At 71.4% G+C, this 115,343-nt stretch carries 98 protein-coding genes and 3 riboswitches (1 of these 101 running past the window's edge); of the genes, 73 read left to right on the forward strand and 25 right to left on the reverse strand.

Annotated elements, in window-relative coordinates:
* Window positions 1-235 precede the first annotated feature (235 nt).
* Window positions 236-350: riboswitch (SAM riboswitch) on the forward strand.
* A 43-nt stretch (window positions 351-393) separates the two neighbouring features.
* From ACOJV7_RS15275 to ACOJV7_RS15295, 5 genes are all read left to right on the forward strand, one after another.
* Window positions 394-1,857 (forward strand): aminotransferase class V-fold PLP-dependent enzyme, encoded by a 1,464-nt coding sequence (locus tag ACOJV7_RS15275; protein ID WP_420191080.1) that lies wholly within the window; start codon window positions 394-396, stop codon window positions 1,855-1,857.
* Window positions 1,858-1,911: 54 nt separating this feature from the next.
* Window positions 1,912-2,757, forward strand: a complete 846-nt coding sequence (locus ACOJV7_RS15280) for a DegV family protein (RefSeq protein WP_420191081.1) — start codon at window positions 1,912-1,914, stop codon at window positions 2,755-2,757.
* Window positions 2,758-2,770: 13 nt separating this feature from the next.
* Window positions 2,771-3,382 (forward strand): glycerol-3-phosphate acyltransferase, encoded by a 612-nt coding sequence (locus ACOJV7_RS15285; RefSeq protein WP_420191082.1) that lies wholly within the window; start codon window positions 2,771-2,773, stop codon window positions 3,380-3,382.
* A 388-nt stretch (window positions 3,383-3,770) separates the two neighbouring features.
* Window positions 3,771-4,469, forward strand: coding sequence for a ComEA family DNA-binding protein (locus tag ACOJV7_RS15290; RefSeq protein WP_420191083.1), 699 nt, complete (start codon window positions 3,771-3,773; stop codon window positions 4,467-4,469).
* Complete coding sequence (locus tag ACOJV7_RS15295; protein ID WP_420191084.1) at window positions 4,466-6,883, forward strand: ComEC/Rec2 family competence protein; 2,418 nt, start codon at window positions 4,466-4,468, stop codon at window positions 6,881-6,883. The genes ACOJV7_RS15290 and ACOJV7_RS15295 overlap by 4 nt, the downstream gene beginning before the upstream one ends.
* A gap of 40 nt (window positions 6,884-6,923) precedes the next feature.
* Here the strand turns inward: ACOJV7_RS15295 and ACOJV7_RS15300 are convergent, their stop codons facing one another.
* Complete coding sequence (locus ACOJV7_RS15300; protein ID WP_420191085.1) at window positions 6,924-7,859, reverse strand: LysR family transcriptional regulator; 936 nt, start codon at window positions 7,857-7,859, stop codon at window positions 6,924-6,926.
* A gap of 630 nt (window positions 7,860-8,489) precedes the next feature.
* Here ACOJV7_RS15300 and ACOJV7_RS15305 point away from each other — a divergent pair.
* Complete coding sequence (locus tag ACOJV7_RS15305) at window positions 8,490-9,386, forward strand: Sir2 family NAD-dependent protein deacetylase (protein WP_420191086.1); 897 nt, start codon at window positions 8,490-8,492, stop codon at window positions 9,384-9,386.
* Window positions 9,387-9,388: 2 nt separating this feature from the next.
* Here ACOJV7_RS15305 and lexA read toward each other — a convergent pair whose 3' ends face one another.
* Window positions 9,389-10,138 (reverse strand): transcriptional repressor LexA, encoded by a 750-nt coding sequence (lexA, locus tag ACOJV7_RS15310; protein WP_420191087.1) that lies wholly within the window; start codon window positions 10,136-10,138, stop codon window positions 9,389-9,391.
* 187 nt (window positions 10,139-10,325) lie between these two features.
* Here lexA and ACOJV7_RS15315 point away from each other — a divergent pair, with 187 nt between their 5' ends.
* Together ACOJV7_RS15315 and ACOJV7_RS15320 are read left to right on the forward strand one after the other, a co-directional pair.
* The gene (locus ACOJV7_RS15315; RefSeq protein WP_420191088.1) at window positions 10,326-10,727 is read left to right on the forward strand and encodes a LysM peptidoglycan-binding domain-containing protein; all 402 of its coding nucleotides are present in this window, start codon (window positions 10,326-10,328) and stop codon (window positions 10,725-10,727) included.
* 360 nt (window positions 10,728-11,087) lie between these two features.
* On the forward strand, window positions 11,088-11,531 hold the full coding sequence (locus tag ACOJV7_RS15320) for a VOC family protein (protein WP_420191089.1): 444 nt from the start codon (window positions 11,088-11,090) through the stop codon (window positions 11,529-11,531).
* Between the two features lie 12 nt (window positions 11,532-11,543).
* Here ACOJV7_RS15320 and ACOJV7_RS15325 read toward each other — a convergent pair whose 3' ends face one another.
* Window positions 11,544-12,689: a winged helix DNA-binding domain-containing protein gene (locus ACOJV7_RS15325; protein ID WP_420191090.1), complete on the reverse strand. Its 1,146-nt coding sequence runs from the start codon at window positions 12,687-12,689 to the stop codon at window positions 11,544-11,546.
* 45 nt (window positions 12,690-12,734) lie between these two features.
* Between ACOJV7_RS15325 and ACOJV7_RS15330 the strand changes: the two genes are divergently transcribed.
* A complete protein-coding gene (locus tag ACOJV7_RS15330) occupies window positions 12,735-13,160 on the forward strand; it encodes an SRPBCC family protein (RefSeq protein WP_420191091.1) in 426 nt (141 codons plus the stop codon).
* A gap of 73 nt (window positions 13,161-13,233) precedes the next feature.
* Here the strand turns inward: ACOJV7_RS15330 and ACOJV7_RS15335 are convergent, their stop codons facing one another.
* The gene (locus tag ACOJV7_RS15335; protein ID WP_420191092.1) at window positions 13,234-13,833 is read right to left on the reverse strand and encodes a GNAT family N-acetyltransferase; all 600 of its coding nucleotides are present in this window, start codon (window positions 13,831-13,833) and stop codon (window positions 13,234-13,236) included.
* A gap of 298 nt (window positions 13,834-14,131) precedes the next feature.
* Between ACOJV7_RS15335 and ACOJV7_RS15340 the strand changes: the two genes are divergently transcribed.
* Window positions 14,132-15,640 (forward strand): S8 family serine peptidase, encoded by a 1,509-nt coding sequence (locus tag ACOJV7_RS15340; RefSeq protein ID WP_420191093.1) that lies wholly within the window; start codon window positions 14,132-14,134, stop codon window positions 15,638-15,640.
* A 149-nt stretch (window positions 15,641-15,789) separates the two neighbouring features.
* Here the strand turns inward: ACOJV7_RS15340 and ACOJV7_RS15345 are convergent, their stop codons facing one another.
* Window positions 15,790-16,305, reverse strand: a complete 516-nt coding sequence (locus ACOJV7_RS15345) for a hypothetical protein (protein WP_420191094.1) — start codon at window positions 16,303-16,305, stop codon at window positions 15,790-15,792.
* A 130-nt stretch (window positions 16,306-16,435) separates the two neighbouring features.
* On the opposite strand from ACOJV7_RS15345, the gene ACOJV7_RS15350 reads away from it, so the two are divergent.
* From ACOJV7_RS15350 to ACOJV7_RS15395, 10 genes are all read left to right on the forward strand, one after another.
* Window positions 16,436-18,808, forward strand: coding sequence for a WD40/YVTN/BNR-like repeat-containing protein (locus ACOJV7_RS15350; protein ID WP_420191095.1), 2,373 nt, complete (start codon window positions 16,436-16,438; stop codon window positions 18,806-18,808).
* A gap of 89 nt (window positions 18,809-18,897) precedes the next feature.
* Window positions 18,898-19,674, forward strand: a complete 777-nt coding sequence (locus ACOJV7_RS15355; protein WP_420191096.1) for a carbohydrate ABC transporter permease — start codon at window positions 18,898-18,900, stop codon at window positions 19,672-19,674.
* Complete coding sequence (locus tag ACOJV7_RS15360; protein WP_420191097.1) at window positions 19,671-20,945, forward strand: ABC transporter substrate-binding protein; 1,275 nt, start codon at window positions 19,671-19,673, stop codon at window positions 20,943-20,945. The genes ACOJV7_RS15355 and ACOJV7_RS15360 overlap by 4 nt, the downstream gene beginning before the upstream one ends.
* Window positions 20,942-22,027 (forward strand): ABC transporter ATP-binding protein, encoded by a 1,086-nt coding sequence (locus ACOJV7_RS15365; protein ID WP_420191098.1) that lies wholly within the window; start codon window positions 20,942-20,944, stop codon window positions 22,025-22,027. The genes ACOJV7_RS15360 and ACOJV7_RS15365 overlap by 4 nt, the downstream gene beginning before the upstream one ends.
* A gap of 7 nt (window positions 22,028-22,034) precedes the next feature.
* Window positions 22,035-22,901 carry a carbohydrate ABC transporter permease gene (locus tag ACOJV7_RS15370; RefSeq protein WP_420191099.1) on the forward strand — a complete coding sequence of 289 codons (867 nt, stop codon included), beginning with the start codon at window positions 22,035-22,037 and terminating at the stop codon, window positions 22,899-22,901.
* 117 nt (window positions 22,902-23,018) lie between these two features.
* On the forward strand, window positions 23,019-23,456 hold the full coding sequence (locus ACOJV7_RS15375) for an SRPBCC family protein (RefSeq protein ID WP_420191100.1): 438 nt from the start codon (window positions 23,019-23,021) through the stop codon (window positions 23,454-23,456).
* Between the two features lie 116 nt (window positions 23,457-23,572).
* On the forward strand, window positions 23,573-24,214 hold the full coding sequence (locus tag ACOJV7_RS15380) for a hypothetical protein (protein WP_420191101.1): 642 nt from the start codon (window positions 23,573-23,575) through the stop codon (window positions 24,212-24,214).
* Window positions 24,215-24,530: 316 nt separating this feature from the next.
* The gene (gene nrdR, locus ACOJV7_RS15385) at window positions 24,531-25,046 is read left to right on the forward strand and encodes a transcriptional regulator NrdR (protein ID WP_420191102.1); all 516 of its coding nucleotides are present in this window, start codon (window positions 24,531-24,533) and stop codon (window positions 25,044-25,046) included.
* Between the two features lie 120 nt (window positions 25,047-25,166).
* Window positions 25,167-28,133, forward strand: coding sequence for a vitamin B12-dependent ribonucleotide reductase (locus tag ACOJV7_RS15390; protein WP_420191103.1), 2,967 nt, complete (start codon window positions 25,167-25,169; stop codon window positions 28,131-28,133).
* 152 nt (window positions 28,134-28,285) lie between these two features.
* Entirely contained in the window at window positions 28,286-28,771 is a 486-nt protein-coding gene (locus tag ACOJV7_RS15395) for a hypothetical protein (protein WP_420191104.1), read from the forward strand.
* A 233-nt stretch (window positions 28,772-29,004) separates the two neighbouring features.
* On the opposite strand, the gene ACOJV7_RS15400 is transcribed toward ACOJV7_RS15395, so the two are convergent.
* The 3 genes from ACOJV7_RS15400 to ACOJV7_RS15410 are packed head-to-tail and all read right to left on the reverse strand — an operon-like array spanning window position 29,005 to window position 30,223.
* On the reverse strand, window positions 29,005-29,241 hold the full coding sequence (locus tag ACOJV7_RS15400; protein ID WP_420191105.1) for a hypothetical protein: 237 nt from the start codon (window positions 29,239-29,241) through the stop codon (window positions 29,005-29,007).
* Entirely contained in the window at window positions 29,238-29,990 is a 753-nt protein-coding gene (locus tag ACOJV7_RS15405; protein WP_420191106.1) for an RNA polymerase sigma factor, read from the reverse strand. Before ACOJV7_RS15405 ends, ACOJV7_RS15400 begins: the two co-directional genes overlap by 4 nt.
* Window positions 29,984-30,223, reverse strand: coding sequence for a hypothetical protein (locus ACOJV7_RS15410; RefSeq protein WP_420191107.1), 240 nt, complete (start codon window positions 30,221-30,223; stop codon window positions 29,984-29,986). The genes ACOJV7_RS15405 and ACOJV7_RS15410 overlap by 7 nt, the downstream gene beginning before the upstream one ends.
* 159 nt (window positions 30,224-30,382) lie before the next feature.
* Between ACOJV7_RS15410 and ACOJV7_RS15415 the strand changes: the two genes are divergently transcribed.
* The 5 genes from ACOJV7_RS15415 to ACOJV7_RS15435 all read left to right on the forward strand — a co-directional run bounded on the left by ACOJV7_RS15415 (window position 30,383) and on the right by ACOJV7_RS15435 (window position 34,577).
* A complete protein-coding gene (locus ACOJV7_RS15415; RefSeq protein ID WP_420191108.1) occupies window positions 30,383-30,835 on the forward strand; it encodes a hypothetical protein in 453 nt (150 codons plus the stop codon).
* Between the two features lie 2 nt (window positions 30,836-30,837).
* Window positions 30,838-31,782: a patatin-like phospholipase family protein gene (locus ACOJV7_RS15420; RefSeq protein WP_420191109.1), complete on the forward strand. Its 945-nt coding sequence runs from the start codon at window positions 30,838-30,840 to the stop codon at window positions 31,780-31,782.
* Complete coding sequence (gene folE / locus ACOJV7_RS15425; RefSeq protein WP_474543078.1) at window positions 31,779-32,411, forward strand: GTP cyclohydrolase I FolE; 633 nt, start codon at window positions 31,779-31,781, stop codon at window positions 32,409-32,411. The genes ACOJV7_RS15420 and folE overlap by 4 nt, the downstream gene beginning before the upstream one ends.
* 70 nt (window positions 32,412-32,481) lie before the next feature.
* A complete protein-coding gene (locus tag ACOJV7_RS15430) occupies window positions 32,482-33,762 on the forward strand; it encodes an NAD(P)/FAD-dependent oxidoreductase (protein WP_420191110.1) in 1,281 nt (426 codons plus the stop codon).
* A gap of 86 nt (window positions 33,763-33,848) precedes the next feature.
* Entirely contained in the window at window positions 33,849-34,577 is a 729-nt protein-coding gene (locus ACOJV7_RS15435) for a SprT-like domain-containing protein (protein WP_420191111.1), read from the forward strand.
* A gap of 83 nt (window positions 34,578-34,660) precedes the next feature.
* Here ACOJV7_RS15435 and ACOJV7_RS15440 read toward each other — a convergent pair whose 3' ends face one another.
* Complete coding sequence (locus ACOJV7_RS15440; RefSeq protein WP_420191112.1) at window positions 34,661-35,569, reverse strand: oxygenase MpaB family protein; 909 nt, start codon at window positions 35,567-35,569, stop codon at window positions 34,661-34,663.
* Window positions 35,570-35,644: 75 nt separating this feature from the next.
* Window positions 35,645-36,373 (reverse strand): hypothetical protein, encoded by a 729-nt coding sequence (locus ACOJV7_RS15445; RefSeq protein WP_420191113.1) that lies wholly within the window; start codon window positions 36,371-36,373, stop codon window positions 35,645-35,647.
* Between the two features lie 115 nt (window positions 36,374-36,488).
* Between ACOJV7_RS15445 and ACOJV7_RS15450 the strand changes: the two genes are divergently transcribed.
* Window positions 36,489-37,019: a TIGR03086 family metal-binding protein gene (locus ACOJV7_RS15450; protein ID WP_420191114.1), complete on the forward strand. Its 531-nt coding sequence runs from the start codon at window positions 36,489-36,491 to the stop codon at window positions 37,017-37,019.
* Here the strand turns inward: ACOJV7_RS15450 and ACOJV7_RS15455 are convergent.
* On the reverse strand, window positions 37,016-37,474 hold the full coding sequence (locus ACOJV7_RS15455; RefSeq protein WP_474543082.1) for a GNAT family N-acetyltransferase: 459 nt from the start codon (window positions 37,472-37,474) through the stop codon (window positions 37,016-37,018). The two genes, ACOJV7_RS15450 and ACOJV7_RS15455, sit on opposite strands and share 4 nt — an antisense overlap.
* Window positions 37,475-37,554: 80 nt before the next feature.
* Here ACOJV7_RS15455 and pdxH point away from each other — a divergent pair, with 80 nt between their 5' ends.
* Together pdxH and rocD are read left to right on the forward strand one after the other, a co-directional pair.
* On the forward strand, window positions 37,555-38,238 hold the full coding sequence (gene pdxH / locus ACOJV7_RS15460; RefSeq protein WP_420191116.1) for a pyridoxamine 5'-phosphate oxidase: 684 nt from the start codon (window positions 37,555-37,557) through the stop codon (window positions 38,236-38,238).
* A gap of 116 nt (window positions 38,239-38,354) precedes the next feature.
* Window positions 38,355-39,587 carry an ornithine--oxo-acid transaminase gene (rocD, locus tag ACOJV7_RS15465; protein ID WP_420191117.1) on the forward strand — a complete coding sequence of 411 codons (1,233 nt, stop codon included), beginning with the start codon at window positions 38,355-38,357 and terminating at the stop codon, window positions 39,585-39,587.
* Window positions 39,588-39,708: 121 nt separating this feature from the next.
* On the opposite strand, the gene ACOJV7_RS15470 is transcribed toward rocD, so the two are convergent.
* Window positions 39,709-40,374 carry a cobalamin B12-binding domain-containing protein gene (locus ACOJV7_RS15470; RefSeq protein WP_420191118.1) on the reverse strand — a complete coding sequence of 222 codons (666 nt, stop codon included), beginning with the start codon at window positions 40,372-40,374 and terminating at the stop codon, window positions 39,709-39,711.
* A gap of 103 nt (window positions 40,375-40,477) precedes the next feature.
* Here ACOJV7_RS15470 and ACOJV7_RS15475 point away from each other — a divergent pair, with 103 nt between their 5' ends.
* Entirely contained in the window at window positions 40,478-41,293 is an 816-nt protein-coding gene (locus ACOJV7_RS15475; RefSeq protein ID WP_420191276.1) for a tryptophan-rich sensory protein, read from the forward strand.
* Here ACOJV7_RS15475 and ACOJV7_RS15480 read toward each other — a convergent pair.
* Complete coding sequence (locus ACOJV7_RS15480) at window positions 41,285-42,190, reverse strand: alpha/beta fold hydrolase (RefSeq protein WP_420191119.1); 906 nt, start codon at window positions 42,188-42,190, stop codon at window positions 41,285-41,287. The two genes, ACOJV7_RS15475 and ACOJV7_RS15480, sit on opposite strands and share 9 nt — an antisense overlap.
* An 81-nt stretch (window positions 42,191-42,271) precedes the next feature.
* Here ACOJV7_RS15480 and ACOJV7_RS15485 point away from each other — a divergent pair, with 81 nt between their 5' ends.
* Both ACOJV7_RS15485 and ACOJV7_RS15490 read left to right on the forward strand, forming a co-directional pair.
* Window positions 42,272-42,628, forward strand: a complete 357-nt coding sequence (locus tag ACOJV7_RS15485) for a hypothetical protein (protein ID WP_420191120.1) — start codon at window positions 42,272-42,274, stop codon at window positions 42,626-42,628.
* Window positions 42,621-43,055 (forward strand): hypothetical protein, encoded by a 435-nt coding sequence (locus ACOJV7_RS15490; RefSeq protein ID WP_420191121.1) that lies wholly within the window; start codon window positions 42,621-42,623, stop codon window positions 43,053-43,055. Before ACOJV7_RS15485 ends, ACOJV7_RS15490 begins: the two co-directional genes overlap by 8 nt.
* 18 nt (window positions 43,056-43,073) lie before the next feature.
* On the opposite strand, the gene mgrA is transcribed toward ACOJV7_RS15490, so the two are convergent.
* Window positions 43,074-44,120 (reverse strand): L-glyceraldehyde 3-phosphate reductase, encoded by a 1,047-nt coding sequence (gene mgrA, locus ACOJV7_RS15495; protein ID WP_420191122.1) that lies wholly within the window; start codon window positions 44,118-44,120, stop codon window positions 43,074-43,076.
* A gap of 98 nt (window positions 44,121-44,218) precedes the next feature.
* A riboswitch (SAM riboswitch) is annotated at window positions 44,219-44,334 on the forward strand.
* 17 nt (window positions 44,335-44,351) lie between these two features.
* Between mgrA and ACOJV7_RS15500 the strand changes: the two genes are divergently transcribed.
* The 5 genes from ACOJV7_RS15500 (at window position 44,352) to ACOJV7_RS15520 (ending at window position 52,118) form a co-directional block, all read left to right on the forward strand.
* Window positions 44,352-45,689 (forward strand): bifunctional o-acetylhomoserine/o-acetylserine sulfhydrylase, encoded by a 1,338-nt coding sequence (locus ACOJV7_RS15500; protein WP_420191123.1) that lies wholly within the window; start codon window positions 44,352-44,354, stop codon window positions 45,687-45,689.
* A 156-nt stretch (window positions 45,690-45,845) separates the two neighbouring features.
* Window positions 45,846-46,133 carry a hypothetical protein gene (locus ACOJV7_RS15505; RefSeq protein ID WP_420191124.1) on the forward strand — a complete coding sequence of 96 codons (288 nt, stop codon included), beginning with the start codon at window positions 45,846-45,848 and terminating at the stop codon, window positions 46,131-46,133.
* Window positions 46,130-47,308, forward strand: a complete 1,179-nt coding sequence (locus ACOJV7_RS15510) for a hypothetical protein (protein WP_420191125.1) — start codon at window positions 46,130-46,132, stop codon at window positions 47,306-47,308. The genes ACOJV7_RS15505 and ACOJV7_RS15510 overlap by 4 nt, the downstream gene beginning before the upstream one ends.
* Before the next feature lie 4 nt (window positions 47,309-47,312).
* The gene (gene hrpA / locus ACOJV7_RS15515) at window positions 47,313-51,146 is read left to right on the forward strand and encodes an ATP-dependent RNA helicase HrpA (protein ID WP_420191126.1); all 3,834 of its coding nucleotides are present in this window, start codon (window positions 47,313-47,315) and stop codon (window positions 51,144-51,146) included.
* Between the two features lie 63 nt (window positions 51,147-51,209).
* Window positions 51,210-52,118 (forward strand): proteasome assembly chaperone family protein, encoded by a 909-nt coding sequence (locus ACOJV7_RS15520; protein ID WP_420191127.1) that lies wholly within the window; start codon window positions 51,210-51,212, stop codon window positions 52,116-52,118.
* 107 nt (window positions 52,119-52,225) lie between these two features.
* On the opposite strand, the gene ACOJV7_RS15525 is transcribed toward ACOJV7_RS15520, so the two are convergent.
* Entirely contained in the window at window positions 52,226-53,923 is a 1,698-nt protein-coding gene (locus ACOJV7_RS15525; protein WP_420191128.1) for a DNA polymerase, read from the reverse strand.
* Window positions 53,924-54,052: 129 nt separating this feature from the next.
* Here ACOJV7_RS15525 and ACOJV7_RS15530 point away from each other — a divergent pair, with 129 nt between their 5' ends.
* From ACOJV7_RS15530 to ACOJV7_RS15560, 7 genes are all read left to right on the forward strand, one after another.
* A complete protein-coding gene (locus tag ACOJV7_RS15530; RefSeq protein WP_420191129.1) occupies window positions 54,053-54,802 on the forward strand; it encodes a hypothetical protein in 750 nt (249 codons plus the stop codon).
* Between the two features lies 1 nt (window position 54,803).
* A complete protein-coding gene (locus tag ACOJV7_RS15535; protein ID WP_420191130.1) occupies window positions 54,804-55,241 on the forward strand; it encodes a YkvA family protein in 438 nt (145 codons plus the stop codon).
* Between the two features lie 93 nt (window positions 55,242-55,334).
* Window positions 55,335-56,399 carry a DUF4192 domain-containing protein gene (locus tag ACOJV7_RS15540; RefSeq protein WP_420191131.1) on the forward strand — a complete coding sequence of 355 codons (1,065 nt, stop codon included), beginning with the start codon at window positions 55,335-55,337 and terminating at the stop codon, window positions 56,397-56,399.
* A gap of 64 nt (window positions 56,400-56,463) precedes the next feature.
* A riboswitch (SAM riboswitch) is annotated at window positions 56,464-56,573 on the forward strand.
* A 15-nt stretch (window positions 56,574-56,588) separates the two neighbouring features.
* On the forward strand, window positions 56,589-57,722 hold the full coding sequence (gene metX / locus ACOJV7_RS15545) for a homoserine O-acetyltransferase MetX (RefSeq protein WP_420191132.1): 1,134 nt from the start codon (window positions 56,589-56,591) through the stop codon (window positions 57,720-57,722).
* A 120-nt stretch (window positions 57,723-57,842) separates the two neighbouring features.
* Window positions 57,843-58,217, forward strand: a complete 375-nt coding sequence (locus ACOJV7_RS15550; RefSeq protein ID WP_420191133.1) for a universal stress protein — start codon at window positions 57,843-57,845, stop codon at window positions 58,215-58,217.
* A 212-nt stretch (window positions 58,218-58,429) separates the two neighbouring features.
* Window positions 58,430-60,112 carry an RNA polymerase sigma factor gene (locus ACOJV7_RS15555; protein WP_420191277.1) on the forward strand — a complete coding sequence of 561 codons (1,683 nt, stop codon included), beginning with the start codon at window positions 58,430-58,432 and terminating at the stop codon, window positions 60,110-60,112.
* 363 nt (window positions 60,113-60,475) lie between these two features.
* Window positions 60,476-67,435 (forward strand): OmpL47-type beta-barrel domain-containing protein, encoded by a 6,960-nt coding sequence (locus ACOJV7_RS15560; RefSeq protein ID WP_420191134.1) that lies wholly within the window; start codon window positions 60,476-60,478, stop codon window positions 67,433-67,435.
* Window positions 67,436-67,686: 251 nt separating this feature from the next.
* Here the strand turns inward: ACOJV7_RS15560 and ACOJV7_RS15565 are convergent, their stop codons facing one another.
* Genes ACOJV7_RS15565 through ACOJV7_RS15575 form a run of 3 tightly spaced genes read right to left on the reverse strand, consistent with a single transcriptional unit; the run spans window position 67,687 to window position 72,272 of the window.
* Window positions 67,687-69,996 carry a transglutaminase TgpA family protein gene (locus ACOJV7_RS15565; RefSeq protein ID WP_420191135.1) on the reverse strand — a complete coding sequence of 770 codons (2,310 nt, stop codon included), beginning with the start codon at window positions 69,994-69,996 and terminating at the stop codon, window positions 67,687-67,689.
* A complete protein-coding gene (locus ACOJV7_RS15570; protein WP_420191136.1) occupies window positions 69,993-71,246 on the reverse strand; it encodes a DUF58 domain-containing protein in 1,254 nt (417 codons plus the stop codon). The genes ACOJV7_RS15565 and ACOJV7_RS15570 overlap by 4 nt, the downstream gene beginning before the upstream one ends.
* 6 nt (window positions 71,247-71,252) lie before the next feature.
* A complete protein-coding gene (locus ACOJV7_RS15575; protein WP_420191137.1) occupies window positions 71,253-72,272 on the reverse strand; it encodes an AAA family ATPase in 1,020 nt (339 codons plus the stop codon).
* 350 nt (window positions 72,273-72,622) lie between these two features.
* Between ACOJV7_RS15575 and mraZ the strand changes: the two genes are divergently transcribed.
* The 23 genes from mraZ (at window position 72,623) to ACOJV7_RS15690 (ending at window position 101,322) form a co-directional block, all read left to right on the forward strand.
* Window positions 72,623-73,054 carry a division/cell wall cluster transcriptional repressor MraZ gene (gene mraZ / locus ACOJV7_RS15580; RefSeq protein ID WP_035947885.1) on the forward strand — a complete coding sequence of 144 codons (432 nt, stop codon included), beginning with the start codon at window positions 72,623-72,625 and terminating at the stop codon, window positions 73,052-73,054.
* Between the two features lie 197 nt (window positions 73,055-73,251).
* On the forward strand, window positions 73,252-74,232 hold the full coding sequence (gene rsmH / locus ACOJV7_RS15585; RefSeq protein WP_420191138.1) for a 16S rRNA (cytosine(1402)-N(4))-methyltransferase RsmH: 981 nt from the start codon (window positions 73,252-73,254) through the stop codon (window positions 74,230-74,232).
* The gene (gene ftsL, locus ACOJV7_RS15590; RefSeq protein ID WP_420191139.1) at window positions 74,229-75,002 is read left to right on the forward strand and encodes a cell division protein FtsL; all 774 of its coding nucleotides are present in this window, start codon (window positions 74,229-74,231) and stop codon (window positions 75,000-75,002) included. Before rsmH ends, ftsL begins: the two co-directional genes overlap by 4 nt.
* 419 nt (window positions 75,003-75,421) lie before the next feature.
* A complete protein-coding gene (locus tag ACOJV7_RS15595) occupies window positions 75,422-77,218 on the forward strand; it encodes a peptidoglycan D,D-transpeptidase FtsI family protein (protein ID WP_420191140.1) in 1,797 nt (598 codons plus the stop codon).
* Between the two features lie 11 nt (window positions 77,219-77,229).
* The gene (locus tag ACOJV7_RS15600) at window positions 77,230-78,822 is read left to right on the forward strand and encodes a UDP-N-acetylmuramoyl-L-alanyl-D-glutamate--2,6-diaminopimelate ligase (protein ID WP_420191141.1); all 1,593 of its coding nucleotides are present in this window, start codon (window positions 77,230-77,232) and stop codon (window positions 78,820-78,822) included.
* Window positions 78,819-80,237, forward strand: a complete 1,419-nt coding sequence (locus ACOJV7_RS15605; RefSeq protein ID WP_420191142.1) for a UDP-N-acetylmuramoyl-tripeptide--D-alanyl-D-alanine ligase — start codon at window positions 78,819-78,821, stop codon at window positions 80,235-80,237. The genes ACOJV7_RS15600 and ACOJV7_RS15605 overlap by 4 nt, the downstream gene beginning before the upstream one ends.
* Window positions 80,234-81,316 (forward strand): phospho-N-acetylmuramoyl-pentapeptide-transferase, encoded by a 1,083-nt coding sequence (gene mraY, locus ACOJV7_RS15610; RefSeq protein ID WP_420191143.1) that lies wholly within the window; start codon window positions 80,234-80,236, stop codon window positions 81,314-81,316. Before ACOJV7_RS15605 ends, mraY begins: the two co-directional genes overlap by 4 nt.
* The gene (gene murD, locus ACOJV7_RS15615; protein ID WP_420191144.1) at window positions 81,313-82,803 is read left to right on the forward strand and encodes a UDP-N-acetylmuramoyl-L-alanine--D-glutamate ligase; all 1,491 of its coding nucleotides are present in this window, start codon (window positions 81,313-81,315) and stop codon (window positions 82,801-82,803) included. Before mraY ends, murD begins: the two co-directional genes overlap by 4 nt.
* A 4-nt stretch (window positions 82,804-82,807) precedes the next feature.
* On the forward strand, window positions 82,808-84,055 hold the full coding sequence (gene ftsW / locus ACOJV7_RS15620) for a putative lipid II flippase FtsW (protein WP_420191145.1): 1,248 nt from the start codon (window positions 82,808-82,810) through the stop codon (window positions 84,053-84,055).
* Complete coding sequence (gene murG / locus ACOJV7_RS15625) at window positions 84,052-85,158, forward strand: undecaprenyldiphospho-muramoylpentapeptide beta-N-acetylglucosaminyltransferase (RefSeq protein WP_420191146.1); 1,107 nt, start codon at window positions 84,052-84,054, stop codon at window positions 85,156-85,158. Before ftsW ends, murG begins: the two co-directional genes overlap by 4 nt.
* A gap of 2 nt (window positions 85,159-85,160) precedes the next feature.
* A complete protein-coding gene (gene murC / locus ACOJV7_RS15630) occupies window positions 85,161-86,606 on the forward strand; it encodes a UDP-N-acetylmuramate--L-alanine ligase (protein ID WP_420191147.1) in 1,446 nt (481 codons plus the stop codon).
* Window positions 86,603-87,379 carry a cell division protein FtsQ/DivIB gene (locus ACOJV7_RS15635; RefSeq protein WP_420191148.1) on the forward strand — a complete coding sequence of 259 codons (777 nt, stop codon included), beginning with the start codon at window positions 86,603-86,605 and terminating at the stop codon, window positions 87,377-87,379. Before murC ends, ACOJV7_RS15635 begins: the two co-directional genes overlap by 4 nt.
* 257 nt (window positions 87,380-87,636) lie before the next feature.
* Entirely contained in the window at window positions 87,637-88,938 is a 1,302-nt protein-coding gene (ftsZ, locus tag ACOJV7_RS15640; protein WP_420191149.1) for a cell division protein FtsZ, read from the forward strand.
* A gap of 85 nt (window positions 88,939-89,023) precedes the next feature.
* Window positions 89,024-89,746, forward strand: coding sequence for a peptidoglycan editing factor PgeF (pgeF, locus tag ACOJV7_RS15645; RefSeq protein ID WP_420191150.1), 723 nt, complete (start codon window positions 89,024-89,026; stop codon window positions 89,744-89,746).
* Window positions 89,743-90,441, forward strand: a complete 699-nt coding sequence (locus tag ACOJV7_RS15650) for a YggS family pyridoxal phosphate-dependent enzyme (RefSeq protein WP_420191151.1) — start codon at window positions 89,743-89,745, stop codon at window positions 90,439-90,441. The genes pgeF and ACOJV7_RS15650 overlap by 4 nt, the downstream gene beginning before the upstream one ends.
* Window positions 90,442-90,495: 54 nt before the next feature.
* Window positions 90,496-90,984: a cell division protein SepF gene (locus ACOJV7_RS15655; RefSeq protein WP_420191152.1), complete on the forward strand. Its 489-nt coding sequence runs from the start codon at window positions 90,496-90,498 to the stop codon at window positions 90,982-90,984.
* 47 nt (window positions 90,985-91,031) lie between these two features.
* Window positions 91,032-91,307, forward strand: coding sequence for a YggT family protein (locus ACOJV7_RS15660; protein WP_420191153.1), 276 nt, complete (start codon window positions 91,032-91,034; stop codon window positions 91,305-91,307).
* 71 nt (window positions 91,308-91,378) lie between these two features.
* Window positions 91,379-92,761: a DivIVA domain-containing protein gene (locus ACOJV7_RS15665; RefSeq protein WP_420191154.1), complete on the forward strand. Its 1,383-nt coding sequence runs from the start codon at window positions 91,379-91,381 to the stop codon at window positions 92,759-92,761.
* A gap of 197 nt (window positions 92,762-92,958) precedes the next feature.
* Window positions 92,959-93,813: a TraR/DksA family transcriptional regulator gene (locus tag ACOJV7_RS15670; protein ID WP_420191155.1), complete on the forward strand. Its 855-nt coding sequence runs from the start codon at window positions 92,959-92,961 to the stop codon at window positions 93,811-93,813.
* Window positions 93,814-93,899: 86 nt separating this feature from the next.
* Entirely contained in the window at window positions 93,900-94,406 is a 507-nt protein-coding gene (locus tag ACOJV7_RS15675; protein ID WP_420191156.1) for a signal peptidase II, read from the forward strand.
* Complete coding sequence (locus ACOJV7_RS15680; RefSeq protein WP_420191157.1) at window positions 94,399-95,322, forward strand: RluA family pseudouridine synthase; 924 nt, start codon at window positions 94,399-94,401, stop codon at window positions 95,320-95,322. Before ACOJV7_RS15675 ends, ACOJV7_RS15680 begins: the two co-directional genes overlap by 8 nt.
* A 101-nt stretch (window positions 95,323-95,423) precedes the next feature.
* Window positions 95,424-99,032, forward strand: a complete 3,609-nt coding sequence (gene dnaE / locus ACOJV7_RS15685) for a DNA polymerase III subunit alpha (RefSeq protein WP_420191158.1) — start codon at window positions 95,424-95,426, stop codon at window positions 99,030-99,032.
* A 58-nt stretch (window positions 99,033-99,090) separates the two neighbouring features.
* Window positions 99,091-101,322, forward strand: coding sequence for a S9 family peptidase (locus ACOJV7_RS15690; RefSeq protein WP_420191278.1), 2,232 nt, complete (start codon window positions 99,091-99,093; stop codon window positions 101,320-101,322).
* Here the strand turns inward: ACOJV7_RS15690 and ACOJV7_RS15695 are convergent.
* Window positions 101,242-102,129 (reverse strand): universal stress protein, encoded by an 888-nt coding sequence (locus tag ACOJV7_RS15695; protein WP_420191159.1) that lies wholly within the window; start codon window positions 102,127-102,129, stop codon window positions 101,242-101,244. The two genes, ACOJV7_RS15690 and ACOJV7_RS15695, sit on opposite strands and share 81 nt — an antisense overlap.
* A 229-nt stretch (window positions 102,130-102,358) precedes the next feature.
* Between ACOJV7_RS15695 and ACOJV7_RS15700 the strand changes: the two genes are divergently transcribed.
* The 4 genes from ACOJV7_RS15700 to ctlX all read left to right on the forward strand — a co-directional run bounded on the left by ACOJV7_RS15700 (window position 102,359) and on the right by ctlX (window position 105,830).
* The gene (locus ACOJV7_RS15700) at window positions 102,359-103,012 is read left to right on the forward strand and encodes a SatD family protein (RefSeq protein ID WP_420191160.1); all 654 of its coding nucleotides are present in this window, start codon (window positions 102,359-102,361) and stop codon (window positions 103,010-103,012) included.
* Complete coding sequence (locus tag ACOJV7_RS15705; RefSeq protein WP_420191161.1) at window positions 103,009-103,773, forward strand: hypothetical protein; 765 nt, start codon at window positions 103,009-103,011, stop codon at window positions 103,771-103,773. The genes ACOJV7_RS15700 and ACOJV7_RS15705 overlap by 4 nt, the downstream gene beginning before the upstream one ends.
* A 66-nt stretch (window positions 103,774-103,839) precedes the next feature.
* Window positions 103,840-104,640 (forward strand): hypothetical protein, encoded by an 801-nt coding sequence (locus tag ACOJV7_RS15710; RefSeq protein ID WP_420191162.1) that lies wholly within the window; start codon window positions 103,840-103,842, stop codon window positions 104,638-104,640.
* 128 nt (window positions 104,641-104,768) lie between these two features.
* Window positions 104,769-105,830, forward strand: coding sequence for a citrulline utilization hydrolase CtlX (gene ctlX, locus ACOJV7_RS15715; RefSeq protein WP_420191163.1), 1,062 nt, complete (start codon window positions 104,769-104,771; stop codon window positions 105,828-105,830).
* An 83-nt stretch (window positions 105,831-105,913) separates the two neighbouring features.
* Here ctlX and ACOJV7_RS15720 read toward each other — a convergent pair whose 3' ends face one another.
* Window positions 105,914-106,450, reverse strand: coding sequence for a dsRBD fold-containing protein (locus ACOJV7_RS15720; protein WP_420191164.1), 537 nt, complete (start codon window positions 106,448-106,450; stop codon window positions 105,914-105,916).
* Between the two features lie 206 nt (window positions 106,451-106,656).
* Window positions 106,657-108,081 carry a type I glutamate--ammonia ligase gene (gene glnA, locus ACOJV7_RS15725; RefSeq protein WP_420191165.1) on the reverse strand — a complete coding sequence of 475 codons (1,425 nt, stop codon included), beginning with the start codon at window positions 108,079-108,081 and terminating at the stop codon, window positions 106,657-106,659.
* A 171-nt stretch (window positions 108,082-108,252) separates the two neighbouring features.
* Between glnA and ACOJV7_RS15730 the strand changes: the two genes are divergently transcribed.
* Complete coding sequence (locus ACOJV7_RS15730) at window positions 108,253-108,669, forward strand: RDD family protein (RefSeq protein WP_420191166.1); 417 nt, start codon at window positions 108,253-108,255, stop codon at window positions 108,667-108,669.
* A gap of 169 nt (window positions 108,670-108,838) precedes the next feature.
* On the opposite strand, the gene ACOJV7_RS15735 is transcribed toward ACOJV7_RS15730, so the two are convergent.
* The 4 genes from ACOJV7_RS15735 to lipB form a co-directional block, all read right to left on the reverse strand.
* The gene (locus tag ACOJV7_RS15735; RefSeq protein WP_420191167.1) at window positions 108,839-109,495 is read right to left on the reverse strand and encodes a LysE family translocator; all 657 of its coding nucleotides are present in this window, start codon (window positions 109,493-109,495) and stop codon (window positions 108,839-108,841) included.
* A gap of 79 nt (window positions 109,496-109,574) precedes the next feature.
* Window positions 109,575-110,312, reverse strand: coding sequence for a DUF4191 domain-containing protein (locus ACOJV7_RS15740; protein WP_420191168.1), 738 nt, complete (start codon window positions 110,310-110,312; stop codon window positions 109,575-109,577).
* Window positions 110,313-110,381: 69 nt separating this feature from the next.
* Window positions 110,382-111,416 (reverse strand): lipoyl synthase, encoded by a 1,035-nt coding sequence (gene lipA, locus ACOJV7_RS15745; RefSeq protein ID WP_420191169.1) that lies wholly within the window; start codon window positions 111,414-111,416, stop codon window positions 110,382-110,384.
* A gap of 102 nt (window positions 111,417-111,518) precedes the next feature.
* The gene (gene lipB / locus ACOJV7_RS15750) at window positions 111,519-112,151 is read right to left on the reverse strand and encodes a lipoyl(octanoyl) transferase LipB (protein ID WP_420191170.1); all 633 of its coding nucleotides are present in this window, start codon (window positions 112,149-112,151) and stop codon (window positions 111,519-111,521) included.
* Between the two features lie 94 nt (window positions 112,152-112,245).
* Here lipB and ACOJV7_RS15755 point away from each other — a divergent pair, with 94 nt between their 5' ends.
* Both ACOJV7_RS15755 and ACOJV7_RS15760 read left to right on the forward strand, forming a co-directional pair.
* Entirely contained in the window at window positions 112,246-114,525 is a 2,280-nt protein-coding gene (locus ACOJV7_RS15755; protein WP_420191171.1) for an MMPL family transporter, read from the forward strand.
* A 9-nt stretch (window positions 114,526-114,534) separates the two neighbouring features.
* Window positions 114,535-115,343, forward strand: partial view of a Gfo/Idh/MocA family protein gene (locus ACOJV7_RS15760; RefSeq protein ID WP_420191172.1) — the 5' portion only. The gene runs 244 nt beyond the window's last position; 809 of the gene's 1,053 nt are visible here — the first part of the coding sequence; it begins with the start codon at window positions 114,535-114,537; its stop codon lies off the right edge, out of view.

Raw genomic sequence — 115,343 nt, forward strand, 5'->3', positions numbered from 1 at the left:
TCAGCGCCGATGGTACTGCACTGGTGACGGTGTGGGAGAGTAGGACGCAGCCGGACAAACATTCCAGAAATGGCCCGCCCACCCGGCGGGCCATTTCTCATTTCCGCACCCTTTTCGCGTGACAGCCCCCGCTTTTCGCCGGCCAGACGTGCCAAGCCCGCCCCGTCCCGGCCGATGTCAGATCGTGGACAACGGGTGACGGTCGTCGTGGCTCGTCGATAGAGTCCTGACCCAAGGTCATGAGTACCAGCGCATAGCCCCGGCTTGCTGGTCGGCAACCCTCCTCCGCGGTGGGGTGCTCCGGGTGACGACCTGGTCGGCTGCAGCAACGCAGTCGGCAAGCGCGGACTCGCGAGCACCTCGAGAGTCCAACGACTCTCCAGGGAGCACCAGATGTCCATCGCCAGCTCGATTCCGCACACCGTCACCCGGGAGCGCCGCCAGCCGTGGCTGCGTTCCGTCCCCGCCCCGGCCACGACGTCTCCGACGAGGCGGGAGTCCGTGCCCGAGACGGCGCCCGAGGTCGACGACCGGGACCACACGGCATACGCCGGGATCCCGGCAACGCTGCCGGCGGTCGTCGCGGCACCGTTCGTGCCGACCTGCGATGGGCGTCGCGTCGAGTACGCGAACTTCGACCACGGTGCCTCGACGCCGGCCCTTGCGCACGTCGTCACGGCGGTGGAGCGCGCCACGGCGACCTATTCCAGCGTCCACCGTGGTCAGGGGTGGACGAGCCAGGTCTCGAGCCACTACTACGAGGCGGCTCGCGAGGAGGTGGCGCGCTTCGTCGGCGCCCGGGGGGGCGACGAGGTCGTCTTCACCCGCAACACGACCGACTCCTTCAACCTGCTGGCCAGGGCCCTGCCGCGACGGACCCAAGTCATCGTCTTCGCGACCGAGCACCACGCCACCCTGCTGCCGTGGGAGGACCGCCGGACCACCCGCCTCCCCGTGCCGCTGACCCACAAGGACGCCGAGGCGCTCCTGCGTGACGCGCTCAAGCGGAGCACGAGCTCGTCCACGCTCGTCGTCCTCAGCGGAGCGTCCAACGTCACCGGCGAGTACTGGCAGGTCGAGCGTCTTGCCGCCGTCGCCAAGGGCCGCGGCGCCCGTGTGGCGCTCGACGCCGCGCAGCTCGTCGGTCACCGCCGGGTCGACCTCGAGAGCCTCGGCGTCGACTACGTCGCCTTCAGCGGCCACAAGATCTATGCGCCCTACGGCGCCGGTGCGCTCGTGGGCCGCGCCGACTGGCTCGACACGGCTGCGCCGTACCTCGCCGGCGGCGGGGCCACGACGTCGGTCGGCGCTCTGTCGACGACGTGGAAGACGGGCCCGGCCCGGCACGAGGGTGGGACCCCCAACGTCCTGGGCGCCATCGCCCTCGCCGCCGCCTGCGCGACCATCCGCGAGCACCGCGGCGCCATCGAGGCGCACGAGCGCGCGATAGGTGAGCGTCTCGTCGACGGCTTGCGGGGCATCGACGGCGTCGAGACGTTCAGCATCTTCGGCGACGACGCCGACCGTGCGCCGGTCGTGGCGTTCACGGTCGACGGGGTGGAGTCGGGTCTCGTGTCCGCGGCGCTCTCCGCCGAGCACGGCATCGGTGTGCGTGACGGCAAGTTCTGTGCCCACCTCCTCGTCGACGCCCTCCTGTCCGACGAGGAGGCTGAGGTCACGACGGCGGTCCGTGTCAGCGCCGGTCTCGCGACGACGCACGAGCACGTCGAGCGTCTCCTCGCCGCCGTGGCGAGCCTGGCTGCGAACGGGCCGGGGACGGCATACGAGCAGGTCGAGGGGCGCGGCTGGGTGCCGGTGGGTGACCAGCGCGAGACGCTCGTCGACCTTCCGTGGTGACCGGGTCGAGTCACTGTGCGGCGCGGTGGACGTCCTGACCACTAGCCTCGGAGCGTGACCACCGCTCTCGTCACCGACTCGACGGCCTACCTGTCCCCGGAGGCCGTGAAGGCGCACGCGATCGGCGTCGTGCCGCTGCACGTCGTCGTCGGTGGACAGGAGCGCCGCGAGGGCGTCGACGTCGGGCCCGACGAGGTCGCCGAGGCGCTGCGCCGGTTCCGGCCGGTGTCGACGAGCAGGCCCTCACCCCAGGCCTTCCTCGACGTCTATCGCGAGCTCGCGGAGCAGGGTGCGGACGCCATCGTCTCGGTCCACATCTCCTCCGACATGTCGAGCACCCTCGGCTCGGCCCAGCTCGCCGCGAACCAGTCGCCGGTGCCCGTGACCGTCATCGACAGTCGGTCGATGGGCATGGCGATGGGGTTTGCCGTCCTCGCAGGTGCCGAGCTCGCCGCCGCTGGGGCGTCGGTGGACGAGGTGGCTCACGTCGTGCGGGCGAGATGTGAGCGCGCGACCGTGGTGTTCTACGTCGACACGCTCGAGCACCTGCGTCGCGGCGGCCGGATCGGCAAGGCCAACGCCCTGCTCGGGTCCGCTCTGGCGATCAAGCCGATCCTCGGGCTCGACGACGGTGCGATCGTGCCGCTGGAGCGGGTTCGGACCTCGTCGCGCGCCATCGCCCGGCTCGAGGAGCTCGCGGTCGAGGCGGCGACGAGCGCCGGCGAGGTGGACGTCGCCGTCCACCACCTCGACTCTCTCGAGCGGGCCGAGAAGCTCGCCGAGCGGCTGAGGTCGCGCATCGAGGGGCTCGGGGAGCTCGTCGTGGTCGAGCTCGGCGCGGTCGTCGGCGCCCATGTCGGGCCCGGCACGCTCGCCATCGCGGTGAGCCCGCGGGCCTGACCGGGGGAAGGTCGTGAGTCTCGCAGTCCCGGCCCAGGTGCTGCTGGTGCTCGTCGTGGCGACGGTGTGCTTCGCGGTCGGGGGCATCAACCCGGCGACGATCGTGGGCCGCCGTCGCGGCATCGAGGTCTCGAGCGTCGGGTCCGGCAACCCTGGTGCGACCAACCTCGGGCGGGTCATCGGCCGGAAGTGGGGCATCGTCGTCGGGCTGCTCGACGTCCTCAAGGGCTTCGTGCCGACGTTCGTCGTGCTGCGGACCCTGGGCACGTGGGTCGCGCTCGTCGCGGGGGCGGCGTGCGTGCTCGGACACATCTACAGCCCCTATCTCGGCGGGCGTGGCGGCAAAGGCGTCGCGACTTCACTGGGAGCGATGCTGGCCGTCGTGCCGTGGGTGGCGCTGGCGGCCCTTCTCGTCTTCGTCGTGTGCCTGCCGTTCGTCAGGCGGCTGGGGGACGCGTCCGTCGTGGCGACGACGTTTCTCCTCGGCGCGGGCGTCGTGCTCGTCGTGCGCGCCACGACCATGGTGGACCGTGGTGTCGGTGTCTGGCTCGCGCTCGTGGCGCTGCTCGTCCTCGCCCGCCACCGCCGCAACATCCGGATCTGGGCCGGCCGGCTCGCGGGCTGAGCTGTCCACAGCCGGCCGGGCCGGCGGGCGTCGTCCACAGGTCGCCGCCTCGCGGGTTGGGTCGTCGGCACCGGCTCCCTAGCGTCGCCGTATGCCGTCCCGCCACCGCCCCGAGGCCGTCTCGCCTCGCGCGCTGGCGCGAGTGCGTTCTGCTGGTCTCTCACCAAGTCGAACGTCAGCGCGCCCGACGTCACCGGGCCATCTGCAAGCGGGGCAGAGGTCACCGGGTTCAAGGGCCGGGAACGTCGTTGGCGACGAGGCGCGCACGGAGTCCGACGTGGCCCGGGGCCGGCACAGGCCCGTCGAGGTCGGGCGGCCGCCGCTGTTCGAGCTGCCGTCGAGCCTGCGCGGGGCTTGGTGGGCGCCGAGCCGCGCGGCGGCTGTGGCCGTGCTGGTCGTCATCGTGCTCGTCGTCCTTGTCTTCGCCGTTCGGCTCTGGTTCGCCGGCGCGGGCAGCGGGACTCCCGTGGGTGCGCGCTCGGAGGTGGCACCGACCGGGGTGAGCCGGGGAACCTCGACGCTGTCCCGCGCCTCGCCGACCGGCAGCGGGACAGGCGGGGCTGAGTCTGCCGCGGGTGCTGCCGGTGTCGCCGGGGCGAGCGCAGGGGCGGCAGCCGTGCTCGTGGTCCACGTCGTCGGGCAGGTGCGCCGACCCGGCGTCTACCGGATGGCCTCCGGCGCCCGGGTGGGTGATGTCGTCACGGCGGCCGGGGGAGCGACCGCGAACGCCGACCTCGCTGCGGTCAACCTGGCCAGGGTCCTCGTCGACGGTGAGCAGGTGCACGTGCCCCGGCCGGGCGAGGTCGTGCCACCGGCCGGGTTGGCGGCGGGCGGCACCGGGAGCGGCGAGGGCGCGGCCGCGGGCGGGTCGGCAGGCTCCGGGACGTCCAGCGGTGGCAAGGTGCCGCTCAACAGCGCCGACCTCGCGGCCCTCGACACGTTGCCGGGCGTGGGCCCGGTCCTCGCCCGGAGGATCCTCGACTGGCGCACCGAGCACGGCCGGTTCACGAGCGTCGAGGAGCTCGGCGAGGTGAGCGGCATCGGCGAGAAGCTGCTGGCCCAGCTGACCCCGAAGGTAACCCTGTGAGGACGTCGCCGCCCACGCCGGTCGCGCGAGAGGGACCCGACAACGGCATCGGCGAGGACGACCCGTCGGGGGAGTGGCAGCGCGAGGTCGTGAGGGTCAGCGACCTGAGAATGCTCGCTCCCGCGCTCGCCGGATGGGCGCTGCTCGCCGGCACGCTCACGTGGGCGTCGACGGCACGGTGGACCCTCGCCGCCCTGCTCGTTCTGTCGGCCATGATGGCGGCGCGTTGGCGGAGGGGTTGGCCGGGCGCCCTGCTCGTCGTGTCGGTGGCCCTCCTCCTCCAGGTCGCGGGGAACGGTCAGCATGCCCTGCGCTCTGTCGGCGACCTCGACACCCTCACCACGGCCCGGGCCGTCGTCACCGTCGACGTCATGGTCACCTCCGATCCGTTCACGCCGGCGGCGGGGGCGGGCCGGGACCCGGTCGTCCTCGTGCGGGCGACGGCATACAAGGTGGATGGGCGAGGGCGGGTGAGTCGGGCCCACGCCCCGGTGCTCCTGCGCGGTGAGACCGCCCTTCTCGAGCTGCGCTGGCACGAGCGTGTCCGGGTGCGCGGACGATTGGCTCCACCTGAGCCGGGGCGCGCGGAGCTGGCGGTGGTCAGCGTCGCGTCGCACGAGGTCGTGTCTCCAGCGGGCAGAGTCGCACGGGTCGCGGAGCACCTTCGCTCCGGGTTGCGACGGTCGGTCGACGGCACTCCCGCGGACGCCCGGGGCCTGCTGCCCGGACTCGTCATCGGGGACACAAGCCGCACACCTGCTGACCTCACCGAGGCGATGCAGGCCACCGGGATGACGCACCTCACGGCCGTGTCGGGCTCGAACATCGCGGTCGTCGGCGGGATGGTGCTCGGGCTCTGCGTGCTCGTCGGCGTGCCGCGGCGGTGGCGGCCGTGGGTCGTCGCTCTCGCGATCATGGGCTTCGTCGTCCTCGCGCGTCCCGAGCCGAGCGTCGTGCGGGCGGCGGCCATGGGGCTCATCGGGCTGATCGGTGTCAGCCGTTCGCGCCGCAGTGTCGGGCTTCCCGTCCTCGCGGGCGCTGTCGTCGTCGTCCTCGTCGTCGACCCGTGGATGGCCCGGTCGTTCGGCTTCGCCCTCTCCGCGCTCGCGACGTTGGGTCTGCTGCTCTTCACCCGGCCGTGGGGTGACGCCGTCGCCCGACACCTGCCCCCGCGGCTGGCATTCGTCGGACCAGCGGTCGCCATCCCCGTTGCGGCGCAGGCGATGTGCGCTCCGCTCGTCGTCCTGCTCCAGGGTTCGGTGAGCGTCATCGGCGTCCTCGCCAACCTCCTGGCCGCGCCGCTCGTCGCGCCGGCGACGGTGGCCGGCGTCGTCGCGGCCGTGGTGTCGGTGGTCGCGGACGGACCGGCCCGGCTCGTCGGGTGGCTGGGGGCGGTGCCGACCCTCGGCATCGCGCGGGTGGCCCGGGTCATGTCGGACGTGCCGGGAGGGACGATGCCGTGGCCCGACGGTGGCCGCGGTGCCCTACTCCTCGCGGCGGTCACCGTCCTCCTCGTCCTCACGGCGCGGTCGATGGCGCGGTTCGCGCTCCTCCGGCCGGTGGTGGCCCTGGGCGCCGTCGCGGTCCTCGTCGCCGGCGTCCTTCCGACACGGGTCGTGACGTGGCCGCCGCCCGGGTGGCGCATCGTCTTCTGCGATGTCGGGCAGGGGGACGCAGCCGTGGTGCGCACCGGAACCGGCCGGGCCCTCGTGGTCGATGCCGGGCCGGACCCGCCGGCCGTCGACGGGTGCCTCGACTCGCTGGGCGTGGAGGTCGTCGACGCCGTCGTGCTCACCCACTTCCACGCCGACCACGTCGAGGGCCTCCCCGGCGTGTTCGACGGCCGGCGGGTGGGCCAGCTGCTCACCTCACCGGTGGCCGAGCCTGCCTGGCAGGTGCGTGAGGTCGCGACGTGGACGCGCGCGGACGGCATACCGACATCCGCACTCGCGGCTGGCGACCGGCTGACGTACGGTGACGTCCGTGCCGAGGTATGGGCTCCGGTCCGGCGGATCGACGCCGGGTCGGTGCCCAACAACGCGAGCGTCGTCCTCGCCGTGCACGTGGGAGAGGTCGACGCCCTCCTGCTCGGTGACGTCGAGCGCGAGGCGGCCCACGACCTCCTGCTGCGGTTGCGTCGTGACGGGGAGATGGCCCGAGTGGCTGAACGGTTCGACGTCGTCAAGACTCCGCACCACGGCAGTGCGAACCTGGACGACGGGCTCATGTCGGCCGTCCGCGCACCGGTTGCTGTGGTCTCGGTCGGCAAGGACAACGACTACGGTCACCCGACGTCGGCGCACCTCACGATGCTGGCGCGCAACGGGTATGCCGTCCACCGCACCGACCGCGACGGTCATGTCGCCGTGGTCGAGGACCCTCGTGGGCGCCTGAGTGTCGTCACCTCGCGATGAGGCCGGGCGGCCTCAGGCCCTGGCCGGCCCGGTGCCAGGGTCAGCGCGAGGCGCGCGAGGGCTTCGCGCTGGAGCTGCGCGCGCTGTCGACGAGAGCGTCGAGGGTTGCCTTGACCGCCGGCACGCGCTGGAGGTCAGGGGTCGTCACGGCGACGATGTGTCGGCGCGATGCCGGGGTCATCGGGAGGGCGACGACGTCTTCGTGGTGGACCGTCTTGAGGATGAGGTCGGGGATGACCGCGACACCGAGCCCTTCGGCGATGAGCCCCATGACGGCGACGTAGTCCTCGGTCTCGTAGGCGATGTCGGGCACGTAGCCCGCGGTGCTGGCGAGCTGCAGCAGGTGACCGCGGCAGCGCGGGCAGCCGGCGATCCACGTCTCGCCCTGAAGCGCGGCCATGTCTGCCTTCTTGGCGCTCGCGAGCTCGTGGTCGTGCGGCACCGCGAGGAGCACCTCGTCGTCGAGGAGGGGGGTGGTGACGAACGCGTCGAGGTCCTCCTCACCCCGACCGAGGTCGGTGCCCTCGTAGACGAAGGCAACCGCGAGGTCGCACTCGCCGGCTCGCAGCGCCGCGAGCGACTCGCGCGGCTCGGCCTCGCTGAAGGTGATCGTCACACCCGGGTGGTCGGCCTTGACCTTGGCGAGGGCCTTGGGCACGAGCGTGGCCGACGCGCTCGGGAACGCCATGAGCCGGACCCGCCCGGACCGCAGGCCGGCGATCGCAGCAACCTCTTCCTCGGCGGCGTCGAGGGCCGAGAGCACCGGTCCGGCGTGACGGGCGAGCACGGCCCCGGCCTCTGTGAGGCGCACGCTGCGGCCGACCCGCTCGACGAGCGTCGTGCCCGTGCGGGTCTCGAGGCGGCGGACCATCTGCGAGATGGCCGGCTGTGAGTATCCGAGGGAGAGCGCCGCCGCCGTGAAGCTGCCTTCGTCGGCGATGGCGCGCATGACACGGAGACCAGCGGCGTCGATCATGGATCAATGATATAACGCACGGTTATCGAAACTCCAGTCGTCGTGTCACGGTGTGATGGCGTATCTCGCGACGGCCGGCCGCCTCCTTCCCTGCATGAGCACGCACTTCCGCCGTCGAAGCGCCCGGCGCACCCACCATCCCTGCGTCGTCTGTGACGCCTGGGGGCGCTGGCGCTGGAGATGTGAGTGCGGCGCGGGTGGGCACGCCGGACGATCGACGGTGGACTGGCGCTCGATGGTGACGTCCGCGCTCGTGCACCAGAGCTGCTGTCCGGGCGAGTGACGAGTGCGGTGAGGTCGATGACGACCCCAGAGCTCCTGCGGAGCCTGCGCACGGCGACACGTGCTCGGACCCACGTCCGAGCCCGTCACCATACGGATGTCTTCCGTGCCGCGACCGGCGACTGGTGCTGGTCCTGCCGTTGCGGGGCCGGCGCTCATGCCGGCAGCTCGCGCATCGATCACCAGTGGATGTCGGCTGCGGCGGTCCTGCACGAGGCAGCCCGCTCGAATGCGGGATGAGTTCTGCGCACGTGGCGGGCCCACGGCTGTCGGGGAAGTGGACGCCGCCTTGGCCTCGACGGCCGCTCGGCGTGGGTCCTGTCGCCGGGACCTGCCTACGATGATCCGGTGACAGCTGACGGACCTGCGACCGCGACGGTCGCCGAGGTGGCGTCCCTGCTGCGTGCGCTCGGGCCGGCCCTCGTCCTCACCGGGGCGGGGATGTCGACCGAGAGCGGCATCCCGGACTACCGCGGGCCCGACGGCAACCGCCGGGTGACCCCGATGTCGCACCAGGAGTTCACCGCGACGAGCGAGGCACGCCAGCGCTACTGGGCGCGCAGCTTCATCGGGTGGCAGCGGTTCACTGCAGCCGAACCCAACGCCGGGCACCTCGCCGTCACCGACCTCCAGGACGCCGGCGCCTTCGGACCCGTCATCACGCAGAACGTCGACGGCCTCCACCAGGAGGCCGGAACCCGCGCCGTCACCGAGCTCCACGGCTCACTCGCGGAGGTCGTCTGCCTCACCTGCGGCGAGCGGGTGGACCGCGACCTCGTCCAGGCCTTCATGGACGACGCGAACCCCGGGTTCGCGTCGCGGGCCCTCGGTTCGGTCGCCGACGGGTCGCAGGTGAGCAGCCAGATCCGTCCGGACGGCGACATCGTCCTCGCCGACGAGGCGGTCCGGACCTTCCTCGCGCCGCGATGCCTGGTGTGCGGCGACGACACCCTCAAGCCGGACGTCGTCTTCTTCGGTGGAGCGGTCCCGCGCGACCGGGTCGACCTCTGCTTCTCGCTCACCGACGAGGCGCCCGTGCTCGTCGTCCTCGGCTCGTCGCTCCAAGTGATGAGCGGCTACCGGTTCGTGCGGCGCGCGGCCGCACACGGCATACCCGTCGTCGTCATCACGAGGGGCCCCACACGCGGCGACGCCGAGACGACGCACCGGATCGATGCGTCGCTCGGCGTCACGTTGTCGTCGCTGGCGCGCGAGGTGGGGCAGCGGGCCGACCGGGCGGGCTGAGCTCAGACGCGGCGCAGGACCGCGGTGACCTTGCCGAGGATCGTCGCGTGGTCGCCGTCGATCGGGTCGAAGGCCGGGTTGTGCGGCAACAGCCACACCTTGCCGTCCTTGCGCTTGAACGTCTTGACCGTCGCCTCGTTGTCGAGCATCGCCGCGACGATGTCGCCGTTGTCAGCGGTCGGCTGCTGGCGCACGACGACCCAGTCGCCGTCGCAGATCGCGGCGTCGATCATCGACTCGCCGACGACCTTGAGGAGGAAGAGCGAGCCCTCGCCGACGATCTGCTTGGGCAGCGGGAAGACCTCGTCGACCGTCTCCTCGGCGAGGATCGGCACACCGGCCGCGATCTGGCCGAGGACCGGCACGTAGCTCGCCTCGGGACGGACGTCGCCCGAACCGGTCGGGTCGAGGTCGGCGTCGACATCGTCGGGCGCGGCGCCACCGCGGTAGCCGCGGATGTCGCTCGGGGTATCGGGAGAGACGACCTCGAGGGCGCGCGGACGGTTGGGGTCGCGCCGCAGGTAGCCCTTCTTCTCGAGGGCGTTGAGCTGGTGCGACACCGAGCTGGGGGAGGTGAGACCGACCGCCTGCCCGATCTCGCGCATGCTCGGCGGGTAGCCACGGCGGTCGACCGAGTTGCGGATGACGTCGAGGACCTTGCGCTGACGCACGGTGAGCGTGCCGTCGCCGGGGTCGCGGTCGGGCAGCTCGTGGACCACGTCGTCGGCGGCCGGGCGGCGCTTGTCGCTCATGCTCGTTCTCCTTGCGAAAAGGGCGTTGTCAGTGGTGCCTGATTGGCTTCCTGACATGGCTTCAGCGTACGGAGTTCGAGCAGGTGTTTCAAACATCTGTTCGACGCGTGTCTTGAAGTCGTCGAACATCCGTGCTAGAAATCGTACAGGCGTTCTATCGAACGTCCTTTCGACCCAGGAGGACCCCATGAGTGCAGTCGCCTACGACGACACCACTGCCGGGTATGCCGTTCCGCTCCCGACGCGTCGGCCGGAGCGTCCGCGGCTGGTCCTCGTCCCGACGGGCGAAGCCGTGCGCCGGCTGCCCCAGCCGGCACTGCGGCTGACGCGAGCCGGACGCCTGGCCATCACGACGACCGTGCTGCTCGTCGCCCTCGTTGCCGCGCTCGCCGGACTCATCGGCGGAGCCTCTGCCTCGGGCGCCCCGGTCACCGTCACGGTCGAGCAGGGGCAGACCCTCTCGCAGATCGCCGCAGAGCACATGAGCGGCACGTCGCTCGCGACTGCGGTCGCCGAGCTCCAGCTGGCCAACGGGCTGAGCAGCGCCCAGGTGCGCGCCGGCCAGACCGTCGTCATCCCGCAGGGCTGAGCGCCGTGCACTGACGACCCACGCACTCCGAGCCGCTTCGACCCCGGCTCGGACCTGAGTCCCAGGGCGAGCTTCGACCCCTCGCCGGCTCAGCACGGAGGGCGCCCCGCCATCTTTCGCGGGGCGCCCTTTGCGTGGCCCGGTGCCAACGCTCGGCCCAGGCGCCGCGGCGAGCATGCCTCCCGTCGCGTACCTGACTCCCGTCGCGCTCGGTGACTCTGCGGGGCCTCGGCTGTCCGCGACTGATTGCGCAGGAGCGACACCTGGACGGGCCCAAGCCGGGCCGAGTCGTCGCTCCTGCGCAATAAGTCGGGGCCCGGACGGCTTGGACCGTGCATGACGAGCTCGGATGAGGGACGCGTGCAGAGGGTGAAGCAGCTTCGGGTGGTCGTCGAGGCCGAGGACTACGACGACGCCGTGCGGTTCTACCGCGACGTCCTCGGCATGGACGAGGTCGCGGCGTTCTCCGAGGGCGGCGAGGACCGGGTCGCCATCCTCGAGGCAGGACGGGCGACCTTCGAGATCGCGAGCCCGGCGCACAGGGTCGCGATCGACCGAGTCGAGGCCGGAGGCACTCCGAGTCCGAGGATCCGCATCGCCTTCGAGGTCGAGGACTCGGCGACCGCGACGCGAGAGGCGGAGACGGCCGGCGCACAGGTCGTCGCCGAACCCGTCCTCACGCCGTGGAAGTCGCTCAACTCGCGCCTCGAGGCACCGGCGGGTCTCACGATCACGCTCTTCGAGGAGACCGAGGAGTCGCACGAGCGCGCCCAGGGCGAGGGCTTCGGCGTCGACGACGCCTGAGCCCTGCGCGCGTCAGAGAAGGACGAGCTCGAGCGGGAGCTCGTGGAAGTCAGCGAGGAACGCCGCGGCCTGCTCGACCCCGTCCCGCTCCCGGTGGGTGAGGTCGACCTCGGGGCGGACGGTGACGACGACCCTCTTCCCCTCGACCCTGCGCTTGAACGTCCCGATGTCGCGACCGTCGAGCACGACGACCCCGCCACCCGCCTCGGACACGAGCCGGGTCCGGTCGGCGTCGTGGTTGCGCCGGGGGAACCCGGTGCTGGGGTAGGTCAGCGCGGCCTCGTCGAACGTCGAGAGCAGGTATGCCGTGTGCTCGCGTGTCGTGCGCGCCGACCGCGCCGGGTCGAACCACAACGTCTCGCCGGCGCACTCCACCGCCTTGAGCGGGTGCGAGGAGCGCAGGCTCGGTGAGGTCGTCAGCTCGGCGGTGGCGGTCCGGATCTCCGTGAGGGTGAGCCCGCTCCACCGCTGCAGGTCGCGCTCGGACGCCGGCCCGTGCCCGGCGTAGAAGCGTGCGGTGAGCTCGACCGCGGACTGCTCTCGGGACCACCCGTCGGAGGGCGCGGCGGGCACGACGTCATCGACGAGGACGTAGGTGTGCTCGGTCCCGCGCGGCGGCCCGGAGCAGATGACGGCGCGCACCTCCGCGCAGATGAGCTGGTGGGCCATCGCCTCCCCGGGCCCGGGCAGCCCGCGCTCGGCGAAGATCGGCCCGAGCTCCTTGCGCGTCATCGCCCGCCCTCCGGCGAGGAGCTCGCGCAGTAGGTCGATCCCGCGCTCGATGACATCCGACGTGATGCCGAGCTGGCGCTGCCGCGCAGCGTCCGACGACTCGACCTTGCCGCCGGTGAGGGCCTGGATCCAGCGCAGGTCCTCGGGGGCGACGTGGTGCCAGGTCGGGCGCATGATGTGGGTGCGCAGGAAGGCGCCGCTCGCCTGCGCGGCCAGCACACCGGCATACGTCGTCGTGCGTGACCGCATCGCGAGTGAGTGCGCAGCGAGTGGCGCGTCCTGGCTCTGCACGCAGGTGAGCAGGCGCACCACGTCGGCCGGTCGGGGGAGCGGTGCGGACGCGAGTCGCTGCACGGCGAGGCGCCGGCGCAGGACCCAGTCGCGGCTCACCGAGCGCAGCGCGCCCCGGCTCTCACTGCGGGTCATGGCGACATCCTGTCGTGCGGGACGGACAGGCGCGAGGATGACGGCATGGAGCAGAGCACCGAGATCGAGATCGACGCCCCACCTGAACGGGTGTGGGACGTCATGAGCGACGTCGAGCGCTGGCCGGAGTGGACCGACACGGTCACGGCGGTGACGAGGCTCGACGCGCAGGCCCTGGGCCTGGGGTCCCGGGTACGGGTCGAGCAGCCGAAGCTGCCGCCGACGGAGTACGTCGTCACCGAGCTCGACCCCGGCGCCGGGTTCACGTGGGTGGCGACGGGCCCGGGAGTGCGCACGACCGCCCGGCATCGCATCACCGCTGCCGGTTCCGGCTCGCGGGTGCGGCTGTCGGTCGAGCAGGCGGGTCCGGTCGGGGTGGTCATGGGCCGGTTCTTCTTCAGGCGGCTCACCGACCGCTACCTCGCGACGGAGGCCGCCGGGCTCAAGGCGAGGTGCGAGGGGCGCGTCTGAAGACGACGCCCCGCGCGCAGGCGCGCCGGCACCGCACGGTGCGGGGCCGGCATACGAACGCCGACGCGAGCGGTCAGGTCGTGAGGGTGCGGCGCATCGTCAGGCGCGGCATCTTGCTCGCCACCGCGTCGGTCGTGCCGACGACCTCGAACCCGGCCCTCTCGAACATCGAGCGCGTGCCGACGAAGGCCATCGTGAGGTCCATCCGGCCCTTCGGGTCGACGGGGTGGGCCTCGACGGCCGGGGCGCCCTGCGACCTCGCCCAGTCCACGGCTCCCTCGATGAGGTGTCCGGTGACTCCGCGCTTGCGGAAGCCGCTGCGTACGACGACGCAGATGATGCTCCACACCGGGACGTCGTCGGTGGGTGGCATGAGCTTCGAGCGGTCGAGGCGGGTGATCTGCGACCTCGGGCTGATGCTGCACCAGCCGACGGGATCCCCGTCGAGGTAGGTGACGACGCCGGGTGGGTGCCGGCGACGGCCGAGCGCGCGGGCTGCCTGCTCGCGCTGGTCCGCCCGGTGGCCGCCGAGCTCGCCGATCTCGCCGGCGGTGAGCCGGTGGGAGAGGCACCAGCAGTGGTTGGCACGACGGTTCGGGTTGACGACGGTGGCGAAGTCGTCGAACCGCGAGGGCGTCACCGGGTGCGTCTCCCACGTGGGCTCGCTCGTCATGACGGGCATTCTGCTCCGGGGCGACGACAGCGCGCCGCTCACCGGCGAGATCGCAGCGCGGCGACGACGGACGGACGCGACGACCGAGGACACGCTCGAGACCCCTGGCACACGTCAGGACCTGACAAGGCCCGGACCCCTCGGCGGGCGACGTGTGTCCAACGTGTCGACAGGTCAGGACATGAGCCTCCAGATCGTAGAAATTTCACGTGCCCCCGGACAGGATGGAAACTGCCGCCCCCGAGAGGGGCGGCCCGTTCGTGTCCACGGACGGCGGAGCTTCCACATCGGAGTGAGAATGACTCGTTTCAGTTCACGGCGGCGGACGACCTTCGCCGTCGCGGCGACGGCGACGGCCGCCGTCGCCCTGCTCGGCGGGGTCCCCGCCGTGGCGTCCGCATCCACCACCGAGACCTCGACGCCTGTCGTCATCGCCGCGCCGGACGGCACGACGATGAGCTACATCCTCAACACCAAGGTCGCGAACCCGGGCCAGACCCGACTCGTCGAGAAGGCCGTCGCCCAGGCCGGCGGCGTCGTCGTCCAGAGCTGGCCGCAGATCGGCGTCGTCGTGGCGCACTCGCAGCGCGCGGCGTTCCGCGACGACGTCCGGGCGGCGGGTGGCAACGCGCTCGCGTCGGTCGGTGCGACCCGCACGGCTGAGGTCCTCGAGGGCACACCGGCCGCAGCCCAGGCCCCGTGGGGCCCCGGCGCAAGTGACTACAAGAAGGGCGCGAACAAGCCGACCAACGGCGATGTGGAGGCTCCGACCACTCCGGCCGAGACCACCGACGTCCGCGAGGGCGAGCAGTGGGACATGAAGATGATCAAGGCCGACCAGGCCCACGCGGTCACCGACGGCTCCCGCAACGTCCTCGTCGGTGTCCTCGACAGCGGCATCGACCCGGACCACCCTGACCTCCAGCCCAACATCGACGTGGCCAGCTCGGTCAACTGCACCGACGCCGGCCGCCCGGACACCTCGGCGACCGGGTGGAACCCCACGACGAGCGACCACGGCACCCACGTCGCGGGCACCATCGCCGCTCCGCGCAACGGCGTCGGCATCGTCGGTGTCGCACCCAACGTCCGCATGGCCGCCGTCAAGGTCGTCAGCGACGAGGGCTTCATCTACCCGGAGTACGCCGTCTGCGGCTTCGTCTGGGCCGGTGAGAAGCACATGGACGTCACCAACAACAGCTACTACGTCGACCCGTTCGAGTTCTGGTGCGGCGACCAGCCCGACCAGGCCGCAGCCAAGGAGGCCGTGGGCCGCGCCGTGGCCTGGTCGACCAAGCAGGGCGTCGTCCACGCGGCCGCCGCCGGCAACTCGGCCTACGACCTCTCGGACAAGACGAAGTTCAAGGACCCGGGCAGCCCGAACGACACCACCCCGGTGCTGCGGACGATCAACAACGACTGCCACGACATCCCGGCCGAGCTCCCCGGCGTCGTCACGGTGTCGTCGGCCACCCGCACGGGTGCGCTGTCGTCGTTCTCGAACCGTGGCCTCGGGGTCGTCGACGTCGCCGCCCCGGGCAGCTCGATCCTCTCGACGATCGTGCGCAACAACGGCTACGGCACCAAGAGCGGCACGTCGATGGCGTCGCCCCACGTCGCCGGTGTCCTCGCGCTCATGAAGTCAGTACACCCCGAGCTCACGCCCGAGCAGATGGTGGCCAAGCTGCGCGCCGACGCCACCGACACGGCGTGCTCCGTCGCCAGCGGTCCGGCCTGCGTCGGCTCGCCCGAGGACAACAGCTACTACGGCGAGGGCATGGTCGACGCCCTCAAGGCGGTCAGCTGACCCTTCCACCCGTCGGCTGAGGCCGACGCAGACGCCCCTGCCGGAGGTGAGCCCATCGCTCGCCTCCGGCAGGTCGCGTCCGGGGGAGTGCGTGGTCCCGTCACCCGATCCTTCGTATGCCGGTCACGGGCTGGCCGTGCGTGGCCAGGTCACGTGGGTGGGGGCGTGGGGGTCGCCGTCGCGGTGGGAGCCGGCGTTCCCGATGGCGAGGGTGCCGCGCTGCCGGGCAGGGCGGTCGGGTCGACGAGGACGAGGTCGACGTCCCACTGGCCGTCGCAGTCCGCGGCGCGCACGAGGGCCTGCCCGGCGGCATACGAGCCGGCGGTGAAGAAGACCTCCGCCTCGAAGCCCTCGTTGTCCATCCCTGCGGGCCGGAACCCGGCCGCGGTGACCGCGTCCTGGATCGCGACGGTGACCTCGTCGATCGGCTTCGAGGACACGGCGCGGACGTTGACGTGGCCCTGGCTCGACACCACCCGGGTCACGGTGCCGACACCATCGAGCGACAGGCCGTCGGGGAGGAGCCCGAGGTCGCCGGCGGGAGCCGCCGTCGGCACCGGACAGCCGGCTTCGCCGGCGTCGGACGAGCACCCGCCGACGAGCAGGCTTGCGGCGCACAGGAGAAGCAGTGCTGGGGTGAGCCGGGCGCGGCGGGAGAGCGACACCCGGCGAGTCTAGGGACCTACTGCCGGTAGTCCCGCCGAACCCCTCGCCATGGTGAGTTTTGCACATTAGGTTGTGCTCCAACGGTGCCCGCCAACGGAGGTCGGCGCCGGCCTACACGAAGGATCACAGGTGGCACTGCACAAGAAGTGGTGGCCGCTCCTCGCCGCGACCGCACTGGCCCTACCGGTCGGTGCGTCTGCGGTGACGATGGCGGAGGCGGAGTCCGACAAGCGCAAGAGCTCGACCAAGAAGCACGAGCGTCCCAGTGCCGACCCGGTGGGCGCCGAGGAGTGGATGTACCTCCAGCGCGCCAACCCCGACGGTTCCATCCCCGACGCCGCGGTGACCGAGGCCATCGCGCAGTCCCGCGCCATGGGCGCGGCCGCCAAGGGCAGCCCGAGCACCGACCAGGTGTGGACCGGCGTCGGCCCGTCGAACATCGGTGGCCGCATCCGCGACATCGCGGCGGACCCGACGACGCAGGACGTCGCCTACATCGCCACCGGCACGGGCGGCCTCTGGCGCACGGCCGACGGTGGCCAGACCTTCCAGACGTCGTGGGACGACCAGCTGCCGCAGTCGATGGGTGCGGTCGCGGTCGACAGCAAGGGTGTCGTGTGGGCGGGCACCGGCGAGCCGGACCACGGTGGCGGCTCGGCCTACTACGGCAAGGGCGTCTACACGTCCTCCGACGACGGCGCCTCCTGGACCAACGTGGGTCTCGAGGACGGTGACACCGTCGGGCAGATCGTCATCGACCCGCGCGACGACGACCGCGTCCTCGTGGCGGTGATGGGTGCGCTGCACGACACCGAGCCGACCCGCGGACTGTTCCTCACCGAGGACGGCGGCGCGAGCTGGGAACGCGTCATCGTGCCCGACAGCGCCTCGACGGGCGCCATCGACGTGAGCGTCAACAAGGCCAACCCGGACATCATGCTCGCGACGACCTGGGACAAGGTCCGTGACGAGAAGTCGCGCCTGTACGGCCCGCACTCCTACGTCTACCGCTCCACGGACGCCGGTCGCACGTGGACCAAGGTGCACGACGCACCGCTGCCCCAGAGCGAGACCGATCCGGCGCTCCAGACGCCCGACAACCTCGTCGGGCGCATGGGTGTCGACTTCAGTGACTCCGACCCCAACCGCGCGTACCTCATCTCGAGCACGGCCCGCGGCAACTTCAACGGCTTCTTCACGAGCACCGACGCCGGCGCGACCTGGACGGCCGTCGGGCCGACCTCGGGTGGCACCCTGCAGAGCATCAGCGGCGGCTTCGCCTGGTGGTTCGGTCGCGTCTACGTCGACCCGGTGAACCCGCTCCACGTCTTCGTGGCCGGCGTGAGCCTCGCCGAGAGCCTCGACGGTGGTCTCACCTGGACGACCTCGCAGACCCCGCACGCCGACCAGCACGGCCTCGAGTGGGACCCGTTCACGCCCGGCAAGGTCATGCTCGGCAACGACGGCGGCTTCTACTGGTCGATGACCAACGGCGCGGCACGCGGACTGTGGCAGAAGACGGCCGACCTGCCGGTGACCCAGTTCTACGAGATGGACGTCTCCCACCAGAACCCGCAGCGCATGAACGCCGGTGCGCAGGACAACGGGTCGCTCAAGTCGTGGGGTCTGGACAACTCCACGACGGGTGACTGGTTCGGCTTCGTCGGCGGCGACGGGATGATGAACCGCATCGACCCGACGAACGACCGGAAGTACTACGGCTGCTCGCAGAACGGCGGCTGCCGCGGCTTCGTCGGCACCGACACCGGCCAGACGAGCTTCAGCATGACGATCCCCGGTCTGCGCAAGAACTGGGTCGCACCGCTGGAGTTCTCGGCCGACCCGCGCATCATGTTCGGCGCGAGCGAGTACGTCAGCCGCATGAACACCGACGTCGGTCAGCGACGCTGGGAGAAGATCAGCCCGGACCTCACCGAGGGCACCGAGCCGCGGGCACCCGGCTTCGGCACCATCACGGCGATCGGCACCACCAAGGCGGACCCCAACCTCGTCTACGCCGGCACCGACTCCGGCCTCATGTGGGTCTCGCGCAACGCGATGGCTCCCGCCGCGGAGGTCACCTGGACCCAGCTGGAGAGCCCGAGCTTCCCGGGCCGCTGGGTCACGCGGGTCACCGTCGACCCGCAGAACCCCAAGGTCGCGTGGGCCAGCTTCTCCGGCTGGCGCGCCGGTGAGGCGTACCCGCACCTCGTCATGACCCAGGACGGCGGAGCCACGTGGAGCGACATCGTGGGCAAGCGTGTCCCGCAGGCGCCCATCAACGACGTCATCCGTCACCCGAGCAAGGCGAACTGGCTCTTCATCGCCACCGACGTCGGCGTCTACCGCACGACCAACCTCGGCAAGACGTGGATCAAGGTCGGCGCGAACCTCCCGCTCGTCCCGATCAACGACATCGACCTGCCCGTGGGCAGTGACACGCTCTACGCCGCGACCTACGGCCGAAGCATCTGGACGACGTCGCTGGCCAAGGCGAGCTGAATGAGGTCACCCGACCGCTCGGCTCGGCCCTGACCACGACGACAGGCAGTCGGCCACCCCGACGCCACGCCCTGGGGCGAGGCGTCGGGGTGGCTGCGCTGAGCCTTCTCTTCCTGGCGCCGCTCGCGGTCATGGTGCTCGGCTCGCTCCAGCGCCCCCTGCAGCCGCCGCCTGACGGCCTCGACCTGTGGCCGGACCCGGTGACCTGGTCGAACTACGCCGTGGTGGACGAGTTCGTCCCGCTTGCCCGGCTGCTGCTCAACTCGCTCCTGCTCGCCGCCGTCGCGGTGCCGGTCACCGTCGTCGTCACGTCGATGGCCGGGCTCGCGATCGTCCAGTCGAGAGGACGTACGAGGACGGCACTTGTCGCTCTCTCGGTTCTCATGATGCTCGTCCCCGCCTCGGCCCTGTGGGTCCCGCGGGTGGTCGTGCTCCGTGGTCTCGGCCTCACCGACACCCCGCTCACCGTCGCCCTGCTCGCACTCGCCGGGACGACCCCCTTCTACGTCCTGCTCTTCGCCCTCGCCTGCTCGCGCATCCCCACCTCGGTGCTCGAGGCAGCCGAGCTCGAGGGCATGAGCCCGTATGCCGTGTGGCGCCGGGTGGCGCTTCCACTCGCCCGACCCGCGGTGGTGGCCGTGGCAACGCTCAGCTTCGTGTACTACTGGTCCACGTTCATGGACCCGCTCACCCTCGTCGCGTCCCCGCGACACTGGCCCGCCTCGCTCGGGCTGAGGAACCTCGCCGAGATGGAGGCAGCCCTGTACCCGATCTACCTCGCCGGTGCCGTCATCGTGACGGCACCTGCGGTCCTGATGTTCCTCGTGGGCCAACGCGCCTTCTTCGCCTCGGTCGAGCAGCGATGAGACGGCCCGCGCTCCTCGCCGCTCCGGTTCTCGCAGGCGTGCTCACCCTCGCCGCCTGCGGCTCGTCAGGCACGGGGTCCGAGGCCGGGCCTCGCGAGGGGGCCAGCGCTCCGATCGTCTTCCAGGTCAAGGCCGAACCGGAGGAGGCGGCGGTCTACCGGAGCCTGCTCACGGCATACGAGGGTTCGGGCGGCGGCGAGGTCGAGATGGTGGCGGTCGGACGCAAGGACCACCTCACGCGGCTCTCCACGTCGTTCGCGTCGGGGGACGCGCCGGACGTCTTCCTCATCAACTACCGCGAGTACGCCCAGTTCGTGCAGCGCGGCGCTGTCGAGCCGATCGGACCACTCCTGAGGGAGCAGGGGGTCAACCTCAGCGCCTACTACGAGGAACCGCTGCAGGCCTTCACCTACGAGGGGGAGCTCCAGTGCATGCCGCAGAACATCTCCTCGCTCGTCGTCTACTGGAACACCGACCTCTTCGAGGCCGCAGGCCTTGAGGCGCCGCGGGCGGGCTGGACGTGGGAGGAGTTCGCCGCCACGGCACGCGCCCTCACCAAGGGCGGGGTCAAGGGCGTGGGCATCGACCCGTCGATCACCCGCATGGCACCCCTCGTGTGGAGCGCGGGCGGCGAGATCGTCGACGACCCCGAGAAGCCGACCCGCACGACGCTGCACGAGCCGGGGGCCAGGGCCGCGCTCCAGTCCGTCGTCGACCTCATCGACTCGGGCGTCACCCCGTCGAAGGAGCAGATGGCCGCCCAGGGGCTCGAGGAGCAGTTCATGACCGGCAAGGTCGCGATGTTCATGAGCTCTCGGGTCGAGGTGCCGGCACTGCGGGAGCAGCGGGACCTGTCGTTCGACGTCGCCGCGCTGCCCTCCCTGGGCACGCCGGCCTCTGTGCTGCACTCCGATGCCTACTGCATCTCGTCGAGCTCGCGGCACAAGGAGGCGGCCGCGCGGCTCATCGCTTATGCCGTGGGACAGCAGGGTCAGACCGTGACCGCCCTGGGTGGACGGACGGTGCCGTCGCTGCGGTCGGTCGCCCAGTCGCCGGCCTTCCTCAGCCCGGAACGCGCACCGGCGTCGTCGCAGGTCTTCCTCGATGCCGTCCCGCTGCTCCGGCACACGCCGGTGACGCCCGTCTGGCCGGAGGTCGAGGACGTCGTCGGCACCCAGCTCCAGCGTGCTTTCGAGGACGGCGTCCCGCTCGACGAGGTGCTTGCCGAGATCCGGCGACAGGCGGACCCACTGCTGCAGAAGGGCTCATGACACTGGAGGTCGAGTCCGCGCGCCGGGTGTTCCGACAGCGCGGTCGGGACGATGTCGTGGCCCTGGACGGAGTGGACCTCGAGGTCGCCGACGACGAGCTCCTCGTCCTCGTCGGCCGTTCAGGATCGGGCAAGACCACCCTGCTCCGGGCCGTCGCCGGGCTCGAGTCCCTCGACTCGGGCCGGATCCGCATCGGCGACGAGGACGTGACGTCGCTGCCGCCGCGCGGACGAGGGGTCGCACTCGTCTTCCAGGAGGCGGCACTCTTCCCGCACCTGCGGGTGCGCGACAACATCGAGATCGGCGAGCGTGCGCGGGGAGCCGACCGCTCGACCATGACGGCGCGGACCCGTGAGGTCGCGGAAACGCTCGAGGTCGCCCACCTCCTCGACCGTATGCCGTCTGCCCTGAGCGGCGGTGAGAGGCAACGGGTCGCGCTGGCGCGAGCCGTCATCCGCTCGCCACGGGTGCTCCTGCTCGACGAGCCGCTCGCCGCCGTGGACGTGGAGCAGCGGGTGCGGATGCGGGCGGTCATCCGTGACGTGCAGCGTCGTCTGCGGGTGCCGACGGTGCACGTCACCCACGACCAGGGTGAGGCGATGGCCCTCGGCGACCGCGTCGCCATGGTCGACCGTGGCCGGGTCCTGCAGTGCGACACCCCCGAGGCCCTCTACGCGCGCCCGGCGGACGTGGCGGTCGCGCGGGGGTTCGGTGCGCTTCCGATGAACCTCGCGCCCGCGCGCGACGGCGTCGTCGTGGGGGTGCGGCCGGAGCGGCTGCGACTGGAGGCGGCCGACGGGGCATCCGGCGGCAGCGGTGCCGGCGGGGGCAGTGGGGATGGCTCGGCTGCCGATGGTGCAGGTGGCGATGGCGTCAGGATGGTGACCGGGTCGGTCGTGACGACCGAACCCCTGGGCGAGGAGGCCCTGGTCCACCTCACCGTTGTCGACACCGACCGGCAGACCGTCGTCGCTCGGGTGCCGTTCACAAGGGTGCCGAGACCGGGCGACCACGTCCGGGTCCGCTGGCGGCCTGAGGACGAGCACCGCTTCGACGCCGGCACCGGCGTCCGGCTGGACTGACGTCGAGGTGAGACGCTCTCCACTGGCGCTGCCCTACCTCCTGGGCTCCTTGCTCCTCGTCGTCGTGCCGCTCGGGGTCGCGCTCGTGCTGTCGTCGACGAGCTACTACGGCTTCCGGGCGCCCGAACCCACAGGTGCAGAGAACTGGGTGAGGCTCCTGCGTGACGAGAAGTTCTGGGATGCAGTGGGCGTGAGCGCACTCGTCGCGGTTGTCGTCGTGCCACTGCGTCTCGCCCTCGCGGTGGGGGCGGCGCTGCTGCTCGTCCGTCGTGGGGGCCCGGGGACCGCGCTCGGGCGGGTCTCGGCCTACCTGCCGTCGGTCATCCCGGAGGCTGCCTGGGCCCTTCTCTGGCTGTGGATCCTCAACCCGCTCTATGGGCCTCTCCCGGCGTTTCTCGGTGGGCTCGGGGTGCCGTCGCCGGGGTTCCTCACCGAGCCGTGGGGGGCCCGTGCCGGCCTGGTCCTCGTCATGGCGTTCCAGGTGGGGGAGGCCTTCGTCGTCGCGCTCGCGGCGCGGGCCGCGATCCCAGGGCGTCTCTACGAGGCGCTCGCGGTCGAGGGCGGCTCCTCGTGGTTCGCGACCCGGCGTCTCACACTGCCGCTCATGGCCCCGCTCCTCCTGGTGCTCGCTGTCCGCGACGTCGTCGTGGTCGTGCAGAACGCTTTCGTGCCGGCGCTGCTCGTCACCGAGGGAGGGCCGGCCAACGCGACGACCACCGCGCCGCTGCACATCTACGTGCGCGCGTTCGAGTACGGCGAGCTCGGCTACGCCTCGACCCTCTCGGTGACCCTGCTCGCCCTCACCGCCATGGCGGCGGCCCTACCGCTCTGGCTCGCCGCACGTCTCGCCGGCAGGCAGCGCACCCGCTCCTGATCCCTGGTCCACGGCAGAACTCGTCCTCCCGGACTGTTGCCACGGGCGCGTTCTCGCGGTCGACTTGTCCTCGTGGGCCCGCCCACCCGGGGCCGGCCACGGCGACGGAGGTCTGGCATGAGCAGTGAGGTCGACGCACTTCCCGACGACAGCAGGGAGGCCCTCTCGGAGACGGATCCGCCGATGGGCGTGCACGCCACGGCCACGGTGCCCGCGCCGGCCGACGAGGTGTGGCGGCACCTCGTGAGTCCGGAGGGCACGGAGGCGATCCTCGGCGAGGGCGCTCGCCTCGGCACCAAGGGCGCGCCCTGGGCCGCCGCCGACGGCACCTATGGCGTCGTCCGGAGCTTCCACCCGCTCGAGCAGGTCCGGGTCACGTGGCACCCGCACGACGACGGCCCGCTCAGCCTGCTCGACGTTCAGCTGCACGCCGACGGGGACGGGACCAAGCTCGACCTCTACCACGAGGGGCACGGCATCGCGGGTGACCCGCGCGCCGACCTCCAGCACTGGGAGGACGCGCTGGGCCGGTTTGCCGGGGGAGTCACCGGCTGACCCCGAGGCGTACGAAGACCTTCGACCGCGGGGAATGCCTCACGCCATCCTGTAGTTGTGTAATGGTGTAAGCACTGCAAGACGTAGTGCCACAGCAGCAGGAAGGAGACCCCGTCATGAGGTCCCACCACAACCCACACGTCGGCAGTGACGACCCCCGACCCACCGAGCGCGGCACCCGTCGCGGGATGCCCGGCCGAGGGCCGGGTCGCCACAACGGGCGCGGGCGAGGCCCCGGCATGGGCCGTCCGGGAGGCTGGCAGCAGGCCGACGTCCCGGGCGCCGACGACGCCCGCGACTGGTTCAGCGGGCGGCTACCCGACGGCTGGTTCACCGACCTCGAGGTTGACGTCGACCGCGACGAAATCACCGTCATCGGCACCCTCCCCGACGAGAAGGTCGAGGGTGCGGAGGCCGAGGGCCAGATCAGCCGGTGGCGCGCCGACACCAAGGAAGCGCGCATCGCCATTGCCCGCGAGGCCGAGGCGCGCTACGAGCGCAAGGTCTCCTGGGGCGTCCGCCTCGGCGAGACCAAGGCGCTCTTCACCCACCTCGCCGCGCCGGTGATGACCCGCCTCCGCCAGCCCGAGCGCCAGGTGCTCGACACCCTCGTCGACGCGGGCGTCGCCCGCTCCCGCAGCGACGCACTCGCGTGGTCGGTCCGCCTCGTCGGCCAGCACGCCGACGAGTGGCTCGGGCAGCTCCGCGAGGCGATGAGCGAGGTCGACAAGCTCCGCTCGCAGGGCCCGAACCTCTGACCCGACCCACACCGAAGGTATGCCGGCCGCTCCCGCGAGCGGCCGGCATACCGTCGTTCCGGGCAGGTCTGAGGCTCGACACGCCGTCGGTTCGGGGCGACACGCAGCGCCAGGCCGCACGGTTGCGGGGCGACACGCGCGGTTCTGCGGAAGGGCTTGCGGCGCGGGTCACACGAGGCGCATACTTGGCACAACATCTAGTGGTTACACCGATGTAGTTCATCCACATATGGTTCACAGGGGCGGGCCGGTTACCCACACGTTGTCCCCAGCCCGTCCCCAGAACCGTCCCCATGGCGCCCGAGAGGAGCCGGTCATGCACTGCCCGTTCTGCCGTCACACCGACTCCCGCGTCATGGACTCCCGGGCCACCGACGACGGGGCGAGCATCCGCCGCCGGCGCCAGTGCCCCGAGTGCGGCAAGCGTTTCACGACCGTCGAGACCGCGGCGCTGTCCGTCGTCAAGAGGTCGGGGGCGACCGAGCCCTTCAGCCGCCCGAAGGTCCTCGTCGGCGTCCGCAAGGCCTGCCAGGGCCGCCCGGTCACCGAGGACCAGCTCGCCCTCCTCGCCCACCAGGTCGGGGAGACGATCCGGGGGCTGGGGCAGGCCGAGGTCGACGCCCACGAGGTCGGTCTCGCCGTCCTCGAACCGCTGCGGAGCCTCGACGAGGTCGCCTACCTGAGGTTCGCCTCGGTCTACCAGGCGTTCGAGAGCCTCGAGGACTTCGAGCAGGCGATCACGCTGCTGCGCGTCGAGCGCGAGGCGACGGGGGAGGAGCCGGCACGTATGCCGGCCGGTCGCGATGGCGACCCCTCCGCCGGTCACGACTGACCGGCATACCGAAGAACGAAGCACGAAAGCAGGACCGCGTCACTGTCAGTGCTCGCGGGTAGAAAAGAAACCAGGTCACAGGATCGCCCGACGAGCGTCGGGCAGAAGAGGGAGCGAGTCATGACCGAGACCGCCGGAGCACGTGCAGGCGCCCGCAAGTCCGCCAAGGGCAGGGGCATTGCCGTCGAGCGGATCTACACCACGCCGGGGGTGCACCCCTACGACGAGGTGACCTGGGAGAAGCGTGACGTCGTCCAGCAGAACTGGAAGACCGGCGAGACGATCTTCGAGCAGCGCGGTGTCGAGTTCCCCGACTTCTGGAGCGTCAACGCCTCCACGATCGTCACGACCAAGTACTTCCGCGGCGCCGTCGGCACGCCCGAGCGCGAGCAGGGCCTCAAGCAGCTCATCGACCGCGTCGTCCTCACCTACGTCAAGGCGGGCAAGGAGCACGGCTACTTCTCCACGCCGGAGGACGCCGAGGTCTTCGAGCACGAGCTGACCTACGCCCTGCTTCACCAAATCTTCAGCTTCAACTCGCCGGTCTGGTTCAACGTCGGCACCAAGTCGCCGCAGCAGGTCTCGGCCTGCTTCATCCTCTCTGTCGACGACTCGATGGACTCGATCCTCAACTGGTACAAGGAGGAGGGCTTCATCTTCAAGGGCGGCTCGGGCGCGGGCCTCAACCTCTCGCGCATCCGCTCGTCGAAGGAGCTCCTCTCCTCCGGTGGCACGGCGTCGGGCCCGGTGTCGTTCATGCGTGGCGCCGACGCGTCCGCGGGCACGATCAAGTCCGGCGGTGCGACCCGTCGCGCGGCCAAGATGGTCGTCCTCGACGTCGACCACCCGGACATCGAGGAGTTCGTCGAGACGAAGGCGCGCGAGGAGGACAAGATCCGCGCCCTGCGTGACGCCGGCTTCGACATGGACCTCGGCGGCAAGGACATCGTCTCGGTCCAGTACCAGAACGCCAACAACTCGGTCCGCGTCAACGACGAGTTCATGCGTGCGGTCGAGGACGGCACCGAGTTCGGCCTGCGCTCGCGCAAGGACGGCTCGGTCATCGAGACCGTCGACGCCCGCGAGCTCATGGGCAAGATCGCCAAGGCCGCGTGGGAGTGCGCGGACCCGGGCATCCAGTACGACGACACGATCAACGACTGGCACACCAACCCGGAGACCGGCCGCATCACCGCGTCCAACCCCTGCTCCGAGTACATGTCGCTCGACAACTCCTCGTGCAACCTGGCCTCGCTCAACCTGCTCAAGTTCCTCAAGGACGACGACACGTTCGACGTGGCGAAGTTCCAGGCGGTCGCCGAGCTCGTCATCACGGCGATGGACATCTCGATCTGCTTCGCGGACTTCCCGACCGAGCCCATCGGCGAGACGACCCGCAACTACCGCCAGCTCGGCATCGGCTACGCCAACCTCGGTGCGCTCCTCATGGCGACCGGTCACGGCTACGACTCCGACGGTGGCCGCGCGCTCGCCGCGTCGATCACCTCGCTGCTCACCGGTGCCGCCTACAAGCGCTCCGCCGAGCTCGCCGGTGTCGTCGGTGCGTATGCCGGCTACGCCCGCAACGCGGACGCCCACAAGCGGGTCATGCGCAAGCACGCCGCCGCCAACGACGCGGTCCGCACGCTGCACACGATGGACAAGGACATCCACCGCGCCGCGACGAAGGCGTGGGACGCCGTCGTCAAGCTCGGTGAGAAGAACGGCTACCGCAACGCGCAGGCGTCGGTGCTCGCCCCGACCGGCACCATCGGCTTCATGATGGACTGCGACACGACCGGCATCGAGCCGGACTTCTCGCTCGTCAAGTTCAAGAAGCTCGTCGGTGGCGGCTCGATGCAGATCGTCAACCTCACCATCCCGCGGGCCCTGCGCAAGCTCGGCTACACCGAGGAGACGGTCGAGGCAATCGTCGAGTACATCGCCGACAAGGGTCACGTCATCGACGCGCCCGGTCTCAAGACCGAGCACTACGAGATCTTCGACACCGCCATGGGTGCGCGCGCCATCTCCCCGATGGGTCACGTGCGGATGATGGCGGCGACCCAGCCGTTCCTCTCCGGTGCCATCTCCAAGACGGTCAACCTGCCGGAGACGGCCACGGTCGAGGAGATCGAGGACGTCTACGTCCAGGGCTGGAAGATGGGCCTCAAGGCGCTCGCGGTCTACCGCGACAACTGCAAGGTCGGTCAGCCGCTCTCCGACGGTGGCTCGACCGCCAAGGACGCGGCGGCGGACAAGGCTGCTGCCGCTGACGCCGCCGGCGAGACCAAGGTCGTCGAGAAGGTCGTCTACCGGCCCACGCGTGAGCGCCTGCCGAAGCGTCGCTCGTCGCAGACCACGTCGTTCGCCATCGGCGGCGCCGAGGGCTACATGACGGCCGGCACCTACGAGGACGGCCGCCTCGGCGAGGTCTTCCTCAAGTTCGGCAAGCAGGGCTCGACCCTTGCCGGTGTCATGGACGCGTTCTCGATCGCGATCTCGGTGGGCCTCCAGTACGGCGTGCCGCTCGAGACCTACGTCGAGAAGTACACGAACATGCGCTTCGAGCCGGCCGGCATGACCGACGACCAGGACATCCGGATGGGCCAGTCGCTCGTCGACTACGTCTTCCGTCGCCTCGCGCTCGACCACCTCGACTTCGAGACCCGGTCGTTCATGGGCATCCACACGGCCGAGGAGCGTCAGCGCCAGCTCGAGACGGGTTCGTACGCACCGTCGACGGTCGATGACGAGGACGTCGAGGCGCTCGAGGACGAGATCGAGTCGTTCTCGCAGGGTGTCGGTGCCAGCTCGCCGAAGAAGACGGCGGAGGCTGCTCCGAAGACGGCGGGCGAGTCCCCGGCGACGTCCGACGAGGACCACGCGTCCGAGGTGAAGTTCGGTGCCGGTGCGGCATCGGCCCGCGAGGTGTCCGGTGACGTGCACAGCTCCGCCGAGCTGCTCGAGAAGTTCCAGGGTGTGTCCGCTGACGCGCCGATGTGCATGACCTGCGGCACGAAGATGCGCCCGGCTGGTTCGTGCTACGTCTGCGAAGGCTGCGGAAGCACCAGCGGCTGCAGCTGATCTGAGCAGTAGCCACGACGAGCGGCCCCGAGGATGTCCTCGGGGCCGCTCGTCGTATGTCCAGGTCATGGATCAGCTTCGCTCTTGTGTGGCGGGCGCAGGCCAGTGGGCGACGTTCGGGTCAGCGACGGCTGGCGACCTAGGGTGGGGCCGTGCATCCCTCTGCTGAACATGCGTTGAACCTCATCTCCACCCCACGATCCCCGGCTCAACTGCTCAAGGCCAGTCAGGCAGCGTGGAACGAGCATGGCTACCCGCTGACATATGCGTGCTTCATGGCGCTCGTGGCCCTCACCGACAACTTCGGCGAGCAGACGGACGGTGACGTGTCGGGGGAGGTCGCTGTCCCACGCCCGCCATCCGAGGTCATTCTGCTGGCGGGTCGACGGCGGGGCGAGGAATGCCTCGACATGCTCAACGACCTGATCATGCGAGTGCGCGAGGCTGCTCAGCGGCAGACCCAAGAGCTCGCTGAAGGCGCGTCGCTCGAGGACCTGGACAAGAACTACAAGGGCAACGCCGTCTACCTCATGGCCTACATCGTGGGTTCGGGCGTCGAGTCCTTGGTTGAGCAGGGTGAGGACGCTGACAGGGTTCTCGACTCGGTCGCGCAGTTCTTGGAGCAGCTCTCGAGCTGAAGCGCTCGGCGTGTGACGACGACTACGACACAGGCACGGCGCTGTGGGTCGCCACGGGGCAGCGGATTGTCGGCAAGGAGAAGACCTTGACAGCTCGAACGAACACTCATGTGGTCGTGTCCACCAAGGACCTGAAGACCACGGATGAGCGGGCCAGGTGGATGGCGCGCGCCATCGCCATGGCGGTCAACGCGCGACACCCTGACGTCCGACCCCATTGAGGAGTGCGCTCCTCAGTCCGCCGTCAGCAGGGCGATGAGCGAGTCAGCCTCCTCGTGGCACGCCGCACAGCCCGCCAGGTGGTGCTCCATCGCCGGGTCGTGGTCGCCCGGGTCCGCCAATAGCGCCTCGACATGGGTGTCCATGCGCTCGAAGCACTCGTCGCACGACAGATACGGCGTCGTGTCGACCAGCAGCGCCGCAGTCGCAGCCGCGGACAACGCCGGTGGGGGAGTGAGTTGCGAGCTCATGAGACACCTGCCGAGGTCATGGGGACGCCATCGCTTGGACCCGACCCTCGGTCAGCGGGGATGTAGCCGCGCCTGGTGAGGTCGGCTCGTAACCTTTGGCGGACGTCGTGGACGGTCTTGTAGAGGGCATTGCGGTTCGAGCCCAGACGCTCGGCGAGGACGTCGATCGGGACGCCGTCGACGAGGAGGGCCACGGCCACGCGGCGCTGGTGCGGGGTGAGACACGTGCACATGGCATCCCCGAGTGCTCGAGCGAGATCGGCACCTTCGGCCTGGTGCTCGGGCCCGTCGTGCGAGTCTTCCGCCACGTCTGGAAGGTCGAGGTCGCGCAGCTCGACCTCGCGGTGCTGCCACTGCAGCCGGCGGACGTCGGTCGCCGCCTGCAGGATGGCGAACTTGAACGCCCACGTCGTGAAGCGGCTCCGCCCCTCGAACGTGTGCAGCTTGCCGAGCAGCGCGGTCATCGCCTCGTCGGCGGCCTGGTTGACGACGACGTCGACGTTGCCCGGCGAGGCATCGGGAAGGGCCGCTCGCATCCGCCACACCTGGTGTGCCGCAGCCCGGACCATGAGTGCGTGCAGCGCCCGCATGGCCTCGGCCTGCTCGGCGCCGGTCGAGGTCAACGCGCCCACCCAGTCCTCCGGCTCGCCGACGCCGACGCCTTCGCCGACGCCTTCTCCATGACCGGCCACGGCCCTATGCCGGCCGCCGCGTGACAGCAGTCCGTCCCCGCCGCTGTCGCTCACCACGGCCCGGTCGCCTCGTCGATCGGGGCGAGGATCCTCGCCGCGAGCTGCGGGGGACAGCCGGCGTCGACGAGCTGGAGGAGCTCGTGGAGATCGGTGCTCGTCCTCGCGACGGAGTCCGCCAACGCCCACGGGAACCCGGCCTCGTGCAGTCGACACGTGCGCCAGGTGACGACGTCGACCGGAGGGCCGGTGGGCCGACACGTCTCCGACGTTCGTATGTCGTGGGTGGTCATGCCCTGTTTGCTGCAGTGAGCAACGTCGGTCTTACCGACCTCGGCGAGGCGGGTAAGAACCAGCGGAGCCGGCACCACCAACACCGTGTCAGCCTCCCACCGGTCGCCCGTCCTGTCAGGCCGCTTCGCGGGGAGGACCCCTCGCACCAGGAGGTCACCATGGCCACGATCGACACCGACCGCGCCGCGGAGGTGCGGGAGCGCTCCGCACCCGGCGACCCGGCATACCAGGCGTTCTTCATCCTTCGGGCGGCGTTCGTCGTCGCGCCGATCCTCTTCGGTCTCGACAAGTTCACGAACCTCCTCGTGGACTGGGACCGTTACCTCGCGCCGGTCCTCTCCGACCCGCTCCCGGTGCCCCCGCACCAGGCGATGTATGCCGTCGGTGTCATCGAGGTCCTGGCGGGTCTCGTCGTGTTGCTCCACCCGCGCCTCGGTGCGCTCGTCGTCGCCGCGTGGCTCGGCGGGATCATCGTCAACCTCCTACTCATCCCGGGCTACTACGACGTGGCGCTGCGTGACTTCGGTCTGCTGCTCGCGGCTGTTGCGCTGCAACGACTTTCGTCACGGTTCGACGCCCGACCCGTCCTCTGGCCTTTGCGCAGGAGCTGACCGTGGACACCGTCGCAAGGCGCATCTCCGCCCCTCAGAGGCGAACCGCCTTCGTGCTCACCGGCGGCGGGAGTCTCGGGGCCGTCCAGGTCGGCATGGTGGCCGCCTTGCACGACCACGGCATCACTCCCGATGTCCTCGTCGGCACCTCGGTTGGCGCTGTCAACGCCGCCCACCTCGCCGGGCCGGGCGCATGGTCGGACCGGGTCGGTGAGCTGACGGAGCTGTGGCTGCGCCTGAGGCGGTCCGACGTCTTCGCAGTCGACCCACGACGATGGTTGCGCGCGGGGGCCGGCTCCTCGCCGTCGCTGTTCTCCGGCGCTCCGCTCCGCCGCCTCCTCGGGGGACACCTCGGCTACCGGGCGCTCGAGGAGGCGCAGCGCGGGCTGGCGGTGACGGCGACGGACGTCGTCACCGGCGCTGGGCTCGTGCTCGACAACGGACCGGTGGTCGATGCCGTGGCGGCCAGTGCCGCTGTCCCGGGCCTGCTTCCACCCGTGGCGTGGCGCGGTCACGCTCTGGTCGACGGCGCAGTCGGTCACCCGGCAGCACTGGACCATGCCGACCGGCGAGGTGTCGACGACATCTATCTCTTGCCCGCCGGCTACCCCTGCGCCGGCCGCGCGCCATCTGGCGCGCTCGCGGTCGCGCTCACTGCCCTGACGCTGCTCCTGCACACTCGCCTCGTCGACGAGGTGGACCGGTATGCCGGCCGTGCCCGTCTGCACGTCGTACCGCCGCTCTGCCCGCTGGCCGTGTCGCCGGCGGACTTCACCCGTGCGGACGAGCTGATCGAGCGGACGCGAGCGAACACCTCCGTGTGGCTCCGGCACGACGAGGATCGCGGCCAGGAGCGTTCGAGGGCATCGGGTCTGGCGCTCCACGGTCCCCACTCGGAAGGCTCGCAGCCTCGTGCTCCGCACGCCGCTCGACGGAGCGTCGCGTGACTCCCGCGCGCCCGCATCGCAGCAGCGAGCCGGCAGTTGCTCGCCCCGCGTGGGCGGCCGTCGAGGTGGTCAGCGACCCGGACGTGCAGGCGGCAACCGAAGCCGCGGCCGACCTGCTGATTGCGCTCGGTGTCGACGTCGAGTCGGAGTCCCTGGCGCGGACGCCGGAGCGGATGGTCCTCGCCCTGACCGAGATGTTGCGGCCGAGGCCCTTCGAGATGACGACCTTCCCCAACGACGGTGGCTACGACGAGCTCATCGTCGCGCGCAACATCCCTGTCCGGTCCCTGTGCGAGCACCACATGCTGCCTTTCGTCGGCACGGCACACGTCGGCTACCTGCCGGGGGAGCGGATCCTCGGCCTGTCGAAGCTGGCTCGCGTCGTCGAGCACTGCGCCGGTCGGCCACAGGTGCAGGAACGGCTCACCACCCAGGTGTCGACGTGGCTCCGCGACCAGCTCGGCGCCGTCGGTGTCGGCGTCGTCATCGAGGCCGAACACCTGTGCATGACCCTGCGCGGGGTGCAGGCGCCGGGGACGAGCACCGTGACCTCGAGCCTGCTCGGGGTGCTGCGCGACGACCACCGCACTCGTGCCGAGTTCCTCGCACTCACCCGGTCGGCCGGGTGACCACCGCCGACTCCTCGACCGCGTGCCGCCTCGGCACCTCCACCCACGCGCGACCCGAAGGCAGGACACCATGACCGCCACCCCATCCTGTGTCGTCATCATCGGAGCCGGTCTCGCCGGCGCCAAGACGGCCGAGCACCTCCGCGCCATCGGCTTCGACGGCACCATCACCCTCGTCGGTCGCGAGGAGCACCGCCCCTACGAGCGGCCGCCGCTCTCCAAGGCCAACCTCATCGAAGGTTCCGTGCCCGACAAGGACCTTTTCGTCCACGAGCCGTCCTGGTACGCCGAGCACGACGTCGACCTGCGACTCGGATGCACCGTCGAGGAGGTGGACCTGAGGTCCCACACCCTGTCCACGACCTCCACCGAGGGACGCCGGACGTTCGCCTTCGACGCACTCGTGCTCGCGACCGGGTCGTCACCCAGGCGGCTCGACGTGCCCGGCGCCGACCTGACCGGCATCCACCACCTGCGCACCCTCGACGACAGCCGTCGCCTGCGCGCAGCCCTCACCGGGCATCCGCGAGTCGTCCTCGTCGGCGGCGGGTGGATCGGGCTCGAGGTCGCCGCCGCCGCAGCCACCCTGGGCGCCTCCGTCACGGTCCTGGAAGCCGGAGGCATGCCGCTGGGGTCCGTCCTCGGCGAGAGGCTCGCCTCCGTGCTCGTGGCCGCCCACCGCTCGCACCGGGTGCAGTTGCGGACTCGCGTGGACGTCGTGGGCTTCACTGCCACCAGCGACGGCCGGGTCGCCGCGGTCAGGCTCGGCGACGGCACCACCGTCCCCGCGGACGTGGTCGTCGTCGGGGTCGGCGCCAGGCCGAACGTCGAGCTCGCCCGGGCGATGCGCCTCGCCGTCGACGACGGGGTGCTCACCGACGAGTTCCTGCGGACGTCGCACCCCCGGGTGTTGGCGGTTGGCGACATCGCCCACGCTTGGCACCCGGTGTTCGGGCGGCGGATCCGTGTCGAGCACTGGGCCAACGCCCTGAACCAGCCGCGGACCGCAGCCGCGACCATCGTCGGTAAGTGGACGGCATACGACCGACTTCCGTACTTCTACTCGGACCAGTACGACCTCGGGCTGAAGTACACCGGTCACGTGGCTCGGCGCGACATCACCGAGCTCGTCGTCCGCGGTGACGAGCGGTCGGGCACCTTCATGGCGTTCTGGCTGCGCGAGGGACGGGTCGCTGCCGGGATGTGTGTCAACGTCTGGGACCAGATGGACAGCATCCAGGCGTTGATCCGGTCGCGAGCCGAGGTGAGCGCGGCGCGGCTGGGCGACCCGAGTACGCCGTTGGGTGAGGTTGTGACCGAGCCTCGGCAGGCGCGCATAGCGCTGTCGTGAAGTCTGCCTGGGGACGACCGACCGCAGCGGACAGTCGTCGTGTCGCGAGACGGGCGTTGTCAGTGGTCGCTGGCAGCATGGTCGTCATGGAGATCTCGTCAGCACTCGCCCTCGGGCGATCCCTGCTGCGCGAGCACGGCCTCGAGCACTGGCGGGTGACGACCGACCACGCCAAGACCCGAGCCGGCGTATGCCGCTTCGGCACCCGCACGATCTCGCTCAGCGGGCCGTTGACGCGCCTCCACGACGAGTCCGAGGTGCGCGACACGTTGCTCCACGAGATCGCCCACGCCCTCGTCGGCCCCACCCATGGGCACGACGACACGTGGCGCAGCAAGGCGGTCCAGATCGGGTGCAGCGGCCAGCGCACCGTCGACGCGAGCTCACCGCAGGTCGACGGACCGTGGAGGGGCGAGTGCCCCGGCGGCCACACCTACACGCGCCATCGCCGGCCCCGTCGCGTCCTCAGCTGCCGGACCTGCCACCCCGAGTTCGACGCCGGCTCGATCCTCACGTGGACCTACCACGGTGGCCGTGTCGACATGGGGGAGGCCTACCGCGAGGAGCTCGAAGAGATCATCCTCCGGCGTGGTGCGGGTGCCTTGCGTCCGGCGATGCAGGCGACATCGATGCCGGTGTCCCACACCGCCTTCCCGATCGGTGCTCTGGTGCGCATCGTGGCCGACGGTCCGCTGCACGGCGTCGTCGGCGAGGTCGAGGCGACCTTCGCGACCCGCAGCCAGGTGCGCATCGACGACGAGCTGTATGCCGTGCCCAACGAGGTCCTCGAGGTCGCCGACCGCCTCGCGAGCTGACCGGCGGCTCGCCACGGTGGAGGGCTGATCGATCAATCCGTTGTGCCGTAGGGGCTTCCGTCAGCGCCGGTCGCGCGTCGCATTCATCCCGCGCGGGATCGTTCGGCCGCTGCGCGCACGTCGTTGGGGTCGGTCATCGCCCACCGGACCGCTGCCGTCGCGGCGTCACCCAGCGGCCGGGCGAACACGAGCTCGGTGACGGGCAGCCATGGCAGCCGCAGCGGACGGCGAGCCCACCGGGGCAGCAGGGCCACGGCTCCGGCAGCCAGAGCGGCATACCCGGGTTTGGCCGCAACGGGGAGCGGCGGGTGGAGCAGCAGGAACCGGGCCGCGTCACGGGAGGCTGCCGTGGACTCGAGCTCCGGACGGTAGGACTCGATGACCGACGCGAGCTGTGCCGTGGTCAGGGGAGGGTCGACCACCCCGAGACGCCTTGCCACCACCGCGGTCTGCTCGACGTAGAGATCCGCCTCGGCGGGCGTGAGCGGCTCGGCGGCATAGCGCTGGAAGGCGGTGAGGAAGCTGTCGACCTCGGTGACGTGGACCCAGCGCAGCAGGTGCGGGTCGCTCGCGGCATACGGGCGTCCGTCGGCGGCCTTGCCACGCACGCGCTCGTGGATGGCGCGCACCCGCTCGATCTGGGTCTCGGCGTGCTGAATCGTCCCGAACGTCGTCGTCGCGAGGAACTCGCTGGTGCGCTGGAGTCGCCCCCACGGGTCGCCCTTGAAGCCGGAGTGGCCGGCGACACCAGCCATGGCCAACGGGTGCAGCGACTGCAGGAGCAGCGCCCGGATGCCGCCGGGGAACATCGCGGCATCGGCGTGCACCCTCCAGATCGGGTCCTCGGGCGTGAACCATCGCTCACCCTCGGCGCCCCAGATGACCGCAGCCTTGGCCGCGGCGTCGTCACCGGCGACGCGGGACCGCAGCGCGGTCGCCAGCTGCTGACGCAGTCGGGCATCCCAGCGGGCACGGGTCGGTTCGGTGGGCACGCGGGCTCCTCGGTGGCAGGGGACTTGCCACCCTAGCGAGGGCGCCTGACAGCAGGCTGGATGCGGCGCAGCTCGTCAGACCCGCGGGACGATCGAATGCCGGCCCTCCCATGAGCCATGCTCGGACAGCGGGCGGAACCGCAGCGTCGTGAACTCGCTGTGGAAGTCGCGACGCTCTCGTTCCGCCATCGCCCCGGCGTGCCGTCCGTCCGCCGCCGCAGCTCCAGCTCCGTGGCCAGCCCGGTCGGCACGACCCTCGACCATGTCGCGCATCTCGGCCACCGACCGCCAGACCGAGAACGTCGAGAACGTCCGCGGAGGACGCACGGCCGCCAGGGCCAACGAGACCCCCGGGGAGTCACGCACCTGCTGCTCCACCGGTCGCCCCCAGGCGAAGAACCGACGCAGCTCGGGCAGCTTGAGGTGCGCGAGCGTCACCGCGACGACGGGCTCGTCGTCGGCCATGACGGAGGCGTTGAGCGGCAGCCGGTGCAGCGCGGTCACCGCGCCCCAGCGGCGCACGAACTCGAGCCGCACGTGCCACCCGTCGGCGAGGTGCCGTCCCAGCGCGTCACTGGCAAGGTGGTCGTCCAACGCCGACTCGGACTCCCACGTGGCAAAGACCGCGAGCCGGCGCAGCTGCAGGCGCTCGAGGGACACCGGCGGCGCGCCGAGCGTCATGAGCGACAGGTGCTCGACGTGCTCGAGGCCGGGGACGGCCCGACCGTCCGCCTGCCCGCGCGCCAGAGCACGAGCAGCGACGGTCACCGGCACGTGGGCGAGATGGAAGCTGAAGATCCCCATGGTCCCGGCGACGCTACGCCACGACCCGCGATCTGGTCCCGCACGAGACGCCGCCTGTCGGCAGGCGTCGCTAGCGTCGGCGTCACAGCCCATCGTCGTCGGAAGGCTCTCCACCATGAACGCCCAGACCAACGCCGGCTCCCTGCTCGCCCGCGCCGTCGAACAGACCGCGAGCCTGCTCGACGAGGTGTCCCCGGACGACCACGACAAGCCCTCGACGTGCAGCGACTGGACCGTCGGCGAGCTCGTCCGGCACGTCGTCGCCTCGCCGCAGAACTTCGTCGACATGTTCTCCGGCAAGGAGGTCGACTGGGCCAACCCGCCCGAGCCCGGTGACGACCCCGCGGCCACCTTCCGCACCCGTGCGGAGGGCCTGCTCGAGAAGGTCGAGGCCGACGAGTCCGGCGGGTCGTCCTCGGCTGCCCTGCCCGAGTTCGCGGTACACAGCTGGGATCTCTCACGCTCCATCGGCAGCTCGACCCGGCTCGACGACGAGGTCGCCGAGCAGGCGCTCGCGTTCATGTCCGCCAACCTCACCCCGGACAACAGGTCGGGCGCCTTCGGACCCGAGGTCGAGGCGCCGGAGGACGCGTCCGTCCAGGACCGGCTCGCCGCCTTCGCCGGCCGGACCGTCCGCACGTCCTAGAGGACGAGCGTGAAGAAGGTGCTGTTCGGGTCCTCGACGTAGGACCCGAACGGCGCACACTCGGTGAACCCGGCCGCCCTGTAGAGCGAGCGTGCCGGCGCGAAGAACTCCATGCTGCCGGTCTCGAGCGAGACCCTCGCCAGCCCGCGCTCGCGCGCATCGTCCAACGCGTGCCGCAGGAGGGCGCCACCCACCCCGCGCCCACGCGACTCCGGTGACGTCCGCATGCTCTTGAGCTCCTCGTGGCCGGGATCGAGCGGCGCCAGTGCCACCGTCCCCACGAGCCGCCCTTCGTCGCGCGCCACCCACATCCGCACACCAGGCCGACGCAAGCCATCGACGTCGAGGGCGTGCCGGCTCTCGGCCGGAGCAGTCGGCGCGAGGTCGTCGAGGTGCGCCTGCAGGAAGGCGAGCAGCTCGGGGTCGCCGAGGTCGGCGTCGTGGATGGTCAACACACCCCGATCCAACAGCCGCCGGCCACCGCGGAACCGCGGGGGTGGAGCGCGACGTGAGTGACCGGCATACGCTCGGGCCCGTGAACAACGACGTCACCCGTATCGACTACACCGGCACCGGGATCTCGGAAGAGGAGATCGCGCCCACCCCGTGGCAGCAGGCCCGCATCTGGGTCGACGAGGCGGTCGAGCGCTCGCGCGCGCAGGCCGACGTCCCCGAGCCCCACGCCCTCTCCGTCGCCACCGTCGACGCCGACGGGCTGCCCAACGTGCGCACGGTCCTCATGCGCTTCTTCGACGAGCGCGGCCCGGGCTTCCTCACGAACACGTCGTCGACCAAGGGCGTCGAGCTCGCCGCGACCTCGGCCATCGCCGTCTCGCTCACCTGGCCGTCGATGTTCCGGGCGATCCGCTTCCGCGGGTATGCCGTGCTGCTCGACCGCGCCGAGGTCGCCGACTACTTCGGCAGCCGCCCCTGGGCCTCGCGGATCTCTGCGTGGTCCTCGCGCCAGTCGCAGCCGGTCGCCTCGCGCGCGGAGCTCGAGGAGGCCTACGAGGCGTATGCCGCCCGCTGGCCTGACCACGGCAACGCGGACGACGTGCCGCTCCCTGACTTCTGGGGTGGCTACCGCGTCCTCTGCGACGAGGTCGAGTTCTGGGGCGGGCGCACGAACCGGCTGCACGACCGCCTCGTCTTCACCCGCACCGGTGACGGCGACCTCGACACCGCGAAAGCGTGGAAGCTGGGTCGTCGCCAACCGTGAGCCGCCACCCCTGAGCCACGCTCGACCCCGGACGGGGCCAGCCCTGAGGCGTCGTCCGCACCCTGCGTGCGCGGATACGCTGGGCCCGACCCACACACGAAGGAGTGCGCACCACCATGACGCCCCAGCAGACCGGCGCCACCGAGGCGCTGACCAGCGAGCAGCACATCGAGACCACCGAGCGCTACGCGGCGCACAACTACCACCCGCTGCCGGTGGTGCTCGCGAGCGGTGAGGGTGCCTGGGTCACCGACGTCGACGGCAAGCGCTACCTCGACTGTCTCGCCGGCTACTCCGCGCTCAACTTCGGTCACTCGCACCCGCAGCTCGTCGAGCGCGCGCGCCAGCAGCTCGGCACCCTGACGCTGACGAGCCGCGCGTTCTTCAACGACCAGCTGGGCCCGTTCGCGCAGGCCCTCGCGGAGCTCACCGCCAAGGACATGGTCCTGCCGATGAACTCCGGCGCCGAGGCCGTCGAGACGGCGATCAAGGTGAGTCGCCGCTGGGGCTACGAGGTCAAGGGCGTGCCCGAGGACCAGGCCAACATCATCGTCATGGAGGGCAACTTCCACGGCCGCACGACGACGATCGTCAGCTTCTCCGACGACAAGGTCGCGCACGACAACTACGGCCCCTACACCCCTGGCTTCCGCGCCGTCCGCTACGGCGACATCGACTCGGTGCGCGCCGCGATCGACGAGTTCACCGTGGCCGTCCTCTTCGAGCCGATCCAGGGCGAGGGCGGCGTCGTCGTGCCGCCCGAGGGCTTCCTGCGCGACCTGCGCGAGGTCTGCTCACAGGAGAACGTCCTCATGGTCGCCGACGAGATCCAGTCCGGTCTCGCGCGCACCGGCACAACCTTCGCCTGCGACCTCGAGGAGGTCGTGCCCGACATGTACATCCTCGGCAAGGCCCTCGGCGGCGGGCTCTACCCCGTCTCGGCGGTCGCGGCCGACAAGGACGTCCTCGGCGTCATCACGCCCGGTTCGCACGGCTCGACCTTCGGTGGCAACCCGCTCGCCGCCGCGATCGGCCACGAGGTATGCCGTCTGCTCGCCACCGGCGAGTACCAGGACCGCGCGCGCCGGCTGGGTGAGCGGCTCCTCGCCGGGCTGGAGCCGCTCGTGGGTCAGGGTCTCGACGCCGTGCGGGTGCGCGGTCTGTGGGCCGGCCTCGACGTCACCCCGGGCGGCCCGACGGGTCGCGAGCTGTGCGAACGCCTCATGGCGCGAGGCATCCTCGCCAAGGACACCCACGGCATGACGATCCGCCTCGCACCGCCCATCGTCATCACCGAGGACGAGGTCGACCAGCTCGTCGCCGCCGTCAAGGACTCACTCGAGAGCTGACTCGCGGCGTCCGCAGCAGGACGGTCCCATGGCCAGGCTCGGCTCGCGCCCCTCGGGGCGGGGCCGGGCCTGGTCGTCTCAGTCCAGCGAGGGCCCGGGCGCCGGGCCCGTCGTCCCTCCGTCAGGCCGGGACCGGCAGGCCGCCACCGTCGCCACGGTGCCAGCGGATGACCTGTGCGAGCGATGTGCGCATGTCGGCCGGCAGGAGGCGGGCGTGGACGCGCTCGGCCACGTCCGCGTCGGCGCCGGCTCCCCCGATGGCGAGCGGGTAGTGCCGCGCCAGCACGCGCAGGGCGCCGCCGTGCGCCTCGAACACGCGCTGGCGGGTCGCGGCCACGATGACGCCCGATGCCCCGACGACACGGCACACGTCGGCCAGCCCCGGAAGCGGGGTGTCGGAGCCGAGGAAGCGTGAGGGCACCCCCGACCGCATGAGCAGGACATGGAAGCACAGCAGACCGAGGTCGTGACGCTCACCGGGCGGGCAGGCCAGGACGACGGGGTCCATGGCGGTCGACGTGGTCTCGGTGTCGGCGAGGGCGGCTCCGGTGAGCCAGGACCGCATCACCTGGCTGGCGAAGTGCTCGGATGCGACCGAGCAGTCGCCGCGCTCCCAGGCCTGGCCCACGGCATTGAGGAAGGGCAGCACGGTGTCGGCGATGGCGGCGTTGACGCCGATCTCTCGTGACTCGTCCCTCAACACGGCGCGCAGCGCGCGCTCGTCCATGGCGCGAGCGGCTGCGAGCATCGCGTCGACCGAGGTCGTCGCCGGGAAGGTTGAGGTCACTTCCGAAGTGTAGTCGTTGCACGCCGGGACCTGCGCTTATGCCATGTCGCGGGTAGTCCGCCCGGCCTTGTCCGGCGCCCGGTGGCAGGCTGGTGCCATGGACATGTCGTCGGACCGCACCCGTCAGGTCGTCGTCACGCTCGCGGAGGTGTTCTGCGTCCTCGGCACGCTCGTGGGCGTCGGTGTCATCGGCACCCGGGTCGAGGAGTCGTCGGGCGGCTCGCTCGCGGCCGACGCCACGCTGCTGGTCCCGGCCGGGCCGGCGTTCTCGATCTGGTCGGTCATCTACGTCGGGCTCGCGGCCTACACCGTGTGGCAGTGGCTGCCCGGACCCGGACGCAGCGAGCTGGCACGTCGCTCCGGGTGGATGGTCGCCGGGTCGATGGTCCTCAACGCCCTCTGGCTCCTCGTGACGCAGCAGGGCTGGATCTGGCTCAGCGTCCTCGTCATCCTCGCCCTCCTGCTGCTGCTCGCCCGGCTCGCGCTCGAGCTCGCCGCCATCGGCGACCACGGGGCAGACGGTGTGGGCACGTGGCTGGTGCGAGGGACCGTGGGGCTCTACCTGGGCTGGGTCGCCGTCGCGACGTTCGCCAACATCGCGGCCGCGCTCGGCAGCTCCGGCGCCAACGTGACGACCGGGGTCGCAGTCGTCGGCGCCCTCGTGGCGCTCGTGCTCGTCGCGTCGGTCGCCGTCGCGCTCATGCGGGCGGAACCCACCCGCTGGGGCGTCGCCGCCGCGGCCGTCTGGGGGCTCGCATGGCTCGCCGTCGGTCGGTTCGGCGACGAGCCCAGGTCCGCGCTCGTGGGCACAGGCGCGCTCGTGGCCGCTGCCGCCGTCGCCGTCGCCGCTGTGGCCTTCACGATGTCCCGCCGGAGCGAGCCTTCGGTCGACCTGCGGTCCCACACTCGCTCAGCTTGAGGCTACGGAGTCCGCGCGGGAGGCGTTGAGCGCGATGGCGTCCGCCATCTCCACCCGCCGGCCACGGGGGAGGTCGTGACCCATCTCGGGGAAGACGAGCAGGCGCGACCCGGGCACCGCGCGCGCCGTCGCGACCCCGCCGCTCGGCAGGACGAGCCGGTCGCGCAGGCCGTGGATGACGAGCGTCGGCACGGTGATCCTTCGCAGCGCGGCGGTGCGGTCGGGGGAGGCGTTGATGGCGTTGAGCTGGCGGTCGCGGCTCACCGACGTCACGGTGCCTCGTGCGGCATGGGCCTCCGCCATGAGCCGCATCTCGTCGGCGTCGAAGTCCTTGCCGGCGATGACCCGGAACGCCTCGACGCTCGCAGCGATGGCCTCCTCGCGGGTCGTCGGCGGGTTCGCCCGGATCTGGCGCACGAGGGCCGGAAGGAGCCTGGCGGAGGTGCGCCCGTAGCGGCGGTGACCCGTGTTCGACATGATCGAGCAGAGCGAGCGCACCAGCTCGGGCCGGTCGATCGTCAGCTGCTGGGCGATCATGCCGCCCATCGAGGCGCCCACGACGTGCGCCGAGTCGATCCCGAGGTGCGCGAGGAGGCCGGCGGCGTCCGCTGCCAGGTCGGCGAGGGTGTAGTCGGCCCGCGCGAGCCGCCGTGCGGCGAGTCCGCGCGCGATGTCCTTCCGGGTCGGCGCGGGCGTCTCGGTGAAGGACGACAGCCCCTGGTCGCGGTTGTCATAGCGCACGACCCGGAAGCCCCGGTCCACGAGCAGGTCGACGAGGTCCTGTGGCCATGCGACGAGCTGGGCGCCCATCCCCATGATGAGGAGCATCGGCTCGCCGTCGTCGGGTCCGTCGACGACGTACTCGATGCGCACGTCCCCGATCTGCGCTGAGGTCATGCCCTCATCCAACCAAAGCGTGGTGAGCCGGCATCCACGGTGCCCGAGGCCGAGCCCACGCACCCAACTAGGCTGTCCGCCGTGCTCCTCCAGCTCACCCAAGTGCTCGTCGCCGTCGCGGCGCTGCTCACCCTCGTGGCCCTGGGCTACACCCTCCTCGACCGGCTCATCGACAACTGGCTCCTCGGGCTCGTCGCGCTCGTCGAGCTCGGCGTCGTCGTCCAACTCGTGCGCGGACTTGTCGGCATCGCCGACCTCAGCGAGCACAGGGCGACGTTCACGGCATACCTCGTGACGTTGCCCTTCGTCCTCGCGATCACGACGCTGGGCGCCATCAAGGACAAGACACGGTGGGCCATGGCCTCGATCGCCGTGGGAGCCTTCGCGGTCGTCGTCATGACGCTGCGCCTGCAACAGATCTGGGACATCTATGCCTGACACCGACGACCACGCGACCGACGCCGCCACGGCCACCGACTCGGGTCGCGGGCCGGGACGCATCCTCGTCGTCGTCTACGGCGTGCTCGCGCTCGCGGCCACCGGGCGATCCGTGCTCCAGATCGTCGAGTACTTCGACCGGGCGCCTCTGGCCTACGTGCTCTCCGCCCTCGCGGCCGTCATCTACATCGTCGCCACGGTCGGGATGGCGCGCGGCGACCGTGCGAGCAACCGGGTCGCGCTCGTCGCCTGCACCATCGAGCTGGTCGGGGTGCTCGTCGTCGGGGCCTTCTCGTATGCCGTCCCGAGCGCCTTCCCGGACAAGACCGTGTGGTCGCACTTCGGGTCGGGCTACGGGTTCGTGCCGCTCGTCCTGCCGGTGCTCGGCATCTGGTGGCTCACGCGGGTGCGGCGCCGGAGCGCCTGACGGCTAGCCGCCGCTCGACTACTTGTCGCTCGACGTCGCCCAGAGGTTGATGCCGGCGTCGACGGCGTGCTTGTCGATCTTCGCGAGCTCGTCGGCCGAGAAGTCGAGGTTCCTGACGGCCAGCAGGTTGTCGTCGAGCTGCTCGACGCTCGACGCGCCGACGAGCACCGACGTCACCCGGTCGTCGCGCAGCAGCCAGGCCAGCGCCATCTGGGCGAGGGTCTGGCCGCGGTTCTCGGCCATCGTGTTGAGCGCCCGGACGTGCTTGAGCGACTCCTCGGTGAGCAGGTCGGGCGACAGGCTCTTGCCCTGCGAGGCGCGCGATCCCTCGGGGACGCCCTTGAGGTACTTGCTCGTGAGCATGCCCTGCGCGAGCGGCGAGAACGCGATGCACCCGACGCCGGCCTCGCCGAGGACGTCGAGCAGGTCCTCCTCGACCCAGCGGTTGAGCATCGAGTAGGACGGCTGGTGGATGAGCAGGGGAGTGCCGAGCTCACGCAGGATCTCGACGGCCTCACGAGTGCGCGGACCGGAGTAGGACGAGATGCCGACATAGAGCGCCTTGCCCTGTCGCACAAGGGAGTCCAGCGCGCCCATCGTCTCCTCGAGCGGCGTCGTCTCGTCGAAACGGTGCGAGTAGAAGATGTCGACGTAGTCGAGCCCCATCCGCTTCAGCGACTGGTCGGCGCTCGCGAGGATGTACTTGCGGCCGCCGCCGCCCTGGCCGTAGGGGCCTGGCCACATGTCGTAGCCGGCCTTGCTGCTGATGACGAGCTCGTCGCGGTAGGGCCTGAAGTCGCGGGCGAAGAGGGTGCCGAAGTTGCGCTCCGCGCTGCCGTAGGGAGGTCCGTAGTTGTTGGCGAGGTCGAAGTGCGTCACTCCGCGGTCGAACGCGCGACGCAGGATCGCCTGCTGGCGCTCGAGCGGGACGTCGTCACCGAAGTTGTGCCACAGGCCCAGCGAGATGGCCGGCAGGTCGAGACCCGACCGCCCGACCCGGCGGAACGGCATACCCGCCTCGTAGCGGTCGGCAGCGGCCTTGTACTCGTCGACGTGGAAGGTCATGCACCCCATTCTGCCCGCGACCACCGTCACGGCGGGGCCGTCCACCTCCCGAGACGCCGATGTCGTATGCCGGTCACGCGCGGCTACCGTGGTGCACAGGTCATGAGTGCCAGCGCGAAGCCCCGGCTTGCTGGCCGGCAACCCTCCAACCGCGGTGGGGTGCCCCGGGTGAGGACCGGGCGCGACGCCGACCGGCGCCGCGCAAGCACGGCACACACAAGGAGCAAGGCCATGGCCGACGACCCCACTTCCGGCACCCCGAACTGGTCCTTCGAGACCCGCCAGATCCATGCCGGGCAGGAGCCCGACGCGGCCACCGGCGCCCGGGCGCTGCCGATCTACCAGACGACCTCCTACGTCTTCAAGGACACCGAGCACGCGGCGAACCTCTTCGCGCTCAAGGAGTTCGGCAACATCTACACGCGGATCATGAACCCGACGCAGGACGCCGTCGAGCAGCGCATCGCCTCGCTCGAGGGCGGTGTGGGTGCCCTCCTCGTCGCGTCCGGCCAGGCCGCCGAGACGCTCGCCATCCTCAACATCGCCGAGGCCGGCGACCACGTCGTGGCCTCGCCCTCGCTCTACGGCGGGACCTACAACCTGCTCAAGCACACGCTGCCGAAGTTCGGCATCCAGGTGACGTTCGTCGCCGACCCGGCCGACCCTGAGTCGTGGCGAGCAGCGGTGCAGGACAACACGAAGCTCTTCTTCGGCGAGACGATCTCGAACCCCAAGATCGAGATCCTCGACATCGAGGCGGTGGCCGCCGTGGCGCACGAGGCGGGTGTCCCGCTCATCGTCGACAACACCGTGGCGACGCCCTACGTGCTGCGCCCACTCGAGCACGGCGCCGACATCGTCGTGCACTCGGCAACGAAGTACCTCGGCGGGCATGGCACGACGATCGCCGGTGTCATCGTCGACGGCGGCTCGTTCGACTTCGGCAAGGACCCCGAGAAGTTCCCGAACTTCAACTCGCCCGAGGAGAGCTACCACGGGCTCGTCTTCGCGCGGGACCTCGGCGTCGGCGGCGCCCTCGGCGCGAACCTCGCCTACATCCTCAAGGCGCGGGTCCAGCTGCTCCGCGACCTCGGTCCGGCGGTGGCGCCGTTCAACGCCTTCCTCATCGCGCAGGGCATCGAGACGCTCAGCCTGCGCATCGACCGCCACCTCGAGAACACCCGCAAGGTCGCGGAGTTCCTCCAGGGGCACGAGCAGGTCGAGTCGGTGCGGTGGGCCTCCCTGCCCGGTGACGACAACTACGAGCTGGCGCAGAAGTACACGCCGAAGGGCTCGGGTGCGGTCCTCGCCTTCGAGATCGCCGGTGGCGTCGAGGCGGGCCGGACGTTCGTCGAGTCGCTGCGGCTGCACTCGCACGTCGCCAACCTCGGGGACGTCCGCTCGCTCGCGATCCACCCGGCGACGACGACGCACTCGCAGGGTCCCGACTCGGACCGCCTGGCGGCCGGTGTGACGCCCGGGCTCGTGCGCCTCGCCGTCGGCATCGAGCACATCGACGACATCCTCGCCGACCTCGAGCAGGGCTTCACCGCCGCCAAGGGCGCGTGAGGCGGGCCTCCACGCCGGTCTGATTGCCCCAGGACCACCGTCAGTGGCCGCTTCTGGCTCTGGTGAGGTGGTCTTGGGGCAATCGGACGTGGGTTTGCCGCGAGAGCTGTGGACAACTCCACGGCCCTTCTCGCGGTTCGCCCTAGCGTCATCGCCATGACGACGATGCGCATCGAGGCGGAGTGGATCGCCCAGCTCGGCGTCTCCCTCGGCGACATCAGCGCGCAGCTGGCGCAGGCGGGCGACGGCGACGAGGACGCATCCGCGTTCGGTCCCGGCGACGCGGCGGCGGCCTTCGACCACCTCATGGCCGGGTGGCGACGGCAGCGGCTGGCCGTCGTGCAGCAGCTCGCGGACCTCTCCGACAAGGCTGCGGTCGCCGGCGCGGCCTTCGTCGAGACCGAGGTGGCGGTCGGCCGGTCGCTCCAGGGCGGACCGCGGTGAGCCGGACCTTGCTGCCGCTCCCCGGCCACCCGCAGCGGCTGCGCATGCTCGCCGACGCCCTCGCCGGCGGCGCCGCTCGCCTGTCGGCGGTCAACACGGTGCTGCTCGGCCTGCGGGCCGGGGTCCGCTGGGACAGCCCCTCGGGCCACGCCTTCGAGGCCGCCGTCCAGGCGCCGCCACCCGTCATCGCCGCCGTCATCGAGAGGTATGCCGGTGCGTCCCGGGCGCTGCGCACCCTCGCCGACGCGCTCGAGACGGCTCAGGACGAGGTGGCGCGGGCGACCCACGCGCACCACGAGGCCTGGCGCCGGCACGACCTGTTCCTCGCCCGGCGTGACGTCGCTGTCGATCCCGTCGAACGCGGCGACCTCGAGCGCGCGATGGACTCGCAGGTCGCCCTCGTCGCCGAGGCCGAGCGGCGTCACGCGCGGGCCGTCGAGCACCACCGCGAGGCGGACCGTTCCTGCGCCCGGGCACTGCGACTTCTGGCGCGGGACGCGATCGACGACACCACGGCATACACGGCGGTCGTCGGGGCGGGGACGGTGTCGAACCGGGTGGCCATGGTCGGCGGGATGCTGCCGGGCCGGCTCAAGCTCATCGGTGTCGCCGGCGCTGCCACGGGCACCCTCAGCGACGCCTTTCTCCTCGTCCTCTGGGACGAGGGCTCGTGGAAGGAGGTCGGCAAGGACGCACTCGTCGCCGTGGGCACGGCCGCGGGCTCGGTCATGGTCGCGGGCTCCGCGCTGGGGGTGCGGGTGGCCGTCCAGGGCGGGCGGCGGGTCTTCACCAAGGTGTGCAACCCGTCCACCGGCATCCGAATCGGCGCCGGGGCGCGCACGACGTTCGACGACTGGGTCACGGGCTGGCGCAGGCGGCTGGGGCAGGACGTCGCGGCGACACCGCCGAGGATCGTGCCGCGGCCGCTGCCGCCGGTGCCGACGGTCGCCCAGCGCGTTGGGCACCGCGCCCAGCGGGCGGTCGACGACGCCTTCCTCGACGGCTGGCGGGCGGCCAGTGCCTCCGGCCACGGGGCGCAGCAGATGTTCGTGGCCGGCATGACGCTCAGGCAAGGACCCAAGGTCGCGAAGCAGGTCGGGGGCGTCCACGACAGGCTCACGACGCCGCCGCCGGGGAACTCGGAGGAGAAGGGCGGACGCCCGACCTATCCTTGAGCGCGTGCCCGAGCCCCGACCCGTCGTCGCCGACCGTGGGCCGGTCGACCCCGAGCGGCTGAGGTACCCCGAGCAGCTGCCCGTCGTCGAGCGACGCGACGACATCCTTGCCGCGATCCGCGACCACCAGGTCGTCGTGATCGCCGGTGAGACCGGGTCGGGCAAGACGACGCAGCTTCCGAAGATGTGCCTCGAGCTCGGCCTCGGAGCCACCGGCCAGATCGGCCACACCCAGCCCCGCCGGATCGCCGCCCGCTCGGTCGCCGAGCGCATCGCCGAGGAGATGGAGGTCGAGCTCGGCGACCTCGTCGGCTACCAGGTCCGCTTCACCGACCACTCGAGCGACCGCACCCGCGTCAAGGTCATGACCGACGGCATCCTGCTCGCGGAGATGCAGCGGGACCGCGACCTGCGCCGCTACGACACGATCATCATCGACGAGGCGCACGAGCGCTCGCTCAACATCGACTTCATCCTCGGCTACCTCAAGTCGCTGCTGCCGCGTCGTCCCGACCTCAAGGTCGTCATCACCTCGGCCACGATCGACCCGGCCCGCTTCGCCGAGCACTTCTCGACCGACGCGCGCGGCAGGGTCGTGCGCGAGGTGCCCGTCATCGAGGTGTCCGGGCGGACCTATCCCGTCGAGATCCGCTACCGGCCGCTCGTCGAGCGCGGCGAGGGCGGGCACGTCGTCGAGGAGCGCGACCAGGTCACCGGCGTCGTCGACGCCGTCACCGAGCTGTGGACCGAGACCCCGCCCGGGCACACGGCGACCGACATCCTCGTCTTCTTCTCGGGGGAGCGCGAGATCCGCGACGCCGCCGACGCCCTCACCGGTCTCGGCCTGCCGAACACCGAGGTGCTCCCGCTCTACGCCAGGCTCTCGGCGGCCGAGCAGCACCGGGTCTTCACCCGGGGCAAGGGGCGCCGGATCATCCTCGCCACCAACGTCGCCGAGACCTCGCTCACCGTGCCGGGCATCGGCTACGTCATCGACACCGGCACCGCCCGCATCTCGCGCTACTCGCAGCGCACGAAGGTCCAGCGGCTCCCCATCGAGGCGATCTCGCAGGCGAGTGCCGCCCAGCGGTCCGGGCGCTGCGGCCGCGTCGCCGACGGCATTGCCATCCGTCTCTACTCGGAGGAGGACTTCGAGAGCCGGCCCGAGTTCACCGAGCCCGAGATCCAGCGCACCTCGCTCGCGTCCGTCATCCTCCAGATGACCTCGCTGGGGCTCGGGGACGTCGCACGCTTCCCCTTCGTCGACGCCCCCGACCCGAAGCAGATCGCTGACGGCGTTCGCCTCCTCGAGGAGCTGCGGGCGCTGCGCGAAGGTCAGGGCAGGCGAGGGGAGAGGCGGCTCACGGCATACGGGAAGACGCTCGCGCGACTGCCGCTCGACCCGCGCATGGGACGGATGCTCATCGAGGCGGGGCGGCTCGGCTGCACCAAGGAGGTGCTCGTCGTCGTCGCCGCGCTGTCGATCCAGGATCCGCGCGAGCGGCCCGTCGACAAGGAGGCGCAGGCGCAGCAGCAGCACGCGCGCTTCAAGAGCGAGACCTCCGACTTCGCCGGCTTCCACGCCCTGTGGCGCTACCTCAAGGAGCAGCAGAAAGCGTTGTCCGGCAGCGCTTTTCGCCGAATGTGCAAGGCGGAGTTCCTCCACTACCTGCGCATCCGCGAGTGGCAGGACCTGCACCAGCAGCTGCGCAGCGCCTGCAAGCAGGCCCGCGTCGACCCCGAGCAGAGCTCGGCGGGCGACGGCGGGGAACCCGACTGGGACCTCGTGCACAAGGCGCTGCTCGCCGGGCTGCTCTCGCACGTCGGCGTCCGCGACGAGCAGAAGCGCGAGTATGCCGGTGCGCGCGGTTCGCGGTTCGCGATCAACCCGGGGTCGGGGCTCTTCAAGAAGCAGCCCGACGTCGTCATGGCCGCCGAGCTCGTCGAGACGACCCGGCTGTGGGCTCGCGTCAACGCCGCCATCGAGCCCGAGTGGGCCGAGGAGGTCGGCGCACACGTCGTCAAGCGGACCTGGTCGGAACCGCGCTGGGCGAAGTCGCAGGGGAGTGTCATCGCCTCCGAGCGGGTCACCCTCTACGGCGTCCCGCTCGTCGTCGACCGCACCGTGCAGTACGGCCGGATCAACCCCGAGGAGGCCCGCGACCTCTTCATCAGGCACGCGCTCGTCGAGGGCGACTGGGAGACCCACCACAGGTTCTGGAAGACCAACGCCGAACTCCTGCAGCGACTTTCGGAGCTCGAGGAGCGTGCCCGCCGACGCGACCTCGTCGTCGACGACGAGGTGGTCTTCGAGTTCTACGACGCGCGGATCCCACCCGACGTCACGTCCAGTCGCCACTTCGACCGGTGGTGGAAGGGCGAGCAGCGACGCCGCCCGGACCTGCTCACCTTCACCGAGGAGCTGCTCACCCGCGACGACGCCGACGCCGTGTCCGCGGGCGACTACCCGCGCACGTGGCGGCAGGGCGACCTCGAGCTCGACGTCACCTACCAGTTCTCACCGGGTGACGCGGCGGACGGCGTGACCGTGCACGTGCCGACCGCAGTGCTCAACCGGGTCGACGCCGCCGGGTTCGACTGGCAGGTGCCGGGGCTGCGCGAGGACCTCGCCGTCGCCCTGCTCAAGTCGCTGCCCAAGGCGACCAGGCGCCACTTCGTGCCGACACCTGACCACGCGCATGCCGCTCTGGCCGCCGCCGACGCCGGGTCGGGCGCGGCCTTCACCGACGAGCTGGCCCGGGTGCTCCGCGAGCGGACCGGCGTCGCGGTGCCGCCGGGGGAATGGGACTGGGCTCGCGTCCCCGACCACCTGCGCATCACCTTCTCGGTCGAGGCACCCGGTGGACGCGTCGTCGCCCGCGGCAAGGACCTCGACGAGCTGCGCCCGAAGTCCGAAGGTGCCGTGCGCAAGCGGATGGCCCGGGCCGGGGCGTCGATCGAGCGACGCGGCCTCACGGGCTGGACCGTCGACGACGTGCCCCGCACCTTCGAGGGGCGCTCCGACGGGCACACCGTCCAGGGCTTCCCGGCGCTCGTCGACGAGGGCACGTCGGTGGCCTTGCGCGTGCTCGACCACCCGGGGACGGCCGCGGCGGCCCACCGGCAGGGCGTGCGCCGGCTGCTCCTGCTCAACACGAGCGCCCCGTGGAAGCGGGTGCTGGCCCGGCTCAGCAATGCCCAGAAGCTCGCGCTCGGTCAGAACCCGCACGGGTCGGTCCCGGCGCTGCTCGAGGACTGCCTCGCCGCCGCCGTCGACTCGATCGTCGCCGACCACGTCGCCGGGGAGGTTCGGACGCGGGCCGAGTTCGAGACGGCGCTCGCGGCCGTGCGGACCCACGTCGTCACCCGCGTCCTCGTCGTCGTCGAGGCGGTCGAGCCGGTGCTCGCCCTCGCGGGTGACGTGCGGCGCCGGCTCGACGCGATCAGCTCCGGTGGGGGTGCGCGCAGCCTCGCCACGACGACGGCCGACGTGCGCGCGCAGCTCGACGGGCTCGTCCGGCCCGGCTTCGTCGCGGACACCGGGCTGGCGCGGCTGACGCACCTCCAGCGCTACCTCCGGGCCATGCTCCAGCGGCTCGAGCGGGCGGCCACGAACCCTCGCGAACCCCAGCTGCAGGCGCAGGTCGACGCGGTCGAGACGGCATACGCCGACCTCCTCGACGCGCTCCCGGGGACCGCCGCCCGGGCGCCTGAGGTGACCGACATCGCGTGGATGATCGAGGAGCTGCGGGTGAGCCTGTTCGCGCAGTCGCTCGGGACCGCGCACCCGGTGAGCGAGAAGCGGGTGCGCAACGCCATCGCAGCCGTGACGCCGTGAGGGAATCTCCGCACCCGCCGGCACGTTTGACCAGACACGTGACCCCCCTGAGAGGCTGTCCCCGTGCAGAACCCGTCTGACCTCTACCGCTTCGAGATCGACGTCCAGCCGCCGACCCGGCAGCCGGGCGCGCTCATCGTGCTCCTCGGCGCCTTCATCGACGCCGGCAACATCCAGCGCATCCTCGGCACGCATCTCGTCGACACGAGCGACGCCGAGGTCGTGGCGACCTTCGACGTCGACGCGCTGCTCGACTACCGCGGACGGCGCCCGGCCATGGTGTTCGACACCAACCGGTGGGAGAGCTATGCGGACCCGTCGATGGTGCTCTACCGGATGCGCGACCGCGACGGCCAGACCTACTACCTGCTCACGGGTCCCGAGCCGGACTTCCAGTGGGAGCGCACGATCGAGGCGATCCGTCAGCTCATCCAGATCCTCGGGATCACCCTCGTCGTCACGAGCCACGGCATCCCGATGGGTGTGCCCCACACCCGTCCCGTCGGCATGACGGCGCACGCGACCGACCCGCGCCTCGTCGGCGACAAGGAGTCGCCCTTCGGCCAGGTGCAGGTGCCGGCGAGCTTCCCGGCGCTGCTCGAGCTGCGCCTGGGTGAGGCCGGGCGCGACGCGCTCGGGTTCGCGATCCACGTGCCGCAGTACCTCGCGCAGGCCGAGTGGGCCGAGGGCGCCCTGGCCGCGCTCAACGCCATCACCGACTCGACCGGGCTCAACCTGCCCAACGACGAGCTCGTCGCCAAGGCCGGCGTCAACAACCGTGAGATCGCGGCCGAGCTCGCCGACAACGCCGAGGCCGGGCAGATCGTCAACGCGCTCGAGCAGCAGTACGACGCGTTCGTCGAGGGCCAGGAGCGCCCGAGCTTGCTCGCGACCGAGGCCGAGGACCTGCCGTCGGCCGACGAGCTCGGCGCCGACATCGAGGAGTTCCTCCGCAACGTCAGCGACGACTGACGCGGGGGCCCCTGGCCTCGACTTCGCACGAGAAGGTCGCACTTCAGGCGGGAACCTTTTCCACATGAAGTGCGACCTTCCCACTTCAGGCGGAAAACTTGGGACAGTCAGTCCTTGGCGTCGGACCAGCGGGCGATGACCGAGGTGTCGGCGACGAACCGCACCGGCGCGCCCGCCGCCCACCGCCGGGACGCGTCGGCCAGCGCGCGGTCGACGAGCGCCGACACCTCCTCGGCCCGGTCAGCGGGTGCGTGCACGAGGAGCTCGTCGTGCAGGCACAGCACGATCTCGGCGCCCAGCGGTGCACCCAGCGCGCGGACCGTCGCGGCCCACGCCTTGAAGAGCTCGGCCGCGGCCCCCTGGATGATGGCGTTGCGTGCGAACCGTCCCCGCGCCGCGTCGAGCGCCGGGTTCGTGCCCACCGGTGACTGTGCGAGAAAGCGACCCGTCGGGATGAGCCGGCCGCCGAAGGTCCGCAGCGGCTCGCCACGCACGCCGCTGTCGTAGGCACGGTCGAGCAGCCCCATCGCGACGGGATAGGCCCGCTCGAGCCCTCGCAGCGCCTCGCCCGCGGCGCCGCTGCGCTGGCCGTACATCGCCGCGAGGACAGCGACCTTGGCCACCGGGCGCTCGACGCCCAGCCGAGACGCGACAGGGGCGTAGAGGTCGTCGGCGCGGGTCGCCTCGGCGAAGACCGGGTCGCCAGAGACGACGGCGAGGACCCGCGGCTCGATCTGCCCGAGGTCCGCTCGGACGAGCACGTGCTCGGGATGGGCGGCGACTCCCGGCCGCAGCGCCGCCGGCAGGTTGTGCAGCCCGTTCTCGGCGGTCATCCGTCCCGCCGCGCCGTCGCACGCGGACCAGCCGCCGCGCAGCCGGTCGTCCGCCCCCACGCACTCGTCGAGCCAGCGGTAGCCGTAGGTCGTGGCGATCCGCTCCGCCTTGCGCCACGTGAGCAACGCGTCGACGACGGGGTGGACCTGCCGGTAGGCGTCGAGCACCCACTTGCGCGTGTTGGGCACGTCGACGCCGACCCCGGCGAGCATGTCGCGCACCTGCTGCGGGTTGCGCAGGTCGGTCGACTCCCGACCGGGCACATGCTGCAGCACCTGAGCGTCGCGCTCACGCCGGGCTGCCGCGGCCGCCTCCTCCGATGCCGCGCGCGGGCCCGCGAACTCGCCGATGAGCCGCTCGAGGACGACGCGGTCGACGGGCAGGCCGCCGCGCTCGAGCTCGAGGCACAGCAGGGCCGCGGCCGACTCGGAGTGCACCGTCCCGACGGTCCGGGCGCCGAGCGAGGCAGCGCGCTCGCGCTGGCCCACGGCGCACTCCAGCGCCGCCTCGGCCCACCGGAGCAGCCGCTCGTCGGTCTCGAGCCAGCCCGACGCGGCGTCGGCGCGCAGGTGGCCGTCGGGCCGCACGAGGTCCTCGGCCCCCACCTCGTCGCCCGCCGAGAAGTCGAAGAGGTCACCTGCCGACGGGGCCGGCATCGTCGAGACCGGTATGCCGTGTGCCCCCGCCCAGACACGTCCGGGCTCCGCGTTCCACCCGCCGTGGAGGATCCGGTGGGCCTCGGCGAGGTCCCAGGCACGAGCGAGGGGCGAGCCGGCCGCGGACACCAGCGGGCCGGCATACCGGGCGGACCACCAGACCCACCGCGGACGGGAGGAGGCCTCGAGGCGGGCGAGGTCGCGAGCGACGTCGGCAACTGCCCCGACGCTGCGGACACCGTCGCCGACGAGCGCGGCACGACCACCGTGGACGACGGCGGCGACGAGGTCGGCGGGACCGCCGGCGTAGGCCATGGGCGAAGCCTAGGTGAGCGTCAGGACACCCCCGCGCGCGAGCGGCGCACCCGCGTTGACGTGGCAGGATCGGCAGGGACAGCAGTCGCGACGGTGCCGGCGTGAGCCGCGCACCACAGGAGGTCATCAGTGGGACTCTTCGGATTCGGCAAGGACGACGCCAAGGACGCCAAGGACCAGATCGCGCAGACGAAGTCCGCGCTCGAGCAGGCCCAGGAGGCACCCAGGGACCAGGGCTTCGTCGGCAACTCCGCCACGAAGATGGTCGAGAACCTCCTCGACACCGGCATCGACGGCAAGGGTCCCTTCGACTCCGCCGCGAAGGTGGCGGCCGCCGCGCTGAAGAAGAACAACGGCAACGTCGAGGCAGCGGTCGACGACATCGTCAAGGGCCACGTCAGGCTCGCGGCCGCCGGCGGGTTCGTCACAAGTCTCGGCGGGTTCATCACCCTCCCGGTCTCGCTGCCGGCCAACGTCCTCGGCTTCTACCTCATCGCGACGCGCATGACCGCGGCCGTCGCATCGCTGCGCGGGCACGACATCGCCCAGCCGCAGATCCGCACCGCCGTCCTGCTCACCCTCGTGGGCGCCGACGCCGACGACCTCCTCGCCACGGCGGGCATGGTCGCCCCGGGCGGACGGCTCACCAACCTCGCCGCCCAGCGGCTCCCCGGCCCGGCGCTCATGGTCGTCAACAAGGCGATCGGGTTCCGGCTGCTCTCGACCGCGGGCAAGAAGACGTTCTCGCGCTTCGGCCGCAACGTGCCGCTCGTCGGCGGCATCGTCGGCGCCGGGCTCGACGGCTGGCTGCTCAAGCGCATCTCCGACAACGCCCGACGCGAGTTCCCCACCGCGACGACGCAGATCGCGCAGGCCTGACATGGCGTTGGCCTCCAAGGTCACGACGTTCAAGAGCCTCGCGACGGCGATCCGCATCGCCACCCGTCCGGGCGGCCCCTCGATGGTCGAGCGGGCGCAGGCGGTGCCGCGGCTCGTCAAGGCGGTGCGCTCGGGGGAGTACACCGGGACATCGGCCGGGCGGCTGCTCATGATCGCCGGGGCGGCGGGCTACCTCGTCTCGCCGGTCGACCTTCTGCCCGAGGCGCTGCTCGGCGCCTTCGGCCTTGCCGACGACGCGGTGGTCGGGTCCTGGCTCGCCGCGCAGCTCGTCACCGAGACCGAGGCGTTCCTCGAGTGGGAGCGCTCGACCGGGCGCGGTTCGGGCCACGGAGCCGGTCCCGCCACCGCCGCTGACGCGGTGCCGGGTGAGGTCGTCGACGACGCGTCTCGTGGGGGTTCGGTCCCGCCGCGTGCCTGAGCGTCGTCCACAGACGTCGCGTATGCCGTCCGCCGTCCACAGCGGCGTAATCTGACGCTTTCGTGGTGGTCGGGGCCTCCCGAGGGTGGCTCCATGACCACAGTGAAAGTCTCCACCACCGACGAGATGCTGGCCCTGCTCCCGCATCAGGTCGGCCACCGCATCTCACGCTCGCTCACCGTCACCGTCGTCTCCGGCGGCCTGCTCGGGCCCGTGGCGCGGATCGACCTCCCTCCCGAACGCGACGTGCGGCCCACGGCGCGGCTCCTGCTCGAGGGCCTGTTGCGCGTCGCGCCAGAGGCGGCCCTCGTGGTCGGTCACGAGAGCGTGCCCGGCGAGTCACGGTCGCTGTTGCAGGCCGTCCACCGGGGTCTGCGCTCGGCCGGCGTCGGCATCATCGACCACGTCGTCGTGCGTGACGGTCGATGGTGGGGATGGTGCTGCCGACCCGCCGACGAGCTCGACGGTCTCCTTCTGGAGCACATCGAGGGGCACCCCGTGCCTGACGACTTCGAGGTGCCGGCGGTCGCCGAGCTCATCGTCCGTGGCAGCGCTCCGCTCGGCAGCCGCGACGAGGTCGGTGCCCTCGTCGCGGAGGACCCGGCCCGCAGCGCATCCGTCGGCGGGGTGCTCGAGCGACTGGCCGAGGGGGACGCGGGTTGCGAGGTCGAACGGCGGCCGGAGCTCTGGGCCCGCGTGCTCGACCCCGAGGAGGACCGACGCGATGGGTGCGCAGCGTCGGACGAGGAGCTCGCCCACATGGTCCGCTCGTTGGTTGACAAGGCCTGGCGCGACGCCCTCGTCGCGTGGATGTCACCGGTGATGTTCCCGCTCGACAAGGTCGACGACGTGTCGACAGAGCTGTTGCGCCGACATGTCAGGACCGGCGCGGTGACCACCTCCGAGCACTCGGAGATGGTGCTTCGCCGCCTGCTCGCCATGACGACCCGTGTGCCGGACACGTGGCCCGCCGAGGCCGCCGCGCTCTGCACGGTCGCGGGCTGCGTGGCGTGGGGAGTCGGCAACGGCTCGACGGCCGGCGACGCCGTCGAGCGCGCCCTGCGCGTGCATCCCGGCTACACCCTCGCGGGCTACCTCGTGCGGATGGTCGAGCACCAGCTGCGACCGCGCCACCGGTGGGGCGAGGTCGCCGCCTGATCGGCCCTCTCACGGTGCGGACAACCCTCCCGCACGGCACGGCGGCGCACCTAGACTCTGCCCAGGTCAAGAGTCCCAGCGTCAAGCCCCGGCTTGCTGGGCGGCAACCCTCCTCGCGGTGGGGTGCCCCGGGTGAGGACACGGCCCGTCGGCACCGATGGGCAAGCGCGATGTGCGAGGAGCACCCCGATGACGATCACCGACCTCCCGACGACGGCCCACTGGCGTCCCGGCGACGACCCGGGCGACCGGCGGTTCGTCGACGTCGGCCCCCTCGAGCTCGAGCGGGGCGGCTTCCTGCCGGAGGTGACGGTGGCCTACGAGACGTGGGGGACGCTCAACGCCGCCCGCGACAACGCCGTTCTCGTCGAGCACGCCCTCACCGGCGACTCGCACGTCGAGGGACCACCCGGGGCGGGCCACCCGACGCCGGGCTGGTGGGACGGGCTCGTCGGGCCCGGGCGACCGCTCGACACCGACCGCTTCTTCGTCGTCGCCAGCAACGTTCTCGGCGGCTGCCAGGGCACGACCGGGCCGTCGAGCGACGCGCCGGACGGCCGTGCGTGGGGCGGCCGCTTCCCCTCCGTGACGATCCGCGACCAGGTCGCCGTCGAGGCCCGACTCTCGGACCACCTCGGCATCGAGCGGTGGGCCGGGGTGCTCGGGGGCTCGATGGGCGGCATGCGGGCGATCGAGTGGGCGACGACCCATCCTGAACGGGTGGCGACGTGCGTCGTCCTCGCGTCGACGGCATACGCGACGGCCGACCAGATCGCCTGGTGCCAGCCGCAGCTGCTCGCGATTCGCAGCGACCCGGCGTTCCACGACGGCGACTACTACGAGCACGGGGTGGCCCCGAGTGACGGCCTCGGGATCGCGCGACGCATCGCGCACGTCACCTACCGCCACGAGGGCGAGCTCGCCGAGCGGTTCGGCCGCGACGCGCAGCCGGGGGAGGAGCCGCCCGACCGGGGTGGACGCTTCGCCGTCGAGTCCTACCTCGACCACCACGCGGGCAAGCTCGGCCGCCGCTTCGACGCCAACTCCTATCTCGTCCTCAGCGAGGCGATGAACAGCCACGACGTCGGGCGAGGGCGCGGGGGTGTCGCCGCGGCACTCGCCGCGTTCGAGGGCCACCTCGTCGTCGCGGGCGTCGACACCGACCGCCTCTATCCCGAGCGGCTCTCGGACGAGATCGCTGCGCTGCGCCCCGGGACGACCCTGCGCCGGATCGCCTCCAGGTTCGGGCACGACGGCTTCCTCATCGAGATCGAGCAGGTGGGCGCGGTCATCCGGGAGGCGTTCGCGACCGCCGAGGACTGACCGTCGCGCCGCCTCCAGCGCCCCCAACCGGGCCGTCCTGCCTCCGTGTCCTCGCTCACATTCTCCGGTAGCGTCCAGCCAAGAGCCGTCCGGCTGATCACCTGACTGAAGGAGACACTCGTGGCCATCGTCGTGGGATACATCCCGACCAAGGAAGGCGCAGCGGCCCTGGCCCGCGCCGGCGAGGAAGCACTCCTGCGCAAGACCGACCTCGTCGTCATCAACTCCGGACGCGACGGTGCGGGTGACGACTCCGAGGAGCTGGACCGTCTCGGCGACGAGCTCAAGAGCAAGGGCGTGGGGATCACGGTCCGCCAGCTCATCAGGGGCAACGAGCCTGCCGAGGACCTCATCGCCGTCGCCGAGGAGATCGGCGCCGACCTCATCGTCATCGGGCTCCGGCGGCGCACCCCCGTCGGCAAGCTCATCCTCGGCTCCAACGCACAGCGCATCCTGCTCGACGCGCCCTGCCCGGTGCTGGCCGTCAAGAGCTGACACCACACGCTCGTGGAATCGCCGCGGACCCCCGGGAATGCAGAAGGGGGACCGCGGCGATTTATAATGGTGATGTTCCCTTCGCGCAACGGTCGATCCACAGCATCGCGGAGTCCGTGTGAAGGGGTGCAAACCAGACCAGCATGTCCCTGCTCCGCCAGCTCGTGAGCACTGCCGTGCCTCCCCGTGACGAAAGGTTGTCGGTGTCGCCTGTGTCCACGAACGCCTCCGAGACGCCCCTCCCCGCCGAGTTCAGCCACCCCGCCCTCCAGGACCTCGTCCGGACGGGCCGCACCACCGGCCAGGTGTCCGGTGAGCAGGTGTCGCAGGCCATCGTGGCCGCCGGCGTCCGGGCCAGCCGGGGGCGCATCGTCCTCAAGGCGCTCGCCGGTCAGGGCATCGAGGTCGTCATGACCGCGCCCGACCGCGCCGTCGCCGCGACCAAGGCGACCGCCAAGAAGACCACGTCGGCGACGACGAAGAAGGCCGCCGCCAAGAAGGCGACCCCGACCAAGGCCGCAGCCGCCAAGAAGGCAGCCCCCACCAAGAAGGCCGCGGCCGCCGAGGCCCCCGCCACCGAGACGGCAGCCGCCAAGAAGACGGCCAAGGCCGCCACGACGAAGAAGGCCGCGGCCGCCGCTGCCGCCCCGGCGACGAAGGGCGCTGCCAAGGGACCCGCCGCCAAGAAGGCGACGGCGAAGAAGGCCGCCGCCACCAAGGCCGCAGACTCTGACGCCGAGGTCGACGGCGAGGACGCCGAGCCCGAGGACGTCGACGAGGCCGAGCTGGCCAAGGTCGCCGCCGAGGAGGTGGGCACCGACACCGCCACCGAGTCCACCGACGACAGCACCGACTCCGAGGACTCGGACGAGACCGAGGACGGCGACAAGGCCAAGACCGAGGCCGCGCCCGAGAGCGCCGGTGGCTTCGTCCTTCGCGACGACGACGAGGAGGACGCCCCCGTCCAGCAGGTCGTCACCGCCGGCGCCACCGCCGACCCGGTCAAGGACTACCTCAAGCAGATCGGCAAGGTCGCCCTCCTCAACGCCGAGCAGGAGGTCGAGCTCGCCAAGCGCATCGAGGCCGGCCTCTTCGCCGAGGAGCGCCTCAACTCCGGCGACAAGATCGACATGAAGCTCAAGCGCGAGCTCTGGTGGATCGCCCAGGACGGCAAGAACGCCAAGAACCACCTCCTCGAGGCCAACCTGCGTCTCGTCGTCTCGCTGGCCAAGCGCTACACCGGTCGCGGCATGCTCTTCCTCGACCTCATCCAGGAGGGCAACCTCGGCCTCATCCGTGCGGTCGAGAAGTTCGACTACACCAAGGGCTACAAGTTCTCGACCTACGCGACGTGGTGGATCCGCCAGGCCATCACCCGCGCCATGGCCGACCAAGCCCGCACCATCCGCATCCCGGTGCACATGGTCGAGGTCATCAACAAGCTCGCCCGCGTCCAGCGCCAGATGCTCCAGGACCTCGGCCGCGAGCCCACCCCCGAGGAGCTCGCACTCGAGCTCGACATGACCCCGGAGAAGGTCGTCGAGGTCCAGAAGTACGGCCGCGAGCCCATCTCGCTGCACACCCCCCTCGGTGAGGACGGCGACAGCGAGTTCGGTGACCTCATCGAGGACTCCGAGGCGGTCGTCCCCGCCGACGCCGTGAGCTTCACGCTCCTCCAGGAGCAGCTGCACTCGGTGCTCGACACGCTCTCCGAGCGCGAGGCCGGGGTCGTCTCGATGCGGTTCGGCCTCACCGACGGCCAGCCCAAGACGCTCGACGAGATCGGCAAGGTCTACGGCGTGACCCGCGAGCGGATCCGCCAGATCGAGTCCAAGACGATGAGCAAGCTCCGTCACCCGTCGCGCTCGCAGGCCCTGCGCGACTACCTCGACTGAGTTCCAGCCCAGAACGTTCTCGTATGCCGTGTGCCCGCCCGGGCACACGGCATACCCGCGTCTTCGGGAACCGTCGGAGGCGACGGACTGAGCTCAGCGGTGCGGACAGCTGGGTTGGCGGCCGGGTGACTGGGTAGACCGGGCTAACCCGCCCGATGCGTGTTTCCGCAGGTCACGGCGCTGAGGGTGCCGAGTGACCATGCACGGCGCCATCCGCGTGACCAGCACCGTATAGCCCGTCGGGATGAAATCGCGAATGAGAGGCCCCCGGAGCCCTCGGGTTTGCCCATTCGCCGTATGAGCCTGCGCAGCGACCTGTTCTCTTGGTCCTGATCGCAAGACCTTCCCTGCCAGGAGTAGCTCATGTCCTCGTCACCGCTGCGCGCCTTCCCGCCCTCCACCTCTCGGGACAAGCGGCGCCTGCCGGCGGTGCTGGCCGCGTCCGCCATGGTTCTCGCCGGGGTCGCGGCGTGGGCGCCGGCGGCCCAGGCGGCGTCCGTGACGAGTGCCGTCTTCTCCGGCGGGGCAGGGACGTACACCGCGGCCAACGGCACGGTGTACGCGAGGGCGGGAGGGGCGCTGACACTGACCGTCAACACCGACGGCAACACCCGCTGCGTCGACGTCATCGACGGCAACGGGAACACCATCGCCACCAAGAGCGGCGGCAACTCCAACTCATGGACCTTCAGCGGCTCGGCATATCCGTGGCTCACGGCCGGAACCGGGAGCGGAGCGGTGCAGTACACGACCAAGGCCTGGCGCAACGTCAACGGGCAGGACAAGTGCGTTGCCAACCAGAACGAGACGTTCGGGGTCCAGTCGGCGTCGTACACGCTCGACAACACCGCGCCGACGGCCACCGGTGCGCTGAGCCCTGCGCCGAACGGCGCCGGGTGGAACAAGGCCGACGTCACCGTCACCTGGACTGGTGCCGACAGTGGAGGCTCGGGCGTCAAGAGCGTCACCCCGGCCGCTGACACCGTGACCACCGACGGCACGGTGACGAAGACCGCAACGGTCACCGACAACGTCGGCAACACCGCGACGAGCGCCCCCGTCACCGTCAAGCTCGACAAGACCGCGCCGACCATCACCGGGTCGCGCACCCCCGCGGCCAACGCGAACGGGTGGAACAACACCGACGTCACCGTCTCGTTCGTGCCGGCCGACGCGACCTCCGGCGTGAAGTCCTCATCGCCTGCCACCACGCTCAGCACCAGCGGCGCCAACCAGTCGGTCACCGGCACGGCGACCGACAACGCCGACAACACGGCCAGCACCACCGTGGGGGGCATCAACATCGACAAGATCGCGCCGACTCTCTCCGGCAAGCCCACCACCGACCCGAACACCGCTGGTTGGTACAAGGGTGACGTCACTGTCGCCTGGACCGCGGCCGACGCTCTCTCCGGCACCACGAACCCGGCCAACACCACGATCGGCGGTGAGGGCACGGGCCTCACTTCGAGCGCCACCGCCGCGGACAAGGCTGGCAACACCAGCGGCTCGGTCCAGAGCGCGCCTGCGGTCAAGATCGACCGCACCGCCCCCAACACCACCGTCACCGCGCCGCCGGCCTGGAACAAGAGCGACGTCACGCTGACCCTCGTGCCCAACGACGCCCTGTCCGGCGTGGCGAAGACCTTCTACGAGCTCGACGGCGCCGAGCCCGTTGCTGGCACCAGCGTGCCGGTGACCGCCGAGGGCAACCACACCCTGACGTTCTGGAGCACCGACGCCGCCGGCAACACCGAGGCGCCGCACACGGTCTCCTTCGGCATCGACAAGACCTCGCCGACGATCGGGCACACCCAGAGCCCGGCCGCCAACGGCGACGGATGGAACAACAGCAACGTCACCGTCACCTTCACCTGCTCCGACGCGGTCTCGGGTGTCGCGAGCTGTACCGGTCCCCAGACTCTCACCACGGAGGGTAAGTCCCAGGTCGTCATCGGCACCGTCGAGGACAACGCGGGCAACACGGCGACCGACCCCGCAGCCGTCAGCATCGACAAGACCAAGCCGGTCATCACGGTCGACCCCCTGCCGGCGCCGAACGCCAACGGCTGGTATGCCGACGACGTCACGGCGACCTTCACCGCGACCGACGCGCTGTCCGGCGTCAAGACCCAGGACCGCGCGCACACCTTCGGTGAGGGTGCCGCCCAGACGGCCACCGCCACCGCCACCGACGCCGCGGGCAACAGCGACTCCGTCACCACGTCGGAGATCAGCGTCGACAAGACCGCCCCGACCATCACCGGCGTGGTCGTCGGCACTCCGAACGCGAACGGCTGGTTCACCGGCGACGTCACGGTCGAGTGGACCTGCGCCGACAACCTCTCAGGCGTCGTCGCCTGCCCGGCCGGCTCCGTCGTGACGGGTGAGGGCAGCGGCCTGTCCGCCTCCGCCTCCGTCACCGACAAGGCGGGCCACACCACCACCGCCACGGTCGGCGGCATCAAGATCGACCGCACGGCGCCGAGCACGACCGCCACCGGTGTCCCCGGCGGCTGGGTCAACGCCCCCGTCACGGTCGGGCTCCAGGGCACGGACAACCTCTCCGACGTCGACAGCACGTACTACGCCGTGGATGGTGCGACCACCCCCACCAAGGGTGACAGCGTGACCGTCGGTGGCGAGGGCGTCCACACGGTGAGCTACTACTCGGTGGACAACGCGGGGAACAAGGAGGACGCCAGGAGCTTCACCGTCAAGGTGGACCTGTCCTCCCCGAGCATCACCCCGAGCCAGTCGCCTGAGCAGAACGCCCGGGGCTGGAACAACACCGACGTGTCGGTCAGCTTCTCCTGCGCCGACCAGGTCGCCCTGTCGGGCCTGAAGGCCTGCACCGCCCCGACGACCGTCACCACCGAGGGCAAGGCCCAGAAGGTCACCGGTGAGGCCAGCGACAACGCCGGCAACAGCGTCTCCGGCACCGCGACCGTGAACATCGACAAGACCGCCCCCACCATCACCGGCGCTCCCGACCGGGACGCGAACGCGGCCGGCTGGTACAAGGACGACGTCACCGTCTCCTTCGACGGCGAGGACGCGCTCTCCGGGATCAGCACCGTGACCGGGCCGCAGCACCTGGGTGAGGGAGCCGGCCAGAAGGCCGACGGCACCGCGGTGGACAACGCGGGCAACAGCGCCGCCACCTCGGTCACCGGCATCAACGTCGACAAGACCAAGCCGAACCTCAGCGCCGCGCCGACCATGGGGCCCAACGAGAACGGCTGGTACAAGAGTGACGTCACGCTGAACTGGTCCGCGGACGACGTGCTCTCGGGTCTCTCCGGCCCCGCCCCGGAAGACTCGGTGCTGTCCACCGAGGGCGAGGGACAGACCGTCTCCGCCTCCGTGTCCGACAAGGCCGGGAACACCACCACCGCCACGAGCGCGCCCGTCAAGATCGACAAGACCGCCCCGCGCACCGACGTCTCGGCGCCGAGCGGCTGGGTCAACGAGAGCGCCACCGTCACCTTTGACGCCCGCGATGCCCTCTCCGGCGTGAGCTCCACCCACTACCGCCTCAACGGTGGTCCGGACGCCGTCGGCACCTCCGTGCAGCTGACGAGCGAGGGCACCCACACCATCGAGTACTCCTCCGGGGACCTCGCCGGCAACCGCGAGGACGCTCGGACGGTGACGGTGCAGATCGACAAGAGCAAGCCGACGATCACGCACACCTTCGACCCGAAGGCCAATGCCAACGGGTGGCACAGGGACGACGTCACCGTGACGTTCACCTGCGACGACCAGTCGACGCTCTCCGGCATCGCCAGCTGCACCGCGCCCCAGAAGGTCACGACCGAGGGCGAGGACCAGCCGGTCACCGGTACCGCCACGGATAACGCCGGGAACACGGCGACCGACCGCGCCACGGTGAGCCTGGACCGGACCAAGCCCACCATCACCGGCAGCCGCACCCCGGCGGCCAACGGGTTCGGCTGGAACGACACCGACGTCACCGTCCACTTCGAGGGCACGGACACCCTGTCCGGGATCGACACGGTCACGCCCGACGGGACCTTCGGCGAGGGGACCAACCAGTCCCTCGAGGGCACCGCGGTGGACGCTGCCGGCAACTCCGCCAGCACCACGGTCGGTGGCATCAACGTCGACCAGACCGACCCCACGCTGAGCGGCAAGCCCACGACGGCTGCCAACGGCAACGGCTGGTACAAGGGCGACGTCACGATCGGCTGGACCGCCGGTGACGACCGCTCGGGCGTGGTGTCCACCCCTGCCAACAGCACCGTCACCGGTGAAGGCGCGAACCTCAAGGACACCGCGACGGTGTTCGACAAGGCCGGCAACAGCACCACCGCCGACAGCGCCACGGTGAAGATCGACCGCACCGCTCCGACCACCGGCGCCGACGCACCGGCCGGCTGGAACAACACCGCGGTGACGGTGAGCCTCAGCGCCTACGACGGCCTGTCCGGTGTGGAGGCGACGTACTACAAGGTCGACACCGCCGACCCGGTCAGGGGCACGTCCCTCACCATCAGCACCCAGGGCGTCCACACCCTGACCTACTGGAGCGTCGATGAGGCCGGCAACACCGAGGCGGCTCAGACCGCCACGGTGAAGATCGACCTGACCGACCCGACCATCGACTACACGGTCACGCCGGCCCCCAACGCCAAGGGGTGGAACTCGTCCGCGGTCACCGTCACCTACCAGTGCGATGACGACCTGTCCGGTGTTGCCGCCTGCTCGCCCGAGCAGAAGGTCACCACGGACGGCAAGGACCAGGTTGTGCCCGGCACCACCGTCGACAACGCAGGCAACACCCAACACGTCGACGCCAAGGTCAGCATCGACACCGTCAAGCCGACCATCACCGGTGCGCCCGACCGCGCGGCCAACACCAACGGCTGGTATGCCGGTGACGTCACCGTCAGCTACAGCTGCGCCGACGCGCTATCCGGCATCGCCGACTGCACCTCCCCGGCGAAGCTCGGCGAGGGCAAGGCGCAGAACGCCAAGGGCACCGCCACCGACGCCGCCGGCAACACCGACGACGTCACCGTGGGCCCGATCAGCGTCGACAAGACCGCTCCCACCCTGAGCGGCGTCCCGACGACCGGGCCGGGCACGGACGGTTGGTACACGGGCGACGTCGCCATCACGTGGACCGCAGACGACGCGCTCTCCGGCATCGACGGTGCGGCCCCGGCCAACAGCGTCGTCGACGGCGAGGGCACCGGCCTCACGGTCGGCACCTCGGTCCGCGACCTCGCCGGCAACGAGACCTCGGCCACGAGCGCCCCTGTCAAGATCGACCGGACCGCGCCGACGACCACGGTCTCCGATGTCTCCGACTGGAGCAACAGCGCCGTCACGGTCACGCTGGATGCCGGTGACAACCTCTCCGGGGTCGCCATGACTCGCTACCAGCTCGACACGGACGCGGCGAAGACCGGCACCAGCGTCACCATCGACACCGAAGGCGTGCACACGCTCCAGGTGTGGAGCGTGGACGTCGCCGGCAACGTCGAGGCCCAGAAGAACATCGAGGTCAAGATCGACAAGACCGCCCCCGGCATCAGCCACACGCAGGCGCCGGCCGCCAACTCGCGCAGCTGGAACAACAGCGACGTGAAGGTGACCTTCACCTGCACCGACACCGGCTCGGGCATCGCCTCCTGCACCGCGCCCCAGACGGTCAGCAGCCAGGGCCAGAACCAGCCGGTCGTGGGCAAGGCCGTCGACAAGGCCGGCAACAGCTCCACCGACCCGGCCACGGTCAGCATCGACAAGACCGCCCCCACCGTCGCCGGCAGCCTGTCGGCCGACGCCAACGCCCACGGCTGGTTCAACGCGAACGTCACCGCGACGTTCACCTGCGCCGACCAGGACGGGCTCTCCGGGGTCCTCTCCTGCCCCGGACCGACGACGCTCGGCGAGGGCAGGGACCAGCAGGTCACCGGTGTCGCCACCGACGCTGCCGACAACGTCAGCACCCCGGCGAGCGTCAGCGGCATCAACGTCGACAAGACCGACCCGACCCTGAGCGGCGCCGTGACCGCGGCTCCCAACGGCAACGGCTGGCACAAGGGCGACGTCACGGTGAAGTGGACCGCGAGCGACGCGCTCTCCGGCCTGCTCGGCAACGCCCCGGCCGACAGCACCGTCACGGGCGAGGGCGACGCCCTCTCGGCCGGTGCCGCGGTGAGCGACAAGGCCGGCAACACCAAGGGCGCGACGGTCGGTGGCATCAAGATCGACCGCCACGCCCCGAGCACCACGGCCACCGCACCCGCTGGCTGGCAGAGCAGTGACGTGACTGTGAAGCTCAGCGCCACCGACGTCCTCTCCGGCGTCGCGAGCACGCACTACTCGGTCGACGGGGGCGCGTCGAAGTCCGGCACCGAGGTCGTCGTGACGGCCGAGGGCAGCCATGACGTCGCCTACTGGAGCGTCGACAGGGCCGGCAACACCGAGACGGCGGCAACCGTGACGGTGCTGGTGGACAAGAGCCTGCCGACCATCAGCGGCGCCGCCACCACCAGCCCGAACCCGGCCGGTTGGTACCGCGCTCCCGTCACCGTCGCGTTCACCTGCGCCGACGCTGTCAGCGGCATCGACAGCTGCCAGCCCGATGTCCCCCTCGCGGCCCAGGGCGCCAACCTCAGCGCCACCGGCACCGCGGTCGACAAGGCGGGCAACAAGGCCTCCACCACGGTGGGCGGGATCAACATCGACACGGTCGCTCCCGCCGTGACGATCGCCGGCGTGACCAACGGCGCGCAGTACACGATCGGGAACGTCCCGGCCGCCACGGCCTCGGCCACCGACGCCACCAGCGGCCTGGCCGCCCAGGCGACGGGGACCACGACCGGCGGCACCAACGGGGTCGGCACGTTCACCTACACGGCGACCGCGACGGACAAGGCCGGCAACGTCGGCACCGTCTCGGTGACCTACACCGTCGTCTACGGCTTCGGGACCACGCTGTTCCTCCAGCCCGTCAACGACACCGCCCACCAGACGGGCGTCTCGACCAGCGTCTTCAACGCCGGCCAGACGATCCCGATGAAGTTCGAGCTCCGCAACGCCTCGGGTCAGGTCATCCAGGCCTCCACGGCGCCCAAGTGGCTCACGCCGGTCAAGGGCAACGCCACCACCGCGGCGGTCAACGAGGCGGCCTACACGGCCACGCCGACCGTCGGCGGGGTCTACGCGCTCAACGGCAGCCAGTACCAGTACAACTGGAAGACGGAGAAGACCATGGCCGGCTTCTACTGGCGGGTGGGCGTCGCGCTGGACGACGGCAAGACCTACTACGTCAACATCGCCCTCCGCTGACCCGGAGCAGCAACGGAGGGGCCCCGCACCGACCTCGGTGCGGGGCCCCTCCGCCTGTCACCGGTTCATGGCAGTGGGAGCCGGACGCCACCTCGCCGGGACCTCGCTCCCGGACGCATCCCGTATGCCGTCCGCCCACCGGAAGGGCGCGGCATACCGGAAGCCCCCTACACGCACCCCGTATGCCGCCCGCCCACCGGAAGCGCCCGGCATACGGGTCGTTCGTGGTTGCCCGGAAGAGGCTCGGGAGGTCAGCGGCGGCGCAGGCGGAGCCAGGCGCGGCGGGGCCAGTCGAGCGCCGCGTCCTTGGCGTCGTTCCACTGGCGCACACCGTCGGAGGGCACGAGGTAGGCACGCGCCTGGTCGCTGCGCTGGCGCGCCGAGACCGCTGCCCGCCACACCGTGCGGGCGTCACCGCTCACGTCGTCGATCGGGGTGTGCGGAGGGGCGTAGCGGGCGCGCTCGACGGTGTCGACGATGCGGCCCATCGCCGCCTTGGAGTCGCCGCTGAGGATGGCGTCGTGGGTCAGGCGCGCACCGGCCTGCCTCGGTGTGCTCCCGACCGGTGGCGCGATGCCGATGTCGCCGAGACGTGAGATGAGCGAGGCCCACTCGGCCTCGACCCGTTCGGCGTCGTCGCGCGCGTCGAGGCGCATCCGACGGCGGCGCATCCAGGCCGCGACCGGAAGGAGGAGCAGCGACAGGACGATGCCGATGACGACAGCGATCGTCAGCAGGTTGTCGCGCACCCAGCCGAGCGGACCGGCCGTCGCCGTGGGGTCGTCCTGGACCGCCCCGGCGTCGCTGTCGGGTCGCTCGCTCAGCGTCGGGGTGGGGGCCGCCGTCGTCCCGCTCGCGGTCGGGCTCGCCGTGGGTGCGGCCTCGGTCGGGATGAGCGAGTAGGTCGGTGCCGCACCGGACTGCACACCCGGAGTCGGTTCGAAGCGGGTCCAGCCGAGGCGGGGGAACCACAGCTCGGGCCACGCGTGCGCGTCGGCACCGCGGACGGTGTAGCCGCCGTTGGTGAACGACCCGGGGAGGAAGCCGATCGCCATCCGCGCCGGGATCCCCTTGAGTCGCGCGGCCATGACGAACGCGGTCGCGAACTGGACGCAGTAGCCGGTCCGCGACACGAGGAAGTTCGTCAGCGGGTCCGACATCATCGTGCGGCCCGAGACGGGGTCGGTCGGCGTGGGGAGCTGGAGCGAGTAGGTGTACTGGCTGCTGCGGAAGTGGGCCTGCAGCAGGCGCGCGGTCTCGAGCGGCGTGGCGTCCTCGGGCACGACCGAGTCGACGAGCTCGCTGAGCCGCAGGATGCCGTCGCTGTCGAGCTCGGTGAAGATGCCCTGATCGGCGCCGGGCGGCTCACCGCCGCCGGCAGCGAAGTCCTGCTCGCGCGGCGCGAGCTCGCTGTAGGTCACGGAGTACTCGCCGCGGCTGCGGTCGACCTCGTAGCCGCCGACGAAGTTGCGGCGCAGCGGAACCCCGTCGAGGTCGACCGAGCGCAGGGGAGTGGGCAGGGCGATCTGCGGTGCCTGGAGCCGGTTCTCGTTGACGTCGACCTTGACCTCGGTCCGCTTGACGTCGTCGGCGCCGACGACCGGCTCGGTCCCTCCCTGCACGACGTCGTCGGCATCGAAGCGGGTGCGCCACTCGCCCCGGCGGTAGTCGGTGAGGATGGCCACCCGCAGCGGCGCCGGCGAGCTCGTCGACGTCGTGTAGCTGATGACGGGCTCCTGCGACTGGCTCTCGAGCGAGTTGCGCAGGTCGATGGTCGTGTTGAGCTGGACCGACCCGCCGCCGCGTCCCGAGTCGGAGCGGCCGAGCCCGTCGGCGAGGTAGGTCGTCGGGAGGTGCGGCACCACGGCCGGTACGACGACGGCGAGCGCGAGCGCGGCGGCGCCGAGCAGCCGGGCCGTGCCCGCGACCCCGAGGACGGGGTCGTGCTCGTTGCCGTCGCTGCTGCGGGGCACGGAGGTTCCCCAGCGCCGGACCGAGGCGATCCCCTGCGTGGCGACGAGACCCATCCAGCAGGCGAACGGCAGCACGAAGTACTTCCAGGACAGGCCTTCACCGGAGTTCGTCGCCGAGACGAGGTATGCCGTGAGGAGACCGAGTCCCGCGAGCGCCGGCAGGCGCAGGGTCACCGCGATGGCGTCGGTGGCGAGCGCGGTGATGCCGACGAGCATGGTGATCGCGACGATGACCCCGCGTTCGGTGGGGACGGGCACGGAGTAGGCCATGACGGTCTGCTGGGCCTCGCCGAGCAGGATGCCGAACGTCCGCACGGTGTCGGGTCCGGGGAGGACGCCGTAGTAGAGGTGGCCGCGGCCGTGGACCCACGACACGACGAGGAACCCCACGACGAGCTGGCCGAGGACGACCTGCAGGGCCGAGGCCGAGAGCGAGCGGAGTGCGAGCCCCACCCCGGCGAGGACGACGATGACGAGCAGCGTGGGTCGCACCCACGCGTTCGAGTCGAAGAGCGTGAGCAGGGGCAGCGCGACGGTGAAGCTCGCGAGCGCCGCGAGGAGGGTCTCGACCGGACGGGCGCGGTTCATCGCGCACCGACCAGGCGTCGGGAACCGGCGACGGCGGCCCAGGCGTCGGACACGGCGAGGTCCGGGGTGACCGGGAGCGCAGCCCAGCCGGCCCCGGAGAGGGCGGCCGTGGTGGCGCGCGGCTCCAGCGCGCCACCCTCGCCGCGACCGAACGACGGTCCGTCGAGAACGAAGGCGAGACCGGGCCCGCCCGGCTGGCGCAGCGACGACAGGGCCCGGGCCGAGTCGTCGTCGAGCGCGCCGACGACGGCGACGACGAGGCCGCCCTGCGCGGTGGCCCCGCTCGCGGCGTGGAGCATGCTGCCGATGCCCGGCTCGTTCGAGGGTGCGGTCCGGGCGAGGGTCGCGAGGGCCACGTCGAGGTCGGAGTCCTCGCGCACCCCCGACTCCTGACCCGGGTCCGGGGTGAGCAGGTGCACGGCGAACCCGCTGTCGAGGAGGTGGTTGACCGCGGAGGCGGCCATCGTCACGGCCCACTCGAGCGAGCCGCTCGGACCGCTGCCGCCGTGGGCGCGGGCACGGGTGTCGAGGAGGACGACGGCGCGGCGCTTGGCGGGCCGGTCCTCCTGGCGCACCATGAGCTCGCCGGTGCGGGCGGTGGCCGGCCAGTGGATGCGCCGGAGGTCGTCGCCGTCGCGGTACTCGCGGATCGACTGGTCGTCCTCGCCGTGCAGGGCCACCCGGTGCGGGACCGACCCCTCGGCGCCCAGGCCCCGACCGAGGGCGCGTCCGTCGGCGAGGGTGACGATGCGGGGGAGAACGAGCAGCTCGTCGTGGCTGCTGATGGAGGTGTGGCGCAGGGTGAGACCGAACGGGTCCTGAACCCGCACGCCGAGCGGCCCGAGCCGGTGGGCGCCGCGCGCGTGGGCGCGGACGGCATACTCCACGTGCGTCTCTCCCTGCGCGGGCAGGGAGGGGACGACGAAGCGCGGCCGGTCGCCGAGGGAGTAGTCGAGGTGCTCCTCTGCGAGCAGGATCGGGGAGCGCGTCGCGGACGGGTTGGTGATGACGACCCGCACGACCGCGGGCTCGTCGATCGTCACGCGGGGCGGGCGGGCCTCGCGGTCAACCTCGAGGAGGAGGTCGTGCCGGCGGCCCATGAGCCCGGCGAGCAGGGGGAGAGCGCACAGGGCGGTCCCGATCCGGCTCAGGTCGTGCTGACCCAGGGCGAGGCCGGAGAGGACGAGGACGATCCCCGAGGCGAGGAAGGCAGCACCCCTCGTCGTCAGCGACTCACGGAAGCGGCGCATGGAGCGTCAGCGGGTGGGTGCGGGCACGCGCACGCGCTGGAGGAGGTCGGCGAGGACGTCCGCCGCGGAGCGGTGCGCGAGCTGGCTCTCACCGGTGAGCATGAGCCGGTGCGCGAGGACCGGTGTCGTCATCGACTGGACGTCGTCGGGCAGGACGTGGTCGCGGCCCGCGAGGGCAGCGTGGGCCCGGCTCGCGCGCAGCAGGTGCAGGCTCGCGCGCGGGGAGGCCCCGAGCCGCAGCGCCGAGCTCGTGCGGGTGGCCTGCGTGACGTCGACGACGTACTGCTTGAGGGCCTGCGAGGCGTGGACCCGCCGGACGGACTCGATCATCTGGGTGACGGTCGTGGCGTCGGTGACGGGGCGGAGGTCCTCGAGCGGTGAGCCGGCGCCGTGCTGGTCGAGCATCTCGAGCTCGCTGCGGGCGGACGGGTAGCCCATGGAGATCCGCGCCATGAAGCGGTCGCGCTGCGCCTCGGGCAGGGGGTAGGTGCCCTCCATCTCGATGGGGTTCTGGGTCGCGAGGACCATGAAGGGGCGCGGCAGCGAGTAGGTCGTGCCGTCGACGGTCACCTGCGCCTCCTCCATCGACTCGAGCAGCGCGGACTGGGTCTTGGGCGAGGCGCGGTTGATCTCGTCGCCGACGACGACGTTGGCGAAGATCGCGCCCGGCCGGAACTCGAAGTCCCGCACGTCCTGGTTGAAGACGCTCACGCCGGTGATGTCGCTCGGCAGCAGGTCGGGGGTGAACTGGACGCGTCGCACCGAGGCGTCGATGCAGCGGGCGAGGGTCTTGGCGAGCATCGTCTTGCCCACGCCGGGCACGTCCTCGATGAGGATGTGGCCCTCGGCGAGCAGCGCGATGACGGCCGTCCGCACGGCGGCGGGCTTGCCCTCGATGACCGAGTTCATCGCGTTCTGCAGCGAGCTCGCGACCTGGAGGACCTGGTCGAGCGCGGCCCCCGGCGGGATGGGCCGCTCGCTGCGGACGCTCTCGTGGGACTGGCGGACCTCGTCGTGTGCCGGCACCGGTGCTCCTGGGATGAGTGCTCCCCGAGGCCCTGCGCCACCGGGTCTTCGATCTTGCCCCACATTGCTCCACCGGGGGAGAGGTCAGGCGCCGAAACACCCCGGTTCACAGCGAACGTGCAGCCGCCCTAGGCCCGGGAGCACACGGCATACGGGCGTATGCCGTGGCTCGTCGCATGCGGGAGGGCTCACCGGCGCAAAGTTGCCCCACTTTGCACCACCGCATCTGACCTGCACAAAAACCGGCTCGACTCGTTCATAACGACTTGATTTCAGGTACGGGTGGAGTAAAGTGGGGGACACCGGAGAGAAGTGTCGCCCACGGGTCGAGGAGATGGGGTGGTGAGCGCGTGTTCCTCGGTACTCACACGCCCCGCCTCGACGACAAGGGCCGGCTCTTCCTGCCCGCGAAGTTCCGCGAGCGGCTCGCGACCGGCCTCGTCGTCACCCGTGGCCAGGAGCGCTGCCTCTACGTCTTCCCCATGGACGAGTTCGTCAAGGTGACCCAGCAGATGCAGGAGGCGCCGACGACCAACCGCGCCGTGCGCGACTACATCCGCGTCTTCCTCTCCGGCGCGAGCGACGAGATCCCCGACAAGCAGGGCCGCGTCACCATCCCCGCGCACCTGCGCCAGTACGCCGGCCTGTCACGCGACTGCACCGTCATCGGCACCGGGTCGCGGGTCGAGGTCTGGGACACCGACGCGTGGAACGACTACCTCGCCAGCACCGAGCAGGCCTACTCCGAGCAGTCCGAGGAGGTCATCCCCGGACTCATGTGACCTCGCCCCGGCTCCCGGCCTCCAGCCGACCGGCTCCCGACACGACTTCCCCCGTGCCGGGCACCGGACGGATGGGGACCAGGGGCCGGGGACCGGGACACCGCAAGGGATGGACCTCCACCAGCCACCACCTCCACCACGTCGCACCACCACCAGCCACCACCGCTTCGCACCACCCACCAGACGAGGAGTCACACATGGAGTTCCGGGGAGACGCGCACGAGCGCCACGTCCCTGTGCTCCGCGACCGCATCGTCGACCTGCTCGCCCCTGCCCTCTCCGCGCCGGGGTCGGTCCTCGTCGACGGGACCCTCGGCATGGGCGGGCACACCGAGGCCTTCCTCGAGCGTTGCCCCGAGGCCACCGTCATCGGGATCGACCGGGACGAGGAGGCCCTCGCGCTCGCGGGGGAGCGGCTCGCCCGGTTCGGCGACCGCTTCCGCGGCGTCCATGCCGTCTACGACGAGATCGGCGAGGTCGTCGCCGAGGCCGGACTGCGCGAGGTGCAGGCCGTCCTCTTCGACCTCGGCGTCTCCTCGCTCCAGCTCGACGAGGCCGACCGCGGCTTCGCCTACGCCCAGGACGCGCCGCTCGACATGCGGATGGACCAGGGCCGCGGCATCACCGCCGCCGAGGTCCTCAACACCTACGCGCCCGGCGAGCTCATCCGGGTGCTGCGCGACTTCGGCGAGGAGCGCTTCGCCAAGCGGATCGTCTCGGCGATCGTGCGCGAGCGCGAGATCGAGCCGTTCACCCGCTCGGCCCGGCTCGTCGAGCTCCTGCGCGAGTCGGTCCCGGCGGCGTCGCAGCGGACCGGCGGCCACCCGGCCAAGCGGACCTTCCAGGCCCTGCGCATCGAGGTCAACGACGAGCTCGGGGCGTGGCAGCGCGCCGTCGCCGGGGCAGTCGACGTCCTCGCCGTCGGCGGCCGGATCGCCGTCCTCTCCTACCACTCGCTCGAGGACCGGATCACCAAGCGCGCCTTCGCCGCCGGTGCCACCTCGACGACCCCGCCCGGTATGCCGGTCGAGCTCCCCGAGCACGCGGCCTACCTCCGACTGCTGACGCGTGGGGCCGAGGAGCCCGGCGCCGAGGAGCAGTCCACCAACCCACGATCCGCATCGGCGCGGCTGCGGGTCGCAGAACGTACACGCTCTACCAAGGGGGCCCGGCGATGACCTCGACCGCCACCGCACGTCCACTCCACCGCTCACCGGCGCGGCCGGCGCGGTCGACGAGGCCGCAGCCGCTGCGCGTCGTCCAGCGCGCGCCGCAGCAGGGCCAGCCGGTCTTCGTCGCTGCGTGCCTCGCGCTGCTCGTCGCCGGGCTCCTCGGCGTGCTCATGCTCAACACCGCGATGGCCAAGGGCTCCTTCGTCCTCGGCGACCTCCAGGACCAGTCGAACCAGCTCTCCGACGCCGAGGAGGCCCTGAGCCACGCCATCAACGCGCAGAGCGCGCCGGCCGAGCTGGCCCGGCGGGCCCTCGACATGGGCATGGTCCCCTCGGAGACCGCGGCCTTCCTCCGGCTCAGCGATGGCAAGGTCCTCGGCGTGGCGGAGGGTGCCACGGCGCAGAAGGAATTTACGGTGGCCACACAAGGCAGCTCCGCTGCCGCGGCTGCCCGCCCGGCCACGACTCCCCAGACGACGGTCAGGACGGTGGGCACCGTGACGACGACGACGGTGACCACGGTCAAGGGGGCGAACATCGAGGTGACGACGACGAGTGTCGACTCGCGCACCGGTGAGACGCGCACGACCACCGCGACCCGGAAGGCGGCCCCCGCCGCGACGCCGGGCGCACCCGACGAGTCGGCGACGCCGAGCCCCAACGCCTCCGAGCGTGGCGCGGACGCGCGCTCGCAGAACCCGTCCGACCGCGACGCGACCGGCCGGACCACCGCGACGGACCCCTCGCCCGGCCCGAGCGCGACGACGACGCCGTGACGCCCCGGACCCCACCTCCGTCCCGCGGCCGCGAGCCGCGCCGGGCCGGTGGCTCGGGCGCGCCACGTCCGGCAGCCGGAGGCGCGGCACGCCCCGCCGCGCGTCCGGCCAAGAAGCGCCAGCCTCCGGCGGCCGGGGCCGCCAGGTCGCAGCGTCCGGCCCAGCGTCCCGCGCCGAAGCCGGGGTCCACGTCCGCCCCCAAGCCCAGGACCGGCGCGGCGAACCGGAGCGGAGCATCACGCGCCACCGCCTCGCGCCCGGCCCCGGCGCGGGCGGCTGCCGCACGTCCCGCCGCTCGCGCCGCGGCTTCTCGCGCCACGGGCGCGCGGTCCGGGTCGAGGGGTGGCCCGCCGCGCCGTCCCCCCGTGCGCCGCCAGCCGACCCGCGCGGCGGGGAACCCGCGACGGCGGATGCGCGGCATGACCGTGGCCGTGCTCTTCGTCTTCAGCATCTTCGCGGCACAGCTGCTGCGCATCCAGGGCTTCGACTCCTCGGCCGTCGCGGCGCAGGCGCTCGAGCAGCGCACCGAGAAGGTCGTCATCCCGGCGCTGCGCGGCAAGATCGTCTCCTCCGACGGCGTCGTGCTCGCCTCGAGCCGGGCCCGCGAGACCGTCGTCGCGGACCCGACCGCGGTCTGCACCTACAAGCAGAAGAACAAGAAGACCTGCGACGCCGCGACGAGCGCCACCGCCGTCGACCTCGCCGCGACGGCCCTCGCCCCGCTGCTGGGCCGCACGACGTCGGACCTGCGCGCCAAGCTCGGCGGGTCGGGTCGCTACCAGGTGCTCGACCGCAAGGTGAGCCCGCTGACGTGGCGCAAGATCGCCGACCTCGGCATCCCGGGGATCTACCGCGACTCGGCCGAGGCGGTGCCCGAGCGTGTCTACCCGCAGGGTCCGAACTCCGCCTCGCTCGTCGGCTTCGTCACCAACGACGGGGCGGCCGGCGGCGGCCTCGAGTCGATGATGGACGAGGCTCTCAAGGGCGAGGCCGGCTACTCCGTCTTCGAGAAGGCGCCCGACGGCTCGAAGATCCCCGGCGGCCGCCAGGGCGGCGTCAAGGCCGACGACGGCCAGGACGTCACGCTCACGGTCAACTCCAACATCCAGTGGTACGCCCAGAACGCCCTCGCCCAGCAGATGGCCAAGATGGGCGCCCAGTCCGGCACCGCCGTCGTCATGAACGCCAAGACGTCGAAGATCCTCGCGCTGGCGTCCTACCCGACCTTCGACCCCAACGACATCGGCAGCGCCAAGGGCAGCCTCGTCAACAAGGCGCTCAACGACGTCTTCGAGCCCGGGTCGACGGCCAAGGTCATGACCGTCGCCGCCGCCCTCGAGGAGAAGACGGTGACCCCGGGCCAGCCGGTCATCATCCCCAACCGCATGCAGCGCTTCGACGCGAGCTTCAAGGACAGCCACGACCACCCGACGCTCTACCGCACGGTCTCCGGCACGCTCGCCGAGTCGAGCAACATCGGGACGATCCTCATCGGCGAGACCCTCGAGCCCAAGAAGCTCGAGGAGTACTACCGCAAGTTCGGGCTCGGCTCAAAGTCGGGCATGGGCTTCCCGGGCGAGTCGGCCGGTCTGCTCGCGCCGGCCGAGAAGTGGAACGGCACCCAGCGCTCGACGGTGATGTTCGGTCAAGGCCTGTCGGTCACGGCGATCCAGGCGGCCTCGGTCTACCAGACGATCGCCAACGGCGGAGTCCGCATGACGCCCTCGCTCGTCGAGGGCACGACCTCCGAGAACGGCTCGATGAAGCGGACCCCCGACAAGCCGGGCACGCGCGTCGTGTCGCAGGACACGGCGGCCAAGATCAACGCGATGCTCGAAGGCGTCGTGTCCAAGGAGGGCACCGCGCCCCAGGCGCAGATCCCCGGCTACCGCGTCGCGGGCAAGACCGGCACCGCCGACTTCTACGACGCCCGCCTCGGCAAGTACAGCGGCAAGACGGCGAGCTTCATCGGCTACGCCCCGGCCGACGACCCCGAGCTGGTCGTCGCCGTCATCCTGCAGCGCCCGAGCGCGAGCATCTACGGCGGCACGGTCGCGGCGCCGGTCTTCCACGACGTCATGACCTACGCGCTCCAGGAGCTCAAGGTGCCGCCGACGGGGACCACCAAGGAGGCGATCACCCTCTCGGTGAGCCCCGAGGAAGCCACGAGCAACCCGGACACGCTGCGTGACAGGGCACGTCGAGGCTCCAAGTAGTCTGACTGGTCGTGCCCGCACCCCGACCCGCCTCCCGTGACAGCGCGAGCCTTCGTGAGCTCGCGCTGCTCGTCGGCGCACCCCAGGACGACCCGGCCGAGGCCGACGTCCGCGTCACCGGAGTGACCCTCGACTCCCGCGCCGTCCAACCGGGCGACCTGTATGCCGCCCTGCCGGGGGCCCGTGCCCACGGCGCCGACTTCGCGGCGCAGGCCGCGCAGGCCGGCGCCGCGGCCGTCCTCACCGACGCCGACGGCGTCGCCCGGATGCGGGACGCCGGAGTGTCCCTCCCGGTGGTCGTCGTCGACGCGCCCCGCGCGGTGCTCGGCGCCCTCTCGGCCCGGATCTACGACACGAGCGACCAGTCGCTCACCATGGTCGGGATCACCGGGACCAACGGCAAGACGACGACGGCATACCTCGTCGCCAGCGCGCTGGGAGTCCTCGGACACCGCACCGGCCTCATCGGCACCGTCGAGACGCGGATCGGCGACGAACACGTCAAGAGCATCCGCACGACGCCCGAGGCCACCGACCTGCACGCGATCCTCGCGGTGATGGAAGAGCGCGACACCGACACCTGCGTCATGGAGGTGTCGAGTCACGCCCTGAGCCAGCACCGGGTCGACGGCGTCGTCTACGACCTCGCCCTCTTCACGAACCTCTCGCAGGACCACCTCGACTTCCACGCCGACATGGAGGACTACTTCGGTGCCAAGGCGGTGCTCTTCACCCCTGAGCACGCGCTGCGCGGGCTCGTCTGCGTCGACGACGTGTGGGGCCTGCGGCTCGTCGAGCGGTCGGGCGTCCCGGTGACGACCCTGACGACGCTGCCCGACCGGGAGGCCGACTGGACCGCCGCCGTCGACGGCGCGGACCCGTCGCGCTTCGTCCTGCGCGGCAAGGGCATCGAGCTCGACCTGCGGTCCGCCCTGCCCGGTGACTTCAACGTGGCGAACACCGCGATGGCGGCGGTCGCGCTCCTCCTGCTCGGTGAGGAGACCGACGCGGTGAGCCGCGCCATCCTCACCGACCCCCACGTCCCCGGACGCATGGAACGGGTCACGTCGCCGGTCGAGGGCGAGGACATCCTCGCGGTGGTCGACTACGCCCACACGCCCGACGCCGTCGAGGCCGCCCTCGCGGCGCTGCGCCCGACGACGTCCGGCCGCCTTGTCGTCGTCCTCGGCGCCGGGGGCGACCGCGACCGCGGCAAGCGCCACGGCATGGGGCGCGCCGCGGCTGGCATCGCGGACGCCGTCGTCGTGACCGACGACAACCCCCGGGGCGAGGACCCCGCCTCGATCCGGAGCGCCGTCCTCGAGGGCGCGCAGTCCGTCGGGTCCGACGCCATCCTCCTCGAGGTCGGGAGCCGTCGCGAGGCCATCCACGAGGCCGTCCGCCTCGCCCGCGAGGGTGGGTCCGGGTCCGCGGTTGCCGTCGTCGGCAAGGGCCACGAGACGGGTCAGGAGGTCGGGGGAGTCGTCCATCCGTTCGACGACCGCGACGAGCTCCGCGCCGCGCTCGCCGCCCCCGGTGACGCAACCGGTTCGACCGCCCCCGGCGTCGCCACCACAGAGACCGTGCCCGAGGAGACGTCGTGATCGCCCTGTCGCTCACCGAGATCGAGACCATCACCGGTGGGACGATCTCGGGCCTCGCCCCCGACGGCGAGGTGCCGCTCGTCACCGGCTCGGTGGTCACCGACTCGCGCGTGGCCGAGCCCGGCAGCCTCTACGTCGCGCGCATCGGCGAGGCGATGGACGGCCACCGCTTCGTCGGCGCGGCCCGCGACAACGGCGCCGTGGCGGCCCTGACGAGCCGGCCGGTCGACGACCTCCCGTGCGTCGTCGTCGAGGACGTCCAGGCCGCCTTCGTCGCCATCTCGCGGGCGGTCCTCGACCGCGCCACCGACCTCACCGTCGTCGGCATCACCGGGTCGTCGGGCAAGACGAGCACCAAGGACCTCCTCGGCACGGTGCTTGCCTCCACCGCCCCGACGATCGCGCCCGTCGGCTCCTACAACTCCGAGGTCGGGGTGCCGCTGACGGTCACCCGCGTCACCGACGAGACCCGCTTCCTCGTCGTCGAGATGGGAGCGCGCGGGATCGGGCACATCGACTACCTCACCCGCATCGCGCCGCCGCGCATCGGCGTGGTCCTCAACGTCGGCACGGCCCACGTCGGCGAGTTCGGCTCGCGCGAGGCCATCGGCCGGGCCAAGTCCGAGCTCGTGCAGGCACTCCCGGAGGACGGCGTCGCCGTCCTCAACGCCGACGACCCCGTCGTCCGCGCGATGTCCGACGTGACCCGCGCCCGCATCGTCCTCGTCGGCGAGGCACCGGACGCGACCGTGCGCGCCGCGGACGTTCGGGTCGGTCCCGACGGTCGCGCGAGCTTCCGCGCCGTCACGCCGGCGGGGGAGGCCGAGGTCGGCCTGCGGCTCGTCGGACGCCACCACGTCGGCAACGCCCTCGCGGTCCTCGCCGTCGCCCTCGAGTGCGGGCTCGCGCTCGACGACGCCGTGACCGCGATCGCCGGGGCCGGTGTCGTGAGCCGGTGGCGGATGGAGGTCACCGAGCGGGCCGACGGCGTCACCGTCGTCAACGACGCCTACAACGCCAACCCCGACTCGATGCGCGCCGCGCTGGCCGCACTCGAGGTCATGGGGGAGGGACGCCGCACGTGGGCCGTCCTCGGCTCGATGCTCGAGCTCGGCGACGAGTCGGCCGGCGAGCACGCCGAGGTCGGCGAGGAGGCGCAGCGGCGCCGGGTCGACGAGCTCGTCGTCGTCGGCGAGACCGCCCGCCCCATGGCCGACATCGCCCCCGCAGCCGGCACCCGGATCCGTTGGGTCGAGGACGCCGACGCGGCCGAGGCGCTGCTGCGCGCCGAACTCGCCCCGCCCGACGTCGTGTTGTTCAAGTCGAGCCGCGACGCAGGTCTACGGTGGCTCGGAGACAGACTCACGACCACCGACCCGACCGACGACAAGAGCACCCAGGAGGACACCCAGTGAAGGCCGTGCTCGTCGCTGCGGTGGTCAGCCTCGTCGTCGCGCTCTTCGGCACCCCGATGTTCATCAAGGTGCTCGTCAAGCGCGGCTACGGCCAGTTCATCCGCGACGACGGCCCGACGTCGCACCACACCAAGCGCGGCACGCCGACGATGGGTGGCGCGGTCATCGTTGCGGCGACCATCACGGCATACGGGGCGGCCCACCTCGCGTTCTGGACGGCTCCGAGCTGGAGCGGTCTGCTCGTCCTCTTCCTCATGGCCGGGCTCGGGCTCGTCGGGTTCCTCGACGACTACATCAAGATCAGCAAGCAGCGCAGCCTCGGCCTGAGGTCCAAGGAGAAGCTCTTCGGGCAGGGCCTCGTCGGCGTGATCTTCGCGATCCTCGCGCTGCAGTTCCCCAACGACTCCGGCCGCACTCCCGCCTCGACGAAGATCTCGTTCGTCCGCGACACCAACCTCGACCTCGCGTTCGCGGGGACGATCGTCGGGGTGCTCCTCTTCATCCTCTTCGCCAACGTCATCATCGCCGGCACGAGCAACGGCGTGAACCTCACCGACGGCCTCGACGGCCTCGCCACCGGCGCCTCGGTGATGACCTTCGCCGCCTACGTCCTCATCGGCATCTGGCAGTTCAACCAGAACTGCCAGACCAACGCCGGCATCAAGTGCTACGAGGTGCGCGACCCGCTCGACCTCGCCATCGTCGCCGCGGCGGCGATGGGCGCCTGCTTCGGGTTCCTCTGGTGGAACGGCTCGCCCGCCAAGATCTTCATGGGCGACACCGGGTCGCTGGCCCTCGGCGGCCTCCTCGCCGGCCTCGCGATCGTCACGCGGACCGAGTTCCTCGTCGTCATCCTCGGCGGCCTCTTCGTGACGATCACGCTCTCGGTCATCATCCAGGTCGCCTCCTTCAAGTCGACCGGCAAGCGGGTCTTCCGGATGGCGCCGCTCCAGCACCACTTCGAGCTCCTCGGCTGGCAGGAGGTCACGATCGTCATCCGCTTCTGGATCATCGCCGGCCTCTTCGTCGCCCTCGGGCTCGGCCTCTTCTACGCCGAATGGGTCGTGGGCGCGGCATGAGCGGCTCGATCGACCGTCGGCTCGAGGGGCTCACCTCCCGCGAGGCCGACTGGGCCGGACTGCGCGTCCTCGTCGCCGGGCTCGGCGTGAGCGGCTTCGCCGCCGCCGACGCCCTCCTCGAGCGCGGCGCCCACGTCGTCGTCGTCGAGGGCGCCGAGCGCGACTCGACGCCGGCGATGTCGGAGCGCGCACGCATCCTCGAGATCCTCGACGCCGAGCTGCGCTTCGGTCCCGACCACGTGACCCGTATGCCGTCCGACCCCGTCGACCTCGTCGTCACCTCCCCGGGGTGGGCGCCGACCCAGCCGCTGCTCGCGGCGGCGGCCGAGGCCGGGGTCGCCATCTGGGGCGAGGTCGAGCTCGCCTGGCGTATGCGGCCGCGCGAGGGCGCGGCGCCGTGGCTGACCGTGACCGGCACCAACGGCAAGACGACGACAGTCCAGATGCTCACCTCGATCCTCAGGGCCGCGGGCGAGCGCGCCATCAGCGCCGGCAACGTCGGCACGCCGATCCTCGAGGCGGTCATGGACCCGCAGCCGTTCGACGCGATCGCCGTCGAGCTCTCGAGCTTCCAGCTGCACTGGTCGGACTCGATCCGGCCCCAGGCGTCGGCCTGCCTCAACGTCGCTCCGGACCACGTCGACTGGCACGGCGGCTACGACGCCTACCTCGCCGCCAAGGGCAAGGTCTACGAGGGCACCGAGGTCGCGTGCGTCTACAACGTCGACGACCCGCAGACCGAGCGGCTCGTCGAGGAGGCCGACGTCCAGGAGGGGTGCCGGGCGATCGGCTTCACCCTCGGCACCCCGGCGCCATCGATGCTCGGCGTCGTCGGCGAGGTCCTCGCCGACCGTGCCTTCGTCGAGCAGCGCCGCCACGCCGCGGCCGAGCTCGCCTCGCTCGAGGACCTGCGTGGCGACGCACCCGACGTCCCGCCCCACCTCGTGGCCAACGCCCTCGCCGCCGCCGCGCTGGCCCGGGCCCACGGCGTCGAGCCCGGCGCGGTCCGCGCGGGGCTGCGCGTTTTCCGGCCCGAGGCCCACCGCATCGCCCACGTCGCCACGGTCGGCGAGGTCCGCTATGTCGACGACTCGAAGGCCACGAACCCGCACGCGGCCGCGGCCTCGCTCACGGCATACGAGCACGTCGTCTGGGTCGCGGGCGGGCTGCTCAAGGGCGCCGAGGTCGACGACCTCGTGCGCTCGGCGGCGGGCCGGCTGCGGGGGGTCGTGCTCATCGGGCGCGACCGCGCGGTCATCGCCGAGGCGCTTGCCCGACACGCGCCCGATGTCCCGGTCGTCGACGTCCCCGACACGGACACTGGGACCATGGACCGCGTCGTCAGCGAAGCCGCGTCGCTCGCCCAGCCGGGTGACGTCGTGCTCCTCGCGCCTGCCGCCGCGTCCATGGACATGTTCGTCAACTACGGCGCACGTGGAGACGCCTTCGCCGAGGCGGTGCTCCGCCGCGCGGCCCCGGGGGAGTGAGTCTGTGAGCAGCACGACCGGTTCGAGCACGGAGCGCAGCTTCGGCGCCGTCCCCGCGTGGCTCGAGCGGCTCGACCGGCCAGTGACGACCTACTACGTCCTCGTCGGGGTCACCTCGGTGCTCGTCGGCTTCGGCCTCATCATGGTGCTGTCCGCCTCGACGGTGTCCTCGCTCCAGGCGACCGACTCGGGCTCGGCCTACTCGATCTTCATCAGCCAGATGGCCTTCGCGCTCATCGGAGGCGTCGCCCTGCTCATCGCGTCCCGGCTCTCGGTCACGGCATGGAAGCGGCTCACCCTGCCCCTTCTCGGCTCCGGGCTCGTGCTCCAGGCGCTCGTCTTCACCCCGCTGGGCATCGACGTCAAGGGCAACCGCAACTGGCTCGACTTCGGGTTCTTCACCATGCAGCCCTCCGAGCTGCTCAAGGTCGGGCTCGCACTCAGCGGGGGACTCATCCTCTCGGCCAAGCGCAAGCAGATCGGCCGTGTCTCCCACGCGCTCGTGCCCTACGTCATGCCCGTCGCGATGGTCGCGATCGGCCTCGTCCTCCTCGGCCACGACCTCGGCACCGTGCTCGTCATGTCGGCGGTCGTCGGCGGGGTGCTCTACACCGCAGGCGTGCCGGGCCGCTGGTTCGCACTGGCTGCCTCCGCCTTCGCCGCGATCGCCGTGACCTTCGTCGTCACGAGCCCCAACCGGCTCGGCCGCTTCGACGTCTGGCTGGGGCGCGACACCGACCAGTTCGGCGCGGCGCGGCAGTCGATCCACGGCCGCTACGCCCTCGCCGACGGCGGGTGGACCGGCGTCGGGCTCGGCCAGTCGCGCGAGAAGTGGGAGTGGCTGTCGGAGCCGCACAACGACTTCATCTTCGCGATCATCGGCGAGGAGCTCGGGCTGCCCGGCACGATCATGGTCCTCGCGCTCTTCGTCGTCCTCGCGCTTGCCTGCTACCGGCTCGTCATGCGCTCCTCGGACTTCTTCGTCCGCGTCGCCACCGCCGGCATCATGAGCTGGATCATCGTCCAGGCGATGATCAACGTGGGCGCCGTCATCGGGCTGCTCCCCGTCATCGGCGTCCCGCTGCCGCTCGTCTCCTCCGGTGGCAGCTCGCTCGTGACGACGATGCTCGCCCTGGGCATCCTGCTCTCGTTCGCGCGCGCCGAGCCGGGCTGCGCCAAGGCCCTCGCCGGGCGTCCCTCGCTCGTCAAGCGCTCGTTCGCCGTCCTGCCGAAGCGGCGGTCGAACCGATGAGCCCAGCTCCCTCCGTCGGCTCGGTGCTGCTCGCGGGCGGCGGCACCGCGGGTCACGTCTCCCCGCTCCTCGCCCTTGCCGACTGCCTGCGCCGCCGCGAGCCCGACGTGCGGATCGTCGCGCTCGGCACGGCCGAAGGGCTCGAGGCGCGTCTCGTCCCCGCGCGCGGCTACGACCTCGAGGTCGTGCCCAAGGTGCCGATGCCGCGGCGACCGTCGGGCGACCTGCTGAGGCTGCCGGGTGCCCTGCGTCGGGCCGTTGCGGCCGCCGACGAGGCGATCACGTCGTCGGGCGCGCGCGTCGTCGTCGGCTTCGGCGGCTACGTCGCGACGCCCGCCTACCTCGCGGCGCGACGGCGCGGCATACCCGTCGTCATCCACGAGCAGAACGCTCGCCCCGGCCTGGCCAACAAGCTCGGCGCCCGCTTCGCGAAGCACGTCGCGGTCACCTTCGCGGGGACCCCACTCCCGCGTGCCACCGTGACGGGTATGCCGTTGCGTCGCGAGATCGCGCTCCTCGACCGCCGCGCGAGCCGCGCCGAGGCGCTGGCCGCCTTCGGGCTCGACCCGCAGTGGCCGACCGTCCTCGTGACGGGTGGGTCGCTCGGCGCCCAGCGCATCAACGAGGCGTTCCGCGCCGCCATGGGCTCGCTCCGGGCGGCCGGTGTCCAGGTCCTGCACGTCACGGGCGTGGGCAAGGAGTTCCCCGTCGACGAGGGCGACGCCGGTGCGCCCTATGTCGTCGTGCCCTATGCCGACCGCATGGAGCTCGCCTACGCAGCGGCCGACATCGTCGTGGCTCGCTCGGGCGCCAACACGGTCTGCGAGCTCACCGCCGTCGGGCTTCCCGCCGCCTACGTGCCGCTGCCCATCGGCAACGGCGAGCAGCGGCTCAACGCGCAGGCGGTCGTCTCCGCCGGTGGTGGTCTCCTCGTTGACGACGCCGACCTCACCGCGGGCTGGATCGAGTCGACTCTCGTCCCGCTGCTGCGCGACGCGTCGCGGCTGGGCGAGATGGCTGCCGCCGCGGCATCGGTCGGTGAGCGCGACGGCGACGAGCTCCTCGCCGACCTCGTGGCCGACGCCGCCTCCGGGGGGTCGTGACCATGGCGCGCAACCCCCGGTTCGACTTCACCACCGAGGTCCCCGGGCTCGAGACGCTGGGCCGGGTCCACCTCATCGCCATCGGCGGCGCCGGCATGTCCGCGGTGGCGCGGATCCTGCTCGCCCGCGGCGTCGAGGTGAGCGGCTCCGACGCCAAGGACAGTGCCGTCCTCGAGACCCTGCGTGGCCTCGGCGCGCGTGTCGTCGTCGGTCACGACGCCGCCAACGTCGAGGGCGCCGACACCGTCGTCATCTCGTCCGCCATCCCCGAGTCCAACGTCGAGCTCGCCGCTGCGCGCGCCGCCGGGTGCCTCGTCCTGCACCGTTCCCAAGGTCTCGCCACGACGATGAAGGACGCGCGCCCGGCTGCGGTCGCCGGCGCCAACGGCAAGACGACGACGACGTCGATGCTCACTGTCGCGCTCCAGCACGCCGGCCTCGACCCGTCCTTCGCCTCGGGTGGAGAGCTCACCGGGCAGGGCACCAACGCCGCGTGGGCCGAGGGCGACGTCTTCGTCGTCGAGGCCGACGAGAGCGACGGGTCGTTCCTCGTCTACCGCCCCGAGGTCGCGGTCGTCACCAACGTCCAGCCCGACCACCTCGACTTCTACGGCACGTTCGAGGCGGTCCAGGAGGCCTATGCCGAGTTCGTCGCCTCGCTGCGGCCCGCCGGCGTCCTCGTGGCCTGCGCCGACGACCCCGGTTCGGCCGGGCTGGCCGCCCGTGCGGACGCGTCGGGCACCCGGGTGCTCACCTACGGCTTCGCCCAGGACGCGGACCTCCGGCTCTCCGACCACCGCCCCGATCCCGAGGGCATCGGCACGACGACGACGCTGCACCTGCCCGGTGGGGGAGAGGCGACGCTGCGTCTGCGCACCCCTGGGGCGCACAACGCCCTCAACGCCGCCGCGGCGCTGCTCGCCGCGACCGAGGGCTTCGGTGCCGACCGGTCGCTCGTCCTCGACGGGCTCGCCGAGTTCGACGGCGCACGCCGCCGCTTCGAGGTCCGCGGCGAGGTCCGTGGCGTCACCGTCGTCGACGACTACGCCCACAACCCGGGCAAGGTCGCGGCCGTGGTGTCGACCGCCGCCGAGATCGCCGCACGTCGTGGCGGTCGTCTCCACGTGGCCTTCCAGCCGCACCTCTACTCGCGCACCCGCGACTTCGCCGCGAACTTCGCCGCCGGTCTGGCCCCGGCCGACACGGTCGCGCTGCTCGACGTCTATGGCGCCCGCGAGGAGCCGATGGAGGGCGTGACGAGTGAGCTCGTCGCCGGCCCCCTGCGAGCACTGCCGGGGCAGCGGACGGTGACCGTCGGCGGCACCTTCGCGGACGTGGCGGCAGCCGTCGCGGCGCTGGCCACGGACGGCGACCTCGTCCTCACCGTCGGCGCGGGCGACGTCACCGAGCTCGCCGGCCACATGCTCTCGGCGCTGGGGGACGGATGAGCGGCGTGGGCGCCCCGACGCGCCAGCCGCAGGCCGACCCCAGGTTCCGCGAGCGTGCCCTCCAGCGCCGTCGTCGGCCCTGGCTGCGCGTGCTGTGGACGCTCGTCGCGGTCGGCGGCGTGACGGGCCTCGCCTGGGTCGTCCTCTTCAGCCCCCTCCTCTCGGTGCGCTCGGTGGAGCTCACCGGCGTCTCCGGCGCCGACCGCGCGGCGGTGACCGAGCTCGTACGGGTGCCGGTGGGGACCCCTCTGGCTCGAGTCGACGTCGAGGCCGTCGAGGAGCGCGTGCGCACCCGCAAGACCGTCGCCGAGGTGTCGGTCGAGCGCGGCTGGCCCTCGACGCTGCGGGTCAGGACCGTGTCTCGGGCCCCCGCCCTGGTGCTCCGCAACCCTCAGGGTCAACTGGAGGTTGTGGATGCGACCGGCGTCTCGTACGACATCGTGAAGACGCCTCCCGCCGGTGTGCCCCTCGTTCGCGCGGCGTCCTCGAAGGGCACGACCAAGGAGGCGCTCGAGGCAGCGCTCTCGATGGTGCAGGTCCTGCCGCCCGATCTCGCCCACCAGGTGTCGGCGATCGAGGTGAGCACCGCCAACCTCGTGTCCTTCACCCTCGGCGGCGTCCAGGTGGTGTGGGGAGGCGCCGACGACGCGCCGCGCAAGCTCGCGATCCTGCGTGCGCTGCTCCCGACGAAGCCCGAGGTCATCGACGTGAGCGCCCCGGACACGCCGGTCACGCGAGGCGGCCCGTCGCCGTCCGCGTCTCCCTCACCTTGAGGGTTTCGCACGCGTGGTTCCTGTGGCTGGTGGGATTGGTGTGACCGCCGTGACGGCGGTGGGCAAGAATGGTCCGGACTCGACCGCGACACGCCCGCGCGCTCGTTGCATGAGGCCCCCTCGCCGCCTAGCGTCGCTACATCGGGTCGTGACCAAACCGTGACTCTTGACCTCACGTCGAGGCTTTGTCGCAGGTGGGCGGGTAGACACCGTCGAACGACAGCATGAACTCAGCACTCTCAGGGAAGGCCCACACCGTGGCAACACCACAGAACTACTTGGCCGTCATCAAGGTCGTCGGCATCGGTGGAGGTGGTGTCAACGCCATCAACCGCATGATCGAGGTCGGGCTCAAGGGTGTCGAGTTCATCGCGATCAACACCGACGCCCAGGCGCTGCTCATGAGCGACGCCGACGTCAAGCTCGACGTCGGCCGCGAGCTGACCCGCGGTCTCGGCGCCGGCGCCGACCCCGAGGTCGGGAAGAAGGCCGCCGAGGACCACGCGGAGGAGATCGAGGAGGTGCTCAAGGGCGCCGACATGGTCTTCGTCACCGCCGGCGAGGGTGGTGGCACCGGCACCGGTGGTGCTCCCGTCGTCGCGCGCATCGCCAAGGGCCTCGGCGCCCTGACGATCGGTGTCGTGACGCGCCCGTTCACCTTCGAGGGCCGCCGCCGCGCCAACCAGGCCGAGTCCGGCATCGGCAACCTCCGCGAGGAGGTCGACACCCTCATCGTCATCCCCAACGACCGGCTCCTGTCGATCAGCGACCGCGCGGTCTCGATGCTCGACGCGTTCCGGAGCGCCGACCAGGTCCTCCTCTCGGGTGTCCAGGGCATCACCGACCTCATCACGACCCCCGGTCTGATCAACCTCGACTTCGCCGACGTCAAGTCCGTCATGCAGGGCGCCGGCTCGGCGCTCATGGGCATCGGTTCGGCCCGCGGCGAGGACCGCGCGGTGCAGGCCGCCGAGCTCGCCATCTCCAGCCCGCTCCTCGAGGCGAGCATCGACGGCGCCCACGGCGTGCTGCTCTCGATCCAGGGTGGCAGTGACCTCGGCCTCTTCGAGATCAACGAGGCCGCGCGTCTCGTCCAGGAGGCCGCGCACCCCGAGGCCAACATCATCTTCGGCGCGGTCATCGACGACGCCCTCGGCGACGAGGTCAGGGTCACAGTCATCGCGGCCGGGTTCGACGGCGGCACGCCCGCCAAGCGCCCCGACGAGCGTGGCATCGGCAGCATCCAGGGCCCGAGCAAGGCCCAGCAGGCCGCCGCCCAGGCCCAGCAGTCCCAGCCGGCCGCACCCGCGGCCGCGCGGCCGGCGGTCTCCCAGAACGGTCACGGCGGCGAGCCCGTGCACCGGCAGGCGCAGGCCGAGCCGACCCGCCCGGCCACCTCCGCGCAGGCGGCCCCGCCGATCGCGGAGCCCGTGCGCCAGCCGGTCGAGGCCTCGGTCTCGGCGCAGCGGTCACACGAGTCGGAGCAGCGCCCAACCCCGCCGCGCACCGTCACCTTCGACGACGGCGACGACCTGGACGTGCCCGACTTCCTCAAGTGAGGCTGCACGAATGAGTCGCTGAGCGACATCCCGCCGAGGGCGACCGGTTCCGACCGGTCGCCCTCGGCGCGTCTACGGTGGAGTCGTGTTCTTCTGGCGCGACGACCTGGGCGGCATCCGCCGTGCGTTCACCGACCGCTCCGGTGGGGTGAGCGAACCCCCGTATGCCGGCCTCAACCTCGGTGGTCATGTGGGCGACTCGTCGGATGCGGTGCGGGAGAACCGTGCCCGCGTAGCGAGCGAGATCGGCGTCGACCCCGGACGGCTCGTCTTCATGGACCAGTGCCACGGCAGCGACGTCGCCGTCGTCACCGAGCGGCCCGCTGGGCCCCTGCCCGTCGACGGCGTCGTCACGGCCGAGGCCGACCTCGCCCTCGCCGTGCTCGTCGCCGACTGCACACCCGTGCTCCTCTCCGACGCGGATGCAGGCATCGTCGGGGCCGTGCACGCGGGACGGCCAGGAATGACCAAGGGCGTTGTCGCACAGGCGATCTCGGCGATGCGCGGCCTCGGCGCCACGCGGGTGGCTGCCGTCGTGGGTCCGAGCGTGTGCGGACGCTGCTACGAGGTGCCGGCCGACATGCGCGACTCGGCCGCCGAGGTCAGCCCGGAGGCGAGTGCCGTGGCGTGGACCGGGACCCCGGCGATCGACGTGGCCGCCGGCGTCGTGGCCCAGCTGCGACGGGCCGGGGTCGAGGACCTCACCTGGGTCCCCGGCTGCGCCCGCGAGGACACCTCTCTCTTCTCCTACCGGCGCGACGGCACCACTGGCAGGTTCGCCGGTGTCATCGTCAGGAGCGCCACGTGACCTCGCGGCGCGACGAGCTCGCGACGCGGCTGGGCGAGGTCCGCGCCCGCATCGAGCGCGCGGCGACCACCGCCGGCCGGGACGTCGACGAGGTCGAGCTCGTCGTCGTGACGAAGTACTTCCCCGCCACCGACGTCGACCACCTCGTCGACCTCGGGGTCCGCCACATCGGGGAGAACAAGGACCAGGAGGCGGGTGCCAAGGTCGTCGACCTCGCGCGTCGCGACGACGTCACCGTCCACTTCATCGGCCAGCTCCAGTCCAACAAGGCCGCGCACGTCGCCGCCTACGCCGACGTCGTCCAGTCCGTCGACCGCGCCAAGATCGTCACGGCGCTCGACCGCGGGGCACAGCGGCACGGCCGCCGGCTCGACGTCCTGCTCCAGGTCGCCCTCGACGACGAGGAGGGCAGGGGAGGGGCGCGCCCCGACGACGTGCCCGCACTTGCGGACCTCGTCGCCCAGGCGGAGGCGCTGCGGCTGAGGGGGGTCATGGCGGTCGCACCCCTGGGAGGTGACCCGCGACGTGCTTTCGCGCGGCTGCGGGAGGTCGCGGACGGCATACGGGCAGGTCACCCGGATGCGACGTGGATCTCGGCCGGGATGAGCGCCGACCTCGAGGACGCCGTCGCCGAAGGTGCGACACACCTGCGTGTCGGGACGGCAATACTCGGAACTCGTCCGTCACTTGGGTAACTTCTTTTCACGTACAACGGTCACCCCGGCCGCCCATTCGCACTAGGAGTACTCATGGCTGGCGCGCTGCGCAAGACGATGGTCTACCTCGGGCTGGCCGAGGACGAGGGCCGTTACTACGACGAGGCCTACGACGAGTACGACGCGGCGGACGACTACGAGGCCGAGGAGCCGCGCGAGCCGCGTGAGCGGCAGGCCGAGGTGACCCCCTTGCAGACGCGTCGCAGCGTCGCGCAGGTCGTGCGCACCCCCGAGGCCTCCGGCATCTCGCGGATCACGACGATCCACCCGCGCACCTACAACGAGGCCAAGACGATCGGCGAGAACTTCCGCGAGGGCACGCCGGTGATCATGAACCTCACCGACATGGACGACGCCGACGCCAAGCGCCTCGTCGACTTCGCGGCCGGACTCGTCTTCGGGCTGCACGGCGCGATCGAGCGGGTCACGGCCAAGGTCTTCCTCCTGTCGCCCTCGACGGTGGAGGTCAACGCCGAGGAGGCGGCGGCCGCCCCCGGTCGCACCCTGTTCAACCAGAGCTGACCCCCCCAGCACATCCGGGTTCCAGGACGTTCACGCAGACTGTCGCCATGAACTCCGTGCGCTCGCTGCTCGCACTCGTCGTGTGGCTCTACCTCCTCGTGGTCTTCGGGCGGCTCATCCTCGACTGGATCCGGGTCTTCGCTCGCGACTGGAGGCCGCGCGGGGTCGTGCTCGTCATCGCCGAGGCCGTGTACACCCTGACCGACCCGCCCCTCAACGCGTTGCGCAAGGTTATCCCGCCGCTGCGCCTGGGCGGCGCGTCGATCGACCTGGGCTTTCTCGTCCTGGTGCTCGGCCTCTACCTCATTCTCGCGATCCTCTAGGCTGGATCGTCGAGCCCCAGGTCCTCCCTGGCGCGGGGCACCCATGAACCGATCGACACAGAGGAGTTGACATGGCGTTGTCGCCCGAGGACGTCCTCAACAAGACGTTCACGACCACCCAGTTCCGACGCGGCTACGACGAGCGCGAGGTCGACGACTTCCTCGATGACATCGTCGCCGAGATGCGTCGGATGACCAAGGCCGACGACGAGGTGCGCAAGCAGCTCAACGACTGCCGCCAGGGCCGCGGGCTCGAGCCCGTCACCCAGGCGATGCCGGCTCCGGCCGCCTCCGACCGCTCGGCCGAGATCGCCAAGCTCGAGGGCCGCAACACCGAGCTCGAGGCGCGCGTGCGCGAGCTCGAGGAGCTCGAGGGCAAGAACCAGCACGCCCAGGGCCAGACCGAGGACGCCTCCCGCCGCACCAACGAGCTCGAGGCCCGGGTGCGCGAGCTCGAGGACAAGCTCGCCGAGTCCGAGCGCGAGCTCGCCGACGTCCGCGGCCGCCACGACTCGCTCGTGGGCGAGCGCGATGCCCTTCTCGGTGAGCGCGACTCCCTCGCCGAGGAGCGTGACTCCCTCCTGGGTGAGCGTGACTCCATCGCCGCCGAGCGTGACCGCCAGCGCGCCGAGTTCGAGGCCGCGTCGGCCAAGAACGAGCAGGAGCGCCAGGCCGCCTACGACAAGGCCAACAGCTCCGCCGACGAGCAGCTCGCCACGCTGCGCGCGCGGGTCGAGGAGGCCGAGCAGGACGCCCAGCGTCGCATCCAGGAGGCCAAGGCGCAGGCCGAGCAGGCCGAGTCCGAGGCGCAGGAGCGCGTGGCCAAGGCCGGCGCCCAGGGCCAGGCCCCCGAGGGGAGCGGCGACCTCGCCGCACTCACCGGTGCCGGTGCCGGTGCGGGCTCCGCAGCCGGTGTCCTCGCGCTCGCGCAGCGCCTCCACGACGAGCACGTCTCCGCCGGTGAGACCCGTCGCGACGAGCTCGTGCGTGAGGCCCAGTCCCGCCACGACGAGCTCATCTCGACCGGTGAGTCCAAGCACCACGAGTTCGTGACCACGGGCCAGTCCAAGCACGACGAGCTCATCAGCACTGCGCAGGCCCGTCACGACGAGCTCATCAGCACCGCGCAGTCGCAGCACGACGAGCTCATCTCGACGGCCCAGACGCAGCACGACACGATGCTCGCCGAGGCCAACGCCAAGCGTGAGGAGCTCATCACCGAGGCTCGCGAGCGCTCCACGGGCATGGTCCACGAGGCGCAGCAGCGCAAGGCGGCCATCCTCCAGGAGCTGAGCGAGGAGCGGGCCGTGCTCGAGCGCAAGATCGAGCAGCTGCGGGGCTTCGAGCGCGACTACCGCGGTCGTCTCAAGGCCTACATCGAGGGTCAGCTCAAGGACCTCGACCACACGGCCGTCGACGTCGAGGTCGAGGAAGCCGCCAAGCAGAACCAGTGACGTCCGACGTCACGCCACGTGAAGGGCGCCCGGTCGTCGACCGGGCGCCCTTCGCCTTCCCACCAGCACGTATGCCGTGCGCGAACCTTCGAGGTGGTCTGGCGTTTTGCGTTGTGAAGGGCATCACGAGGGCTTATCCTCGCCGCACGCGGTCGAGCCCTCCCGGGCCCGACCTTCGTTGACGAGTGAGGACACTCATGGCTGGCAAGCGCGCTCCCTCGGGGGTCACCAAGGCTGGATCCGGCACGACCGCGGCGACGAAGGCGGCCGCGAAGAAGGCCCCGGCGAGCAAGGTCGCGGCAAAGAAGGCCCCCGTGACGAAGGCCGCCGCGACGAAGGCCGCCGCGACGAAGGCTCCGGCCAGCAAGGCTGCGGCGAAGAAGGCCCCGGCGACCAAGGCAGCGGTGACCAAGCCAGCGGTGAAGAAGGTTCCCGCGACCAAGGCGACGGCGAAGCAGGCTCCGGCGACCAAGGCCGCCGTGACGAAGGCTCCGGCGACCAAGGCCGCCTCCAAGAAGGCACCGGCGACGAAGGCCGCCGCCAAGAAGGCACCGGCCGCCAGCGCCGCTGCGTCGAAGACCACGGCCGCCAAGGCCCCTGCGAGGAAGGCATCCGCCGTGACTGCTCCCGCCAAGGCCCCAGCGAAGAAGACCGCCAAGAAGGCACTCGTCGTCCGCGAGGACGAGTCGCCCTGGACCGCGAAGGAGCTGCGCGAGGTCCGGGCCGAGATCGAGGCCAACATCGCCCTGCTCCGCACCGAGCTCGCCCACGCCGAGTCCGAGCTGTCGGACCTGCTGCGCGACTCCGGTGACGGCGCCGGCGACGACCAGGCGGACGCGGGGGCCAAGACCTACGAGCGCGAGCAGGAGATCGCCCTCGCCGACAACGCCCGCGAGATGCTCCACCAGAACGAGCACGCCCTCGAGCGTCTCGACGACGGCACCTACGGCGTGTGCGAGTCGTGCGGCCAGCCGATCGGCAAACTTCGCCTCCAGGCCGCACCTCGTGCGACCCTATGCATGCGATGCAAGACGAAACAGGAACGCCGCTGATCTCCAGCCCCCAGTCCACCCCCGCACCGGCCCCGGAAGAACGCCAGGGCCGGTCGCGGCTGTTTGCGCTCCTCCTCGGGGTCGGCGTGCTCACGCTCGTCCTCGACCAGGGCAGCAAGGTGTGGGCACTGGGAGCCCTGACCCCCGGCGAGCCCCGGGACCTTCTCGGCCCGGCTCTCCGGCTCAACCTCATCCGCAACCCCGGTGCGGCCTTCTCGCTCGGTGACAGCGTCACGTGGCTCCTCACGCTCGTGGCGCTCGGCATCGTCGTGTGGGTCGGGCGCGCGGCGACACGGGTGGGTCACGGCGGCTGGGCGGTGACGCTCGGCATGCTGCTCGGTGGCGCCATCGGCAACCTCATCGACCGCATCCTGCGGGCGCCCGGGTTCGGGCGCGGGCACGTCGTCGACTTCATCGACTACTTCGGGCTCTTCATCGGCAACGTCGCGGACATCGCGATCGTCGTCGCCGCGGCCTTCGGCGCGGTCCTCGCGGTGCGCGGCATCCCCCTCGAGGGCGTGACCCACGGCAGGCACGAGGCCGGTGACGGGCACCGGGGCACCGAGGCCACGTCCGGGGACGCAGATGTCTGACAGCCGCACGATGCTCGTCCCGGACGGCCTGCAGGGTGAGCGCGTCGACGCGGCGATCGCCCGGCTCTTCGGGCTCTCGCGCACGCGCGCCGCGGACCTCGCGGCCGATGGTGGCGTGGCCGTCAACGGCGCCCACGTCGGCAAGTCGCACCGGGTCCACGGGGGAGACATGCTCGAGGTGACCCTTCCGAGTGCCGACCCCAGCCCGACCCTCGAGGTCATCGCCGAGCCCGTCCCCGGGATGACGATCATCCACGATGACGACGACATCGTCGTCGTCGACAAGCCGGTCGGTGTCGCGGCGCACCCGAGCGTCGGCTGGACCGGGCCGACGGTCCTCGGCGGGCTCAAGGCCGCCGGCTACCGCATCTCGACGAGCGGCGCGAGCGAGCGCCAGGGCATCGTGTCGCGGCTCGACGTCGGCACGTCCGGGCTCATGGTCGTCTGCAAGAGCGAGCGCGGCTACTCCGTGCTCAAGCGGGCGTTCAAGCAGCGCACCGTCGACAAGACCTACCACACGCTCGTCCAGGGCCTGCCGGACCCGCTCGTGGGCACGATCGACGCGCCGATCGGTCGTCACCCCGGCCACGACTACAAGTTCGCCGTCATGGAGTCCGGCAAGCACGCCGTGACCCACTACGAGCTGCTCGAGGCCTTCCGCCACGCCAGCCTCCTCGAGATCCACCTCGAGACCGGGCGGACCCACCAGATCCGCGTCCACTTCGCGGCCCTGCGCCATCCGTGCGTCGGCGACCTCACCTACGGCGCCGACCCGGTCCTCGCCAAGCGGCTCGGCCTCGAGCGGCAGTGGCTGCACGCCGTCGGGCTCGGCTTCGAGCACCCGGGCACCGGGGATTGGGTCACCTTCGAGAGCCGCTACCCGCAGGACCTCCAGGTCGCCCTCGACCGCCTCTGACGACCTTCCGTATGCCGTGAGCCCCCTTCTCACAGGCCTCTTCCGTCTCACCATGGCGAGCCTGTTCTGACTGTCGGGCGGGCGACCTAGGATGATCCACGATGTCGTCGCCCACCTCCTCCCCAGCCCCGGACAGCACGGACAGCTTCGTCCACCTGCACGTCCACACCGAGTACTCCATGCTGGACGGGGCGGCCCGCATCGGGGACCTCTTCACCCGAGCGGCAGAGCTCGGTATGCCGGCCCTCGCCATGACCGACCACGGTTACCTCTACGGCGCCCACGAGTTCTGGCGCAAGGCGCAGGGGACGGGCGTCAAGCCGATCATCGGGCTCGAGGCCTACGTCACGCCGGGCACCCACCGCACCGACAAGACCCGCGTCAAGTGGGGTGACGAGCGCACCCGTCCCGGCGACGACGTGTCGGGCTCCGGGGCCTACACGCACATGACGCTGCTGGCCAAGAACAACAACGGTCTGCGCAACCTCTTCAAGATGGACAGCCAGGCCTCGCTCGACCAGGTCTACGCGAAGTGGCCACGCCTCGACCGCGAGCTCATCGACCAGCACGGGCAGGGCCTCATCGCGACGACCGGCTGCCCGTCGAGCGAGATCCAGACCCGCCTCCGACTGGGCCAGTACGACCTGGCGAAGCAGGCGGCGAGCGACTACCGCGACATCTTCGGCGCCGAGAACTACTTCTGCGAGGTCATGGACCACCAGAACGAGATCGAGCGCCGCACGATCAAGGACCTGCTCCGGCTCGCCAAGGAGCTCGACCTCCCGCTGCTCGCCACCAACGACAGCCACTACACCTACCCCGAGGACTCGCAGGCCCACGGAGCGCTGCTCTGCGTCCAGTCCGGCTCGACGCTCATGGACCCCAACCGGTTCAAGTTCGACGGCGACGGCTACTACCTCAAGACCGCGGCCGAGATGCGCCACACGTGGCGCGAGCTGCCCGAGGCGTGCGACAACACCCTCCTCGTCGCCGAGATGTGCGAGGTGTCCTTCACCGAGGGTGAGGGCCGCTACATGCCGAAGTTCCCCTGCCCGCCCGGGGAGAACGAGGAGTCGTGGTTCGTCAAGGAGGTCCAGACGGGCCTGCGCGAGAGGTTCCCGGACGGCATACCGGAGTATGCCCAGAAGCAGGCCGACTTCGAGATCGAGGTCATCGTCTCCAAGGGCTACCCCGGCTACTTCCTGGTCGTCGCCGACTTCATCAACTGGGCCAAGGCCAACGGCATCCGGGTGGGCCCGGGTCGTGGCTCGGGTGCCGGCTCCATGTGCGCCTACGCCATGAAGATCACCGACCTCGACCCGATCCCGCACGGTCTCATCTTCGAGCGGTTCCTCAACCCCGAGCGCGCGTCGATGCCCGACTTCGACATCGACTTCGACGAGCGCCGACGCGGCGAGGTCATCCGCTACGTCACCGAGAAGTACGGCGCCGAGCGGGTCGCGCAGATCGTGACCTACGGCACCATCAAGGCCAAGCAGGCCGTCAAGGACTCGGCCCGCGTCATGGGCCACCCGTTCAACGTCGGCGAACAGCTCACCAAGGCGATGCCGCCGGACGTCATGGGCAAGGGCGTGCCGCTGTCGGGGATCTACAACCCCGAGCACCCGCGCTACGGCGAGGGCAAGGAGTTCCGCGAGCTCGTCGAGACCGAGCCGCACTTCAAGGAGATCGTCGAGACCGCCAAGGGCCTCGAGGGCCTCAAGCGGCAGTGGGGCGTGCACGCCGCCGGCGTCATCATGAGCAGCGAGCCGCTCATCGACGTCATCCCGATCATGAAGCGGCTGCAGGACGGTCAGGTCCTCACCCAGTTCGACTACCCGACGTGCGAGACGCTCGGCCTGGTCAAGATGGACTTCCTCGGCCTGCGCAACCTCACGATCCTCGACGACGCGATCGAGAACGTGAAGGCCAATCGCGGCGAGGACCTCGACCTCGACGCCCTGTCGAAGGACATGACCGACAAGGCGACCTACGACCTGCTCGCCCGTGGCGACACGCTCGGTGTCTTCCAGCTCGACGGCGGCGGCATGCGCACGCTGCTCAAGCTCATGCAGCCCGACAACTTCGAGGACATCTCCGCCGCCCTCGCGCTCTACCGTCCCGGCCCGATGGGCGTGAACGCGCACACGAACTTCGCGCTGCGCAAGAACGGCAAGCAGGAGCTCACACCGCTCGACCCCCAGCTCAAGGGCAAGCTTCAGCAGGAGATGATCGACGCCCTCGAGCCGATCCTCGGCACGACCTACGGCCTGGTGATCTACCAGGAGCAGGTCATGGAGATCGCCCAGAAGCTCGCCGGCTACACCCTCGGCAACGCCGACCTCCTCCGTCGCGCCATGGGCAAGAAGAAGAAGGAGGTCCTCGACGCCGAGTACGTCCCCTTCTCGAGCGGCATGAAGGCGAAGGGCTTCAACGAGGCGTCGATCGCCGCCCTGTGGGGCGTCCTCGTCCCCTTCTCGGACTACGCGTTCAACAAGGCGCACACCGCCGCCTACGGTCTCGTCTCCTACTGGACCGCCTACCTCAAGGCCAACTACCCGGCCGAGTACATGGCCGGCCTCCTCACGAGCGTCGGCGACGACAAGGACAAGTCCGCGCTCTACCTCGGCGAGTGCCGGCGCATGGGCATCAAGGTCCTCCCGCCCGACGTCAACGACTCGGTCGCGCGGTTCGCCGCCGTCGGCACCGACATCCGCTTCGGCATGGCCGCGATCCGCAACGTCGGCCACAACGTCGTCGAGGCGATCATCGCCGCGCGCGAGGAGAAGGGTGCCTTCACCTCCTTCCGCGACTTCCTCTCGAAGTGCCCGGCCGTCGTGTGCAACAAGCGCACGATCGAGTCGCTCATCAAGGGCGGCGCCTTCGACGGGCTGGGGGAGTCCCGGGCCGGGCTGCTGCGCGTGCACGAGGAGTACGTCGACGCGTTCGTCGCCATCAAGCGCCAGGAGGCCATCGGGCAGGACTCGCTCTTCGGTGCCTTCGGTGACGACGACGAGTCCGGTGCGGGCGACGCGATGATGGGGCTGACGGCGGTGCCTACGGTCGAGTGGGACAAGTCGACCCTGCTCACCTTCGAGCGCGAGATGCTCGGCCTCTATGTCTCGGACCACCCGCTCTTCGGTGTCGAGCACGTCCTCCAGCAGCACGCGGACACGGCCATCGCCACGCTGAGTGCCGAGGACGGCAAGCCCGAGGGTTCCATGGTCACCGTCGCCGGGCTCATCACCGGCCTCCAGATCAAGCGCACGAAGAAGGGCGACCTCTGGGCCATCGCGACGGTCGAGGACCTCGAGGGCGCCATCGAGTGCCTCTTCTTCCCGAGTGCCTACCTCACGGTGTCGACGATGCTCTCGCAGGACGTCGTCGCCGTCGTCCGGGGCAAGGTCAACCGGCGTGACGACTCGGTGTCGATCTATGCCCAGGAGCTGACCCTGCCCGAGCTCACCGAGGGTCCGCGCGGACCCGTCGTCGTCACCCTCGACACGCTTCGCGCGACGACCGGCCGGATGGAGGAGCTCAAGGGCGTGCTCGCCAACCACCCGGGCACGACCGAGGTCCACCTCAAGCTCACCAAGCCCGGCCGGACGACGCTCATCAGGCTCGACGACGCCCTGCGCGTCAACGCCAGTGAGTCCCTCTACGGCGACCTCAAGGTCCTCCTCGGCCCGAGGTGCCTCACCGGTGGCTGAGCCGACACCCGAGCCCACGCCCATGCCCGCGTCCTCGTCCATGGCCGCGTCCTCGTCCATGGCCACGTCTGCGGCCGGCGACGGGCAGACAGCGCCCTCGACGAACCTGCCGACGCCTCCGGTCGCGGCGACGCGCGAGCACGTCCGTGAGCACCACGGTGACCGCGTCGACGACCCCTACGAGTGGCTGCGTGACGGCGACGACCCCGAGGTCGTCGCGCTCCTCGAGGCCGAGAACGCCTACGCCGACGCGCGCACCGCGCACCTGAAGCCGTTGCGCGACAGCATCTTCGGTGAGATCAGGTCGCGGGTGCTCGAGACCGACCTCTCCGTCCCGGTGCGCTCGGGTCCGTGGTGGTACTACTCACGCACCGTCGAGGGGCAGCAGTACCCCATCCAGGCGCGGGTGCCGTGCGCGGACCCCGCCGTCCGGCCGGTCGTCGCACCCGACAGCGTCCCCGACGGAGAGCAGATCCTCGTCGACGGCAACGTCGAGGCCGGCGAGTCCGAGTTCTTCTCGATCGGCGCCCTCACGGTGAGCCCCGACCACACCCGGCTGGCGCTCGCCACCGACACGACGGGCGACGAGCGCTTCGACCTCGTCATCCGTGACCTCGCAACCGGCGCGACCCTCGACGAGGGCATCACCGACATCGGCTACGGCGTCGAGTTCTCGCTCGACGGTGGCACGGTCTTCTACACCCGGCTCGACGACGCCTGGCGGCCGCACCAGCTGTGGCGCCACACCGTAGGGAGCGACCCGGCCGACGACGTCCTCGTCCACGAGGAGACCGACGAGCGGTTCTGGATGGGCATCGGTACGAGCCGCGACGACCGCTGGATCATCTTCGCTCTCGGCTCGAAGACGACCTCCGAGGTGCGCCTGCTCGACTCCGCGACCCCCGAGGCCGACTTCCGGGTCGTGGCGGCTCGCCGGGACGGCGTCGAGTACGACGTCGAGCCCGCCGAGGACCGGCTCCTCATCGTGCACAACACCGACAACCCCGACTCGGACCTCGCGTGGGCTCCGCTCGACGCGACGAGCCACGAGCAGTGGCGCCCGCTGCTGCGCGCGCGCACCGGTGAGCGGTTCCTCGGGGTGGACGCCTTCGACGACGTCGCCGTGCTCTCGTTGCGGCGCGACGGGCTCACCGCGCTGTCGTTGCTGCCGGCCGACCCCTCGGTCGAGTCCGGCTATGCCACACCGGTTCCCGTCGGCTTCGAGGAGCCGATCTACTCGGTCGGGCTCGGTGACAACCCCGAGCGCGACCAGAGCGCGCTGCAGCTCGTCTTCGAGTCCTTCGTCACGCCGCGCACCGTCCTCGAGCTCGACCTCGTCTCGGGCGAGCGCACCGTCCTCAAGCAGCAGCCGGTCCTCGGCGACGTCCACCTCACCGACTACGTCCAGCGCCGCGAGTGGGCGACCGCGGAGGACGGCACCCGGGTGCCGATCTCGGTCGTGCACCGGGCCGACCTCGCGCCCGACGGGACGCACCCAGGTCTGCTCACGGCATACGGGGCGTATGAGTACTCCAGCGACCCCTACTTCTCCGTCGCGCGGCTCTCGCTGCTCGACCGCGGTGTCGTCCACGCGACCGCCCACGTGCGAGGTGGCGGCGAGATGGGGCGCCACTGGTACGACGACGGCAAGCTGCTCGCCAAGCCCCACACCTTCTCCGACACGGTCGCCTGCGCTGACCGGCTCGTCGAGCTCGGCTGGGTGGCCGGCGACCGGCTGGGTCTCGAGGGAGGTTCTGCCGGAGGGCTGCTCGTCGGCGCCGTCCTCAACCTCGCCCCCGACAGGTTCCGGGTCGCGCACGCCGCGGTGCCCTTCGTCGACGCGCTGACGACGATCCTGCGGCCCGACCTGCCGCTCACGGTGGGGGAGTGGGAGGAGTGGGGCAACCCGCTCGAGGACCCCGAGGTCTATGCGGTCATGAAGGCCTACACGCCCTACGAGAACGTCGCCGCCCGCGACTACCCCGCGATCCTCGCGACGACGAGCCTGCACGACACGCGGGTCTTCTTCACCGAGGCGGTGAAGTGGGTGTCGCGGCTGCGTGCCACCGTCACCAACGACGAGGCGACCCGCCCGATCCTGCTGCGGACCGAGATGGCCGCGGGGCACGGCGGACGCAGCGGGCGCTACGCCGCATGGGAGCAGGTCGCGTGGGAGTGGGCCTTCGTCCTCGACCAGCTCGGTGCGACCTCACGGCTCCCGCGGGTGCACGAGGACGAGCGGGCAGGCGGTGCGGCCGAGGAGCCGGCTGGAGACCGACCCGAGGTGTAGCCCCGGGAAGCCTCCCGTGCCACGCGCCCCGACGACGACGAGGTCCGCGGTGTCGGCGGCCTGGATGAGCGCCGCCACGGGAGAGCTGCGCACCACTTCGTGGTGGACCTTGACGGCCGGGTGCTGGGTGCTGCTCGACGCGATCTCTCGACCCACGCGCTGCTCCAGCTCACTCTCGTATGCCGGCCAGCTCGAGTCCGTGGACAACGTCGGGTCCTCGGGTCCCTGGGGCTCCCAGGCGTGCACGACGACGAGCTCGGCCTCCTGCGAGGCGGCGTAGTCGAAGGCGGCGTGCAGGGCGGCCGACGAGGGCGTCGAGCCGTCGACCCCCACGACGACCCGGTGGTGCGGCGGCTCACTGTGCCCCTCGTGGCCGACGATGACGACCGGGCAGGTGGCGTGCGCCGCGACCTGCTGGGCGACGGCTCCGATGCTCGCGCGGCTCAGCAGCCCGTGGCCGACGGCACCGAGGACGACCATCGCGGCGTCGTGGGAGGCCTTGACGAGGGCGGGGGAGGCGAACCCCGGCGGCAGCGACGTCGTCACGGTGAGCGCGGGGTCGACAGCGTGGGCTCGGGCGCGTGCGGTCGTGAGGAGCCGCTCGCCCTCCTCCTTGAGCGAGCTCTGGTCGGTGCTGCCGAACCCGAGCATGGGGATGTCCGGCGCGAAGGCATGGATGAGGTGCAGGGGGGAGGACATCCGCGACGCCCGTTCGGCAGCCCACGCGAGGGCCGCCCAGCCGTGCGCCGACCCGTCGATGCCGACCACGATGCGCGTGCTGCGGATGGGGGAAGTGATGCCGCTCATGACGCCTCCAGCTCGGTGGTCAGGCGGCGGGAAACCAACCGGTCCGGGACCGGTGTCCCGTCGTCACGGGCTCGTCGGCCCGTACGCTCATTCTGGACCCGGAGGACGTGGCTGCGCTGCCCGACGCGCGCGCACCCTCCATCCACGGAGGCGAGTTGAGGTCATCGCTACATCCGTCAGGGATGAAGCATAAACCTGCATTCCAGACGAATGAAGGTATGATCTGGATATGGCCCGAGTTCAGCCCTCACCTGTCGTTCTCATCGGCGACATCGTGCAGTCCCGGTCGAGCGCCGACCGCCGCGCGCTCCACCGCGACCTCGAGGCGGCGCTCGCGGACACCAACGAGCGGGTCGAGCACGTCGAGCCGCTGGAGGTCACGGTCGGCGACGAGTTCCAGGGGGTCTATCCCCACCTCGGCGCCGCACTCGAGGCGGCGCTGCGCACCCGGGTCGCCCTGCGGCCACGGGCGGAGACGCGCTACGGGCTCGGGCGGGGGGCGACGACGACGCTCGACGCCACGAGGGGGATCAAGGACGGGCCCGCGTGGTGGGCCGCCCGCGAGGCCATCGTCGCGGTGGAAGAGGAGGCGAGGCGAGCCGCGCTGGGACACGTGCACACGGCATACCGGCTGGCCGAGGGGGAGCCCGACGACCTCGGGACGTCGGTTGCCGTCGACGCGGCGCTGCACTGTCAGGACCACATGGTTGGCTCGTTGTCGGAGAGGTCGGGACGGCTGTTGAGAGGACTGCTCGAGGGGATGACGCAGAAGGAGCTCGCCGCGGCGGAGGGGATCACCCCGTCGGCGGTGTCGCAGCGCGTGCGCGCCGACGGTCTCGCCGTCATCGTGCGCACTCACGAGCTGCTGAGGACGCTGCCGTGACGTGGCTGGCGGTGTGGCTCATCGGCGTCGGCGTCACCGACCTGCTGCGGGCCGTCGACTCGCGTCCCGTTCGCCGCGCCGCCGTTCCCGTGGGTGCCGTGACGGTCGTCGGGGTCGCGCTGCTCGCCGGTCTCACGGGGGTGGCCGACCTCGTCGCCCTCGTCGCCTCGGTCGTCCCTCTCGTCGGCTGGGTCGCGCTCTCGGAGCGGTCGCTGCGCCGTGGCGGCGGCCACGCCCAGGCGCTGCTCGTCCTCGGCGGCACCGCCGCTGTGCTCGTCGCCGCCTCGGGCTTCGCGTCCTCCGCCGGCGGGCTGCTGCGGGACTGGCTCGCCTGGGCGGATGTGCCGTATGCCGGTGACACCCCTCTCGACCGTGTGCTCCTCGTCGCGGGACTCCTCGTCGCGAACCTCGCGACCGGCAACGTCATCGTCCGGCTCGTGCTCGTGAGCGTCGGGGCGATGCGTCCGTCGGCGCGCACCGCTGCGGGCCCGGGGAGCGAGCCGTCCGAGAGGCTCAAGGGCGGGCGGCTGCTCGGGCCGATGGAGCGCGTCTTCATCCTCGGGCTCGGGCTCGCCGGCCAGGTGACGGCGGCGGCGATCGTCATCGCCGCCAAGGGCCTCATCCGCTTCCCCGAGCTGCAGTCCGCCAAGGACGGGCGGACGGTCCACGGAGACGGCATCGACCAGGTCACCGAGTACTTCCTCGTCGGCAGCTTCGTCAGCTGGCTCGTGGCACTGGGGTCGCTCGCGCTCACCCGTTGACCGGGACGCTGGGGCATGCTGGGAGGACGCCGCGTCGTCGGACGCGGCCCGACGGGAGGACGGACCATGGGTTTCCTCGACAGGCTCCTCGGACGTGAGCCGCGGATGCAGGACCAGCACGGCGCACCCGGGTCCGGAGGGGGGTCCTGGGAGTCGCAGGGTGGTCCGTCGTCCGCGGGTGCCGGTGGTGCGGGACAGCGGTTCCAGGGCTCGGGTGGGGAGCAGGGCGAGGACGCACGGGCGATCGCGCGCTACCGCTACCTCCTGCGCACGGCGCCTCCCGAGACGTTGGAGCAGGTCCACGCCGAGGCCTTCGCGAAGCTCACTCCCGACCAGCGACAGCAGGTCCTCACCGGGCTCTCGCAGGACGCCCCGCAGGGCGAGGCCCCGCTCAGTGCCGAGCCGCAGGACCTCGCCCGGGCAGCGACCCGCGCCGAGATGCGCCAGCCCGGCACCCTCGAACGCACCTTCGGTGGCCGCGGCGGCATGGGCATGGGCATGGGCGGCACGCTCATGGGCTCGATGATGGGCACCATCGCCGGTGTCGTCGTCGGCAGCGCCATCGCCGACGCCCTCTTCGACGACTACGGCTCCTCGCCCGAGGCGGCCGAAGCCGGCGAGTCGAGTGGTGACGCGGGGTCCGACGGTGGGTCCGACTCCGGTGGTGACGCCGGGGGAGAGGCGGGGGGAGAGGCGGGGGGAGACGCGGGCACGGACGCCGGGGGAGATGCCGGCGGTGACCTCGGTGGCAGCGACTTCGGTGGCAGCGAGCTCGGCAGCGGTGACTTCGGCGGCGGTGACTTCGGTGGAGGCGACTTCGGAGGTGGCGGCGACTTCGGTGGCGGAGGCGACTTCGGCGGGTTCTGACGTCGCTTCGCTTCCGGGGCGCCCGGCCCGGCGGCTCCCACCGCGGTGACGGGACGGCATACGGCGTCCTGAGGTGAGGCGAACGGGTGCGCTTCGGGAGTGCGTCCGGGATGCACTACATTCCGTCCGTGAGTGCTCAGGCCCCTTCCGCTGTCATCCTCGTCCGCGCCGAGCGGTTCCTGCCCAACCCGGCGACCGCCGCCGACAACGCGTTCCAACGTGACGTGCCGTCAGGGCAGAGCGACGAGGCGGTGTCGGCGACCGCGCTGGCCGAGATGGACACGCTCGCCGACGCCCTGAGGGAGGCCGGCGTCCGCGTGCACGTCTTCGCCGACGAGGACCACACCCGGCCCGACAGCGTCTTCCCCAACAACTGGCTCTCGACCCACGCGGGCGGCTACGTCGCGGTCTACCCGATGTATGCCTCGAACCGGCGCCACGAACGTCGGGCCGACGTCCTCGAGATGCTCAAGTCCGACTACCGCGTCCAGGCGATCGTCGACTACTCCGGCCTCGAGCCGGACGGCATCTTCCTCGAGGGGACCGGCGCGATGGTCCTCGACCACGTGTCGCGCGTCGCCTACACCGCGCGCAGCCACCGCGCCGACATCACGGTGCTCGAGCGGTTCTGCACGGACTTCGGCTACGAGCCGATGGCCTTCGACGCGGTCGACTCCGAGGGCGTGCCGGTCTACCACACCAACGTCATCGCCTGCATCGGCACCGACGTCGCGATGATCGCCCTCGAGATGATCCCCGACGAGGTCCGCCGTGAGCAGGTGCGCGAGCGGCTCTCGGTGACCGGCCGCACGATCGTCGAGCTCACCGAGGAGCAGATCCGCGAGTTCGCCGGCAACGCGGTCGAGCTGTGCGGGCGCACCGCCGAGGGCAGGCGCCGCTACGTCATGGCGATGTCGGCGCGTGCGAAGCGCAGCCTGCGGCCCGACCAGGTGGCCGCCATCGAGGAGTCCTGCGAGATCGTCGCCGTCGACATCCCGACGATCGAGCTCGCGGGCGGGTCGGTGCGCTGCATGATCGCCGGGGTCCACCTCGACCGCCGGCCGACGGCCGACGCGGAGCCGACCGCTCTCGTCGAGGCGATCGACGAGACCGCCGAGACCATCGACGGCCAGGACCTCGTCGACGCCGACGTCGACGCGCACGCCGACGCGCACGCCGACGCCGGCTGAGGTCGGTCCCGGCTTCAGGCCGGGCGCGGCTGAGGTCGCTGCCGGGCTCCAGGCCGGCTGAGCTCCCCGGCGCGCCGGGGGAGTCAGCGCGAACGCAGCGAGATGTCGCGCTCGCCCGTGGCTCCCTCGATGTCGTCGGCCGCGGTGTCCAGCAGCCGGTCTGCGAGCCGGCGCAAGGCCCGCGCGACGGCGACCTCGTCGCCGATCTCGGGCACGGGGCGGTCGTCGGTGCTGCGATGACTGTGACCGTGGGCCGTGAGGTGGCGCGGGGAGTCGGCGATGAGGACGACCCGCGCCTCGGCGTCGTCGTCGTCACCGAGGATGCTGACCCGCACCGTCCAGTCGCGGGCGTGCAGGTGCACTCCCGACGGGTGGTGTCCCGGCGTCGGCTCGGCTGCCCTCGCGGCGGTGGCGGGCGAGGGCGCTTCGCCGTGGGCGGGGTCGATGCGCAGGACGGAGCCCGGCCCGGGATAGAGCAGTCCTTCGTGTTCGTCGCTCCACCTCACCAGATAGGGCGGCTGGCCGTCCGCGCCTCGCGTCTCGATCACCTCCCCCTCGCGCAGGACTCCCTCGATGGTTGGGGTCGCAAGGATGATGTGGTCTCCGGGCAGCGCTCGCATGGCGTCCTCCTTCTCCGTCCGAGACCTCAAGCATCCACCCGCCCGCCATGCCCACGGAGGGTCCAAGGCCACGCCTCGGATGCCCGAGGACGACAAAGGTCCTGCAGAACGCGGCATAGAGCACGCGTTGTGCAGGACCTTCGTCAGAGTTCGCTCGGCTCAGATGTCACTGAACCCTCTGTCGACATCTGACTCCGCACGCTCCATCAGATGTCGAAGTACATCTCGAACTCGTGCGGGTGCGGGCGGAAGCGGATCGGGTCGACCTCGTTCTTGCGCTTCCACTCGATCCAGGTCTCGATGAGGTCCTTGGTGAAGACGTCACCCTCGAGGAGGAACTCGTGGTCGGCCTCGAGCGCGTCGAGGACGGCGGGCAGCGAACCCGGGACCTGCTCGATGGCCTCGTGCTCCTCGGGCGGGAGCTCGTAGAGGTCCTTGTCCACCGGCTCCGGCGGCTCGATGCGGTTGCGGATGCCGTCGAGGCCGGCCATGAGCTGCGCGGCGAACGCGAGGTAGGGGTTGCACGACGGGTCTGGGATGCGGAACTCGATGCGCTTGGCCTTGGGGGAGTCGCCGGCGATCGGGATGCGCACGCAAGCGGAGCGGTTGCGCGCCGAGTAGACGAGGTTGACCGGCGCCTCGTAGCCCGGGACCAGGCGGTGGTAGGAGTTCACCGTCGGGTTCGTGAACGCGAGGACGGCGGGGGCGTGCTTGAGCAGGCCGCCGATGTACCAGCGCGCGATGTCGGAGAGGCCGCCGTAGCCGCGCTCGTCGTAGAACAGCGGCTCGCCGTTCTTCCAGAGCGACTGGTGCGTGTGCATGCCCGAGCCGTTGTCACCGAAGATCGGCTTCGGCATGAAGGTCGCGGTCTTGCCGCCGGCCCACACCGTGTTCTTGACGACGTACTTGAACTTCATCATGTCGTCGCCGGACGCGAGCAGGGTGTCGAAGCGGTAGTTGATCTCCTGCTGGCCCGCGGTGCCGACCTCGTGGTGGCTGCGCTCGACCTTGATGCCGACGCGGTCGAGGTTGAGGCAGATGTTGTCGCGCATGTCGGCGAAGTGGTCGACCGGCGGGACGGGGAAGTAGCCACCCTTGTAGCGGGTCTTGTAGCCCTTGTTCCCGCCCTCCTCCTCGCGACCGGTGTTCCACGCGGCCTCGACGGAGTCGATGAAGTAGTAGCCGGCGTTGGCCTTGGTCTCGAAGCGCACGTCGTCGAAGACGTAGAACTCGGCCTCGGCGCCGAAGTAGGCGGTGTCGGCGATGCCGGTGGAGACGAGGTAGGCCTCGGCCTTGGCGGCGATGTTGCGCGGGTCGCGGCTGTAGGGCTCGTCCGTGAACGGGTCGACGATCGAGAAGTTCATGATGAGCGTCTTGTGCTCACGGAACGGGTCGAGGTAGGCCGACGACGGGTCCGGGATGAGCTTCATGTCGGACTCGTGGATGGCCTGGAAGCCACGGATCGAGGACCCGTCGAACGCCTGGCCGTTCGTGAAGAAGTCCTCGTCGACGCTCTCGGCCGGCACGTTGAAGTGCTGCATGACCCCGGGCAGGTCGCAGAAACGGATGTCGACGAACTTGACGTCCTCGTCCTTGATGAACGACAGGACCTCGTCAGCAGAGCTGAACAACGTGGGGCCTCCTAGGCAAAGGGAACGGCGGGCGGTGCCCGGACATGTCGAGAACCCTAGAACCGCGCGGTTTCCCGGCCATGACCCGAATGTTTCACCGGTGTTACACCCTGCCAGACCCCTCGCCGACCCGTCCGAGGCGTCCAGAGTGGCGACGCATACAGTCCTCGTGTGAGCAGCGAACACGAGCCGTCGTATGCCGGTGAGCAGCTCGGCGTGCCGGCCGACGGTCCCGGGTCGATGGCTCCGTTGTGGCGGCGCGCGGTCGGTCTCCTCGTCGACTGGGCGCTCGTCCAGCTCCTCGCCCGCTTCGCCTTCGGGGCCGAGCTCGGCGCCGGGGGAGCGCAGGCGTTCGTGCCGCTCGGCCTGCTCGCCGTCCTCAACATCCTCACGGTCACGGCATTCGCCGCGACCCCGGGCCACGCCCTCATGCGACTCCAGGTGCTCCAGGTGAAGCCGGGGTCGTTCCCGCTCCAGGTGCTCGTCCGCACGGTGCTGCTCTGTCTCTTCGTCCCGGCCGTCCTCAGCGCCCGCGACGGTCGCGGCTTGCACGACGCCCTCGCCGGCACGGTCATCGTCCGCCGCTGAGCCACCATCGAGCCCGGAGCCCCCAGCGCTCCTTGCGTCCGCATTGTTGGGGGTCGGGTCGTCATCTTGCCGGACGCAAGCGGTATGCCGGCCGACCCTGATGCCTTGCGTCCGCACTTTCGGGGGTCAGGTCGTCATGCTGCCGGACGCAGAGGTTGTGCCGAGCGGCTCAGAGCGTCCGAGACCCCGTGGCGGCGGTGAAGCCGCCGAGCCCGATGTAGGTGAGTCCGATGGCGACCCTGCCCTTGGTCGAGCGCTTGTCGCCGCGGCGTCGGGCCATCCGGGTCGAGATGGTGCCGGCGAGCGCGCCGTAGCTCGCGTCGCAGACGAGACCGATGGCGACGAAGACGCCTCCCAGCACGAGGATCTGGACCGTCATCGAGCCACGGGCGGGGTCGAGGAACTGCGGGAAGAAGGCAAGGAAGAAGAGCGCGACCTTGGGGTTGGCGATGCCCACGAGGTAGCCCTGCCGCCAGCTCGCCCAGTCGCTCTGCCGCACCGGGACGAGCGCAGGAGCCGCCTCGTGAGCCGTCTGCGAACCGCGGCTGCGGAGCACACCGATGCCGAGCCAGACGAGGTAGCCCGCGCCGGCGTAGCGCACGACTGACAGCGCGAGCGAGGAGGTGGCGAGGACAGCGGTCAGTCCGAGCGCCGTCGCCACGACGAACGTGGCCGTCGCCGAGTTCACGCCCAGCGCCGACATCACGCCGACGCGCCGCCCACCGGCGGCACCCCGCGCGACGAGGAAGAGCATGGCCGGGCCGGGGAAGAGGATGAGCAGGACCGACGCGCCGGCGAAGGCGGCGAGGGTGGGAGCGGACGGCATACGGACATGGTGGACCCGAGAGACCTCGCGAGGCGAGGGGATTCCGAGAGCCGGGCGAGGTCCATACGACCCCGGAGGGTCACTTGCCGCGCATGGCCTTGCGGTCGACACGGGCGCGGGTCGGGTCCATGCCGGCGGGGACGCCGGTGCGCAGGCCGCCGAGCGACTTGAGCCGCTTGTTGACGACCGACGCCTCGTCCTTGGTGAGGACCGGGCGCATGCGGGTGAGCTTGGAGCTGATCTTGCTCACCTTGACCTCGTCGTCACCATCGCCGACGACCCAGAGGTGCACGGGGACACCGGGCGCGACGCGGTTGACCTTCTTCTCCTCGGCCTTGAGGAGCTTGAGGGCGCGCTGCTTCGGGCCCTCGCCGATGAGGACGACGCCCGGGCGGCCGAGGGCGCGGAAGACCATCGCGGAGCCGGAGAGGTCGCTCGGCTTCGACGCGCGGTTGGCGTCGACGGCGACGGGCTCGGTCGAGGCGTACCAGCCGCGCCGGCCCATGCTCTGGAGCGCGGCACCGGCGGCGCCGGCCTGGCCCTCGAGCATGCCGTACATGGCCTTGTTGCCACGGCGGTTCATGACGAACGTCGCGGCGAGCAGGGCGGCCGGAATCGCGATGAGGATGAGGTAGAAGCGCCACAGCCCACCGAGGAGGAAGCCGATGCCGACGATGACGGCGAACGTCACGAGGGCGGCCAGCAGCATGTACCACCCGATCTTCGGGTCGATCTGCTTGACGGCGCGGTAACCCTGGCGGATCTCGGCGAGCCGTCCGGGCTTCTTCTCGGCAGTGGTCTCTTTGGCCTTGGCCACGGGGTGGGTGCTCCTGCGTCGGTGAGTGGTGCGAGGTGGTGCGCGGCGCTTGGCGCCGGTGCTAGGGGATCAGGATACGGCTCGCTCGGTGGCCCCGGCGCGGGCGACGAGCGAGGCGGCCTCCTGCCGGGCGGGGTCGCCGGCGGCCTGGGCGAGGTGGGAGAGGTGCTCGGGGATCGGGCGGCCCCACTTCGTCATGGCGGTCGCCCACAGGCGGCCGGCGCGGTACGACGAGCGGACGAGCGGACCGGCCATGACGCCCTTGAAGCCCATGTCCTCGGCGACGGTGCTCCAGTGGACGAACTCCTCGGGCTTGACCCACCGGTCGATCGGGTGGTGCAGCTTCGAGGGGCGGAGGTACTGGGTGATCGTGAGGATGTCGCAGCCGGCGTCGTGGAGGTCGGCGATGGCCTGCTCGACCTCGTGGTCCTCCTCGCCCATGCCGAGGATGAGGTTGGACTTGGTGACGAGCTCGGCGTCGCGGGCCATCGAGAGCACCTTGAGCGACTTCTCGTAGGTGAACGCCGGACGGATTTGGCGGAAGATCCGCGGCACCGTCTCGAGGTTGTGCGCGAAGACCTCGGGCCGCGCGTCGAAGACCTGGCCGACGAGCTCGGGCTTGGCGCCGAAGTCGGGCGGGAGGATCTCGACACCGGTGTTGGGGTTGAGCGCGTGGATCTGGCGGATGGTCTCGGCGTAGAGGCCGGCGGCGCCGTCGGGCTGGTCGTCGCGGGCGACACCGGTCACGGTCGAGTAGCGCAGGCCCATCTGCTGGACCGACTCGGCGACGCGGCGGGGCTCGTCGAGGTCGAGGGCGGTGGGGCGACCGGTGGCGATGTCGCAGAAGTCGCAGCGGCGGGTGCAGACGTCACCCCCGATGAGGAAGGTCGCCTCCTTGTCCTCCCAGCACTCGAAGATGTTGGGACAGCTGGCTTCCTGACAGACGGTGTGGAGCCCCTCCTTCTTCACCATCGAGTGCAGCTGCGTGTACTCCGGGCCCATCTTGGCGGTGGTGCGGATCCACTCGGGCTTGCGCTCGATTGGGGTCTCGGCGTTGCGCGCCTCGACGCGCAGGAGACGACGTCCTTCGGGTGCGACAGTCACGCGCTCCAGAGTACGCCCGGGTGAGACGCCCCCCACATCCGCCCGAGGCGACGGGCGCGCGACAGGCGGGCACACGGCATACGGCGTCGTCGTGACGCGGGCTCAGCCGAGGACGTCGGTGAGGTGCTTCTCAGCGTAGGGGAGGAGGTCCTGGACGGTGACCGTGCGACCGGCCTCGCGGCTGATCGAGGAGACCCCGGCGTCGGCGATGCCGCACGCGACGATGTTGTCGGCCCACGAGAGGTCCGCGTCGCAGTTGAGCGAGAAGCCGTGCATCGTCGTCCGCCTGCTCACGCGCACCCCGATCGCGCCGAGCTTGCGGTCGGGGCCACGGTCGTCGGCGAGCACCCAGACGCCGCTACGCCCGTCGACCCTCACGGTCTCGACACCGAACTCGCGCGTCATCCGCATCATCGCGTCCTCGAGCCGGCGCACGTGGGCGACGACGTCGACGGGCACCTCGGGCAGCCGCACGATGGGGTAGCCGACGAGCTGGCCGGGTCCGTGCCACGTGATGAGCCCGCCGCGGTCGACGTCGACGACGGGCGTGCCGTCGAAGGGACGCTGCTCGGGCTGGGTGCGCTTGCCCGCGGTGTAGACCGCCGCGTGCTCGAGCAGCAGCGTCGTGTCGGGCTCGCGCTCCTCCGCCACGGCGGCGTGCACCTCGCGCTGCTTCTCCCAGCCCTCGAGGTAGTCGACGAAGTCGGGGGCGAAGCCGAGGTGCACGAAACGCATGCCCCCACCGTATGCCGTCCCACGCAGAGCGTGGGGCCCGCCGTCCTCTCCCGTCCCGCCTCCCCCGTGCGGCCGGGCACCTACGCTGAGGTGCGTGACGCATCGCAGGCGAGCGCCGAAGTCCCGCCGGCCACGCCGGTTCCTTCTCGGGGCGCTCGTCGTCCTCGTGGCTTGGCTGGCCGTGGGTGCCGTCGGCGGCCCCGCCACCGGGCGCCTGTCCGAGGTCCAGAAGAACGACAACGCGTCGTTCCTGCCGACCGAGGCGGAGTCGACGGCCGTCCTCGAGGCGGTGGGCCGCTTCAGCGACGACGAGGAGATCCCCCTCTTCCTCGTCGCCGAGGACCGCGACGGTCGGCAGCTCGACGAGCGCGACGCCTTCGCGCTGCTCGAGCTCGGCAAGGAGCTGCCGTCGATCCCGCTCCCGGGTCTCGACCGCACACTCGGGGACTACCTCGTCGACGGCGCGCAGATCGTGCCGGTGCCGAGCGAGGACCGCAAGGCCGCCCTCGTCGTCATCCCGCTCACCGAGGCAGCGGTCTCCGACGTCATCGACGGTGAGGCGCCCATCGTCGCCGCGGCCGAGGAGGTGCGCACCAAGGCCCGAGTAGCCCTCAACGGCAGCGGGATGACGATGAGTGTCGGCGGACCCGGCGGGCTCGTCGCCGACTTCTCCGCCGCGTTCGCGGGCATCGACGGCGTCCTGCTGCTCGTCGCCCTCGCCGTCGTCCTCGTCATCCTGCTCGTCGTCTACCGCAGCCCGATCCTGCCGATCGCGGTTCTGCTCAGCGCGGTGCTCGGGCTCGCGCTCGCCGTCCTCGTCGTGAGGCCGCTCGCCGAGAACGGCACCATCGAGCTGTCCGGCCAGTCGCAGGGGATCATGTTCATCCTCGTGGTCGGCGCGGCCACCGACTACGCCCTGCTGCTCGTGAGCCGGTTCCGCGAGGAGCTGCACGAGCACGAGAGCACCTCGGTGGCGCTGCGCAGGGCGTGGCGCGGGTCGGTCGAGCCCATCGTCGCGTCCGCCGCGACCGTCATCCTCGGGCTGCTGTGCCTCATGCTCGCGACGCTGCGCAACACCGCCGGGCTCGGGCCCGTCGGCGCGTTCGGAGTCGCCGGTGCGCTGCTCGCATCGCTGACGTTCCTGCCGGCCGTGCTGCTGCTCTTCGGGCGCAAGGCGTTCTGGCCGTTCGCTCCCCGCGTCGACCACCACCACGCCGAGGACGCCGTCGGCACCCGCTCGCTCTGGGGGCGCGTCTCCGGGCTCGTCGGTCGCCACCCGCGTCGCACCTGGGTCGTCACCCTCGCGGTGCTGCTCGCCGCCGCCGCGTTCGCGCCGACGTTCAAGGCCGAGGGCGTGACGATCAAGGACACCTTCCTCGTCGCCACCGACTCCGTCGACGCGCAGGAGGCGCTCGAGCGCCACTTCGCGGCCGGTGCCGGCAGTCCCGTCCAAGTCGTCGTCCCCGAGGACCGCGCCGAGGACGTGCGGTCGGTGCTCGAGGACGACCCGGGGATCGAGTCGGCCTGGATCGGCGTCCAGCCGCCCGTCCCCGGGCAGCGCGCACCCGAGGCAGCGCCCGTCGACGGGCTCCAGCTCGTCCAGGGCACGGCGACAGGCGCGGCCGACAGCGCCGAGGCGGAGGAGACCGTGCGCAGGCTGCGCGCCTCGCTCGACGACGTCAGCCCTGATGCGCGCGTTGGGGGCCAGGCCGCCATCAACCTCGACGTCCTCGAGGCGAGCGGGCGCGACCTGCGGGTCATCGTGCCGGCGATCCTCGTCGTCATCTCCCTCGTGCTCTGCGTCCTGCTGCGGTCATTCGTGGCGCCGCTGCTTCTCGTCGTCGCCAACGTCGTCTCCTTCGCGGCGACCATCGGCGTCTCGGCGCTCGTCTTCAACCACGTGCTCGGCTTCGGCGGCAGCGACCCGGCGATCCCGCTCTACGGGTTCGTCTTCCTCGTCGCGCTCGGCATCGACTACTCGATCTTCCTCATGACCCGCGTGCGGGAGGAGTCGGTCCGTCGTGGCACGAGACCCGGGATCCTCGTCGGGCTCGCGGTCACCGGCGGTGTCATCACCAGCGCGGGCATCGTCCTCGCCGCGACCTTCTCGTCGCTCACCGTGCTGCCGCTCGTCTTCCTCGTGCAGGTCGCGTTCATCGTGGCGTTCGGCGTCATTCTCGACACCTTCGTCGTGCGCAGCCTGCTCGTCCCGGCGCTCGCGCACGACATCGGGCCGAAGGTGTGGTGGCCGGCGCGGCTGCGCGGTGACCGGGCGCCGACGTCGGCTGCGAGCTCTGTGCCGAGCCCGACGTCGCGTCCGATGTCGAGCCCGGCGGCCGGGGCGGGGGAGACCGCTGACACCGCGGCCCACTAGGGTCCGGACATGGTGAGAGTCGGACTGGCGGGATACGCATCGGCCGGGCGCGGGATCCACGCGCCGCTCATCCGTGACGCGGGGCTCGAGCTCGCCGCGGTGGCCACGTCCAACCCGGACCGCCGGGCCGAGGTCGCGGCCGACTTCCCGGACGCGCTCGTGGTCGACGACCTCGACGCGCTGCTGGCGGTCGAGGGCCTCGACGTCGTCGTCCTCGCGACCCCGAGCGGCAGCCACCTCGAGCACGCCCGCTCGGTGCTCGAGGCCGGCCTCCCGTGCGTCGTCGACAAGCCGCTCGCCGTCGACGCCGACGGCGCGCTCGAGCTCGTCGACGTGTCACGGCACGAGGGGGTCGCGCTCACTGTCTTCCAGAACCGCCGCTACGACTCCCAGTTCACGACACTCGCCACGGTCGTCGCCGATCGCCTTGCGGGAGAGCCGTTCCGGTGCGAGCTGCGTTGGGAGCGGTGGCGCCCGGTCGCCAAGGACCGCTGGCGCGAGAACGCCCCGCCGACCGAGGGCGGCGGCATCCTGCTCGACCTCCACTCGCACCTCGTCGACATGGCCGTGCAGCTCTTCGGCCCGGTCGAGACGGTCTTCGCGACCGTCGAGTCCCACACGACGCCCGCCGAGGACGACGCCTTCCTCGTATGCCGTCACGCGTCGGGCGTGACCACGCACCTGGGTGCCACGTCGGTCGCGGGCGCACCCGGTCCGCGCGTGCGACTGCTCGGGCGCGACGCGGCATACGTCCAGAACGACTTCGAGAGCGACGTCAACGTCTTCCCCGACACCGCCGACGCCGACGACGAGCACTG

This window comes from Knoellia tibetensis, from assembly GCF_048606415.1.
In the GTDB taxonomy this organism is placed as follows: domain Bacteria; phylum Actinomycetota; class Actinomycetes; order Actinomycetales; family Dermatophilaceae; genus Knoellia; species Knoellia tibetensis.

Bases quoted from the DNA above. Each gene is read 5' to 3' on its own strand.
- ACOJV7_RS15400 (WP_420191105.1), bottom strand. From the start codon at position 29,241: ATGAGCTCGCAACTCACTCCCCCACCGGCGTTGTCCGCGGCTGCGACT.
- ACOJV7_RS15300 (WP_420191085.1), bottom strand. From the start codon at position 7,859: ATGATCGACGCCGCTGGTCTCCGTGTCATGCGCGCCATCGCCGACGAA.
- ACOJV7_RS15500 (WP_420191123.1), top strand. From the start codon at position 44,352: ATGGCCGACGACCCCACTTCCGGCACCCCGAACTGGTCCTTCGAGACC.
- ACOJV7_RS15330 (WP_420191091.1), top strand. From the start codon at position 12,735: ATGGAGCAGAGCACCGAGATCGAGATCGACGCCCCACCTGAACGGGTG.
- ACOJV7_RS15535 (WP_420191130.1), top strand. From the start codon at position 54,804: ATGGCGTTGGCCTCCAAGGTCACGACGTTCAAGAGCCTCGCGACGGCG.
- ACOJV7_RS15490 (WP_420191121.1), top strand. From the start codon at position 42,621: ATGCCTGACACCGACGACCACGCGACCGACGCCGCCACGGCCACCGAC.
- ACOJV7_RS15410 (WP_420191107.1), bottom strand. From the start codon at position 30,223: ATGACCACCCACGACATACGAACGTCGGAGACGTGTCGGCCCACCGGC.
- ACOJV7_RS15430 (WP_420191110.1), top strand. From the start codon at position 32,482: ATGACCGCCACCCCATCCTGTGTCGTCATCATCGGAGCCGGTCTCGCC.
- ACOJV7_RS15570 (WP_420191136.1), bottom strand. From the start codon at position 71,246: ATGCGCCGCTTCCGTGAGTCGCTGACGACGAGGGGTGCTGCCTTCCTC.
- rsmH (WP_420191138.1), top strand. From the start codon at position 73,252: ATGGAGTTCCGGGGAGACGCGCACGAGCGCCACGTCCCTGTGCTCCGC.
- ACOJV7_RS15335 (WP_420191092.1), bottom strand. From the start codon at position 13,833: ATGACGAGCGAGCCCACGTGGGAGACGCACCCGGTGACGCCCTCGCGG.
- ACOJV7_RS15665 (WP_420191154.1), top strand. From the start codon at position 91,379: ATGGCGTTGTCGCCCGAGGACGTCCTCAACAAGACGTTCACGACCACC.
- ACOJV7_RS15275 (WP_420191080.1), top strand. From the start codon at position 394: ATGTCCATCGCCAGCTCGATTCCGCACACCGTCACCCGGGAGCGCCGC.
- ACOJV7_RS15660 (WP_420191153.1), top strand. From the start codon at position 91,032: ATGAACTCCGTGCGCTCGCTGCTCGCACTCGTCGTGTGGCTCTACCTC.
- ACOJV7_RS15480 (WP_420191119.1), bottom strand. From the start codon at position 42,190: ATGACCTCAGCGCAGATCGGGGACGTGCGCATCGAGTACGTCGTCGAC.
- ACOJV7_RS15700 (WP_420191160.1), top strand. From the start codon at position 102,359: ATGGCCCGAGTTCAGCCCTCACCTGTCGTTCTCATCGGCGACATCGTG.
- ACOJV7_RS15710 (WP_420191162.1), top strand. From the start codon at position 103,840: ATGGGTTTCCTCGACAGGCTCCTCGGACGTGAGCCGCGGATGCAGGAC.
- ACOJV7_RS15560 (WP_420191134.1), top strand. From the start codon at position 60,476: ATGTCCTCGTCACCGCTGCGCGCCTTCCCGCCCTCCACCTCTCGGGAC.
- ACOJV7_RS15695 (WP_420191159.1), bottom strand. From the start codon at position 102,129: ATGAGCGGCATCACTTCCCCCATCCGCAGCACGCGCATCGTGGTCGGC.
- lipB (WP_420191170.1), bottom strand. From the start codon at position 112,151: ATGCGTTTCGTGCACCTCGGCTTCGCCCCCGACTTCGTCGACTACCTC.
- ACOJV7_RS15380 (WP_420191101.1), top strand. From the start codon at position 23,573: ATGAGGTCCCACCACAACCCACACGTCGGCAGTGACGACCCCCGACCC.
- ACOJV7_RS15365 (WP_420191098.1), top strand. From the start codon at position 20,942: ATGACACTGGAGGTCGAGTCCGCGCGCCGGGTGTTCCGACAGCGCGGT.
- ACOJV7_RS15360 (WP_420191097.1), top strand. From the start codon at position 19,671: ATGAGACGGCCCGCGCTCCTCGCCGCTCCGGTTCTCGCAGGCGTGCTC.
- ACOJV7_RS15720 (WP_420191164.1), bottom strand. From the start codon at position 106,450: ATGCGAGCGCTGCCCGGAGACCACATCATCCTTGCGACCCCAACCATC.
- ACOJV7_RS15315 (WP_420191088.1), top strand. From the start codon at position 10,326: ATGAGTGCAGTCGCCTACGACGACACCACTGCCGGGTATGCCGTTCCG.
- ACOJV7_RS15690 (WP_420191278.1), top strand. From the start codon at position 99,091: ATGGCCACGTCTGCGGCCGGCGACGGGCAGACAGCGCCCTCGACGAAC.
- ACOJV7_RS15680 (WP_420191157.1), top strand. From the start codon at position 94,399: ATGTCTGACAGCCGCACGATGCTCGTCCCGGACGGCCTGCAGGGTGAG.
- ftsL (WP_420191139.1), top strand. From the start codon at position 74,229: ATGACCTCGACCGCCACCGCACGTCCACTCCACCGCTCACCGGCGCGG.
- ACOJV7_RS15450 (WP_420191114.1), top strand. From the start codon at position 36,489: ATGAACGCCCAGACCAACGCCGGCTCCCTGCTCGCCCGCGCCGTCGAA.
- dnaE (WP_420191158.1), top strand. From the start codon at position 95,424: ATGTCGTCGCCCACCTCCTCCCCAGCCCCGGACAGCACGGACAGCTTC.
- lexA (WP_420191087.1), bottom strand. From the start codon at position 10,138: ATGAGCGACAAGCGCCGCCCGGCCGCCGACGACGTGGTCCACGAGCTG.
- ACOJV7_RS15390 (WP_420191103.1), top strand. From the start codon at position 25,167: ATGACCGAGACCGCCGGAGCACGTGCAGGCGCCCGCAAGTCCGCCAAG.
- ACOJV7_RS15505 (WP_420191124.1), top strand. From the start codon at position 45,846: ATGACGACGATGCGCATCGAGGCGGAGTGGATCGCCCAGCTCGGCGTC.
- ACOJV7_RS15435 (WP_420191111.1), top strand. From the start codon at position 33,849: ATGGAGATCTCGTCAGCACTCGCCCTCGGGCGATCCCTGCTGCGCGAG.
- murG (WP_420191146.1), top strand. From the start codon at position 84,052: ATGAGCCCAGCTCCCTCCGTCGGCTCGGTGCTGCTCGCGGGCGGCGGC.
- mgrA (WP_420191122.1), bottom strand. From the start codon at position 44,120: ATGACCTTCCACGTCGACGAGTACAAGGCCGCTGCCGACCGCTACGAG.
- ACOJV7_RS15735 (WP_420191167.1), bottom strand. From the start codon at position 109,495: ATGCCGTCCGCTCCCACCCTCGCCGCCTTCGCCGGCGCGTCGGTCCTG.
- ACOJV7_RS15415 (WP_420191108.1), top strand. From the start codon at position 30,383: ATGGCCACGATCGACACCGACCGCGCCGCGGAGGTGCGGGAGCGCTCC.
- ACOJV7_RS15375 (WP_420191100.1), top strand. From the start codon at position 23,019: ATGAGCAGTGAGGTCGACGCACTTCCCGACGACAGCAGGGAGGCCCTC.
- metX (WP_420191132.1), top strand. From the start codon at position 56,589: ATGACGATCACCGACCTCCCGACGACGGCCCACTGGCGTCCCGGCGAC.
- murD (WP_420191144.1), top strand. From the start codon at position 81,313: ATGAGCGGCTCGATCGACCGTCGGCTCGAGGGGCTCACCTCCCGCGAG.
- ACOJV7_RS15340 (WP_420191093.1), top strand. From the start codon at position 14,132: ATGACTCGTTTCAGTTCACGGCGGCGGACGACCTTCGCCGTCGCGGCG.
- rocD (WP_420191117.1), top strand. From the start codon at position 38,355: ATGACGCCCCAGCAGACCGGCGCCACCGAGGCGCTGACCAGCGAGCAG.
- ACOJV7_RS15655 (WP_420191152.1), top strand. From the start codon at position 90,496: ATGGCTGGCGCGCTGCGCAAGACGATGGTCTACCTCGGGCTGGCCGAG.
- ACOJV7_RS15670 (WP_420191155.1), top strand. From the start codon at position 92,959: ATGGCTGGCAAGCGCGCTCCCTCGGGGGTCACCAAGGCTGGATCCGGC.
- ACOJV7_RS15445 (WP_420191113.1), bottom strand. From the start codon at position 36,373: ATGGGGATCTTCAGCTTCCATCTCGCCCACGTGCCGGTGACCGTCGCT.
- ACOJV7_RS15325 (WP_420191090.1), bottom strand. From the start codon at position 12,689: ATGACCCGCAGTGAGAGCCGGGGCGCGCTGCGCTCGGTGAGCCGCGAC.
- ACOJV7_RS15540 (WP_420191131.1), top strand. From the start codon at position 55,335: ATGACCACAGTGAAAGTCTCCACCACCGACGAGATGCTGGCCCTGCTC.
- ACOJV7_RS15525 (WP_420191128.1), bottom strand. From the start codon at position 53,923: ATGGCCTACGCCGGCGGTCCCGCCGACCTCGTCGCCGCCGTCGTCCAC.
- ACOJV7_RS15635 (WP_420191148.1), top strand. From the start codon at position 86,603: ATGAGCGGCGTGGGCGCCCCGACGCGCCAGCCGCAGGCCGACCCCAGG.
- ACOJV7_RS15565 (WP_420191135.1), bottom strand. From the start codon at position 69,996: ATGAACCGCGCCCGTCCGGTCGAGACCCTCCTCGCGGCGCTCGCGAGC.
- ACOJV7_RS15595 (WP_420191140.1), top strand. From the start codon at position 75,422: ATGACCGTGGCCGTGCTCTTCGTCTTCAGCATCTTCGCGGCACAGCTG.
- ACOJV7_RS15475 (WP_420191276.1), top strand. From the start codon at position 40,478: ATGTCGTCGGACCGCACCCGTCAGGTCGTCGTCACGCTCGCGGAGGTG.
- nrdR (WP_420191102.1), top strand. From the start codon at position 24,531: ATGCACTGCCCGTTCTGCCGTCACACCGACTCCCGCGTCATGGACTCC.
- murC (WP_420191147.1), top strand. From the start codon at position 85,161: ATGGCGCGCAACCCCCGGTTCGACTTCACCACCGAGGTCCCCGGGCTC.